108 protein-coding genes (1 of these 108 running past the window's edge) are annotated in these 115,343 nt (G+C 59.7%); 33 read left to right on the plus strand and 75 right to left on the minus strand.

The window, feature by feature from the left end; translation table 11 throughout:
- Positions 1–70 precede the first annotated feature (70 nt).
- From ACI77H_RS12630 to ACI77H_RS12700, 15 genes are all read right to left on the minus strand, one after another.
- Positions 71–655, minus strand: coding sequence for a phage tail assembly protein (locus ACI77H_RS12630; protein ID WP_407012202.1), 585 nt, complete (start codon positions 653–655; stop codon positions 71–73).
- Between the two features lie 161 nt (positions 656–816).
- Complete coding sequence (locus ACI77H_RS12635) at positions 817–1,323, minus strand: phage major tail tube protein (RefSeq protein WP_407012203.1); 507 nt, start codon at positions 1,321–1,323, stop codon at positions 817–819.
- Positions 1,323–2,489 carry a phage tail protein gene (locus tag ACI77H_RS12640; RefSeq protein ID WP_407012204.1) on the minus strand — a complete coding sequence of 389 codons (1,167 nt, stop codon included), beginning with the start codon at positions 2,487–2,489 and terminating at the stop codon, positions 1,323–1,325. Before ACI77H_RS12640 ends, ACI77H_RS12635 begins: the two co-directional genes overlap by 1 nt.
- A gap of 2 nt (positions 2,490–2,491) precedes the next feature.
- On the minus strand, positions 2,492–2,701 hold the full coding sequence (locus ACI77H_RS12645) for a hypothetical protein (RefSeq protein WP_407012205.1): 210 nt from the start codon (positions 2,699–2,701) through the stop codon (positions 2,492–2,494).
- A 100-nt stretch (positions 2,702–2,801) separates the two neighbouring features.
- Positions 2,802–3,182 carry a phage tail assembly chaperone gene (locus tag ACI77H_RS12650; RefSeq protein ID WP_407012206.1) on the minus strand — a complete coding sequence of 127 codons (381 nt, stop codon included), beginning with the start codon at positions 3,180–3,182 and terminating at the stop codon, positions 2,802–2,804.
- Positions 3,179–5,461, minus strand: a complete 2,283-nt coding sequence (locus ACI77H_RS12655) for a phage tail protein (RefSeq protein WP_407012207.1) — start codon at positions 5,459–5,461, stop codon at positions 3,179–3,181. Before ACI77H_RS12655 ends, ACI77H_RS12650 begins: the two co-directional genes overlap by 4 nt.
- Positions 5,462–6,097: a phage tail protein I gene (locus ACI77H_RS12660; protein ID WP_407012208.1), complete on the minus strand. Its 636-nt coding sequence runs from the start codon at positions 6,095–6,097 to the stop codon at positions 5,462–5,464.
- Positions 6,094–7,089, minus strand: coding sequence for a baseplate J/gp47 family protein (locus ACI77H_RS12665; protein ID WP_407012209.1), 996 nt, complete (start codon positions 7,087–7,089; stop codon positions 6,094–6,096). The genes ACI77H_RS12660 and ACI77H_RS12665 overlap by 4 nt, the downstream gene beginning before the upstream one ends.
- Complete coding sequence (locus tag ACI77H_RS12670; protein WP_407012210.1) at positions 7,086–7,418, minus strand: phage baseplate protein; 333 nt, start codon at positions 7,416–7,418, stop codon at positions 7,086–7,088. The genes ACI77H_RS12665 and ACI77H_RS12670 overlap by 4 nt, the downstream gene beginning before the upstream one ends.
- Before the next feature lie 10 nt (positions 7,419–7,428).
- Entirely contained in the window at positions 7,429–8,040 is a 612-nt protein-coding gene (locus ACI77H_RS12675) for a phage baseplate assembly protein V (protein WP_407012211.1), read from the minus strand.
- 3 nt (positions 8,041–8,043) lie between these two features.
- Positions 8,044–8,568: a hypothetical protein gene (locus tag ACI77H_RS12680; RefSeq protein WP_407012212.1), complete on the minus strand. Its 525-nt coding sequence runs from the start codon at positions 8,566–8,568 to the stop codon at positions 8,044–8,046.
- Between the two features lie 89 nt (positions 8,569–8,657).
- Complete coding sequence (locus ACI77H_RS12685; protein WP_407012213.1) at positions 8,658–9,005, minus strand: phage holin family protein; 348 nt, start codon at positions 9,003–9,005, stop codon at positions 8,658–8,660.
- 217 nt (positions 9,006–9,222) lie between these two features.
- Positions 9,223–9,486 carry a hypothetical protein gene (locus ACI77H_RS12690; RefSeq protein ID WP_407012214.1) on the minus strand — a complete coding sequence of 88 codons (264 nt, stop codon included), beginning with the start codon at positions 9,484–9,486 and terminating at the stop codon, positions 9,223–9,225.
- A 31-nt stretch (positions 9,487–9,517) separates the two neighbouring features.
- Complete coding sequence (locus tag ACI77H_RS12695; protein WP_407012346.1) at positions 9,518–9,700, minus strand: Com family DNA-binding transcriptional regulator; 183 nt, start codon at positions 9,698–9,700, stop codon at positions 9,518–9,520.
- Positions 9,701–10,194: 494 nt separating this feature from the next.
- Positions 10,195–10,929: a helix-turn-helix transcriptional regulator gene (locus tag ACI77H_RS12700; RefSeq protein ID WP_407012215.1), complete on the minus strand. Its 735-nt coding sequence runs from the start codon at positions 10,927–10,929 to the stop codon at positions 10,195–10,197.
- Positions 10,930–11,129: 200 nt separating this feature from the next.
- Here ACI77H_RS12700 and mutS point away from each other — a divergent pair, with 200 nt between their 5' ends.
- Together mutS and fdxA are read left to right on the plus strand one after the other, a co-directional pair.
- On the plus strand, positions 11,130–13,709 hold the full coding sequence (gene mutS, locus ACI77H_RS12705) for a DNA mismatch repair protein MutS (protein WP_407012216.1): 2,580 nt from the start codon (positions 11,130–11,132) through the stop codon (positions 13,707–13,709).
- A 142-nt stretch (positions 13,710–13,851) separates the two neighbouring features.
- Entirely contained in the window at positions 13,852–14,175 is a 324-nt protein-coding gene (gene fdxA, locus ACI77H_RS12710; protein WP_054047139.1) for a ferredoxin FdxA, read from the plus strand.
- Positions 14,176–14,649: 474 nt separating this feature from the next.
- Here fdxA and rpoS read toward each other — a convergent pair whose 3' ends face one another.
- From rpoS to ACI77H_RS12750, 8 genes are all read right to left on the minus strand, one after another.
- Entirely contained in the window at positions 14,650–15,657 is a 1,008-nt protein-coding gene (gene rpoS, locus ACI77H_RS12715) for an RNA polymerase sigma factor RpoS (protein WP_008154012.1), read from the minus strand.
- 105 nt (positions 15,658–15,762) lie between these two features.
- Positions 15,763–16,620: a peptidoglycan DD-metalloendopeptidase family protein gene (locus ACI77H_RS12720; protein WP_407012217.1), complete on the minus strand. Its 858-nt coding sequence runs from the start codon at positions 16,618–16,620 to the stop codon at positions 15,763–15,765.
- Positions 16,621–16,822: 202 nt separating this feature from the next.
- Positions 16,823–17,458 (minus strand): protein-L-isoaspartate(D-aspartate) O-methyltransferase, encoded by a 636-nt coding sequence (locus tag ACI77H_RS12725; protein ID WP_174602683.1) that lies wholly within the window; start codon positions 17,456–17,458, stop codon positions 16,823–16,825.
- Positions 17,459–17,496: 38 nt separating this feature from the next.
- On the minus strand, positions 17,497–18,246 hold the full coding sequence (gene surE, locus ACI77H_RS12730; protein ID WP_407012218.1) for a 5'/3'-nucleotidase SurE: 750 nt from the start codon (positions 18,244–18,246) through the stop codon (positions 17,497–17,499).
- On the minus strand, positions 18,234–19,292 hold the full coding sequence (gene truD / locus ACI77H_RS12735) for a tRNA pseudouridine(13) synthase TruD (protein WP_407012219.1): 1,059 nt from the start codon (positions 19,290–19,292) through the stop codon (positions 18,234–18,236). The genes surE and truD overlap by 13 nt, the downstream gene beginning before the upstream one ends.
- On the minus strand, positions 19,289–19,762 hold the full coding sequence (gene ispF / locus ACI77H_RS12740; RefSeq protein WP_407012220.1) for a 2-C-methyl-D-erythritol 2,4-cyclodiphosphate synthase: 474 nt from the start codon (positions 19,760–19,762) through the stop codon (positions 19,289–19,291). The genes truD and ispF overlap by 4 nt, the downstream gene beginning before the upstream one ends.
- Before the next feature lie 53 nt (positions 19,763–19,815).
- Positions 19,816–20,661, minus strand: coding sequence for an S-formylglutathione hydrolase (gene fghA, locus ACI77H_RS12745; protein WP_407012221.1), 846 nt, complete (start codon positions 20,659–20,661; stop codon positions 19,816–19,818).
- A gap of 8 nt (positions 20,662–20,669) precedes the next feature.
- The gene (locus ACI77H_RS12750) at positions 20,670–21,782 is read right to left on the minus strand and encodes an S-(hydroxymethyl)glutathione dehydrogenase/class III alcohol dehydrogenase (RefSeq protein ID WP_150630797.1); all 1,113 of its coding nucleotides are present in this window, start codon (positions 21,780–21,782) and stop codon (positions 20,670–20,672) included.
- 107 nt (positions 21,783–21,889) lie between these two features.
- Between ACI77H_RS12750 and ACI77H_RS12755 the strand changes: the two genes are divergently transcribed.
- Complete coding sequence (locus ACI77H_RS12755; protein ID WP_407012222.1) at positions 21,890–22,786, plus strand: LysR substrate-binding domain-containing protein; 897 nt, start codon at positions 21,890–21,892, stop codon at positions 22,784–22,786.
- A gap of 154 nt (positions 22,787–22,940) precedes the next feature.
- Here the strand turns inward: ACI77H_RS12755 and ispD are convergent, their stop codons facing one another.
- The 23 genes from ispD to rpsB form a co-directional block, all read right to left on the minus strand.
- Complete coding sequence (gene ispD, locus ACI77H_RS12760; RefSeq protein WP_407012223.1) at positions 22,941–23,648, minus strand: 2-C-methyl-D-erythritol 4-phosphate cytidylyltransferase; 708 nt, start codon at positions 23,646–23,648, stop codon at positions 22,941–22,943.
- Entirely contained in the window at positions 23,645–23,923 is a 279-nt protein-coding gene (gene ftsB / locus ACI77H_RS12765; RefSeq protein ID WP_008028992.1) for a cell division protein FtsB, read from the minus strand. The genes ispD and ftsB overlap by 4 nt, the downstream gene beginning before the upstream one ends.
- Before the next feature lie 170 nt (positions 23,924–24,093).
- Positions 24,094–25,383, minus strand: coding sequence for a phosphopyruvate hydratase (gene eno, locus ACI77H_RS12770; RefSeq protein WP_059407824.1), 1,290 nt, complete (start codon positions 25,381–25,383; stop codon positions 24,094–24,096).
- A gap of 157 nt (positions 25,384–25,540) precedes the next feature.
- Positions 25,541–26,386, minus strand: coding sequence for a 3-deoxy-8-phosphooctulonate synthase (gene kdsA / locus ACI77H_RS12775; RefSeq protein WP_084322286.1), 846 nt, complete (start codon positions 26,384–26,386; stop codon positions 25,541–25,543).
- A 5-nt stretch (positions 26,387–26,391) separates the two neighbouring features.
- Positions 26,392–28,023: a CTP synthase gene (locus ACI77H_RS12780; protein WP_157714753.1), complete on the minus strand. Its 1,632-nt coding sequence runs from the start codon at positions 28,021–28,023 to the stop codon at positions 26,392–26,394.
- Positions 28,024–28,297: 274 nt separating this feature from the next.
- Complete coding sequence (tilS, locus tag ACI77H_RS12785) at positions 28,298–29,626, minus strand: tRNA lysidine(34) synthetase TilS (protein WP_407012224.1); 1,329 nt, start codon at positions 29,624–29,626, stop codon at positions 28,298–28,300.
- Positions 29,627–29,760: 134 nt separating this feature from the next.
- Positions 29,761–30,708 carry an acetyl-CoA carboxylase carboxyltransferase subunit alpha gene (locus tag ACI77H_RS12790; protein ID WP_150630804.1) on the minus strand — a complete coding sequence of 316 codons (948 nt, stop codon included), beginning with the start codon at positions 30,706–30,708 and terminating at the stop codon, positions 29,761–29,763.
- A gap of 140 nt (positions 30,709–30,848) precedes the next feature.
- Positions 30,849–34,370: a DNA polymerase III subunit alpha gene (gene dnaE, locus ACI77H_RS12795; protein ID WP_407012225.1), complete on the minus strand. Its 3,522-nt coding sequence runs from the start codon at positions 34,368–34,370 to the stop codon at positions 30,849–30,851.
- Positions 34,371–34,446: 76 nt separating this feature from the next.
- Positions 34,447–35,085 carry a ribonuclease HII gene (rnhB, locus tag ACI77H_RS12800; protein ID WP_407012226.1) on the minus strand — a complete coding sequence of 213 codons (639 nt, stop codon included), beginning with the start codon at positions 35,083–35,085 and terminating at the stop codon, positions 34,447–34,449.
- Positions 35,082–36,212: a lipid-A-disaccharide synthase gene (gene lpxB / locus ACI77H_RS12805; protein ID WP_407012227.1), complete on the minus strand. Its 1,131-nt coding sequence runs from the start codon at positions 36,210–36,212 to the stop codon at positions 35,082–35,084. Before lpxB ends, rnhB begins: the two co-directional genes overlap by 4 nt.
- Positions 36,213–36,214: 2 nt before the next feature.
- On the minus strand, positions 36,215–36,991 hold the full coding sequence (gene lpxA / locus ACI77H_RS12810; protein ID WP_407012228.1) for an acyl-ACP--UDP-N-acetylglucosamine O-acyltransferase: 777 nt from the start codon (positions 36,989–36,991) through the stop codon (positions 36,215–36,217).
- The gene (gene fabZ / locus ACI77H_RS12815) at positions 36,988–37,428 is read right to left on the minus strand and encodes a 3-hydroxyacyl-ACP dehydratase FabZ (protein ID WP_008028982.1); all 441 of its coding nucleotides are present in this window, start codon (positions 37,426–37,428) and stop codon (positions 36,988–36,990) included. Before fabZ ends, lpxA begins: the two co-directional genes overlap by 4 nt.
- 108 nt (positions 37,429–37,536) lie before the next feature.
- On the minus strand, positions 37,537–38,592 hold the full coding sequence (gene lpxD / locus ACI77H_RS12820; RefSeq protein WP_407012229.1) for a UDP-3-O-(3-hydroxymyristoyl)glucosamine N-acyltransferase: 1,056 nt from the start codon (positions 38,590–38,592) through the stop codon (positions 37,537–37,539).
- 3 nt (positions 38,593–38,595) lie between these two features.
- Positions 38,596–39,099, minus strand: coding sequence for an OmpH family outer membrane protein (locus ACI77H_RS12825; protein WP_008028980.1), 504 nt, complete (start codon positions 39,097–39,099; stop codon positions 38,596–38,598).
- A gap of 45 nt (positions 39,100–39,144) precedes the next feature.
- On the minus strand, positions 39,145–41,523 hold the full coding sequence (bamA, locus tag ACI77H_RS12830; protein ID WP_407012230.1) for an outer membrane protein assembly factor BamA: 2,379 nt from the start codon (positions 41,521–41,523) through the stop codon (positions 39,145–39,147).
- Between the two features lie 74 nt (positions 41,524–41,597).
- Entirely contained in the window at positions 41,598–42,950 is a 1,353-nt protein-coding gene (gene rseP / locus ACI77H_RS12835) for a sigma E protease regulator RseP (protein WP_407012231.1), read from the minus strand.
- A 53-nt stretch (positions 42,951–43,003) separates the two neighbouring features.
- Entirely contained in the window at positions 43,004–44,194 is a 1,191-nt protein-coding gene (ispC, locus tag ACI77H_RS12840) for a 1-deoxy-D-xylulose-5-phosphate reductoisomerase (protein ID WP_407012232.1), read from the minus strand.
- Positions 44,191–44,997: a phosphatidate cytidylyltransferase gene (locus ACI77H_RS12845; protein WP_407012233.1), complete on the minus strand. Its 807-nt coding sequence runs from the start codon at positions 44,995–44,997 to the stop codon at positions 44,191–44,193. The genes ispC and ACI77H_RS12845 overlap by 4 nt, the downstream gene beginning before the upstream one ends.
- On the minus strand, positions 44,997–45,752 hold the full coding sequence (gene uppS / locus ACI77H_RS12850) for a polyprenyl diphosphate synthase (RefSeq protein WP_150630814.1): 756 nt from the start codon (positions 45,750–45,752) through the stop codon (positions 44,997–44,999). The genes ACI77H_RS12845 and uppS overlap by 1 nt, the downstream gene beginning before the upstream one ends.
- Before the next feature lie 13 nt (positions 45,753–45,765).
- A complete protein-coding gene (frr, locus tag ACI77H_RS12855) occupies positions 45,766–46,323 on the minus strand; it encodes a ribosome recycling factor (RefSeq protein WP_007907979.1) in 558 nt (185 codons plus the stop codon).
- Positions 46,320–47,063 (minus strand): UMP kinase, encoded by a 744-nt coding sequence (pyrH, locus tag ACI77H_RS12860; RefSeq protein WP_003172271.1) that lies wholly within the window; start codon positions 47,061–47,063, stop codon positions 46,320–46,322. Before pyrH ends, frr begins: the two co-directional genes overlap by 4 nt.
- Positions 47,064–47,273: 210 nt before the next feature.
- Positions 47,274–48,137, minus strand: coding sequence for a translation elongation factor Ts (gene tsf, locus ACI77H_RS12865; RefSeq protein WP_407012234.1), 864 nt, complete (start codon positions 48,135–48,137; stop codon positions 47,274–47,276).
- 193 nt (positions 48,138–48,330) lie between these two features.
- Positions 48,331–49,068, minus strand: coding sequence for a 30S ribosomal protein S2 (gene rpsB, locus ACI77H_RS12870; protein WP_003219330.1), 738 nt, complete (start codon positions 49,066–49,068; stop codon positions 48,331–48,333).
- Positions 49,069–49,441: 373 nt separating this feature from the next.
- On the opposite strand from rpsB, the gene map reads away from it, so the two are divergent.
- From map to dapC, 3 genes are all read left to right on the plus strand, one after another.
- Positions 49,442–50,224, plus strand: a complete 783-nt coding sequence (gene map, locus ACI77H_RS12875) for a type I methionyl aminopeptidase (RefSeq protein WP_150630816.1) — start codon at positions 49,442–49,444, stop codon at positions 50,222–50,224.
- A gap of 45 nt (positions 50,225–50,269) precedes the next feature.
- The gene (locus tag ACI77H_RS12880; protein WP_407012235.1) at positions 50,270–52,972 is read left to right on the plus strand and encodes a [protein-PII] uridylyltransferase; all 2,703 of its coding nucleotides are present in this window, start codon (positions 50,270–50,272) and stop codon (positions 52,970–52,972) included.
- Between the two features lie 175 nt (positions 52,973–53,147).
- The gene (dapC, locus tag ACI77H_RS12885; RefSeq protein ID WP_407012236.1) at positions 53,148–54,347 is read left to right on the plus strand and encodes a succinyldiaminopimelate transaminase; all 1,200 of its coding nucleotides are present in this window, start codon (positions 53,148–53,150) and stop codon (positions 54,345–54,347) included.
- An 85-nt stretch (positions 54,348–54,432) separates the two neighbouring features.
- On the opposite strand, the gene ACI77H_RS12890 is transcribed toward dapC, so the two are convergent.
- The gene (locus tag ACI77H_RS12890; protein ID WP_407012237.1) at positions 54,433–56,064 is read right to left on the minus strand and encodes a Na+/H+ antiporter; all 1,632 of its coding nucleotides are present in this window, start codon (positions 56,062–56,064) and stop codon (positions 54,433–54,435) included.
- Positions 56,065–56,266: 202 nt separating this feature from the next.
- On the opposite strand from ACI77H_RS12890, the gene ACI77H_RS12895 reads away from it, so the two are divergent.
- The 4 genes from ACI77H_RS12895 (at position 56,267) to ACI77H_RS12910 (ending at position 59,444) form a co-directional block, all read left to right on the plus strand.
- Entirely contained in the window at positions 56,267–56,629 is a 363-nt protein-coding gene (locus tag ACI77H_RS12895; RefSeq protein ID WP_407012238.1) for an ArsC family reductase, read from the plus strand.
- A 33-nt stretch (positions 56,630–56,662) separates the two neighbouring features.
- Entirely contained in the window at positions 56,663–57,697 is a 1,035-nt protein-coding gene (dapD, locus tag ACI77H_RS12900; RefSeq protein WP_407012239.1) for a 2,3,4,5-tetrahydropyridine-2,6-dicarboxylate N-succinyltransferase, read from the plus strand.
- A gap of 140 nt (positions 57,698–57,837) precedes the next feature.
- Positions 57,838–59,043 carry an aminotransferase class V-fold PLP-dependent enzyme gene (locus tag ACI77H_RS12905; protein WP_407012240.1) on the plus strand — a complete coding sequence of 402 codons (1,206 nt, stop codon included), beginning with the start codon at positions 57,838–57,840 and terminating at the stop codon, positions 59,041–59,043.
- Entirely contained in the window at positions 59,040–59,444 is a 405-nt protein-coding gene (locus tag ACI77H_RS12910) for a SufE family protein (RefSeq protein WP_407012241.1), read from the plus strand. The genes ACI77H_RS12905 and ACI77H_RS12910 overlap by 4 nt, the downstream gene beginning before the upstream one ends.
- Positions 59,445–59,561: 117 nt before the next feature.
- On the opposite strand, the gene tcdA is transcribed toward ACI77H_RS12910, so the two are convergent.
- The gene (gene tcdA, locus ACI77H_RS12915) at positions 59,562–60,374 is read right to left on the minus strand and encodes a tRNA cyclic N6-threonylcarbamoyladenosine(37) synthase TcdA (protein WP_407012242.1); all 813 of its coding nucleotides are present in this window, start codon (positions 60,372–60,374) and stop codon (positions 59,562–59,564) included.
- Positions 60,375–60,593: 219 nt separating this feature from the next.
- On the opposite strand from tcdA, the gene ACI77H_RS12920 reads away from it, so the two are divergent.
- The 4 genes from ACI77H_RS12920 to ACI77H_RS12935 all read left to right on the plus strand — a co-directional run bounded on the left by ACI77H_RS12920 (position 60,594) and on the right by ACI77H_RS12935 (position 65,843).
- Entirely contained in the window at positions 60,594–63,185 is a 2,592-nt protein-coding gene (locus ACI77H_RS12920; protein WP_407012243.1) for a glycosyltransferase, read from the plus strand.
- Between the two features lie 241 nt (positions 63,186–63,426).
- Positions 63,427–64,578 carry a succinyl-diaminopimelate desuccinylase gene (gene dapE, locus ACI77H_RS12925; RefSeq protein WP_407012244.1) on the plus strand — a complete coding sequence of 384 codons (1,152 nt, stop codon included), beginning with the start codon at positions 63,427–63,429 and terminating at the stop codon, positions 64,576–64,578.
- Positions 64,578–65,390, plus strand: coding sequence for a putative RNA methyltransferase (locus ACI77H_RS12930; RefSeq protein WP_407012245.1), 813 nt, complete (start codon positions 64,578–64,580; stop codon positions 65,388–65,390). Before dapE ends, ACI77H_RS12930 begins: the two co-directional genes overlap by 1 nt.
- 75 nt (positions 65,391–65,465) lie before the next feature.
- Positions 65,466–65,843 carry a hypothetical protein gene (locus ACI77H_RS12935; protein WP_045060117.1) on the plus strand — a complete coding sequence of 126 codons (378 nt, stop codon included), beginning with the start codon at positions 65,466–65,468 and terminating at the stop codon, positions 65,841–65,843.
- A gap of 75 nt (positions 65,844–65,918) precedes the next feature.
- On the opposite strand, the gene ACI77H_RS12940 is transcribed toward ACI77H_RS12935, so the two are convergent.
- On the minus strand, positions 65,919–66,128 hold the full coding sequence (locus ACI77H_RS12940) for a cold-shock protein (protein ID WP_010462862.1): 210 nt from the start codon (positions 66,126–66,128) through the stop codon (positions 65,919–65,921).
- Between the two features lie 234 nt (positions 66,129–66,362).
- Here ACI77H_RS12940 and plsB point away from each other — a divergent pair, with 234 nt between their 5' ends.
- From plsB to ACI77H_RS12965, 5 genes are all read left to right on the plus strand, one after another.
- Positions 66,363–68,846 carry a glycerol-3-phosphate 1-O-acyltransferase PlsB gene (plsB, locus tag ACI77H_RS12945; RefSeq protein WP_407012246.1) on the plus strand — a complete coding sequence of 828 codons (2,484 nt, stop codon included), beginning with the start codon at positions 66,363–66,365 and terminating at the stop codon, positions 68,844–68,846.
- Between the two features lie 106 nt (positions 68,847–68,952).
- Positions 68,953–69,558, plus strand: a complete 606-nt coding sequence (locus ACI77H_RS12950) for a hypothetical protein (RefSeq protein WP_407012247.1) — start codon at positions 68,953–68,955, stop codon at positions 69,556–69,558.
- 149 nt (positions 69,559–69,707) lie between these two features.
- Positions 69,708–70,073, plus strand: coding sequence for a YbaY family lipoprotein (locus ACI77H_RS12955; protein ID WP_407012248.1), 366 nt, complete (start codon positions 69,708–69,710; stop codon positions 70,071–70,073).
- A gap of 74 nt (positions 70,074–70,147) precedes the next feature.
- Positions 70,148–70,546, plus strand: coding sequence for a YbaY family lipoprotein (locus ACI77H_RS12960; RefSeq protein WP_407012249.1), 399 nt, complete (start codon positions 70,148–70,150; stop codon positions 70,544–70,546).
- A gap of 27 nt (positions 70,547–70,573) precedes the next feature.
- Positions 70,574–71,263 carry a DUF4197 domain-containing protein gene (locus ACI77H_RS12965; protein WP_017336683.1) on the plus strand — a complete coding sequence of 230 codons (690 nt, stop codon included), beginning with the start codon at positions 70,574–70,576 and terminating at the stop codon, positions 71,261–71,263.
- Between the two features lie 101 nt (positions 71,264–71,364).
- Here the strand turns inward: ACI77H_RS12965 and ACI77H_RS12970 are convergent, their stop codons facing one another.
- Entirely contained in the window at positions 71,365–74,430 is a 3,066-nt protein-coding gene (locus tag ACI77H_RS12970) for an efflux RND transporter permease subunit (RefSeq protein ID WP_407012250.1), read from the minus strand.
- A 6-nt stretch (positions 74,431–74,436) separates the two neighbouring features.
- Positions 74,437–75,537, minus strand: a complete 1,101-nt coding sequence (locus ACI77H_RS12975; RefSeq protein ID WP_407012251.1) for an efflux RND transporter periplasmic adaptor subunit — start codon at positions 75,535–75,537, stop codon at positions 74,437–74,439.
- Positions 75,538–75,630: 93 nt separating this feature from the next.
- On the opposite strand from ACI77H_RS12975, the gene ACI77H_RS12980 reads away from it, so the two are divergent.
- On the plus strand, positions 75,631–76,275 hold the full coding sequence (locus ACI77H_RS12980; RefSeq protein ID WP_407012252.1) for a TetR/AcrR family transcriptional regulator: 645 nt from the start codon (positions 75,631–75,633) through the stop codon (positions 76,273–76,275).
- Positions 76,276–76,336: 61 nt separating this feature from the next.
- Here the strand turns inward: ACI77H_RS12980 and ACI77H_RS12985 are convergent, their stop codons facing one another.
- Positions 76,337–77,119: a class I SAM-dependent methyltransferase gene (locus ACI77H_RS12985; protein ID WP_150630834.1), complete on the minus strand. Its 783-nt coding sequence runs from the start codon at positions 77,117–77,119 to the stop codon at positions 76,337–76,339.
- A gap of 93 nt (positions 77,120–77,212) precedes the next feature.
- Here ACI77H_RS12985 and ACI77H_RS12990 point away from each other — a divergent pair, with 93 nt between their 5' ends.
- Complete coding sequence (locus tag ACI77H_RS12990; protein ID WP_407012253.1) at positions 77,213–77,833, plus strand: energy transducer TonB; 621 nt, start codon at positions 77,213–77,215, stop codon at positions 77,831–77,833.
- A 3-nt stretch (positions 77,834–77,836) separates the two neighbouring features.
- Here ACI77H_RS12990 and ACI77H_RS12995 read toward each other — a convergent pair whose 3' ends face one another.
- From ACI77H_RS12995 to ppc, 7 genes are all read right to left on the minus strand, one after another.
- Complete coding sequence (locus tag ACI77H_RS12995) at positions 77,837–78,532, minus strand: extensin family protein (protein ID WP_407012254.1); 696 nt, start codon at positions 78,530–78,532, stop codon at positions 77,837–77,839.
- Between the two features lie 2 nt (positions 78,533–78,534).
- Positions 78,535–79,356, minus strand: coding sequence for an oxaloacetate decarboxylase (locus ACI77H_RS13000; protein WP_407012255.1), 822 nt, complete (start codon positions 79,354–79,356; stop codon positions 78,535–78,537).
- Between the two features lie 33 nt (positions 79,357–79,389).
- On the minus strand, positions 79,390–80,250 hold the full coding sequence (locus tag ACI77H_RS13005; protein ID WP_407012256.1) for a DUF72 domain-containing protein: 861 nt from the start codon (positions 80,248–80,250) through the stop codon (positions 79,390–79,392).
- Positions 80,250–80,555 carry a hypothetical protein gene (locus ACI77H_RS13010; protein WP_150630839.1) on the minus strand — a complete coding sequence of 102 codons (306 nt, stop codon included), beginning with the start codon at positions 80,553–80,555 and terminating at the stop codon, positions 80,250–80,252. Before ACI77H_RS13010 ends, ACI77H_RS13005 begins: the two co-directional genes overlap by 1 nt.
- Positions 80,556–80,755: 200 nt before the next feature.
- The gene (gene tsaB, locus ACI77H_RS13015; RefSeq protein ID WP_407012257.1) at positions 80,756–81,430 is read right to left on the minus strand and encodes a tRNA (adenosine(37)-N6)-threonylcarbamoyltransferase complex dimerization subunit type 1 TsaB; all 675 of its coding nucleotides are present in this window, start codon (positions 81,428–81,430) and stop codon (positions 80,756–80,758) included.
- A 93-nt stretch (positions 81,431–81,523) separates the two neighbouring features.
- Positions 81,524–82,174, minus strand: coding sequence for an adenylate kinase (adk, locus tag ACI77H_RS13020; RefSeq protein ID WP_407012258.1), 651 nt, complete (start codon positions 82,172–82,174; stop codon positions 81,524–81,526).
- 288 nt (positions 82,175–82,462) lie between these two features.
- Positions 82,463–85,093 carry a phosphoenolpyruvate carboxylase gene (ppc, locus tag ACI77H_RS13025; RefSeq protein WP_407012259.1) on the minus strand — a complete coding sequence of 877 codons (2,631 nt, stop codon included), beginning with the start codon at positions 85,091–85,093 and terminating at the stop codon, positions 82,463–82,465.
- A 201-nt stretch (positions 85,094–85,294) separates the two neighbouring features.
- Between ppc and ACI77H_RS13030 the strand changes: the two genes are divergently transcribed.
- The 3 genes from ACI77H_RS13030 to ACI77H_RS13040 all read left to right on the plus strand — a co-directional run bounded on the left by ACI77H_RS13030 (position 85,295) and on the right by ACI77H_RS13040 (position 87,264).
- The gene (locus ACI77H_RS13030) at positions 85,295–85,639 is read left to right on the plus strand and encodes a pilin assembly protein (RefSeq protein WP_150630843.1); all 345 of its coding nucleotides are present in this window, start codon (positions 85,295–85,297) and stop codon (positions 85,637–85,639) included.
- A 374-nt stretch (positions 85,640–86,013) separates the two neighbouring features.
- Positions 86,014–86,427 (plus strand): DUF4398 domain-containing protein, encoded by a 414-nt coding sequence (locus ACI77H_RS13035; protein ID WP_407012260.1) that lies wholly within the window; start codon positions 86,014–86,016, stop codon positions 86,425–86,427.
- A gap of 48 nt (positions 86,428–86,475) precedes the next feature.
- Complete coding sequence (locus ACI77H_RS13040; protein ID WP_407012261.1) at positions 86,476–87,264, plus strand: OmpA family protein; 789 nt, start codon at positions 86,476–86,478, stop codon at positions 87,262–87,264.
- A gap of 114 nt (positions 87,265–87,378) precedes the next feature.
- On the opposite strand, the gene ACI77H_RS13045 is transcribed toward ACI77H_RS13040, so the two are convergent.
- From ACI77H_RS13045 to ACI77H_RS13115, 15 genes are all read right to left on the minus strand, one after another.
- Entirely contained in the window at positions 87,379–87,708 is a 330-nt protein-coding gene (locus ACI77H_RS13045) for a hypothetical protein (protein WP_407012262.1), read from the minus strand.
- Positions 87,705–88,619 carry an alpha/beta hydrolase gene (locus tag ACI77H_RS13050; protein ID WP_407012263.1) on the minus strand — a complete coding sequence of 305 codons (915 nt, stop codon included), beginning with the start codon at positions 88,617–88,619 and terminating at the stop codon, positions 87,705–87,707. Before ACI77H_RS13050 ends, ACI77H_RS13045 begins: the two co-directional genes overlap by 4 nt.
- Before the next feature lie 147 nt (positions 88,620–88,766).
- Positions 88,767–90,017, minus strand: a complete 1,251-nt coding sequence (locus ACI77H_RS13055; RefSeq protein WP_392893846.1) for a flavohemoglobin expression-modulating QEGLA motif protein — start codon at positions 90,015–90,017, stop codon at positions 88,767–88,769.
- 63 nt (positions 90,018–90,080) lie between these two features.
- Entirely contained in the window at positions 90,081–90,635 is a 555-nt protein-coding gene (locus ACI77H_RS13060; protein WP_407012264.1) for a hypothetical protein, read from the minus strand.
- 163 nt (positions 90,636–90,798) lie between these two features.
- Positions 90,799–91,515 (minus strand): TetR/AcrR family transcriptional regulator, encoded by a 717-nt coding sequence (locus tag ACI77H_RS13065; protein ID WP_407012265.1) that lies wholly within the window; start codon positions 91,513–91,515, stop codon positions 90,799–90,801.
- A 102-nt stretch (positions 91,516–91,617) separates the two neighbouring features.
- Entirely contained in the window at positions 91,618–93,120 is a 1,503-nt protein-coding gene (gene lysS / locus ACI77H_RS13070; RefSeq protein WP_407012266.1) for a lysine--tRNA ligase, read from the minus strand.
- 83 nt (positions 93,121–93,203) lie between these two features.
- Positions 93,204–94,299, minus strand: a protein-coding gene (gene prfB / locus ACI77H_RS13075) for a peptide chain release factor 2 (RefSeq protein ID WP_150630852.1) whose coding sequence is annotated in 2 segments (ribosomal slippage) — positions 93,204–94,226 and positions 94,228–94,299 — 1,095 coding nt in all. Because the reading frame shifts where the segments join, the coding sequence is not laid out codon by codon here.
- Between the two features lie 175 nt (positions 94,300–94,474).
- A complete protein-coding gene (locus tag ACI77H_RS13080) occupies positions 94,475–95,476 on the minus strand; it encodes a diguanylate cyclase domain-containing protein (RefSeq protein WP_407012267.1) in 1,002 nt (333 codons plus the stop codon).
- A gap of 48 nt (positions 95,477–95,524) precedes the next feature.
- A complete protein-coding gene (locus ACI77H_RS13085) occupies positions 95,525–96,535 on the minus strand; it encodes a chemotaxis response regulator protein-glutamate methylesterase (protein WP_407012268.1) in 1,011 nt (336 codons plus the stop codon).
- Positions 96,532–98,841, minus strand: coding sequence for a hybrid sensor histidine kinase/response regulator (locus ACI77H_RS13090; protein ID WP_407012269.1), 2,310 nt, complete (start codon positions 98,839–98,841; stop codon positions 96,532–96,534). Before ACI77H_RS13090 ends, ACI77H_RS13085 begins: the two co-directional genes overlap by 4 nt.
- The gene (locus ACI77H_RS13095) at positions 98,838–99,521 is read right to left on the minus strand and encodes a chemotaxis protein CheW (protein ID WP_407012270.1); all 684 of its coding nucleotides are present in this window, start codon (positions 99,519–99,521) and stop codon (positions 98,838–98,840) included. The genes ACI77H_RS13090 and ACI77H_RS13095 overlap by 4 nt, the downstream gene beginning before the upstream one ends.
- Positions 99,518–100,786: a CheR family methyltransferase gene (locus ACI77H_RS13100; RefSeq protein WP_407012271.1), complete on the minus strand. Its 1,269-nt coding sequence runs from the start codon at positions 100,784–100,786 to the stop codon at positions 99,518–99,520. Before ACI77H_RS13100 ends, ACI77H_RS13095 begins: the two co-directional genes overlap by 4 nt.
- Complete coding sequence (locus ACI77H_RS13105; protein ID WP_407012272.1) at positions 100,783–101,319, minus strand: chemotaxis protein CheW; 537 nt, start codon at positions 101,317–101,319, stop codon at positions 100,783–100,785. The genes ACI77H_RS13100 and ACI77H_RS13105 overlap by 4 nt, the downstream gene beginning before the upstream one ends.
- Positions 101,319–102,941: a methyl-accepting chemotaxis protein gene (locus tag ACI77H_RS13110; RefSeq protein WP_407012273.1), complete on the minus strand. Its 1,623-nt coding sequence runs from the start codon at positions 102,939–102,941 to the stop codon at positions 101,319–101,321. Before ACI77H_RS13110 ends, ACI77H_RS13105 begins: the two co-directional genes overlap by 1 nt.
- Before the next feature lie 247 nt (positions 102,942–103,188).
- Positions 103,189–103,911 (minus strand): tellurite resistance TerB family protein, encoded by a 723-nt coding sequence (locus tag ACI77H_RS13115; protein WP_407012274.1) that lies wholly within the window; start codon positions 103,909–103,911, stop codon positions 103,189–103,191.
- A gap of 186 nt (positions 103,912–104,097) precedes the next feature.
- Here ACI77H_RS13115 and ACI77H_RS13120 point away from each other — a divergent pair, with 186 nt between their 5' ends.
- From ACI77H_RS13120 to ACI77H_RS13160, 9 genes are all read left to right on the plus strand, one after another.
- A complete protein-coding gene (locus tag ACI77H_RS13120) occupies positions 104,098–105,012 on the plus strand; it encodes a LysR family transcriptional regulator (protein WP_008072897.1) in 915 nt (304 codons plus the stop codon).
- Positions 105,013–105,113: 101 nt separating this feature from the next.
- On the plus strand, positions 105,114–106,601 hold the full coding sequence (locus ACI77H_RS13125) for a gamma-aminobutyraldehyde dehydrogenase (protein ID WP_407012275.1): 1,488 nt from the start codon (positions 105,114–105,116) through the stop codon (positions 106,599–106,601).
- Between the two features lie 82 nt (positions 106,602–106,683).
- Entirely contained in the window at positions 106,684–107,835 is a 1,152-nt protein-coding gene (ydcS, locus tag ACI77H_RS13130; RefSeq protein ID WP_407012276.1) for a putative ABC transporter substrate-binding protein YdcS, read from the plus strand.
- Positions 107,836–107,940: 105 nt separating this feature from the next.
- Positions 107,941–108,978, plus strand: a complete 1,038-nt coding sequence (locus ACI77H_RS13135) for an ABC transporter ATP-binding protein (RefSeq protein WP_407012277.1) — start codon at positions 107,941–107,943, stop codon at positions 108,976–108,978.
- Position 108,979: 1 nt separating this feature from the next.
- On the plus strand, positions 108,980–109,927 hold the full coding sequence (locus tag ACI77H_RS13140) for an ABC transporter permease (RefSeq protein WP_407012278.1): 948 nt from the start codon (positions 108,980–108,982) through the stop codon (positions 109,925–109,927).
- Positions 109,917–110,726, plus strand: a complete 810-nt coding sequence (locus ACI77H_RS13145; RefSeq protein ID WP_407012279.1) for an ABC transporter permease — start codon at positions 109,917–109,919, stop codon at positions 110,724–110,726. Before ACI77H_RS13140 ends, ACI77H_RS13145 begins: the two co-directional genes overlap by 11 nt.
- A 164-nt stretch (positions 110,727–110,890) precedes the next feature.
- Complete coding sequence (locus tag ACI77H_RS13150) at positions 110,891–112,315, plus strand: gamma-aminobutyraldehyde dehydrogenase (RefSeq protein WP_407012280.1); 1,425 nt, start codon at positions 110,891–110,893, stop codon at positions 112,313–112,315.
- A gap of 250 nt (positions 112,316–112,565) precedes the next feature.
- Entirely contained in the window at positions 112,566–114,050 is a 1,485-nt protein-coding gene (locus ACI77H_RS13155; protein WP_407012281.1) for an APC family permease, read from the plus strand.
- Positions 114,051–114,479: 429 nt separating this feature from the next.
- Positions 114,480–114,986, plus strand: coding sequence for a Bro-N domain-containing protein (locus tag ACI77H_RS13160; protein ID WP_407012282.1), 507 nt, complete (start codon positions 114,480–114,482; stop codon positions 114,984–114,986).
- 195 nt (positions 114,987–115,181) lie between these two features.
- On the opposite strand, the gene ACI77H_RS13165 is transcribed toward ACI77H_RS13160, so the two are convergent.
- Positions 115,182–115,343: the 3' portion of a hypothetical protein gene (locus ACI77H_RS13165; protein ID WP_017340256.1), read on the minus strand. The gene runs 24 nt beyond the window's last position; the window shows 162 of its 186 coding nt (coding positions 25–186); its start codon lies off the right edge, out of view; the stop codon is at positions 115,182–115,184.

Raw genomic sequence — 115,343 nt, forward strand, 5'->3', positions numbered from 1 at the left:
GCCTTGCCGACGTCCCATTCCAGAATGTCCGCTTCACTTACCGGGTAAATGAGCGGCACCACATCGAGGATTACTTCGATGTCGCGCTCCGAAAGAAGGCCGCCGGTTGGTTTAAAAAATCGTCGATGCGTACCTGAAGCTGTGTCCAGTCGGGCACGGTCAACAGGGCCAGATCGGGCAGCATCAGGCCGGTGCAATGGGCGGTGATGAATTCGGCGCGTTCCTTGGCGGTCTTGAGTTTTTTCATCGCTTTGGTCGCGCGCAGTACCGGCATCTCCAGGGTCAGCATGGTCAGGGTGCGACCCGCCACGGCGAGCGGTTGCAGCAAGCTCACGTCGTCGGGATCGGCCGACGGTTGTTCAGCCTCGTCCGCTTGCTCAAGAAAATGCGACGTCGGCAAGGTCGACATGTCGTGCACGTACTGCGCGATGCTCACGTAGTCCGGGCGTTTGAGTTGATCGAGTTCCTTGACCGACAGTCCGGTGGCCAACAGCGCCAGTTCGAAGAACTGATCGTCCTCATCATCGCCGGCACGGGCCAGGGCCTCTTTCTGTGCGGCGTAGTACAACGGTTGGAGTTGAATCTGCTCGATCTCCGACTGATCGTCGGCGGTGATCGGCGACAACAAGGCGTGAACGGGAGGTGTCCAGGACATGAAATGAATCCTTGATGAATCATGGGAAGGCGTTGCGCATTGGTCCTTGTGGGAGCGGGCTTGCTCGCGAAGGCGGAGTGTCAGTCGACATTTACTTGGACTATCAATCCGCATTCGCGAGCAAGCCCGCTCCCACATTAGCTCGGTGCTCGACTAGCGAATTAAGGGATCAACACCGCACGGCGGGCGTCGCCGAGAATGTCGACGCCGTTGAGCACAAACTTCTGGGTGCGCACGTCGATGTCGATTACCGGGACGCCGTTTTCCAGGCGGTTGTAGGTGCGGCAGGACAGTTCAAGCGTGGTGAGGGGCTTTTCGCCCATCTTAAGCTTGGCCTCGGTCAGGGATTTGAGCTTGCCGCCGACGGTGTGGTAGGTGAACCAGGTGTTGCCGTCCTGATCCTGACCGGCTTCACGCACGTTCAGCAGAATGTCATCGCCCAGGTTCACGCCGAGGGCGAGCATCACTTCGGCACCGACGCCTTGCAGAATCAGGGTAGCGCCGAGCACTTTGCCGCTCTTGATCATTTCCTCGGCGATGAAGCGCCCGCCCGACATCGCCTCCATATCGAACTCGATCTTCGGCGGGGTGAACTCATCCACGGTCGCCGACAACGGCAAGCCTTGCAGGGTGGCCGCGATGGCCTGTCTTACGCGGTTGGTAAACATTAGAGAACGTCCTCCAGGAACTGCTCGATGATTTCATCGCGGGCATTGAGTTGATAAACCATGTGTTCGTTCGGCGCGTAGCGGCCGTAGTCGATGACCACGTACCAGGTGCCGTTCTTGTACTTCTCGACGCTGTTCAATTCCGGGTGCAGGTACACGCTGCCGCCCGGAATGGTTTCGTCGGCGACCAGAGTTTGCAGCCAGTCGTTGATGCGCTTGACCTCCTGGTCCATGAACGACTTGGTGAGGTTCTTGGCCATGGCTTTCTGGCCGGCCTTGACCAGCTTGCGGCTGATCGCGTCTTCGAGGCCGACGTAGCTGATGAACTTGCCGGTGATCGAGCGGTTACCCAGCAGCGAGAAGCCGCCAAGGATGGTGCGGGCGTAGTAGCTGATGCCGTAGCGGTTGAGCAGATCGCCCTCGGTGGAGGTGTCGAGGATGTTGTATTCCACGACCCGCGACACGTCCTCGGCAAAGGTCACCTGATTGCCCGGGCTCTCCCATTGTTTGACCTTGGCCAGGGCCGCGATGGCCAGGCTCGACGGCGACAGGAACACATTTTTCTTCGCTGCCTTGGAGTACACCGACGGCATGTTGTGCACCAGCAGGCAGCGGTCGAAACCCAGTTCCGCGCCGCCCAGTTCCTGGCTGTATGTCACCTGATCGGCGACCGCGGCATCCTTGCCGTCGAGTACCACACGGGCCTTGATGCGCTTGCCGAACGAGGCGAACTCACCGGCCACGGCTTTGGTGCTGGTGAAGCCTGGCGCGCCGATGATGGTCAGGTCCTCCGGGACGCTGCCCAACGCCGCGAGGCCGAGCTTGCGCCCGGTCAGCGGATCGATGCCGCCGATGACATTGTTCAGCGTGTCGGCCGGGGTTGCGCCCTCTTCGACGATGACCACGTAGACCGGCACCTTGACCACTTTCAGGATCTGGAAGACCGCGTGATACAGCGTTCCCGCCTCGGTACCAGTCGGATCGAGCCGCGCCTGGGTGGTGAAGCTGTTGATGCGAAACGGCGCATTGCGTGGAATCAACGGATCAGCCTTCGGCGCGGTGCCGATCAGACCGATGACGTTGTCACCCAGGCCACCCATGGCCTCAGGGGATTCGGTGGCATTGACGGTGATGCCGTTGTGCTCGAAGTTCAAAACCTCAGCCATGGTTATTCAGCCTTCTTGGCAGCGGCCTTTTTGGCCGGGGTGGAGGGGGCGGCCGACTCGGCAACCGCAGTATTTTTCAGCTCCAGACGACCAGCGCTGCGCAACGCGTTGGCCTCCACATCGAGCAGTTGCAGTTCCTGGCCGATGCTCGACCAGTGACCACCCCCGGTAGGGAATGGGAGGAGCACGGTGTACGTTTGGCGTTCTGCCATTTCTGTTTCTCCTTGAACGAAAAAGCCCCTTGAGAAGGGGCTGTCGGGTGTTGTGTGGATTGTGTTGCGGGAAAGAAAACGCCCCGGCGGTGCGGGGCGTTTATCGGGTTTGTTCGGCGATCCAGGACGGGGCGACCGGACGATGCTGGTTATCAGGGAAGTCCGGTGATTGAGGCCAGTCGCGCAGTGCCTGCATGTACACCAACAGTTCGCTGAACTGCTCAGTGGAAAGCGTTGCAGGGCCTGCGATTTCAAGCTGATCACGATGACGCTCGCGCAGCCACATCACCGAAATCAGCTTGGCGTCGCGCCACTTACGTTCATCGTCCGCTTTCGTGGTCGTAGGCGCTGTTGCGCTGTGGATGTACGCCTGAACCTCCGCCTCGGACAAAGGCACCAACCCGGCAGAGATAAAGTGCGCGGGAGCGTCATCTTCGTAAGCATTGACCTCATCGGTCTGTGGATTGTGGAAGTACTTCATGTGCGCAGCTCCGACCAGACGGCATTGACAGGGCTTGAGAGAGTTACGGAATAGGTTGCTCCGGCCGGGACAACAAAGGCCGTGTGAAAGCCCGTAGTCGCGAGGGTTACACCACCGCAGGTGGCTGTGATTGAGCCGGTCTGGATCGACACTTGAACCTGAATCGGTCGGCCGGTGGTGTTGGTGTAGACGGTGCCACTCACGCGACTGGCGGTGACGTTCTGCCAGGTCTGGCCATCACCCACGCCGCGCGGCCTGGCTTCCAGAGCCCCGACTTGTGCCGCCAGGCCCGCCACGTCAATGGTTCCCTGATTGACCGGGGCGTTCCAGGCCTTGATGCACCACATCACGGCCAAGTTGCGTGGGCGGGTTTCGTCCGTGCCGGTATTGCCGGTTCGATAATCACTGGTCGTTCCAGTGACCCACGCTGCAACCGCACCGCCACCAGTAGGATTAACGCTGGCGTAATTACCACCCGACCACATGGCGTGATCGTGCTTTTGGATAGATTGGGCTTGAACGCTGCCAATTGCGCGGCCGACATCGATACCACGCCCATGATCCCAACCACGCAAGAACTCGCCGCGAGTCTCAGGCAGTCGAGTAGATCCGACGGGATCCCCTGCCACGTTATATTTTTTGTCCAGATACGCAGCCAGCTCGGGATAAATGGAATCCACAAAAAGGCTGTTATCCGCCTCAAGGTAGCCGGGAGGAACTGTGCCTGATGGGAACGGTACAATTGCGCCCACTGGAACGGCTGCTTTCAGCTTTTGCACTTCCTTGACCAGTTCACCGACATCAACCTGCCCCTGATTAATAGGGGCATTCCAGGCCTTGATGCACCACATCACCACCAAGTTGCGCGGCCTTGACGAGCCCGCAAAAACACCGGTAACTGCGGCGGTGCTAACACCCGACCCAGTCACAACAACTTGCGGTGGGTAAACTGAGCCGCCTATCGGATCAAAACCATAAGCCGAAATCAAAGACGGTGCAGTCCCCCCAAGACCGGCCAACACTAGGCCGTCAGAGGAGCCCGTTGTGTCAGCAACCCCCATCGTCCCTTTTTGCCAGCTACCAATAGCTCGGCCAGGATCAACGCCGCGCCCATGGTCCCAACCACGCAAGAACTCGCCTCGCGATTCAGGAAGACGGAAATTGCCCGCGCCCTCGTTGCCCAGGTTGAACGCCGTGCCAAGAAACACCGCCAAGTCCGGATAGGTCGCAACACTCTGCACGCTTCCGTCAATCTCAAGAAATCCGGGCGGGACCTTGTTCACCGGGAAGCCGACCATGGTGCCCACCGGCAGCGCCGAAGCCTGTGCGATCATCGCCTCGATTTCAGGCTTGGTGTATGTGTCCTTGATGCCAAAACCGGCTAGCGTTTCCGGATTAGTGCCAGCAATGGCCCGACCGTATTTATCAACAGTCAGACTCTTGTACGTCCCCGCCTGAATCCCCGTTCTACCGGCGAGCATTTCAAAACTCAGCGCAGTAGTACCCAACGTAATCGGACCATTCGTGACCAGGTGCCAAAGCGAATCACCATTCGCCGTGCCCTCCTCAACCATCACGTTCAGGCCCGGTGTCACCTTGGCGCTGGTGTTCGAGTCAACCGAACGCACCCAGTCACCATTGGCAGCAACGTAAATGCCGTTATCCTTCGCCGCCGTTTGGCCCGCCACCAGCACCCGCTGACCCGCCACCACCGCGACGCCATCAATCTGCTGCGCACCGTTTAATGCGATGTTCCCGGCAGCCGCCACGCGCACCGACTGCTTGCCATCCAGCTTGGCCAGCTCATCGGCGAGATAACCCATTACCCACGCCCGCGTTGCCTTGACCACGGTGTCGTCGATCAGCAGCGTGACGTTCGACGCATTGCTGGTCTCGAAAATCGAGCGAATGTAAAACTCCTTCCCCGAGCCCGACGTCGCCAGTACCGGCTTGAACGACTCCGGGTATTTGACGATGGCGTACAAAATCCCGGTGTCAGTCCAGAGCCCGGCCTCGCGTACATACCAACCGCCCTCTTCTGGCGGGATGGTCACTTCGGCGAGCAGCCAGCTCGGATTCTTCTCGTCCTGGAATAGCGCATTGAGTGGCCCGCGCCATACTTCGCGCTTGAGCGCAGTCGCGGTCGCCGCCGGGTTGTAAACCGCGCCGCCGCCGTCACCGACCGAAATCTGCGACAACTTGATCGGTACGCCCGCTGCTTTGCAGGCAGTTTCGTAGGCAATCCCTGCATTTGTGAGCAGGGTGTAATAGTCAGCCATTCAGGCCCCCTGAGGATAAATAGTGGATGTTTCAACGGCGTAGAGCCCGGCAGCCATAAAGGCCTGACCCGAGGCTTCGAGCCCTTCAATGACAATCGGATACACCGTGGTCAGCTCGCCGCACAGCGTCGCCGCGCCAATGACGTGGCTGCCGAACGCGCTCAACCCGACGGACACCGACAACAGATCGCGTTCGCTTTTGGCCTCCGCCAGACGCCGGTCGAGACGTGCGTCGATTGCTTCGCTGTAGGGTTGCTCGGTGAACGCCCTGACGGAAAAGCTGTAAGGCGCGCCCGGCGGTGTCTGCTCGTACCAGGCCCGCACTTCAGGCATCAACCGCAATCCCTTCGCGGCGTTTTCCAGGGCCTGGCGTGTCCCGGCCTGCCGTGCGGTGGGCCAGGCCAGTTCAACGGTTAAACGTTTTTCCGCCTCGGCGGCCTCGGCGCTCCATTCGCTGACCCCGCGATCCGCCGCGAGATAAGGCAGAAATGCCAAAGGTGTCGAGGTCGGGTTCATCAGCTCGGGGAACGGCGGCGCGATGCGCTCAAGCAATGCACCGAAGCCGATATCGAGGGCCTTTTCCAACGGTGAGCTGTTGGCTGGCAACAGGCTCGGGCGCGGTGTCTGGTCACTCATAGCGTGAGCACCTCGACCTCGACACCGGTGCAGTAAGGCGCTTCAAACGCCGTCGTCACAATCGGCTCGACCGGTTCGAGAATCTCGAGTTGCACCGCGCCGGCGTTATGCAGCGTGTAGTCGATCCAGCTCGGGTCGACCCGCCCTTCCAGGCGATGGCAGCTCTGGGCATACGCGTGCAGTTGTTGCTGCGCGGCAACCCGGGTCAGCCCTGAATCAGGACCGGCGTTGATTCGGGCGACGACGCGGATTTTGTAGTTTTTGATATGAGCGCCCTGCACCGTGACCCGATCCGTTTCCGGCCGCACGTCAGGCCGGGCGAAGTGCCGGCGCACACCGTCGAGCAGTTCTTCGGACGCGACGCCATCGCCCTCTCGTGCCAGCACCGTGACCATCACCTCACCGGGTGCGGTGCGACGCCCGTTGCCGTCCTTGACCTGCGCCGCGTAACCGTCCGGATCGAAGGTGTACGTGACCGTCACCTCGCCCGGTGCGTGGGTGTCCACCTTCACCACAGGACGCTCGCCGAGGGTGAACACCTCGCGGCGATACTGCATGCGTGAACCGGCGGCCGGGGCGTGCGGCGCCAGGTAGTAACGCAACCGGGCGTCGTCGTCGCTCTCGAACACCGGCGCAATCGGCGGGAATGCCGCCGGGTCGCCGGGGTCCAGCAATTGCCGCTCAAGGCCCATGTCCGCAAGACGGGCATCAAGGTTGCTGCCGGTCGCCCACCAGGCCAGCATCTGCTTGATGCGGGCGTTGTACTTGCGTTCGTGGATTTGCAGGCGCACACAAAAGGCCTCAAGCGCCAAGGTCAGCAGCTCGCTTTCGTTTTCCAGGCTGACCTTGAGCTTCGCCGCCGTCCCGGGAGACCGGGCGCCGACGTACTCGACGACAAACGTCTTGAACTCGGCGAGCAAATCCTCGAACGCTTCGACGGTGACGATCGACGGTTCGGCCAACTGGTTCTGGCCCGGTATCAACATGCTCATGTCACCACCTCGAAGGTCTGTTTGCGGTTTTGCCAGGTGCCGGCGAATCGCAACACCAGCCCGGCGCCTTGCCGGCCGGCGACAATGACCTGCGGCTGGAAATCACTGATGCCGTTCTGTTCGTTGTAAAACGCCTGCGCCGCATGGCTCTGGGCAAGCATCAGCAGATCGTCGCCGAGGTTGCGACCCAGCAGATCCGGGATCAGCGAGCCATACAAAGGACGCTTCTGTCGGGTGCCCAACGGCGTCGTCAGCGCTCGGGTTGCGCGCTGCACAAACTGCGGCCAGTCGTCGACCGCCGCCCCGGTGTTTCTATCGATTCCGATCATGGGAAACTCTTTATGCGGTACTGATGACGCGTCCCTGGTGATCCACCACCGGGCCGCTCAGGTGCACACCGGAAGCGTCGAGTCGCAAGCCGACCGCGCCCAGTTGCAGTTCGATGACCTCAGGCGTGATCGCAAGTCTCGCCGGCCCGAGATTCAACTCGAGCGCTTCGCGAGAGCCATTGAACGCCGCCGGGCCGTTCTTCCAGTGCAAGGCATGACGGGCGTCGTCGTAGCCGCTTTCCGTACCGTCCAGATAGAGGCGACGCGTCAGCGAAGCCTGTGTCGAGGCGGGGGGAAACCGATTGCCGTTAAGCCCGAACAACGCCACGGATTGCACGCCGCCCTCGCCGCCGCCATGGTTCAGCAGCAAGCATTGCTCGCCGACCGAGGGGATCCGCGACTCGCTTTGCGCCCCGGCGCTGGGGTTGAAAAAACGGATGGCCGGGGTCAGCAATTCACCGTGACTGACCCGGCAGGTGTTGCTGGCCGCGTCGACTTCCTGGCACACGCCGATCCGACACAGACTGTCGGATCGGCGGTGCAGGTCTTCCAGTTCGGCCTCCATCTCCGCCAGACGCTCAATGATCGGACCGAGCTGCTGCCGTAAAAGCGCATCGAACATGGCTCAGCCCTCATTTGCGGTGTATTGGTCCGGGTCGTCGATGTTCGAGACTTCCCAGGTTTTGGCGAATTTAGGGGTGCCCAGCGGGTCATCCAGCAGCAATGCGCCGAGGTAGATCGTCTGGGTGAAGGAAAGGGTCCAGGCGAGGTACTCCTGCGAACCGCTGATAAACGTCGAGGGCAAGGCATCGAGGTTCTTGGGCAGGTCGCATTGGTGACCCGGCAGACCCCAGCGGTTATCCGTGACCAACCCCTTGAGTACGCTCGCCAGATCGCCAGCGGCCAATCCAGGGTTAGCCAATGTCGGCGGCACAATGATTTGCAGCGAGATCGTCAGAACATGGGCGATGCGTCCGTCATGGGCGCGGTCGCCCGGTGCATTGCGTTCGAGGGCGATCAGGACCCACGCCTGATCGAACATGCCGTCGAAGTCCTGACGACCTCCGACCTTCAAACCCGGGCCAACCACACGCAGCGCGTCGGCAATGGCAAAAAACAGACGCGACGGCTTATCGATGTCGGGGGACATAAGGGGCTTCCAGTTCAAATTTCGATGCGTCCGACTGCGTGGGTTCGCGCAGCGGACCGGGGCTTGCCAGACCGGCAAGGGGTTTGGATTTATTGATCCGGGCGGGAATCGCGTGGCGTCACGTCACAGATGCCGATCCGCTTGGCCGCCCAGCGCTCATAAAGGCCGATGGCGACATCGGCACCGGCCATCGCCGTGAGGCAACCGAACGCGCCAGCCGCCCAGATCGACAGGCCGGCGGCGTACAGCAGCATGATGGCCGAGACCCCGCAGATCATGCAGGCCCCGGACCGCAAGGCCAGACGCCGCAGCAATGACCAGCCGCGAGCGCCCTCCTTGTCGGCGCGCCACATTTCGCCGGTCACCCCACCCACCAGGGCGAGCACGATGACCAGCCAGATCGGCATGTCCAGCAACGCTTGTTGCTCGTTTGTCATGTCACGCCTCCTGGGGGTGAATTGCGTAACGAAAAGGTCCCGCGAATACGAGGCCATCAATAGGGGCGCGAGTCTTTCCACGCGACCTGTCGAAGACCATCGTTCTGATTTTGCTTCGGATAGCAGGTCTGCCCATCGACAAGCCTGCCCTTCAACCACGTTACCGGGCGCAGGACTCAGGCAATGCCGGTGAGTTACCCCCATCACATACCCGCTATCAAACGTTTTCGTTACGGCGCATAGCCTGCAGCAACGCATAACCCTTCCACGTCAGTTGATAAAGTGGCGTGCCCTTCGGGCCGATGCCTTCGTTGGAGAAATAACCTCCGTCCATCAACAATTTGAATTGAAACATCTCCTCTGCCTGCGCTGGACGATTGAAGGTTTTCTTGACCAAATCCTCCATCTCCAAACCTGCAACGGGTGCGATTGCTTCGCACGCGGTCATGAACGATTGGGCTACACCTGTAAAACGTTGCATATGTTTCTCCTGAACGATTAACCCAACAGCTCTATGCCCATTGGGAAGTTGCGGCATGTGCCGCTTCTTTGTCGCTCAAGGGCGATCGCTCAAGGCTCGCGGCCTTCACATGATTCAATGTTCCGCATCGGGAGCATTTGATCTGGAGCTCGGTGTACTCACCCACTCGGGCGAGAAGTTTTTTGCACTGTCCACATCTGCAATCTTTCAACATCACGCTGCCTCCTGGCTTCTGCCGAATCCTTTCTGTGGATGAGGTGGATAGACCTCGTACGAGGTAGGCATTCCAAAAAGCCCGGCGCTAACCGGGCTTTTCAGTAATGCGATCCTTCGCGTTGACCTTTCGGCGCTACTGGCGCGGTACGGGTCCATTCAGATTGTTTTTCCGACCGCGGTCCCTGCCCGCCGGATAACTGCTTCTGGTGCTTTACGCTGCACACCCGGGTCAGTTGCCAACCCTCTGAACCGTTGAGGCCGGTTCATCGCTGCCTTTGTGGTGGAACTAAAGAGCTTCGTTTCGAGCTGCTTTGTTGAGCGGCTTGAGACAAAGAATATGCATGGATGCATATACAGTCAATGCATAAATGCATTTATTTATGCACTGGAAATGCACTGACGCATTGAAGCCCCACAGACAAAGGCGTTGGCGGTTTTCAGCAGGCGAAAAAAAACCCGCGCAATGGCGGGTTTTATCTGACAGCGGTGAGGTTAACGGGCGTACATGCCCCACCAGAAGACGTGACCGAGGATGACGATTTGTTCTTCCTGGATTTCCTGGAAGGTGTAGTCCTCGTCCGGATGCTCATCGCGATTGAAACTGCGCAGGCGTATCCCCGTTGGCAAACGATAAAGCTGTTTAACCCGCAGCTGGCCGTTGTGGTTGATCGCATAAAGGTCGCCATCGACGATGTCGCCGATCCCGCATTTACCGGCATTGACCCCCACGGTGGCGCCGTCGCGCAGTACTGGCAACATGCTGTTGCCGCGCACCGTCACGCATTTGGCCTGATCGAACTGCACGCCGTTATGGCGCAAGCTGCGCTTGCCGAATCGCAGGCTAGAGCGCTCGCTTTCTTCGATGACGAATCTTCCTGATCCAGCAGCCAATTCAACCTCGCGAAGAAAGGGCACCGACACCTCGTCGTCATCGACGGGCGTATCGTCGTCCCACAGGCTTATGTCCTTGAGTTCCGAATGCAGTTCATCGCGACCGGAATTGACGGCAGCCGCGACATCCGCGCGGCCACGCAACTGATCGGTGCTCACGGCGAAGTACTCGGCGATCTTCGAAACGTGCTTATCCGAAGGATCGACGATCTTCCCGCTGAGAATTCGCGAGAGAGTGGATTGAGGCACGCCGGTGCGCCGGTGAAGCTCCGTGGGGGAGATCCCGTGCTGATCGAGCAGCGCTCTTAAGACGGTAGAAACATTGCGTTTTTGCATAACGCGCATAGTGCTCGAACTTTTTTCGGAAGACAAATGCTGATTTGCATAGTTCGCGCATAAACAGCAGAAATGTATCCCGCGGCTTTCATGCCTGCGTCGGGTGGACCGCCCATGTTAACCTTGCGCCCATCGCGGAAAAGCCGGGCCGATGCCCCTCCTTTGCCCTACACCTTTCAACGAATTTGCCTGATTATCCGATGAATAAAGCACTCACCGATCTGTCTTCCCACACGCCAATGATGCAGCAGTACTGGCGCCTGAAGAACCAGCACCCCGACCAGCTGATGTTCTACCGCATGGGCGACTTCTACGAGATCTTCTATGAAGACGCGAAGAAGGCCGCCAAGTTGCTGGACATCACCCTCACCGCCCGTGGGCAGTCGGCCGGTCAGGCAATTCCGATGTGTGGGATTCCTTACCACGCCGCGGAAGGTTACCTGGCGAAACTGGTGAAGCTCGGCGAATCGGTGGTGATCTGTGAGCAGGTCGGCGATCCGGCGACCAGCAAAGGCCCGGTGGATCGGCAAGTGGTACGGATCATCACGCCGGGCACGGTCAGTGATGAAGCGCTGCTGGATGAGCGTCGGGATAACCTGATCGCGGCTGTATTGGGTGACGAGCGTCTGTTCGGGCTGGCAGTGCTCGACATCACCAGCGGCAACTTTTCCGTACTGGAAATAAAAGGTTGGGAGAATCTGCTGGCGGAACTGGAGCGGGTCAATCCGGTGGAGCTGATGATCCCGGATGACTGGCCGAAAGACTTGCCGGCGGAGAAACGCCGTGGGGTTCGTCGCCGTGCGCCGTGGGATTTCGAGCGTGACTCCGCGTTGAAAAGTCTCTGCCAGCAATTCTCGACCCAGGACCTGAAAGGTTTTGGTTGCGAGAACCTGACCCTGGCCATCGGCGCTGCCGGTTGCCTGCTCAGTTACGCCAAGGAAACCCAGCGCACCGCCCTGCCCCACTTGCGCAGCCTGCGCCACGAACGCCTGGATGACACCGTGGTGCTGGACGGCGCGAGCCGTCGCAACCTGGAACTGGACACCAACCTGGCTGGCGGTCGCGACAACACGCTGCAATCGGTGGTGGATCGTTGCCAGACCGCGATGGGCAGTCGCTTGCTGACCCGCTGGCTGAACCGTCCGCTGCGGGATCTCACCGTTCTGCTGGCACGCCAGACCTCAATCACTTGCCTGCTCGAAGGCTACCGTTTCGAAAAGCTGCAACCGCAGCTCAAGGAAATCGGCGACATCGAGCGGATTCTCGCGCGGATCGGTTTGCGAAATGCGCGTCCTCGCGACCTCGCTCGTCTGCGCGATGCCTTGGGTGCACTGCCAGAGCTGCAAATGGCGATGACCGAGCTGGAAGCGCCGCACATCATTCAACTGGCCAAGACCACCAGCACCTACCCGGAACTGGCGGCGCTGCTGGAAAAAGCCATCATCGACAACCCGCCAGCGGTGATCCGTGATGGCGGCGTGTTGAAAACCGGTTACGACAGCGAACTCGATGACCTGCAATCGCTCAGTGAAAACGCCGGGCAGTTCCTGATTGATCTGGAAGCACGCGAGAAGGCTCGTACCGGCCTGTCGCACCTGAAAGTCGGCTACAACCGCATTCACGGTTACTTTATCGAGCTGCCGAGCAAGCAGGCCGAGTCGGCGCCGGCCGACTACATCCGTCGCCAGACGCTGAAAGGCGCCGAGCGCTTCATCACGCCCGAACTGAAGGCGTTCGAAGACAAGGCGCTGTCCGCCAAGAGCCGCGCCCTCGCCCGCGAGAAGATGCTCTACGAAGCGCTGCTCGAAGACCTGATCAGCCAATTGCCGCCGCTGCAAGACACCGCCGCCGCCCTGGCCGAGCTGGACGTACTGAGCAACCTCGCCGAACGTGCGCTGAACCTCGACCTGAACTGCCCGCGCTTCGTCGACGAGCCGTGCATGCGCATCAGCCAGGGTCGTCATCCGGTGGTCGAGCAAGTGCTGACCACGCCGTTCGTGGCCAACGACCTGAGCCTCGATGACAACACGCGCATGCTGGTGATCACCGGTCCGAACATGGGCGGTAAATCCACCTACATGCGCCAGACCGCTTTGATTGTGTTGCTGGCACATATCGGCAGCTTCGTGCCGGCGGCCAGTTGCGAGTTGTCGCTGGTGGACAGGATCTTCACCCGGATCGGCTCCAGCGATGACCTGGCCGGTGGACGCTCGACCTTCATGGTCGAAATGAGCGAAACCGCCAACATTCTGCACAACGCCACCGAGCGCAGCCTGGTGCTGATGGACGAAGTCGGTCGCGGCACCAGCACCTTCGACGGCCTGTCCCTGGCATGGGCCGCCGCCGAGCGCCTGGCGCAGCTGCGGGCTTACACGCTGTTCGCCACGCACTATTTCGAACTGACGGTGCTGCCGGAAGCGCAACCGCTGGTAGCCAACGTGCACCTCAATGCCACCGAGCACAACGAGCGCATCGTGTTCCTGCACCACGTGCTGCCCGGGCCTGCCAGCCAGAGCTATGGCCTGGCCGTTGCGCAACTGGCCGGCGTGCCGAGCGAAGTGATCGTGCGCGCTCGCGAGCACCTGGGGCGACTGGAAGCCACCGCGCTGCCGCACGAACAGCCCAAGACTGCCAAAGGCAAACCGGCCGCGCCGCAACAGAGCGACATGTTCGCCAGCCTGCCGCATCCGGTGCTCGATGAACTGGCCAAACTGGATCTGGACGACCTGACGCCGCGTCGCGCACTAGAAATGCTCTATACACTAAAGACACGGATCTAACGCACTTGCCTGCAAGCTGTTAGAATCTCGCGCGGTTTGGGATGCTGCAGGCTAATAGCCTGGCCTGCAGACTATCGCTCCCGAACCTGGCGACCCCAACGTGAAGGGGCTCCGCTGCCGCCGCCTGAGGAGAGAACTAGAAATGACCTTCGTCGTCACCGACAACTGCATCAAGTGCAAGTACACCGACTGCGTAGAAGTCTGTCCGGTGGACTGCTTTTACGAAGGCCCGAACTTCCTGGTGATTCACCCGGATGAGTGCATCGACTGCGCACTGTGCGAACCAGAATGCCCTGCCGTGGCCATCTTCTCCGAAGATGAAGTCCCGGAAGAGATGCAGGAATTCATTCAGCTGAACGTGGAGTTGGCCGAAATCTGGCCGAACATCACCGAGAAGAAAGAATCGATGCCCGATGCCGAAGAGTGGGATGGTGTCAAAGGCAAGATCAAAGACCTCGAACGCTGATTTACCCGCGTTCTCGAAAAGGCCCCTTGCGGGCCTTTTTGCTTTTCTGTGGGCAAAAAAAGGGGCGGTTTGACCCGCCCACATTTTTTCCCTATTCCCTGTGTTCCTTTTCATCGTCCTGATGAATCGCATCCTGCAATGTCCTTTCCCCTCATCCTTGAAGGGCGTGTCTGTCCGTCGACACAACCTGAATACTAGAGAGTTCCCGAACAAGAGCAATCGCTTCCCAAGGCAAAATCCTGCGGTCATAAGCGCCTGATTTTTATAAATATCTATAAAAATCAGACGATTAAAACCAACCTCGGTTAACAATCGGCATCTACCAGGGTGTAAAAATAACGAACACTTACGCAAGAGTAAGCCAAGACTTACACCGCAAGACTACAAACCTGTGGTCATTCCAAAGAGCGTCAGCCAGACAACAAAAAGCCCCGAACCAGTCGGGGCTTTTTGCTTGCTGCTCAAGCGATTGGCTTATTGAAACAGCGACTCACTCGACAGGCCATTCTTCTCCAGAATCTCCCGAAGACGCTTCAGGCCTTCAACCTGAATCTGTCTGACGCGTTCCCGGGTCAGGCCAATTTCCAGGCCTACATCTTCCAGCGTGCTGCTCTCGTGCCCGCGCAAGCCGAAGCGTCGAATGACCACTTCGCGCTGCTTGTCGGTCAATTCCGAAAGCCATTGATCAATGCTCTGGGACAGGTCGTCATCCTGCAGCAGTTCGCATGGATCGGTCGGACGGTCGTCGGTAAGGGTGTCCAGCAGGGTTTTATCCGAATCCGGACCCAGCGAGACGTCGACCGAAGAAACCCGCTCATTCAGGCCCAGCATGCGCTTGACCTCTCCCACCGGTTTTTCCAGCAGGTTGGCGATTTCTTCGGGTGAGGGTTCATGATCGAGTTTTTGCGTCAGCTCCCGTGCAGCCCGCAGGTACACGTTAAGCTCTTTGACCACATGGATCGGCAACCGGATGGTCCGGGTCTGATTCATGATTGCGCGCTCGATGGTCTGACGAATCCACCAGGTTGCATAGGTCGAGAAGCGGAAGCCACGTTCGGGGTCGAACTTTTCTACCGCCCGGATCAGCCCGAGGTTGCCCTCTTCGATCAGGTCAAGCAGCGACAAGCCACGATTGACGTAGCGCCGGGCGATTTTCACCACCAGCCGCAGGTTGCTTTCAATCATGCGTTTGCGCCCAGCCGGATCGCCACTTTGCGACAAGCGTGCAAAGTGAACTTCTTCTTCGGGGGACAGCAGAGGGGAAAAGCCGATTTCATTGAGGTACAGCTGCGTGGCATCGAGCGCACGCGTGTAGTCAATGTACTTGTGTTGCTTTAACGAAGCGGAGTGTTTGGATTTGGCACGAACGGAAGGTGGAGCAGCCCCTTCATCATTCGACATCGAATCCGTACCGATGCCGGTCTCCATCAGGAGAACCTCATCGTCGATGTCAAACTCCGGCACTTCTTTACTGAGAGCCATTGTTATAGTCCTTTGGTGAGTTCGACCTCAAGCTCGAGCGGCGCCTTTATCCTTGGCAACGCTGGAGCCTGTTCCCTCTACGTGACGGAACAGGCTGACAACAAATCAACGACGTGGCAGGAATTGCAGCGGATCTACAGGCTTACCTTGTCGGCGAATCTCAAAATGCAGTTTCACCCGGTCTGTACCCGTTGACCCCATTTCGGCAATTGTCTGTCCGACCTTGACCTGCTGCCCCTCCCGAACCAACAGCCTGCGGTTGTGACCGTAGGCACTGACGTAGGTATCGCTGTGTTTGATGATGACTAATTCGCCGTAGCCCCTTAAGCCACTCCCGGCGTATACCACCGTCCCATCAGACGCAGCTAAAACAGGCTGTCCCAAATCCCCGGCGATATCAATTCCTTTATTCAAACTACCGTTTGAAGAGAATTTTCCAATGAGAATGCCATTAGAAGGCCACCCCCAGCCGGTCGGGGCCGGGCCTGCGGGAGGCATCGGAGCGGGTGCTGGCTTGTTGGCGACGGACGGTGCAACCACTGTTGTCGTCGTCGTTGAGCCATTTGGCTGGCGCCGGATTACCGTGGTTTTACTCGACGATGAAGGCGCCGAATCGGCCGGGCTCACCACCGCCGTCGGCGTTGAACCGGTGCGACCGTCAAAGCGAATCGTCTGACCCGGATGTATCGTGTAAGGCGTAGGAATGTTGTTGCGTGCCGCGAGGGCTTTGTAGTCCCAGCCGTAGCGAAAGGCGATGGAGAACAGGGTGTCTTTAGGTCGAACCACGTACTGGCCCGTGGTCACTGCCGGACGCTGAGCGACGGCATTGTTGCGATCGACGACGCGTACGTCGCTCGATTTGTTGCTGGAACATCCGACCAGCAAGGTACTCAAGACAAGGCCAGTCACCAGGCGCTGAAAGCTCGTTATACCCATTCGCTGCGCAATGACTGTGAGACTCACCCGCCGCTCCCTTTGTGGTGGCTGAAATGTTGAATTGCCGTGCTCCCGGCATGAAGTGTCGCAAGTATAACGGGCGGTGCAGGCTTTACCTTTAATGAAGCGAAGCACACGTTTGCTACCTGACGATGAATCCCGTTTAACCGATCGACGCCGCTGTAAGACAGGGGCAATCGAAGAGAATTCACCGCGCCCAGACAAATGCTCAGGCCAGGGGGCCGTTAAGCAATGGAACAAAACGCACCGCCCCCAGAACACGCCTTGAAAAGCCGTGTTCTTCGCGGATGATCAACATCAACTGTTGCACCTCACCTGAGCCGACCGGTATGACCAGTCGCCCTCCGGGTGCCAACTGATCCAGCAAGGCCTGAGGCACATCGGTCGCCACTGCCGTCACGATAATGCCGTTGTACGGTGCCAGCGCAGGCCAGCCTTCCCAGCCATCGCCCCAGCGGAAGACCACATTGCGCAAATTCAGATCAACCAGACGTTCCTTGGCCCGGTCCTGCAAAACCTTGATGCGCTCGACCGAAAACACTCGCTCGACCAGTTGCGACAGGATTGCGGTCTGATAACCCGACCCCGTGCCGATTTCCATCACCTTGTCCAGAGGACCCGCTTCCAGCAACAGCTCGCTCATGCGCGCCACCATATAAGGCTGGGAGATCGTCTGGTTATTGCCGATCGGCAACGCCGTATCTTCATAGGCGCGGTGCGCCAGCGCTTCGTCGACGAACAGGTGTCGTGGCGTACGGCGGATCACTTCCAGCACCTTGGCGTTGGAAATGCCCTCCTCGTACAACCGCTGAATCAGACGTTCACGGGTGCGTTGCGAGGTCATCCCGATACCGCGATGCATCGGGTCTTGTTCACGAGCCATCAGCGAAGTCCCTCCAGCCAGCCATCAAGGCTTCGGAAGGCATCATTGAAGGTGCGATCCAGTTGCAGGGGAGTGATGGATACATAGCCTTGCATCACCGCATGGAAGTCGGTGCCCGGGCCGCCATCTTCGGCGTCCCCGGCGGCGGCGATCCAGTAACCGGACTTGCCGCGCGGGTCGACCACTTTTGTCGGTGCCGCCGCGCGGGCGCGATGGCCGAGGCGCGTCAGCTGGATTCCGCGGATGTGGTCCAGTGGCAAATTGGGAATGTTCACGTTCAATACCGTGCGCGGTGGCAGCTCAAGGTCAGCGTGGGCTTCCACCAGTTTGCGCGCAAAGTAAGCGGCTGTGGGAAGGTTCTCGACCTGCCGTGAGACCAACGAAAAAGCAAACGAAGGCCGCTCCAGGAAACGCCCTTCGAGGGCCGCTGCCACGGTGCCGGAATACAGCACATCGTCCCCCAGGTTGGCGCCCAGGTTAATGCCGGAAACCACCATGTCCGGTTCGCGCTCCAGCAAGCCGTTGAGGCCCAGGTGCACGCAATCGGTCGGGGTGCCATTGAGGCTGATAAAGCCGTTGGCCAAAGTTTGCGGGTGCAACGGACGGTCGAGCGTCAGCGAACTGCTGGCGCCGCTTTTGTCCTGGTCCGGGGCGATAACCACGCATTCGGTGTAATCCGCCAGCGCAGCATAAAGCGCGGCGAGACCGGGTGCGGTTACCCCATCGTCGTTAGAAATCAGAATACGCATGGGCTGTCCGTCTGCCCCACCGGCACCAGATCAACGAGCTCGCGCACCAATACAGTGGCAAAGCATCCGGCCGGCAGGACGAATTCCAGTTGCAGAATGTCAGGCTCGGGATAATGCCACGTCAACCCACCAATGGGCAGCCGCAGGATGCGACGTTCGTGGCTCATTCCGGCGTTAATCAACCAATCGCGAAGGTCTGCTTCGCGGGCGGCGATTGCCTGCTCCAGTTCATGGACAACGCCCGTTGCCGGCGAGTCACCTTCGCCCCACTGCGGACCGGTCGGGTGCAGGTCGAGAATTGCCAGACGCGGGTCGCTGCACTCGGCAACACCTGCCGGAAAGAAACTGCGGCTGTCGGTGAAGGCCAGAAGATCGCCAACCTGAGCTTGCTGCCAGGTGCCATCAGCGACACGCGCCGCCAGCACTTGGTTGAACAGAAAACTGCGGGCGGTGGAAAGCAGGCGCGAACGCACATTGCGTTGCTCCGGCAAGGCCATGCGCGCGGCCCAGCCGCGGGCGTCGACCACGTTGCCACCGTCAAAGCCGAAACGCTGGGCGCCGAAATAATTCGGGATACCTTGCTTGGCGATCAGTTGCAGACGCGCTTCGATCGCGGCCTTGTCGCCGGCGAACTGAGTCAGGCGCAAGGTGAAACCATTGGCCGAGTGGGCGCCGCGTTGCAGCTTGCGTTTGTGCCGACCGGTCTTGAGGATTTTCAGCGTGTCGTTTTCCGCCGCCGACAGATCAGGATCGGCCTTGCCCGGCAGTTGCACGCTGAACCACTGACGCGTCAGCGCCTGGCGATCCTTGAGGCCGGCGTAACTGACGGTGCGCAATGGCACGCCCGCGGCCTTGGCAATTCGCCGTGCCGCTTCTTCGGTATTCAGACCGCGCTTTTCCACCCAGATCCACAGGTGCTCACCATCGCCACTGAGTGGGATATTGAGGACTTCATCGACCTGAAAATCTTCCGCCGTAGCTTTCAGCACAGCGGTGCCAAGGGCTTCACCATAGGCCCGCGGGCCGAGCAATTGCAGTTCGTTCATGCGCGCAGCAACAAGGCAACGGAATGCACGGCGATACCTTCTTCGCGACCGACAAAGCCGAGTTTTTCGGTGGTGGTAGCTTTCACGTTCACTTGATCCAACTCAACTTGAAGATCCGCGGCAATCAGCGCGCGCATCGATTCGATATGCGGGGCCATTTTCGGCGCCTGGGCGACGATGGTGTTATCGACGTTGCCGACTTTCCAGCCCTTGGCGTGGACCAGTGCGACGACGTGACGCAACAGCGCACGGCTGTCGGCGCCTTTGAATGTCGGGTCGGTGTCCGGGAAATGCTTGCCGATATCACCCAGCGCGGCGGCACCGAGCAAGGCATCGCTCAAGGCGTGCAGCAGGACGTCACCGTCGGAATGAGCGAGCAGCCCGAAGCCGTGTGCAATGCGCACGCCGCCCAGAGTAATGAAATCGCCTTCAGCGAAACGGTGCACATCATAGCCGTGGCCAATACGCATAAAAAAACGCCCCGATTTTTGTCAGGGCGTGATTCTACCTGCTTTGTCGAGTATTAGGCGCTTAGAGCGCGACCGTGATGCTGCAAGTGTTCATCAATGAAGCTGGCGATGAAGAAATAGCTGTGGTCGTAGCCCGGCTGCAGGCGCAACGTCAGCGGATGACCCGCCAGTTTGGCCGCCTGTTGCAGGGCTTCAGGCTTGAGTTGGGCGGCGAGAAAATCATCTCGATCACCCTGGTCGACCAACAGCGGCAGCTTCTCGTCAGCTTCGGCAATCAGCGCACAGGCATCCCACTCGCGCCACTTCGAACGGTCTTCGCCGAGGTAACGGGAAAAGGCTTTCTGACCCCACGGGCAATCCATCGGATTGTTGATCGGCGAGAACGCCGACACCGATTGATATCGCCCCGGATTGCGCAACGCACACACCAAGGCGCCATGGCCGCCCATGGAGTGGCCGCTGATGCCGCGTTTGTCGGACGCCGGGAAATGAGCTTCGACCAATGCCGGCAATTCCTGCACGACATAGTCATGCATCCGATAGTGCCGCGACCACGGTTCCTGCGTGGCATTCAGATAAAACCCGGCCCCGAGACCGAAGTCCCAAGCGCCATCCGGATCGCCCGGCACGTCAGGACCGCGCGGGCTGGTGTCCGGTGCAACGATGATCAGCCCCAGCTCGGCGGCCATGCGCATGGCACCGGCCTTTTGCATGAAATTCTCGTCGGTGCAGGTCAGGCCGGACAACCAATACAGCACCGGCAGTTTGCCGCCCTGCTCCGCTTGCGGCGGCAAGTACACGGCAAACACCATGTCGCAGCCCAGTACATCGGAGCGGTGCCGGTAGCGTTTGTGCCAGCCACCGAAGCTTTTCTGACAGGAGATATTTTCCAGGCTCATGGCGGACCTCAGAAATGGATGACGGAACGGATGCTTTTTCCTTCATGCATCAGGTCGAAAGCCTTGTTGATATCTTCCAGGCCCATGGTGTGGGTGATGAACGTGTCCAACGGGATTTCGCCGGTTTCAGCCATTTCGACATAGCTTGGCAATTCGGTGCGACCACGCACACCACCGAACGCCGAACCGCGCCAGACACGACCGGTCACCAACTGGAACGGACGGGTGGAAATTTCCTGGCCTGCACCGGCCACGCCGATAATCACCGACTCGCCCCAGCCCTTGTGGCAGCACTCGAGTGCGGCGCGCATCAATTGGACGTTGCCGATGCACTCGAAGGAAAAGTCGACGCCGCCATCGGTCATGTCGACGATGACTTCCTGGATTGGACGGTCGAAATCTTTCGGGTTCACGCAGTCTGTTGCCCCCAGCTGTTTGGCGATCTCGAATTTGGCCGGGTTGATGTCGATGGCAATGATCCGTGCAGCCTTGGCTTTGACCGCACCGATGACCGCTGACAGACCGATACCGCCAAGGCCGAAAATCGCCACGGTGTCACCCGGTTTTACCTTGGCCGTATTGAGCACCGCACCGATACCGGTGGTGACGCCGCAGCCCAGCAGGCAGACTTTTTCCAGTGGCGCTTCTTTCGGAATTTTGGCCACGGAAATTTCCGGCAACACGGTGTACTCGGAGAACGTCGAGGTGCCCATGTAATGGAAAATCGGCTGGCCCTTGTAGGAAAAACGCGTAGTGCCATCCGGCATCAGGCCTTTGCCCTGGGTCGCACGAATCGCCTGACACAGGTTGGTCTTGCCCGACAGGCAGAATTTGCACTGCCGGCATTCCGGGGTGTACAGCGGGATGACGTGATCGCCGACCGCCACGGAGGTCACGCCCTCGCCGATCGCTTCAACCACCGCGCCACCTTCGTGACCGAGGATCGACGGGAAGATGCCTTCCGGATCAGCGCCCGACAGGGTGTACGCATCGGTATGGCAGACACCGGAGGCAACCACACGCAGCAAAACTTCACCGGCCTTCGGCATTGCGACATCAACTTCAACGATCTCGAGGGGTTTCTTGGCCTCGAAGGCAACGGCGGCGCGCGACTTGATCATGTGGATTCTCCAGTGAATAAAAACGAGACAGGAAGTGTAATACAGCGCCTAACGATGAATAATCAGGACAAAAGCAAAACATTATTGCCATACAGGGATAATCCTTGATGTCCGAAAACCGCTGGGAAGGAATCGACGAGTTCGTCGCCGTGGCCGAGTGCAGCCAATTTACGGCGGCGGCGGAACGTCTCGGGGTTTCTTCCTCCCACATCAGTCGCCAAATAGTACGCCTGGAAGAGCGCCTTCAGACGCGGCTGCTTTATCGCAGCACCCGTCGAGTTACGCTGACTGAAGCCGGGCAAACATTTTTGCAGCATTGCCAGCGGTTGCAGGACGGTCGTGAAGAAGCGCTCAGAGCCGTCGGCGACCTGACCAGCGAGCCCAAAGGCATGTTGCGCATGACCTGCGCGGTGGCCTACGGCGAACGTTTTATCGTGCCGCTGGTAACCCGATTCATGGGGCTTTATCCGCAACTTCGAATTGATATCGAACTGAGCAACCGCCAACTCGACCTGGTGCATGAAGGCCTGGACCTGGCGATCCGCCTCGGCCGTCTTCAGGACTCGCGACTGGTGGCAACGCGACTGGCACCGCGACGCATGTATTTGTGCGCGTCGCCTTCCTACCTGGAACGATATGGTCGCCCACACAGTTTGTCGGAACTGAGCCGGCACAACTGCCTCATCGGCAGTTCGGACTTGTGGCAACTGGAACAGAACGGGCGGGAATTTTCCCAGCGGGTACAGGGAAACTGGCGCTGCAACAGTGGGCAAGCTGTGCTGGATGCGGCGTTACAGGGTGTGGGTTTGTGCCAGTTGCCGGACTATTACGTGCTTGAACATCTGAAAGTCGGTTCTTTGATTTCATTGCTCGAGGCGCATCAGCCACCCAACACAGCGGTGTGGGCGCTTTATCCACAGCAACGACACTTGTCGCCCAAGGTGCGCAAGTTGGTGGATTATCTGAAGGAAGGTTTGGCCGAGCGGCCGGAGTATCGAGGCTGATGCTTCAGTGCCAGATTTGTTGTTTGATCTACCGCTTTCGCGAGCAAGCCCGCTCCCACATTGAATCTCTGGTGTACACAAATGACATGTTCACTGGAGATTCAATGTGGGAGCGGGCTTGCTCGTGAAAGCAATCTGACAGACACCACAGCAGTCAGCGACGGTTGGACCAGCGCTGACGCAACCATTCAAGGTCTTCGGGGCGAGTGACTTTCAGGTTGTCCGCGCGCCCCTCGATCAGCCGTGGCGCCAGCCCTGCCCACTCCATAGCCGAAGCCTCATCGGTGATGACCGCATCAGCCACCAGACTGTCGGCCAAGGCCCGATGCAACGCGCCAAGTCGAAACATCTGCGGCGTATACGCTTGCCAGATCACACTGCGATCCACGGTTTCAACCACACGACCGGAATTGTCGACCCGCTTCAGGGTATCGCGAGCCGGAACCGCCAGCAGTCCGCCGACCGGGTCGTCAGCCAGTTCAACCAGCAACTTGTCCAGATCATCACGGCTCAGATTGGGTCGCGCAGCATCGTGCACCAACACCCAATCCTCATCGCCAGCGCCCAGCGCATGCAAATGCAGCAAAGCATTGAGCACCGACCCGGAACGCTCGGCGCCACCGTCAACGCGTTGAATACGCGAATCGCCAGCGCACGCCAGATTCGGCCAGTAAGGATCATCAACAGCAAGACTGACCAGCAAGCCCTTCAGGCCAGGATGATCAAGAAAACAGCCAAGGCTGTGTTCGAGAATAGTGCGCCCGCCCAGTTGCAAGTATTGCTTGGGACGGTCCGCGGCCATACGGGCACCGACGCCCGCGGCAGGAATCACGGCCCAGAAGGCCGGTGACGAGGAATTCATTGAGCCAACTGGTAAAGGGTTTCACCGTCCTTGACCATGCCCAGTTCATGGCGAGCCCGCTCTTCAACGGTCTCCATGCCCTTTTTCAACTCACTGACTTCAGCGTCCATCACTCGATTGCGCTCAAGCAGCCCCTCGTTCTCAGCGTGTTGATCCGCGATCTGCTGAGTCAGCTCGGCCACCTGCGCCAGACTGCCATTACCCACCCAAAGGCGGTATTGCAGGCCAGCCAGCAACAAGAGCAAGACGAGGAACAACCAATTGGGACTGCGCATCGAATATCAGGTATCCAGTGAAAAAAGACAGCCATGCCAAAACGTGAAGCTTTTGATAGCACGAAGCCTGGAAAATCCAGGCTTGTGCTCTTAAGGCATCAGATTAGTGGCAAATCCATCGCTGTAGCGATTTTTCCGACACAATCCGGTGTCTTTTTACCAAGTAGTGATTAGCCGCGGAATTCGCTGCGACCGTTGTACTTGGCTTTGCCGTTCAACTGCTCTTCGATACGCAGCAGTTGGTTGTACTTGGAAACGCGATCGGAACGGCACAAGGAGCCGGTCTTGATCTGGCCAGCCGAGGTGCCCACAGCCAGGTCGGCAATGGTCGAATCTTCGGTTTCGCCGGAGCGGTGCGAGATCACGGCGGTGTAACCAGCGGCCTTGGCCATCTGGATGGCTTCCAGGGTTTCGGTCAGGGTGCCGATCTGGTTGAACTTGATCAGGATCGAGTTGGCAATCTTTTTATCGATGCCTTCTTTCAGGATCTTGGTGTTGGTCACGAACAGGTCGTCGCCTACCAACTGGACCTTCTCGCCGATCTTGTCGGTGAGGATTTTCCAGCCAGCCCAGTCGGACTCGTCCAGGCCGTCTTCGATCGAGATGATCGGATAGCGCTCGGTCAGGCCTTTCAGGTAATCGGCGAAACCTTCAGCGGTGAACACCTGGCCTTCGCCGGACAGGTTGTACTTGCCGTCTTCGTAGAATTCGCTCGCTGCGCAGTCCAGTGCCAGGGTCACGTCGGTGCCCAGCGTGTAACCGGCGTTGGCTACGGCCTCGGAGATCACTTTCAAAGCGTCTTCGTTGGACGCCAGGTTCGGCGCGAAACCACCTTCGTCACCGACTGCAGTGCTCAGGCCGCGGGCCTTCAGGACAGCTTTGAGGTGATGGAAAATCTCGGTGCCCATGCGCAGACCTTCCGAGAAAGACTTGGCGCCAACCGGCTGAACCATGAATTCCTGGATGTCGACGTTGTTATCAGCGTGCTCGCCACCGTTGATGATGTTCATCATCGGAACCGGCATCGAGTAGACACCCGGAGTGCCGTTCAGGTTGGCGATGTGTGCGTACAGCGGCAGGTCCTGGTCCTGTGCTGCTGCCTTGGCCGCGGCCAGGGAAACGGCGAGGATCGCGTTGGCGCCCAGGGAACCTTTGTTTTCAGTGCCGTCGAGCTTGATCATCGCGTGATCCAGCGCTTTCTGGTCGCTTGGGTCTGTACCTTTCAACAGGTCGCGGATCGGACCGTTGATGTTGGCGACGGCTTTCAGAACGCCCTTGCCCAGGTAACGGCTCTTGTCGCCATCACGCAGCTCGAGCGCTTCACGCGAGCCAGTGGAAGCACCGGACGGCGCGCAAGCGCTGCCGATGATGCCGTTATCGAGAAGCACGTCCGCTTCCACGGTGGGGTTGCCACGGGAGTCGAGAACTTCACGACCTTTGATGTCGACGATTTTTGCCATTGTTGTAAACACTCCAAAGTTGACGAAAACGACGCAGCTGAAGGAAATCTTTTTATCGCCGGCAAGTGATGTGCAACGGGCAGACTTGCGGACGATAAGGCTCAGACCCGAGGGCCTGAGCAACAAATCGTGCGGTACTTTACCGGAGAAATGAGGATTACGCGGTTTCTACCGTCGGAAAACTCTTCACCAGTTCGTCCAACGCTTTGAGCTGGGCCAGGAATGGCTCCAGTTTGTCCAGACGCAAGGCGCAAGGGCCGTCGCATTTGGCGTTGTCCGGATCCGGATGGGCTTCGAGGAACAAACCGGCCAGCGACTGGCTCATGCCAGCCTTGGCGAGATCGAGGACCTGAGCGCGACGACCACCGGCGGAATCGGAGCGACCACCGGGCATTTGCAGCGCGTGGGTCACGTCGAAGAACACCGGGTATTCGAACTGCTTCATGATGCCGAAGCCGAGCATGTCGACGACCAGGTTGTTGTAGCCGAAGCTCGAACCGCGTTCGCAGAGGATCAACTGATCGTTACCCGCTTCCACGCATTTGTTCAGGATATGTTTCATTTCCTGAGGTGCGAGGAATTGGGCTTTCTTGATGTTGATCACCGCTCCGGTCTTGGCCATCGCGACCACGAGGTCGGTCTGGCGCGACAGGAACGCCGGCAGCTGGATGATGTCGCAGACTTCAGCGACGACCGCGGCCTGCTCAGGCTCGTGGACGTCGGTGATGATCGGCACGCCGAAGGCTTGTTTGATGTCCTGGAAAATCCGCATGCCCTCTTCCAGGCCGGGGCCACGGTACGAGGTCACGGAGGATCGGTTGGCCTTGTCGAAGCTGGCCTTGAACACGTAAGGGATACCCAGTTTCTCGGTAACTTTTACGTACTCTTCGCAGACCTGCATCGCCATGTCGCGGCTTTCCAGCACGTTCATGCCACCGAACAGCACCATTGGCTTGTCGTTGGCAATCTCGATATCGCCAACGCGGATGATCTTCTGCGCCATCAGGTTCACGCCTTCTTCTGGTGTTGAGCCAAAGCTGCTTTGACGAAACCGCTGAACAACGGGTGACCGTCACGTGGTGTCGAGGTGAACTCAGGGTGGAACTGGCAAGCGACGAACCATGGATGATCCGGAGCTTCGACCACTTCAACCAGTGCGCCATCACCGGAACGACCGGAGATTTTCAGGCCGGCTTCCATGATTTTCGGCAGCAGGTTGTTGTTCACTTCGTAGCGGTGACGGTGACGCTCGACGATCACGTCCTTGCCGTAGCAGTCGTGGACCAGCGAGCCTGGCTCAAGCAGGCAATCCTGAGCGCCGAGGCGCATGGTGCCGCCCAGATCGGATGTTTCGGTACGGGTTTCGACGGCGCCGGTGGCATCTTCCCACTCGGTGATCAGACCCACGACCGGGTGACCGCTTGCACGATCGAACTCAGTGGAGTTGGCGTCTTTCCAGCCCATGACGTTACGAGCGAACTCGATGACCGCCACTTGCATGCCCAGGCAGATGCCGAGGTACGGAACCTTGTTTTCGCGAGCGTACTGAACGGCGGTGATCTTGCCTTCCACGCCACGCAGACCGAAGCCGCCTGGAACGAGGATCGCGTCGACGCCTTCCAGCAGCGCGGTGCCCTGGTTTTCGATGTCTTCGGAGTCGATGTAGCGCAGGTTGACCTTGGTGCGGTTGCTGATGCCGGCGTGACTCATCGCTTCGATCAGCGACTTGTAGGCGTCCAGCAGCTCCATGTACTTGCCGACCATGGCGATGGTGACTTCGTGCTCAGGGTTGAGCTTGGCGTCGACCACGGCTTCCCACTCGGACAGATCGGCGCCGCCACATTGCAGGCCGAAACGCTCGACCACAAAATCATCCAGGCCTTGCGAATGCAGGATGCCCGGGATCTTGTAGATGGTGTCGGCGTCTTCCAGCGCGATCACCGCACGTTCTTCAACGTTGGTGAACTGCGCGATCTTGCGACGCGAGGAGATGTCGATCGGGTGATCGGAGCGGCACACCAGCACGTCAGGTTGCAGGCCGATGGAACGCAGTTCCTTGACCGAGTGCTGGGTTGGCTTGGTTTTGGTTTCGCCGGCAGTGGCGATGTACGGCACCAGTGTCAGGTGCATCAGCATCGCGCGCTTGGCGCCGACTTCGAAACGCAATTGACGGATGGCTTCGAGGAACGGTTGCGACTCGATGTCACCCACGGTGCCACCGATTTCGACCATGGCCACGTCGGCATCGCCGGCGCCCTTGATGATCCGGCGCTTGATTTCGTCGGTGATGTGCGGGATCACCTGGATGGTCGCGCCCAGGTAATCACCACGGCGCTCTTTGCGCAGGACGTGTTCGTAGACACGGCCAGTGGTGAAGTTGTTGTTCTGGGTCATGGTCGTGCGGATGAACCGCTCGTAGTGGCCCAGGTCCAGGTCGGTCTCGGCGCCGTCGTGAGTGACGAACACTTCACCGTGCTGGAACGGGCTCATGGTGCCCGGATCGACGTTGATGTACGGATCCAGCTTCAGCATGGTGACCTTAAGTCCCCGCGCCTCCAGGATGGCCGCCAATGAAGCCGATGCAATGCCTTTCCCCAATGAAGAAACAACACCGCCCGTGACGAATATGTAGCGCGTCATGAAAAACCCTAGAAGTCTGCGTTAAAGCGGTCCGAGCCGCCGGGGAAAGCGAAGGAAGGCCGAAGCCCCCGATCACCTGCATTAATCACAGTGCACCTTTCAAAAAAACCGCCGCGTTGGGACAGACCGGTAGATGAAACACCGGTAGGTTGCTCGCTACACATTTTTTGGAATCGCCCAGCAAAGACTGCTTGGTAATCGGCAACTCCTGCGATTCAGGCGAATCCACAGAAGTTGTATCAAGAAGGGAGCGTAGTCTACCGGAAAGCCCCTTTCAGCTCAAACCTTGATCTTCGTTCGGTGGCTGCCAATGCAAATTCCAGCCGCTCTGCTCACTGCCATTCAAGCCCCGTAAGCTCGCCACCGCCAGCAATTGCTCGCCCCTGTACAGCAGCGGCAATCTGCCACGGACGAAGCCCGGCACACTGCGTTCGTTGAGCAAACGCTTCAGATCACGGTGGCCACGACCCGGAAGATTCATCACCTCGCCTCCCTTACGATAGCGGATATGCAGCGGGCCATCGGGGGTTTGACCGGTGAGTGTGAGCAGGCCGTTGTCCGGCAACGTCAACGATAGCGAGGGATCAGACCATTCAGCCACGGGCGGCGGCGTTCGCAGCCAACCGCCCGACAGCCACCAGATCCGCCCGCCCGCGCGATGCAATTCGCCATCGGCCAAGCGCCAGACCGGACGAGCATCCGCGGCGGCATCACGCAAATCCTCCCAACCCGACCAATGGTCGCTGTCCGGCAAACGAGTCAATGCAGAGAGCCAATGACTCAGCGCATTTCTCTGACGAGCAGCGGACAGGTTGGCAAGCGTCGAAAGCTCAAGGGACGGTACCCCCAGCCAAGCGAATTCACTGATGGAACTGGCGTGGGCCAGATCGATTTGCGCCAGATCATCGAGCAGTTCCTGCGCTTCGCCAAGATGCGCGGCGCTGCGGGCCATTGTCGCCATCGCTTGAGGCCAGCGCTCGGTCAGCACGGGGAACACCTGATGCCGCAGGTAATTGCGCGAGAACTGTCGATCCTGGTTTGAGGGGTCCTCGATCCAGCTCAATGAGTGCTGGTTCGCGTACCCCTCCAACTCTGCTCGCGAAATATCGAGCAAGGGTCGCAACAGATGCCCATTGCCCAACACACGTTGACGCGGCATCCCCGACAACCCTCTCACCCCTGCCCCACGCAGCAATCGGAACAACAGGGTTTCCGCCTGATCGTCGCGATGCTGGCCGGTCAGCAGCAGTTCATTGGCCCGGGTGGCCTCGGTGAACGCTTCATAACGCGCATCCCGGGCCGCACGCTCAAGGCTGGCACCGGGCTGAACCTGCACGCGAACCACTTGAAGCGGCACACCCAGGGCGTCACAGACCGACTGGCAATGCTCCGGCCACGCGTCCGCCGCAGCCTGAAGGCCGTGATGAATGTGAATGGCTTTGAGCTCGGGGAGGGGCTTGGTTTTTGCGAGATGGGCAAGAAGGTGAAGAAGGACCGTGGAATCAAGACCACCGGAGAAGGCGATGCGCCAGGTTGTGGCATTGAGCCAAGGAGCCAGGTTCAGAAGAAGCCTGGTGGGCAGATCAACGCTGGATGAACTCATAATGTTCACTTGGCCACAAATCAAATGTGGGAGCGAGCTTGCTCGCGATAGCGGTGTAACAGCCAACCTGTTTGTTGAATGTTCAGCCGCCATCGCGAGCAAGCTCGCTCCCACATGGGTACAGCGAGGTCAGATCAGAGACCGTAGCTCATCAGTCGATCGTAACGGCGCTTGAGCAGCGCTTCGTTATCGAACTTCTTCAGCATCGCCAGTTGCGAGGTCAGCTCGGCACGGATCGAAGCTGCGGCTGCCGCCGGATCACGATGAGCGCCGCCCAAAGGCTCGCCGATCACTTTGTCGACGATGCCCAGGCCTTTCAGGCGCTCGGCGGTGATGCCCATGGCTTCAGCGGCATCCGGTGCTTTCTCGGCGGTTTTCCACAGAATCGACGCGCAACCTTCCGGCGAAATCACCGCGTAGGTCGAGTACTGCAGCATGTTCAGCTGATCGCACACGCCGATTGCCAGTGCACCACCGGAACCACCTTCACCGATTACGGTGGCGATGATCGGGGTTTTCAGGCGAGCCATGACACGCAGGTTCCAGGCAATCGCTTCGCTTTGGTTGCGCTCTTCAGCGTCGATGCCTGGGTAAGCACCTGGCGTATCAATGAAGGTCAGGATCGGCATTTTGAACCGTTCGGCCATTTCCATCAGGCGGCACGCCTTGCGGTAGCCTTCCGGGCGCGGCATGCCAAAGTTGCGGCGAACCTTCTCGCGCACTTCGCGGCCTTTCTGGTGACCGATGATCATCACCGGCTGGTCATCCAGACGGGCTACGCCGCCAACGATGGCAGCGTCGTCGGAGAAGTGACGGTCGCCGTGCAATTCGTCGAACTCGGTGAAGATGTGTTCGATGTAGTCCAGGGTATAGGGACGTTTCGGGTGACGCGCCAGACGCGCGATCTGCCAGCTGGTCAGCTTGCCGAAGATGTCTTCGGTCAGCGTGCTGCTTTTGTCCTGCAGGCGGGAGATCTCATCGCCGATATTCAGCGAATTGTCGTTACCGACCAAGCGCAACTCTTCGATCTTGGCTTGCAGGTCGGCGATCGGCTGTTCGAAATCTAGAAAATTCGGGTTCATAGGCGTCCGTCTTGGGTCGACATCCAAGAGAGCTTGGGCCGGCCGGTTGTCTATTCGCGCCCTACCTTAAGGGACAGGCGCGTTCAGGTCGAGATTAAAAATTCAGGTCGAGATCAGGGCGTATGGAAGGCACCTGACCGTCAACGGTATTGGAGGAAGACGTTGTCTCGCCCGAACTGGTCACGCAGGGCTTGAATCAACGCATCCGCCGGGTCGATTCGCCAGGTCTCGCCGAACTGCAGCAAGGCCTTCGCATCGGGGCTCGTGTACTCCATGGTGATCGGGCACGCACCGCGGTGACGCTTGAACAGCTCACCCAGCCAGCGTAGCTGATCGCCCTTCAAATCTTTGGTCTGCAGCTTCAAACGCAGGCTTTCGGCCAGGTTGGTGCGCGCATCTTCCATGCTCATCACCCGCTTGACCCGCAGGCGCAAACCGCCGGAGAAATCGTCGTTGCTGACTTCACCTTCGACAACAACCATTGCGTCGGTCTGCAACAGCGACTGCGCCGAATGGAACGCGTCGGCGAACAACGAAGCTTCGATCCGCCCGGAGCGATCGTCAAGGGTGATGAACCCCATTTTGTCGCCCTTTTTGTTCTTCATCACACGCAGGGCGATGATCATGCCCGCGACGGTCTGCGTATCCCGAGCCGGCTTCAGGTCGATGATGCGCTGACGGGCAAACCGGCGGATTTCACCTTCGTATTCGTCTATCGGGTGACCGGTCAGGTACAGGCCCAGGGTGTCTTTCTCACCTTTCAGGCGTTCCTTGAGGGTCAGCTCTTTCGCCTTGCGGTGATTGGCGTAGACGTCTGCATCCTCCTCGACAAACAGCCCGCCAAACAGGTCGGCGTGGCCACTGTCGTGGGTGCGAGCGGTTTGTTCGGCGGCCTTGATCGCCCCTTCCATCGCATTCAGTAACACCGCGCGGTTCTGGTCGATGCTCGCTTGGTAGGCTTTCGGTTCGTCATGGAAATAGGGCCCCAGACGATCCAGCGCACCACTGCGGATCAAACCGTCCAGGGTGCGCTTGTTGATGCGTTTGAGGTCGACACGGGCGCAGAAATCGAAAAGGTCCTTGAACGGCCCGTCCTGACGCGCCTCGGTGATCGCCTCGACCGGTCCTTCGCCCACACCCTTGATCGCGCCGAGGCCGTAAATGATGCGGCCTTCGTCATTCACCGTGAACTTGAACTCCGAAGTATTCACATCCGGCGCGTCGAGACGCAGCTTCATGGTGCGAATTTCTTCGATCAAGGTCACGACCTTGTCGGTGTTGTGCATATCCGCCGACAGTACCGCAGCCATGAACGGCGCCGGGTAGTGCGTTTTCAGCCACGCGGTCTGGTAAGACACCAGCCCGTAAGCGGCGGAGTGGGATTTGTTGAAGCCATAACCGGCGAATTTTTCCACCAGGTCAAAAATGTTACCGGCCAGATCGGCTTCGATATTGTTGGTCTTGCAACCTTCAATGAAACCGCCACGCTGCTTGGCCATTTCTTCGGGCTTTTTCTTACCCATGGCCCGCCGCAGCATGTCCGCACCGCCGAGGGTGTAACCGGCCATGACCTGAGCAATCTGCATCACCTGTTCCTGATACAGGATGATGCCGTACGTCGGCGCCAGAACCGGTTTCAAGCCCTCGTACTGGTAGTCCGAGTGCGGGTACGCAAGTTCGGCGCGACCGTGCTTGCGGTTGATGAAGTCGTCAACCATGCCGGATTGCAAGGGGCCCGGACGGAACAGGGCCACCAGTGCGATCAAGTCTTCCAGGCAGTCGGGCTTGAGCTTTTTGATCAGCTCTTTCATGCCGCGCGACTCGAGCTGGAACACCGCGGTGGTTTCAGCTTTTTGCAGCAGTTGGTAAGTCGGCTTGTCGTCAAGCGGGATGAACGCGATGTCCAGCGGCGGCTCGTCGACCTTGGCGCGATCGCGGTTGATGGTTTTCAGCGCCCAGTCGATGACCGTCAGGGTCCGCAGGCCGAGGAAGTCGAACTTCACCAGACCGGCGGCTTCAACGTCGTCCTTGTCGAACTGGGTTACCAGGCCGTCACCGGCCTCGTCGCAATAGATCGGCGAGAAGTCGGTCAGTTTGGTCGGCGCGATCACCACACCACCGGCGTGCTTGCCGACGTTACGCACAACGCCTTCGAGCTTGCGCGCCATTTCCCAGATTTCCGCGGCTTCTTCATCGACCTTGATGAAGTCACGGAGAATTTCTTCCTGCTCGTAGGCTTTTTCCAGGGTCATGCCGACTTCGAACGGAATCATCTTCGACAGACGATCCGCCAGACCGTAGGACTTGCCCTGCACCCGCGCCACGTCACGGACCACAGCCTTGGCGGCCATGGAACCGAATGTGATGATCTGGCTTACCGCGTTGCGGCCGTATTTCTCGGCCACATAGTCGATCACCCGGTCACGACCGTCCATGCAGAAGTCGACGTCGAAGTCGGGCATCGATACCCGTTCAGGGTTGAGGAAACGTTCGAACAGCAGGTCGTATTCCAGCGGGTCGAGGTCGGTGATCTTCTGCACATAGGCCACCAGCGAGCCGGCACCCGAACCCCGGCCAGGACCTACCGGCACGCCGTTGCTCTTGGCCCACTGGATAAAGTCCATCACGATCAGGAAGTAACCGGGGAAGCCCATCTGGATGATGATATCCAGCTCGAAATTCAACCGGTCGACGTAGACCTGGCGCTTGGTCTCATAGTCTTCGGTGGTGTCTCTGGGGAGCAGAACGCTGAGGCGCTCTTCCAGACCATCGAAGGACACCTTGCGGAAATACTCGTCGATGGTCATGCCATCGGGAATCGGGAAGTTGGGCAGAAAGTGCGTACCCAGCTTCACTTCGATGTTGCAGCGCTTGGCGATCTCGACGGTGTTTTCCAGCGCTTCGGGAATGTCGCTGAACAGCTCGGCCATTTCCTCGGCGCTTTTGAGGTATTGCTGATCGCTGTAATTCTTCGACCGCCGCGGATCATCGAGGGCGCGGCCCTCACCGATGCAGACGCGGGTTTCGTGAGCGGCGAAGTCTTCCTGTTTGATGAAACGCACATCGTTGGTCGCGACCAGTGGCGCACCGATTTTCTCGGCCAGGGCCACGGCGCCGTGCAATTGCTCTTCGTCATTGGGGCGATTGGTGCGCTGGATTTCCAGGTAAAAGCGATCCGGGAACACCGCCATCCATTCGCGCGCCAGTTTTTCCGCTTCCGCCGGATTGCCGCTGAGCATGGCCAGGCCGATTTCACCTTCTTTCGCCGCCGACAGCATGATCAAGCCTTCGCTGGCCTCGGCCACCCATTCGCGCTCGATGATCACCGAACCATTGCGCTGGCCATCGATGAAACCACGGGAAATCAGTTCGGTCAGGTTGCGATAGCCGACAGCGTTCATCGCGAGCAGGCTGATCCGGCTCAGGGCGTTGTCCGGATCCTTGTTCGACAGCCACAGGTCGGCGCCACAAATCGGCTTGATGCCTGCGCCCATCGAGGCTTTATAGAATTTGACCAGGGAACACATGTTGTTCTGGTCAGTGACCGCTACGGCAGGCATGTTCATGCCGACCAGGGTCTTGACCAGCGGTTTGATCCGCACCAGACCGTCGACCAGGGAGTATTCAGTGTGCAGGCGTAGGTGAACGAATGAAGCCGGCATAGTGATCCTGCGTTATGTCATGAAAACAACAAGGCCCGGATTGTACCGGGCCTTGGCGAAAACATCAGCCTTGCGACTAACTCTCTATGAGGCTTTCGCGCGCTTCATACGCCAGCCGTACAGGCGCAAACGAGCGGCGATGAATCGGCGTCGGGCCCAAGCGTGCCAGCGCTTCCAGATGAACGGGCGTCGGGTACCCTTTGTGGCCACCGATCCCGTAACCCGGGTAAATCAGTTCGAATGCCGCCATTTCACGGTCGCGGCTGACCTTGGCCAGAATCGAGGCGGCGGCGATGGCCGGAACCTTGCTGTCGCCCTTGACCACAGCTTCAGCGCGCATGGACAACTTCGGGCAACGGTTGCCGTCGATCATCGCCAGTTTCGGCTGAATGTGCAGGCCTTCGATCGCACGCTGCATGGCCAGCATGGTGGCATGGAGGATGTTCAGCTCGTCGATTTCCTCGACTTCCGCGCGGGCGATGCACCAGCTCAGGGCCTTTTCGCAGATTTCGTCGTAGAGCTTTTCACGGCGGGCTTCGGTGAGCTTCTTCGAGTCGTTGAGGCCGAGGATCGGACGGTTCGGATCGAGGATCACAGCGGCGGTCACCACGGCGCCACAGAGCGGGCCGCGACCGACTTCGTCAACACCGGCAACCAGCTCTTCGACTTCGGCGACCAGGGTGAAATCGAGGCCCATCTGTTGTGCTTTGGTCATTGTGTATTGCCGATCAGATTCAGGACCGCGTCCGCTGCCTGATTGGAGGCATCCAGGCGCAAGGTTCGGTGGATTTCGTCGAAGCCGCGCGTCTGCTCTTCGCCACCTTCTATCAGGGGCGACAACGTCTGGGCCAGGGCTTCGACCGTTGCATCGTCCTGCAACAATTCAGGCACCAACAGGCGCTGGGCCAGCAGGTTCGGCAACGAGACGTAAGGACTTTTCACCATGCGCTTGAGAATCCAGAACGTCAGCGGTGCCAGGCGATAAGCCACCACCATCGGCCGCTTGTACAACAGCGCTTCAAGGGTCGCCGTTCCGGAGGCAATCAACACTGCGTCGCAGGCCGCCAGCGCCAGATGGGACTTGCCGTCGAGCAGGGTCAGCGGCAGATCGCGACCGGCCAGCAACTCTTCAAGCTGCACACGGCGCTGAGGACTGGCGCAAGGCATGACGAACCGCACGCCAGGACGCAGGGCGCGCAGACGCTGGGCGGTATCGAGGAACAACGCACCGAGACGCCCCACTTCGCCACCTCGACTGCCGGGCATCAGCGCGACCAGCGGTCCTTCCGGCAAACCGAGTTCCGCCCGTGCCGCGCTGCGATCCGCTTCAAGGGGGATCGCATCGGCCAGCGAGTGCCCGACAAACCGCACCGGCACGCCCTTCTCTTCATAGAATTTCGCTTCGAACGGGAACAGCGTCAGCATCAGGTCGCAACCTTCGCGAATCTTCAGCACCCGCTTCTGCCGCCACGCCCACACCGACGGGCTGACGTAATGCACGGTCTTGATCCCGGCCTGACGCAGCTTGAGTTCGATATTGAGGTTGAAGTCCGGCGCATCGATACCGATGAACACGTCCGGTTTCTCGGCGATCAGGTCCGCAATCAGCTGCTTGCGGCGCTTGAGCAACTCGCGCAGCCGACCCAGCACTTCCACCAGGCCCATGACCGAGAGACGCTCCATCGGAAAATACGAGGTCAGGCCTTCGGCCTGCATCAGCGGTCCACCGACACCAATGAACTCGACTGCCGGATGCTGTGCCTTGAGCGCGCGCATGAGACCGGCGCCCAGAATGTCACCGGAAGCTTCACCCGCCACCAGCGCAATACGCAGATTAGCCATGATTAACGCGTGATACCGCGTGTCGAGCACTGGATGGAGTCACGGAACACCGCGACTTCCGGAAACTGTGCCGAGGGTTCGGCCAGTTCAGCGAGTGCTTGCTCAACCGTCAGGCCCTGGCGATAAACCACCTTGTAGGCACGACGTAGCGCGTGGATCGCGTCTTCGCTGAAACCACGACGGCGCATGCCTTCGAAGTTCATGCTGCGAGCTTCGGCCGGGTTGCCGAACACCGTGACGTACGCTGGAACGTCCTTGCCAATGGCAGTGCCCATACCGGAAAAGCTGTGGGCGCCGATGTGGCAATACTGGTGAACCAGGGTAAAACCGGACAGGATCGCCCAGTCTTCAACGTGCACATGACCTGCCAACGCGGTGTTGTTAACCAGGATGCAGTGGTTGCCGATGACGCTGTCGTGGCCGATGTGAGCGTAGGCCATGATCAGGTTGTGATCGCCCAGGGTTGTTTCCGAACGGTCCTGAATGGTCCCGCGATGAATCGTCACGCCTTCACGGATGACGTTATGATCGCCGATGACCAGGCGTGTTTCTTCGCCCTTGTATTTCAGATCGGGCGTGTCTTCGCCTACCGAAGAAAACTGGTAGATGCGGTTGTGCTTACCGATTCGGGTCGGGCCCTTGAGAATCACATGCGGCCCGATCACTGTCCCCTCGCCGATTTCCACACCAGCGCCGATGATCGACCAAGGGCCGACCTCGACGTCGTCGGCCAGGACGGCCGTCGGATCGATGATTGCGCGAGGGTCAATCAAACTCATACTTTTTGTTCCGCACAGATGATCTCGGCCGAGCAGACCGGCTTGCCATCCACAGAGGCCTGGCATTCGAACTTCCAGATCTTGCGCTTGCAGCTGATGAACGTGGCTTCAAGGATCAACTGGTCACCAGGCTTGACCGGCTGACGGAAACGCAGTTTGTCGGAGCCAACGAAGTAGTACAGGGTGCCATCAGCCGGCTTCACGTCCAGCATCTTGAAACCAAGGATCCCGGCAGCCTGGGCCATCGCCTCGATGATCAACACGCCCGGCATGATTGGATGCGCAGGGAAGTGACCATTGAAGAACGGTTCGTTGATGCTGACATTCTTGTAGGCGCGAATGCGCTTGCCTTCCACATCCAGATCCACGACCCGGTCCACCAGCAGGAACGGGTAACGGTGAGGCAGGTATTCGCGAATCTCGTTGATGTCCATCATTTCGGGAGGAAGCCTATGTAAAGATTGGGAACGCGCGACTGACGCGCGCTCCTCTAGCAAATCAAGGAGGCAGTCTAGCGGCTGTGCACACTTGATATGGAAATGGTATCAGCCATCTGATGAAGCATTACCGTCAGGGGTCACTTCCCCTGTCCGCTTTTCCAGCTGTCGTAGCCGCCGCGCGATGTCATCGAGCTGACGGATACGTGCCGCGCTTTTGCGCCATTCGGCAGCCGGTTGCATGGCCGTACCGGAAGAATAGGAGCCCGGCTCGGTAATCGAGTGGGTCACCATGGTCATCCCGGTAATGAAAACCTTGTCGCAAATTTCGATATGCCCCACCAGCCCTACGCCACCGGCGAGCATGCAATGCTTGCCGATTTTGGTGCTGCCGGAAATGCCCACGCAAGCGGCCATGGCGGTGTGATCACCGACCTGGACGTTGTGGGCAATCTGAATCTGATTGTCGAGCTTGACGCCATTGCCAAGAACGGTATCGGCCAGTGCGCCGCGATCGATGGCAGTATTCACGCCAATCTCCACATCGTCACCGACCAGAACGCCACCGATCTGGGCAATTTTCTGCCAGATGCCTTTCTCGTTGGCAAAGCCGAAGCCTTCACCACCCAGTACCGCACCGGATTGAATCACCACCCGCTTGCCGATGCGCACATCGTGATACAGGGTGACGCGCGGTGCGAGCCAGCCACCTTCACCGATAACGCTACGAGCTCCGATGAAGCAATGTGCGCCGATGGTCGTACCTGCATCAACTCGCGCCCCGCTCTCAATGACCACAAAGGCACCGATGCTCGCCGCTGGATCAACCACCGCGTCCGCCGCAATCACTGCGGTCGGATGAATGCCGGCAGCCGCCTTGGGCTTGGGATCGAACAGGTGAGAAACACGCGCGTAGGCGGCGTAAGGATCAGGTACTACCAATACATTCCCGGCAAAACCTTCAGCATCAGCGGCTTTCAGCAACAAAGCTGCAGCCCGGCTTTCAGCCAGGAATTTGCGGTATTGAGGATTTGCCAGAAAGCTCAACTGAGCTGGGCCAGCCTCTTGCAAAGTGGCTAGCCCAGTAATTTCCTTCTCCGGATCGCCACGTAGAGTGGCGCCGAGGAACTCGGCCAACTGGCCGAGTTTTATGGTCGCTGTCATGGATTACTTCAGCTGATTCATGCGCTCGATAACCTGGCGAGTGATGTCGTACTGAGGTTTGACATCAATCACTGCGCCACGCTCGAAGACCAGGTCAAAAGCACCTTTCTTGATGACTTCTTCCACAGCGCTGTCCAGTTTCGGCTTGAGCTGCTTCAGCATTTCACGGTCGGCAACGGCTTTGGCTTCGTTCAATTCCTTGGATTGGAACTGGAAGTCACGAGCCTTTTGCTTGAACTCGAGCTCCAAGCGCTCACGCTCGCCTTGCTGCATCTTGTCGCCGCCAGCCATCAGGCGGTCCTGGATACCCTTGGCACTGCTTTCCAGCGTCTTGAGCTTGGTCAGCTGCGGGCCAAACTTCTTCTCGGCATCCACGGCGTACTTCTTGGCCGCATCGGATTCCAGCAGAGCCATTTGATAGTTCAGAACGGCGATTTTCATGTCGGCAAAAGCCGGACCTGCTACCAGTACGGTCGCCAGGAGAACCAATTGAGTCAACTTACGCACGATGCACTCCTACAAAATCCATTGTCGTTATCTTGGGTCAGACGCTTAGAACGTCTGGCCGAGGGAGAATTGGAACACTTGAGTTTCAGCGTTGTTATCCGGTTTCTTGACTGGCATGGCCAACGCGAAACTCAGAGGCCCCAGCGCGGTGACCCATGTCACACCCACACCGACAGAACTGGCCATGTTGCTCAGGCTGATGTCGTTGCACTTGGTGTTGGACGACGAACCGTTCGCGTTGGTGGTGTCTTTGCATGTCGAGTCGAAAACGTTACCCACGTCCCAGAATACCGAGGTACGCAGGGAACGCTGATCCTTGACGAACGGCAGAGGGAACAGAACCTCTACCCCGCCCTGGATCAGGACATTACCACCGAACGGCAGCGGATCCTGGTCCGGATCAAACGCCGTGCCTGGGTTGGTGCCGCGGCTCGGCGTACTGCGAGGACCCAGGGTGCTGTCCTTGAAGCCACGAACCGAGTTGAAACCACCAGCATAGTAGTTTTCATAGAATGGCAGGCCATCGGTCGAGCCGTAGCCGTCGCCATAACCCAGTTCGGTATGCAGGCGCATGGTGTAGTTTTCGGACAATGGCTGGAACAACTGGCCACGGTAGTCGAGCTTGAAGAACGACAGGTCGCTGCCCGGCGTCGTGGTTTCCAGCACCAAGCTTTGCGAATGACCACGGGTCGCCAGCACGCCCTTGTTCAGGGTCGACTCGGACCAACCGGCCGAAGCCTTGAAGTTCAGGTAGTTATCGCCTTCCTTGTTAACGAAGTTGAAGATCTCGTCAACGGTGTACACACCGGTCTTGATCTTGTCTTGTTGCGCAGTCAGGCCAAAGGTCAGACGCGACGTTTCGCTGATCGGGTAACCGACACTTGCGCCAGCACCCAGGCTATCTACGGCATAGCTTGCTACGTCGACATCGAGGTCTTTGTAGTCAGTGGTGCGATAGAACGCGTTGTAACCCAGGCTCACACCGTCAGCAGTCCAGTACGGGTCGACATAACCGAAGTTATAGCGGCTCTGGTATTGACTGCGGGTCAAGCCAATGCTGACCTTGTTACCGGTACCGAGGAAGTTGTTCTGGGTGATCGAACCACCGAGGATCAGGCCGGCACTCTGTGCAAAGCCGACGCTGGCCGTAATCGAACCGGACGCTTGTTCTTCAACGCTGTAATTCACGTCAACCTGGTCATCGACACCCGGTACAGCCGGGGTTTCGACGTTGACTTCCTTGAAGAAGCCCAGACGTTCGAGACGGGTCTTGGATTGGTCGATCAGGTAAGTCGAAGCCCACCCGCCTTCCATCTGACGCATTTCACGGCGCAGCACTTCGTCTTCGGACTTGGTGTTGCCCCGGAAGTTGATGCGGTTCACGTAAGCACGTTTGCCCGGATCGACCGCGAAAGTGATATCGACAGTGTGGTCTTCATCGTGCGGCTGAGGCACGCCGTTGACGTTGGCGAAGGTATAACCCTCGTTACCCAGACGACGGGTGATCAGTTCGGACGTGGTGGTCATCAGCTTGCGCGAGAACACCTGGCCTTTCTGCACGAGCAACAGGGACTTGACCTGGTCTTCAGGAACTTTCAGGTCGCCGCTCAGTTTGACGTCACGAACGGTGTACTTCTCGCCTTCGTTGACGTTGACGGTGATGTAGACGTGTTTCTTGTCTGGGGTAATCGATACCTGGGTCGAAGCGATATCCATATTGATATAGCCGCGGTCCAGGTAGTAGGAACGCAGACGCTCCAGGTCACCGGAAAGCTTTTCACGAGCGTACTTGTCGTCATTCTTGAAGAACGACAGCCAGTTGGTGGTCTTGAGTTCAAACAGATCGATCAGGTCTTCATCGGGGAAAACCGTGTTACCCACCACGTTGATGTGCTGGATAGCTGCAACGGTGCCTTCGTTGATATTGACCTTCAGGCCGACACGGTTACGCGGCTGCGGCACCACTTCGGTGTCGACGGTAGCCGAGTAGCGACCCTGAGCGACGTACTGGCGCTGCAGCTCGTTGCGAACACCTTCGAGGGTGGCGCGCTGGAAGATCTCGCCTTCCGCCAGACCGGACTGTTTGAGGCCCTTCATCAGGTCTTCAGTGGAGATCGCCTTGTTACCCTCGATCTCGATACTGGCGACGGACGGACGCTCGACTACCGTGATGACCAGGACGTTGCCATCACGGCCCAGCTGGATATCTTGAAAGAACCCGGTTTTGAACAGCGCACGAGTGGATTCCACCAGGCGACGATCATCCGCCTGTTCACCGACGTTCAACGGCAAGGCACCAAAGACGCTACCCGCGGAGACCCGCTGGAGGCCATTGACGCGAATATCAGAGATAGTGAAGGACTCGGCGTGAACTTCGGCGATCATCAATACGGTGAGAACCGCAGTTAGCAGCAGACGTTTCATGAAGTCCTTTCTTATTCCAACTGGCAATAAACAAACTGCCGCAAAATGCGGCAGATTCGCAATTCAGCGAAGTGTTACAGACGACCCAAATCATTGACCAGAGCGAGCAACATCACCCCGACCACCAAACTGATGCCGATCTGTATCCCCCAACCCTGCACCCGATCCGACAAGGGGCGACCACGCACCCACTCGATCAGATAAAACAACAAATGCCCCCCATCCAGTACAGGAATGGGCAACAAATTCAGAACTCCCAGGCTAATACTCAGATAAGCAAGGAAATTCAGGAAATCAGCGACGCCCGACTGGGCAGAAGCGCCCGCCACTTTAGCAATGGTTATCGGTCCACTCAAGTTTTTTACCGAGAGCTCGCCGAACAACATTTTCTTGAGCGAATCCAGGGTCAGTACGCTCATGGTCCAGGTGCGTCGAGCCCCCTCGCCAATCGCGGCCAAAGGACCGTAACTGACCTCGCGAATCATCTCTGGTGGCCACTCGATTGCTTTCACCCCGGCGCCGAGATAACCACTGGGCGACTTTTTTTCGCCGCGAGCAGCCAGCGTCACAGGGACGTCGATTTGAGCACTATCGCGTTCGACGCGCAGCAGGATTTTGGTATCCGGATGCATACGGACTATATCGACCACCTGCTGCCAGTCGTCCAGAGGCTTGCCATCCAGGGCCAACAACCGATCGCCGGTTTTCAGGCCGGCCGTTTGCGCAGGACCTTTCGGATCGAGTTCAGCCAAAACAGGGGGCAGCGCAGGACGCCAAGGACGGATACCCAGCGAGCGAATCGGATCCGGCTCATCTGCGCCCTTCAGCCATTTATCCAGCATCAGCTCACGCGGCGAATCCGCCGTGGAACCCTGCTCACGGACCACCACTTGAAGGGAGCCGCTCTCGCCGAGACGTCGAACCAGTTGCAGATTAACTGCGCCCCAACCCGAAGTCGGCTCACCATCAATGGCAACAATCTCCTGACCCGGACTCAAACCGGCCTTGGCGGCAATACTGCCGGATTCAACGGCACCGATGACCGGGCGCACCTGCTCGCTGCCGAACATGGCGAGTACCCAGAAAAAAATCATCGCCAGCAAGAAGTTGGCAATCGGCCCCGCCGACACGATAGCAATGCGCTGACGGACGGATTTGCGATTGAAGGATTGATCGAGCTGATCGGCCGGCACTTCGCCTTCGCGCTCGTCGAGCATTTTCACGTAGCCACCCAGCGGGATGGCGGCAACCACGAACTCAGTGCCTTGCTTGTCGTGCCAGCGCAGCAACGGCATACCAAAGCCCACGGAGAAACGCAGCACTTTGACCCCACAGCGACGCGCGACCCAAAAATGGCCGAACTCGTGGAAGGTGACCAGCACGCCCAGGGCGACCAGGGTGCCGACAATCATATAGAGCGCGCTCATCTACTTTCTCCGCAATCTTATCCAGTGCTGCATGGGCCTACGTATTGCAGCACTTACCGCCCGTGACGACTCAACCACTGCCCGGCCAGTACTCGCGCTTTCGCGTCAGCCGTGAACACCGCCTCAAGATCATCCACCACAACCACAGGCTCGAGACTCAAGACTTCTTCGATGATACTCGCGATTTCCAGATAGCGAACCCGCCCGTCGAGAAACGCCGCAACCGCCACTTCATTCGCCGCATTGAGCATGGCTGGCGCGCTATTGCCGGCCTCTGCGGCCTGACGCGCCAGGCGCAGACAGGGGAAGCGCTGTTCATCGGGGGCCTGAAAATCCAGACGTGCAATGGCAAACAGATCCAGCGGCGCGACACCGGAATCGATACGCTCCGGCCAGGCCAGCGCATTGGCGATCGGTGTACGCATGTCGGGATTGCCCAGTTGAGCCAGGACCGAACCATCGATGTAATCGACCAGCGAATGAATCACGCTCTGTGGGTGAATCACCACTTCTACCTGCGAAGGCTTGGCGTCAAACAGCCAGCAGGCTTCGATCAGCTCAAGCCCTTTATTCATCATGCTGGCCGAATCCACCGAAATCTTGCGCCCCATGGACCAGTTCGGGTGGGCACACGCTTGATCCGGGGTTACATGCACCAATTCAGCCATAGGCGTCTGCCGGAAAGGACCGCCAGATGCCGTCAGCAAAATCCGACGAACACCGACCGCACCCAGTCCACGGGCGAAATCCTGTGGCATGCACTGGAAAATCGCGTTGTGCTCGCTATCAATCGGCAGCAGCACCGAACCGCTTTTACGCACAGCCTGCATGAACAACGCACCGGACATCACCAGTGCTTCTTTGTTGGCCAGCAGTATTTTCTTGCCGGCTTCGACCGCCGCCAGGGTCGGGCGCAGGCCCGCCGCACCGACGATGGCCGCCATGACGGCATCGACTTCAGGATCGGCGGCGACCTGACACAGCCCTTCCTCCCCCACCAGAACGCGGGTCGACAGTCCTGCCGCACGCAAATCGTCCTGCAAGCCTCGGGCAGCGCCCTGCTCTGGCACAACGGCAAACCGTGGCATATGGCGCACGCACAACGCGAATAACTCACTCAGACGAGTGAAACCGCTCAAGGCGAATACCTGATAACGCTCGGGATGACGGGCAATGACGTCGAGCGTGCTCAAACCGATCGAGCCGGTAGCCCCCAGAACGGTAATCTGTTGTGGGCGGTTCACGGTGCTGCCATCCACAGCAATACCGCGAACACAGGGATCGCTGCCGTCAGACTGTCGATGCGATCAAGCACACCACCATGACCTGGCAGCAGATTGCTACTGTCCTTGATCCCGGACTGGCGCTTGAACATGCTTTCGGTGAGGTCGCCCACCACCGAAATGAACACGATCACTGCGGCGCCGACCAGGCCCATCAGCATCTGGGCGAAGCTCCAGTCACGCACGAGACCGACGATGGCGGTAATTACCAGGCTCAGTGCGAGGCCGCCATACACGCCTTCCCAGCTTTTGCCCGGACTGACCTGCGGTGCCAGCTTGCGCTTGCCAAAGGCCCGGCCGGAAAAGTAAGCACCGATGTCGGCGCCCCAGACCAGCACCATGACCGCCATGATCAGCCAGTTACCCAAGGCTTCCTGCTTGATCTGGACCAGACCCTGCCAGGCCGGCAAAAGGATCAGCAGACCGATCACCAGCTTGCAGGCGGCACTGGACCAATGCGCACTGGAACGAGGATACGTCAGCACCAGATACGTCGCCACGCCCCACCACAACACCGAAGCGCCCAGTACCCAAGGCGCCAGCCCCGGCAGGATGTGCATGACAAACAGCATCAACGCGACCACTGCCGCATAAGCAACACGGATCGGCTGCTCAGTGAAGCCCGCCAGACGCGACCACTCCCAGGCACCAAGGGTCACGACCAGTCCGATGAACAGCGCGAAGCCCGAGCCTTCGAGCAGGAAAAACCCGCACAAGGCAATCGGCAGCAGGATCAGCGCGGTGATGATTCGTTGTTTGAGCATTAAACCCGGGCTCCAGCCTCGACCTGCTCGCTCGTTTTACCGAAGCGGCGCTGGCGAGAAGCGAAATCGGCCAGCGCGGTGCGCATGGCGTCGTGTTTGAAGTCCGGCCAGAACAGGTCGGAGAAGTACAACTCGGCGTAAGCCAGTTGCCACAGCAGGAAGTTGCTGATGCGGTGTTCGCCACCGGTACGGATGCACAAGTCCGGCAACGGCAGATCGCCAGTGGCCAGACAGGTTTGCAACAGTTCCGGGGTGATGTCTTCCGGACGCAGATGCCCGGCCTGAACTTCTCGCGCCAGACGCTGTGCGGCTTGCGCGATGTCCCACTGACCGCCGTAATTGGCAGCTATCTGCAAGACGAAGCGATTGGCGCCCGCGGTCATCGCTTCCGCCTCACGCATCGCAGCTTGAAGCTCTGGATGGAAACGCGAACGATCACCAATGATGCGAAGACTGATGTTGTTGTCGTTGAGGCGCTTGGCCTCACGACGCAATGCCTTGAAGAACAGGTCCATCAAGGCGCTGACTTCATCGGCCGGACGCTGCCAGTTCTCACTGGAGAAGGCGAACAGGGTCAACACTTCGACCTTGGCCTCGGCACACACCTCGATCACCGCACGAACCGCATCCACGCCCGCTTTATGCCCGGCGACACCTGGCATAAAGCGTTTTTTCGCCCAGCGATTATTACCATCCATGATGATCGCGACATGGCGCGGCACCGCGGAGGGCACAGTCTGCTTGGTCTTTTCCATGAAAACGCGACCCTTATACGGCCATCAGGTCTTTTTCTTTTTGCGCCAGATTTGCGTCGATTTCAGCCACGTACTTCTTGGTCAAATCGTCGATCTCGCCAGTAGCACGACGCTCTTCGTCTTCGCTGATTTCTTTTTCCTTGACCAGGTCCTTGAGCTGGCTGTTCGCATCACGACGGATGTTGCGCACCGCAACACGGGCGTCTTCAGCAACATCGCGAGCCTGCTTGGTGAAGCCCTTGCGGGTTTCTTCGGTCAGGGCCGGCATGGAGATCAGCAGCAACTCACCCAGGTTGGTCGGGTTGAGGTTCAGACCCGCGCTACCGATGGCTTTGTCGACCGCACCGAGCATGTTGCGCTCAAAGGCAACGACTTGCAGGGTACGGGCGTCTTTAACGGTGATGTTCGCTACCTGCTTGATCGGAGTGTCGGAACCGTAATACGGCACCATCACGCCTTCCAGAATGCTTGGGTGCGCCTGGCCGGTACGAATACGGCCGAAGTTGTGCGCCAGCGACTCCACGGATTTTTTCATGCGCTCTTGAGCGTCTTTCTTGATTTCGTTGATCATTGTTGGCCTTCCTCGATCAGGGTCCCTTCAGCGCCGCCATGCACGATGTTCAGCAGGGCGCCGGGCTTGTTCATGTTAAATACGCGCAACGGCATCTTGTGGTCGCGGCACAGGCAAATGGCAGTCAGGTCCATCACACCCAGCTTGCGATCCAGTACTTCATCGTAGGTCAGATGATCGAACTTCTCGGCATGCGGGTCTTTGAATGGGTCAGCGGTGTAGACGCCATCGACCTTGGTCGCCTTGAGCACGACATCGGCATCGATTTCGATTGCTCGCAGGCAGGCTGCCGAATCCGTGGTGAAGAACGGATTGCCGGTACCGGCCGCGAAGATCACGACTTCCTTGGCATTCAGGTGGCGCATGGCTTTGCGGCGATCGTAGTGATCGGTCACGCCCACCATGGAAATCGCCGACATCACGATGGCCGAGATATTGGCACGTTCCAGCGCGTCGCGCATGGCCAAGGCATTCATCACGGTGGCCAGCATGCCCATGTGGTCGCCGGTGACCCGATCCATGCCGGCCGCGCTCAGCGCTGCACCGCGGAACAGGTTGCCGCCGCCGATCACCAGACCGACCTGAACGCCGATGCCGACCAGTTGGCCGACTTCCAGCGCCATGCGGTCCAGAACTTTCGGATCAATCCCGAACTCTTCCGAGCCCATCAGGGCCTCGCCGCTAAGCTTGAGTAGAATGCGTTTATAGCGAGCCTGATAACCACTGCCCTGCTGAGCCATTGCGAATCTCTCCTGCGGCGTATTTTAAAAATTCTTTGCGAGCTGTTTACAGCTGGCGTTCACTCTAGCTTGGCACTGCTTCAGCGCCATCGGAACATGGCTTTGTAAGCCAGTTCCAAAAGGAAACCAATTAAAAATTGGTGCCCCATCTGAAAAGAGGCTGCGCGCGTAAGCGGGCAGCCTCTTCAGGGCGACAGTTAAAAAACCATCTTATTGCTTGGCGGCAGCCAGCTGGGCAGCAACTTCTTCAGCGAAGTTGTCGACCGGCTTCTCGATGCCTTCGCCTACTTTGAAGTAAGTGAAAGAAACGATTTCAGCACCGGCTTTCTTGGCCAGTTCGCCAACCTTGATCTCAGGGTTCTTGACGAACGCCTGCTCAACCAGGGAAGCCTCAGCCAGGAACTTGCTGATACGGCCTTTGACCATGTTTTCAACGATGTTTTCTGGCTTGCCAGCGATCTTGTCAGCGTTGAGGGTAAGGAACACGCCCTTCTCACGCTCAACCGCTTCAGCGGAAACTTCCGATGGCAGCAGGAATTCAGGGTTGGTCGCCGCTACGTGCATAGCGATGTCCTTGGCCAGCTCAACAGTGCCGCCTTTCAGGACAACTGCAACACCGATCTTGTTGCCGTGCAGGTAACCACCAACAACGTCACCTTCAACGCGTGCCAGGCGACGGATGTTGACGTTTTCGCCAACCTTGCCGACCAGTACCAGGCGAGCAGCTTCTTGCGCTTCGATCAGCGGAGCAACATCAGTCAGCTTGTCAGCGAATGCTTTTTCAACGCTGGAAGCAACGAATGCCTTGAAGTCATCCTGCAAAGCCAGGAAGTCGGTCTGCGAGTTCACTTCCAGCAGAACGGCGGTTTTACCGTCTTCTTTCAGAGCGATCGAGCCTTCAGCGGCAACGTTGCCAGCTTTCTTGGCAGCCTTGATGGCGCCCGAAGCACGCATGTCATCAATGGCTTTTTCGATGTCGCCGCCAGCCTTGGTCAAGGCCTTTTTGCAGTCCATCATGCCTTCGCCAGTACGCTCGCGCAGTTCTTTGACCAACGCTGCAGTAATCTCTGCCATTTCAAAAATCCTCTTGGATAGGTTATCAACCATTCCACCCGATCGAACGGGCGTTCAATTCTTCCCGAACCACCCTTGTTAGCAGCTGCAAGTTACAAACGCTGTAATTGCGCCACCAGACAAATGGTTTTCGAGGTGGCAAAAAGGGGGCCAAGCCCCCTTTTTGCTTACTGAGTCAACGCCAAGGCGTCAATTACTCAGCCGCTGCTACCGGAGCTTCTTCAACGAACTGCTCGGTGCCGCCAGCAACGTGGTTGCGACCGCGGATTACTGCGTCAGCCATCGAACCCATGTACAACTGGATAGCGCGGATTGCGTCATCGTTGCCTGGGATGATGTAGTCAACGCCTTCCGGGCTGCTGTTGGTATCGACTACGCCGATAACCGGGATGCCCAGTTTGTTGGCTTCGGTGATCGCGATACGCTCGTGATCAACGTCGATAACGAACAGAGCGTCTGGCAGACCGCCCATGTCCTTGATACCACCCAGGGAACGATCGAGCTTCTCAAGATCGCGAGTGCGCATCAGCGCTTCTTTCTTGGTCAGCTTGGCGAAAGTACCGTCTTCGGCTTGTACTTCAAGGTCACGCAGACGCTTGATGGAAGCACGGATGGTTTTGAAGTTGGTCAGCATGCCGCCCAACCAGCGGTGATCGACGTACGGCGAACCGCAACGTGCTGCTTCTTCAGCAACGATCTTGCCAGCGGAACGCTTGGTGCCGACGAACAGAATCTTGTTTTTGCCCTGGGCCAGACGCTCTACGAAAGTCAGAGCTTCGTTGAACATTGGCAGGGTTTTTTCAAGGTTGATGATGTGGATCTTGTTACGCGCGCCGAAAATGTATTTACCCATTTTCGGGTTCCAGTAACGGGTCTGGTGACCGAAGTGCACACCGGCCTTCAGCATATCGCGCATGTTGACTTGGGACATGATAGTTCCTTAATAAGTCGGGTTTGGCCTCCACGTATCCCAATGACCAACCAGCAGCATCAGCTGAAGGCACCCAGGTCATCGTGTCGACACGTGTGTGGATTTAAGCCTTTCGGGGTATCCCCGGAAAGCGGCGCATTTTATATCACAAGGCTGCAAAAAACGGAACCAGGATTCTCAATTCCTGATGCGCGCCTTTATCCGCGCCCTTGGAATCGCTCAAGAATGCGCCTATCTATAGATAGAAGCGATGTACAGAGGCTCAGATTTGCGCTGTTCGTCTGTTAGAATCGCGTTTTTCAGGGCGGCGAAGATTGATCGCACACTGCCCATTCCGTTTTGACAAGCGCCATCGAGCGTAGAGAGAGCCTGTATGACCGTCACCCTCAAAACCCCGGAGGACATCGCAAAAATGCGTGTCGCCGGCAAACTGGCCGCCGATGTGCTGGAAATGATTGCTGAACATGTCAAGCCAGGCATCACCACCGAAGAGCTGGACCGCATCTGCCACGACTACATCGTCAACGTGCAGCAGGCCATCCCCGCCCCGCTCAACTACAAAGGCTACCCGAAGTCGATCTGCACCTCGATCAACCACGTGGTCTGCCACGGCATCCCGAACGAGAAGCCGCTGAAGGATGGCGACACGCTGAACATCGACGTCACCGTGATCAAGGACGGTTACCACGGCGACACCAGCCGCATGTTCCACGTCGGCACCGTGCCGGTCTGGGCCGAGCGCCTGTCGCAAGTGACCCAGGAATGCATGTACAAGGCCATCGAAATCGTCAAACCCGGCTGCCGCCTGGGCGACATCGGTGAAGTGATCCAGAAGCACGCCGAAAAGAACGGTTTCTCGGTGGTTCGCGAGTTCTGCGGCCACGGCATTGGCAAGGTGTTTCACGAAGAGCCGCAGATCCTGCACTACGGCCGCGCCGGCACTGGCATGGAGCTGAAAGCGGGCATGACCTTCACCATCGAGCCGATGATCAACCAGGGCAAGGCCGACACCAAGGTGCTGGGCGATGGCTGGACCGCGATCACCAAGGACCGCAAGCTCTCGGCCCAGTGGGAACACACCCTGGTGGTGACCGACACCGGTTACGAGATCTTCACCCTGCGCAGCGACGACACCATCCCGCGCGTTTCGGCCTGATCCGCTCCGCACAGCTCTCAGCCTTACAGAAAGGAAAGCCAATCGATGCCGCAGGTGGATCCCGAACTCTTCGACCGTGGCCAGTTCCAGGCTGAACTGGCCCTGAAGGCCAGCCCGATCGCGGCCTTCAAGAAGGCGATCCGCCAGGCGCGCGAGGTGCTCGACGGGCGCTTTCGCAGCGGCCGGGAGATCCGCCGGCTGATCGAGGATCGTGCCTGGTTCGTCGATAACATCCTGCAAAAGGCCTGGGAGCAGTTCAACTGGAGCGAAGACGCCGACATCGCGCTGGTCGCGGTCGGCGGCTACGGTCGTGGTGAGTTGCACCCTTATTCCGATATCGATTTGCTGATTCTGCTGGACAGCGCTGACCACGAAGTTTTCCGCGATTCCATTGAGCGTTTTCTGACGTTGTTGTGGGACATCGGCCTGGAAGTCGGTCAGAGCGTTCGCTCGGTCGACGAATGCGCCGTTGAAGCGCGCGCCGACCTGACGGTTGTCACCAACCTGATGGAAAGCCGCACCATCTGCGGCCCCGAGCGTTTGCGCCAGCGCATGCTTGACGTCACCAGCACCGCGCACATGTGGCCAAGCAAGGACTTCTTCCTGGCCAAGCGCGCCGAGCAGAAGGCCCGTCACCACAAGTACAACGACACCGAATACAACCTGGAACCCAACGTCAAAGGCTCGCCCGGCGGACTGCGGGATATTCAGACGATTCTGTGGGTCGCCCGTCGCGAATACGGCACCCTGAACCTGCGGGCACTGGCCGGCGAAGGTTTCCTGGTCGAGAGCGAAAACGCCCTGCTGGCTTCATCCCAGGAATTCCTGTGGAAAGTCCGCTATGCGTTGCACATGCTCGCCGGTCGCTCGGAAGACCGCTTGCTGTTCGATCACCAGCGTTCGATCGCCGGGCTGTTGGGTTTCGAAGGCGATGACGCCAAGCAAGCCATCGAAAATTTCATGCAGCAGTATTACCGGGTGGTCATGAGCATCGCCCAGCTCAGCGACCTGATCATCCAGCACTTCGAGGAACTCATCCTCGCACCGGTAGACGAAGTGCCGCCGCAGCCGATCAACTCGCGATTCCAGCTGCACGACGGGTACATCGAGGCGCGCAACGACAACGTATTCCGCCGCACACCGTTCGCCATGCTCGAAATCTTCGTGCTGATGGCCCAGCAGCCGGAAATCAAAGGCGTGCGCGCCGACACCATTCGTCTGCTGCGGGAAAACCGGCATCTGATCGATGACGACTTCCGCAACGACATTCGCAACACCAGCCTGTTCATCGAACTGTTCAAGTGCAAAATCGGCATTCACCGCAACCTGCGGCGGATGAACCGTTACGGCATTCTCGGGCGCTATTTGCCGGAGTTCGGCTTCATTGTCGGGCAGATGCAGCACGACCTGTTTCACATCTATACGGTCGACGCGCACACCCTGAATCTGATCAAGCACTTGCGTAAGTTGCAGTACACGCAGGTGTCGGAAAAATTCCCGCTCGCCAGCAAACTCATGGGCAAGCTGCCCAAGCCCGAGCTGATCTACCTCGCCGGCCTGTACCACGACATCGGCAAGGGCCGGCATGGCGATCACTCGGAGATCGGTGCGGTGGATGCCGAGGCCTTTTGCCAGCGCCATCAATTGCCGGTCTGGGATAGCCGCCTGATCGTCTGGCTGGTGCAGAACCACCTGGTGATGTCGACCACGGCGCAGCGCAAGGACTTGTCCGACCCGCAGCTGATCCACGATTTTGCGCAGATCGTTGATGACGAAACACGCCTTGATTATCTGTACGTGCTGACCGTCGCCGACATCAACGCGACCAACCCGACGCTGTGGAATTCCTGGCGCGCCAGCCTGTTGCGCCAGCTCTACACCGAGACCAAGCGCGCCTTGCGCCGTGGCCTGGAAAACCCGGTGGATCGCGAAATGCAGATCCGCCAGACCCAGAGCGCCGCCCTCGATATTCTGGTGCGCGGCGGCAACGACCCGGACGACGTCGAACAATTGTGGTCGCAATTGGGTGATGATTATTTCCTGCGTCACACCGCCGGCGATGTGGCCTGGCACACCGACGCGATCCTGCAGCAGCCAGCTGATGGCGGCCCGCTGGTGTTGATCAAGGAAACCACCCAGCGCGAGTTCGAGGGCGGTACGCAGATCTTCATCTACGCACCGGACCAGCACGATTTCTTCGCCGTGACCGTGGCAGCGATGGATCAGCTCAACTTGAACATTCACGACGCCCGGGTCATCACCTCAAGTAGCCAGTTCACCCTCGACACCTACATCGTGCTCGACACCGACGGCGACTCGATCGGCGATAACCCGGCACGGGTCAAACAGATTCGCGAAGGCCTGACCGAAGCCCTGCGCAACCCCGACGACTACCCGACGATCATCCAGCGTCGGGTGCCGCGCCAGCTCAAGCATTTTGCGTTTGCGCCGCAGGTGACCATCCACAACGACGCCCAGCGCCCCGTGACGGTGCTGGAGCTCAGCGCCCCGGATCGCCCGGGCTTGCTGGCGCGGATCGGCACGATATTCCTGGAGTTCGACCTGTCATTGCAGAACGCCAAGATCGCCACGCTTGGCGAGCGCGTGGAGGACGTGTTCTTCATTACCGACGCCAACAATCAACCGTTGTCCGACCCGCTGTTGTGCAGCCGTTTGCAGGATGCAATTGTCGAGCAACTCAGCGTCAGCCAGGAACCCGATATCAAACTGTCGCGAATCAGTATCTGAATTAACAATTTTTTCCCTGTGGGCCAGGATTGCCTCCTGTAGGAGCTGGCTTGCCAGCGATGGTCGTAAACGATGACGCGTACTTACCGGGTAAACGCGGCGCTTTTGAGTCCATCGCTGGCAAGCCAGAACCTACAAAGAGCAGACCGGCTCCCACACCGAACGAGATCGACCGATGAACAACGCCTTGTCCCAGTTGCAGCCTTACCCGTTCGAGAAGCTCCGCACCCTGCTCGGCAGCGTCACGCCAAATCCGGACAAGCGCGCCATTGCGCTGTCCATCGGCGAGCCGAAGCACCGCTCGCCAAGTTTTGTCGCCGAAGCCCTGGCAAACAATCTGGATCAGATGGCCGTTTATCCGACCACCCTCGGCATTGCGGCCCTGCGTGAAGCCATCGCCGCGTGGTGCGAGCGCCGTTTCAACGTGCCGAACGGATGGCTAGACCCGGCGCGCAACGTGCTGCCGGTCAACGGCACCCGCGAGGCCCTGTTCGCGTTCACCCAGACCGTGGTCAACCGTGGCGACGACGCCCTGGTGGTCAGCCCGAACCCGTTCTACCAGATCTATGAAGGTGCCGCGTTCCTTGCCGGCGCCAAGCCGCATTACCTGCCGTGCCTGGACGAAAACCGCTTCAATCCGGATTTCGATGCCGTTTCTCCAGACATCTGGAAACGCTGCCAGATCCTCTTCCTGTGCTCGCCGGGCAACCCGACCGGCGCGCTGATCCCGGTCGAGACACTGAAAAAGCTGATCGCACTGGCCGACGAATACGACTTCGTGATCGCCGCGGACGAGTGCTACAGCGAACTCTACTTCGACGAACAAACCCCACCGCCCGGTCTGCTCAGCGCCTGCGTGGAACTGGGTCGCAAAGACTTCAAGCGTTGCGTCGTGTTCCACAGCCTGTCCAAGCGCTCCAACCTGCCGGGCCTGCGTTCGGGATTTGTGGCCGGTGACGCCGACATTCTCAAGGGCTTCCTGCTCTACCGCACTTACCACGGCTGCGCGATGCCGGTTCAGACCCAACTGGCCAGCGTTGCCGCGTGGAATGACGAAGTACACGTGCGCGCCAACCGTGATCTGTACCGCGAAAAATATGATGCGGTGCTGGAAATCCTTGGCCCGGTGCTGGACGTGCAGCGCCCGGACGGTGGTTTTTACCTGTGGCCGAATGTTGAAGGTGATGACGAGGCGTTCTGCCGCGATCTGTTCGTCGAAGAACATGTGACCGTGGTGCCGGGCTCTTATCTGTCCCGTGACGTTGACGGTGCGAATCCGGGTGCCGGACGGGTGCGCCTGGCGCTGGTTGCGCCACTGGCGGAGTGCGTGGAAGCTGCTGAACGCATCCGCGCCTTCATCCAGCGCCGCAAATAAACACAAACCTGTAGGAGCCGGCTTGCCGGCGATGGCGATCTTGAGACGCCATCCCCGGCAAGCCGTGCGCCTGCACGAGCGTCAACTATTTCACCTGACCTAGATTGGCTTCGCTCAAGTCCAACTCCCCTAACACCTCGCGCAACACGTCATCGCCAATCTGGTGGTGACGGCTGAGCTTGTACAACTCCAGGCGCTGTGCCCGCAGTGCCTTCAAGCGCAAGCGCCGTTCCAGCAGATCCATCTGAAACGCCAGCGCCTGGGCTTCCGCCGAATCGTTGAACACCTCCAGTTGATGCCGGTACTCGGACATGATCCGCGCCTTCAGTTCAATGGCCAGTGCAGCCTGGGCCGCGTCCTGCGGGTTGACCTCGTCGACTTCGAGCGCGTGAATCGCCGCTTCGGCGGTTTTGCGCCAGGCGTCGCGTACCTCGTTGCGGCGCTTGTCGTCAGGGCTTTTTTCAATACCGCGCAACAACAGTGGCAAGGCGATACAGGCGGCAATCAGCGACAGCAAAATGACCCCGGCCGCGATGAAAATCAGCAGATCGCGCTCAGGAAATGCCTCATTCCCCATCAGTAACGGGACTGACAGCACGCCCGCCAGCGTCACCGCACCGCGCACACCGCCGACGGTCAGCAACCAGCAGGAGCGCGCCGTCGGCACTTGCGTCATTTCACCCTTGCCGCGCCAACGGCGCAGCAGCCCCGACAACCGCCAGATGCTCTGCACCCAGACAAACCGCAATACCACCAGCACCAGAAAAATCGCCACCACGTCGAGGCAGCGATAGAGCAGCGTCGGCCACAACGAGGTTTCGTGGCTGACTACGGCTTTGATGATGTCCGGCAACTGCAACCCCAGCAGCAGGAAGATCAATCCGTTGAACGCGAACTCCAGCAGTGACCAGACGCTGCGATTGAGCAGTCGGGTGCTGGTCTGGCGCGGCAGCAAATCGAGCCAGCTCTGCATCATCCCCGCCGCGACCGCCGACAAAATGCCCGAGGCGCCCAGCCGTTCGGCCAGCACGTACGCCGCAAACGGCAGCAACAACATGAAGACAACGTGCGTCGCCGGATCATCCCAGCCTCGAGCAATCATCCATGAGCGCAAACGCCCCACCAGCCAACTCAACGCGACACCGACCGCCAGGCCACCGACCGCTACCAACACAAACGTCAGGCTGGCGTTGGCCAGCGAGAATACCCCGGTCACCGCCGCGACCAGGGCGAACTTGAAGGTCACCAGGCCCGACGCGTCATTCATCAGCGCCTCGCCCTGCAGCATGTGCATCAGCGGCGTCGGCAGGCGGTTTTGAGAAATCGCCGAGACAGCCACGGCATCCGTCGGCGACAACACTGCCGCCAGGGCAAAAGCCACCGGTAGCGGGATGCTCGGCAACAACCAATGGATGAAGTAACCCGCACCGACAACGGTAAACAGCACCAAACCGACCGCCAGGGTCAGGATCGGCCCGCGCAGTCGCCAAAATTCGCGCTTGGGCATGCGCCAGCCGTCGGAGAACAGCAGCGGCGGGAGGAACAAAAACAGAAACAATTCCGGGTCCAGTGCGACGTGCAACCCGAGCGTCGGCCAGGCCAGCAACGCACCGGCACCGATTTGCACCAACGGCAATGGCAACGGAATCACGCGTCCGAGCAAGCGCGAAACACTGACCAGCATCAATAGGATCAGGACGGTGTAGGCGGTTTGCATAAAGCGTGGTTCCCGAGCAATCGGCAGCATTGAAGTGCCATATTAGCCGCTTAAACTGCTCCCTGACTTTTACACCAATGTCGCATCGCCTGGACACCGCCCTCCTACAGAGTGACGAAACAACCAAGGCCGACGCGAAACCGTCTGGTCATGGCATAATCCGTCACCTTTTTTTTCCAGCACCTGCAAAGGGGGCAATTCCTTGACCGATTCAAGCAAAACGTTGCACCTTTTCGGCATCAAAGCCTGCGACACCATGAAAAAGGCGCGCACCTGGCTCGATGAACACGCTGTCAGCTATGACTTCCATGATTACAAAACGGCCGGAATCGACCGTGAACACCTGACCCAATGGTGCGACGAGCACGGCTGGCAAGTGGTGTTGAACCGTGCAGGCACGACCTTTCGCAAGCTCGACGACGAACGCAAAGCCGATCTCGACCAGCGCAAAGCCATCGAACTGATGCTCGCACAACCCTCGATGATCAAGCGCCCGGTGCTCGATCTCGGTGACCGAACCCTGATTGGCTTCAAGCCAGACATCTACGCGGCAGCGCTCAAGTAAGCCAGCCCGTTCAATTTTGTTAGAGGTATTTACATGTCCACTTCCGTATTCAGCCTGGCCTTTGGTGTCGGCACTCAAAACCGTCAGGGCGCATGGCTCGAAGTGTTTTACGCACAGCCGCTGCTCAACCCGTCGGCTGACCTGATCGCGGCCATCGCGCCGGTTCTGGGTTACACCGAAGGCAATCAGGCCATCGCGTTCAGCACGGCTCAGGCGTCGCAACTGGCTGAAGCACTGAAAGGTGTCGATGCTGCCCAGGCCGCCCTGCTGACCCGGCTGGCCGAGAGCCACAAGCCGCTGGTCGCCACGATTCTGGCCGAAGATGCGCCGCTGACTTCCACGCCTGAGGCCTACCTCAAGCTGCACCTGCTGTCCCATCGCCTGGTCAAGCCGCACGGCCTGAACCTGGCGGGCGTGTTCCCGCTGCTGCCGAACGTCGCGTGGACCAGCCAGGGCGCGATCGACCTGGCCGAACTGGCCGAACATCAACTGGAAGCCCGCCTGCGCGGCGAGCTGCTGGAAGTGTTCTCGGTAGACAAATTCCCGAAAATGACTGACTACGTAGTGCCGGCCGGCGTGCGTATCGCTGACGCGGCCCGTATCCGTCTGGGCGCTTACGTCGGCGAAGGCACCACCGTGATGCACGAAGGATTCGTCAACTTCAACGCCGGCACCGAAGGCCCGGGCATGATCGAAGGCCGCGTTTCCGCTGGCGTGTTCGTCGGCAAGGGTTCGGACCTGGGCGGCGGTTGCTCGACCATGGGCACCCTGTCGGGCGGCGGCAACATCGTGATCAAGGTCGGCGAAGGCTGCCTGATCGGCGCCAACGCCGGTATCGGTATCCCGTTGGGCGACCGCAACACCGTGGAGTCGGGCCTGTACGTGACCGCTGGCACCAAAGTGGCGCTGCTGGACGAGCACAACAAACTGGTCAAAGTCGTGAAGGCCCGTGAACTGGCCGGTCAACCTGACCTGCTGTTCCGTCGCAATTCGGAAACCGGTGCCGTGGAATGCAAAACCCACAAATCGGCGATCGAACTGAACGAAGCGCTGCACGCTCACAACTGATTGCTGCAGCAGCCTAACCGATCAACTGTGGGAGCGGCCTTGCTCGCGAAGCTTTTGGCGACCTCAAGGACGCCTTCGCGAGCAAGCCCGCTCCCACAGGGTCAGGCGTACACCCGCCCATGTTTAGCAGGGCCAATTGCATGATGATTCCTTCTCCCTGGCGCGCCGATTTCCCGGCCATCGCCGCTCTGCAACGGCAAGACCAGACCTATCTGGACAACGCCGCCACCACGCAAAAACCTCAAGCCCTGCTGGATGCCCTGGCGCATTACTACGCCAATGGCGCCGCCAACGTGCATCGGGCACAACACCTGCCCGGCGCGCATGCCACCCAGGCGTTCGAGGACAGCCGCAGCAAAGTCGCCCACTGGCTGAATGCCGGCGATTGCGGGCAGATCATCTTCACCCACGGCGCAACTTCTGCGCTGAACCTCCTCGCCTATGGCCTGGAACACCTGTTCAATCCGGGCGACGAGGTTGTCATCAGCGCCCTGGAGCATCACGCCAACCTGCTGCCGTGGCAGCAACTGGCTCACCGTCGCGAGTTGAAACTGGTGATCCTGCCGCTGGACGTCGACGGTTTGATCGACCTGGAGGCCGCCGCGTCGCTGATCGGCCCGCGAACCCGCTTGCTGGCGGTCAGTCAGTTGTCCAACGTCCTCGGCGCCTGGCAGCCGTTGCCCGCACTGCTGGCGCTGGCCAAGGCACACGACGCATTGACCGTGGTCGATGGCGCCCAAGGCGTGGTCCATGGCCGGCACGACGTGCAGGCGCTGGGTTGCGACTTCTACGTGTTTTCCAGCCACAAACTCTATGGCCCCGATGGCCTCGGCGTGTTGTTCGGCCGGAATGAGGCACTCAAGCGACTGCGCCATTGGCAGTTCGGCGGTGAAATGGTGCTGGACGCGGATTACCAGCACGCGCGGTTTCGCCCCGCGCCACTGGGGTTTGAGGCCGGGACACCGCCGATCTCCAGCGTGATTGGTCTCGGGGCGACGCTGGATTACCTCGCGGGCCTCGATCAGGATGCGGTTTCGGCCCATGAAGCCGCGCTGCATGACTATTTGTTGAAAGGCCTGGAGGCGCGCAACGGCATTCGGCTATTGGGCAAACCGCAATTGGCGTTGGCCAGTTTTATCGTCGAGGGTGTGCATAACTCTGATCTGGCGCACTTGCTGACAGAACAGGGAATCGCGGTGCGCGCCGGGCATCATTGCGCCATGCCGCTGCTCAAAAGCTTCGAATTGGCCGGGGCGATTCGGGTGTCGCTGGCGTTGTACAACGACTCCGAGGATCTGGAGCGATTCTTTGAAGCGCTGGATCAGGCGTTGGAGTTGTTGCGATGAGCCTCCCTGCCGATGCCGTCATGGCGCTTGAAACTTTTCAGGCTGCCGCTGGCTGGGAGCAACGCGCGCGACTGTTGATGCAATGGGGCGACCGTCTGCCGGCGTTGAGCGATGTGGATAAAGTCGACGCCAACCGCGTGCATGGCTGTGAAAGTCAGGTGTGGTTGGTGGGCTCGTTGCAGGAGGGTCACTGGCAGTTTGCGGCGAGCAGCGATGCGCGGTTGATTCGTGGGTTGGTGGCGTTGCTGCTGGCGCGGGTCAACGGGTTGTCGGCCGCTGAGTTGCGGCAGGTGGATTTGCCGGAGTGGTTCAGTCAGCTTGGCCTGTCGCGACAGCTCTCTCCCTCGCGCAGCAATGGCCTCAACGCCGTATTACAGCGAATGAATGAGTTGGCTGGTTAATCGCTTTCGCGAGCAAGCCCGCTCCCACATTGGAGGGTGGTTTATCCGGATTTTGTATCCGACACAGATCTAATGTGGGAGCGGTCTTGCTCGCGAAAGGGCCATCAGCCACATCGATCAGACCTCAGGTTTAGCCCGATCTGCCGGCCGCCGCACACCCGCCACAATCTTATCCACAGCCTTGGTCGCCGCGACCATGCCGAACGTCGCCGTCACCATCATCACCGCGCCAAACCCGCCGGCGCAGTCGAGCTTCACACCATCGCCGACAAAACTCTTCTGCAAGCAAATGCTGCCATCCGGTTTCGGGTAGCGCAGTTGTTCCGTGGAAAACACGCACGGCACGCTGTAATGACGGGTCACGGTGCGCGAGAAGTTGTAATCGCGGCGCAAGGTCGAGCGCACTTTCGAAGCCAACGGATCGTTGAACGTGCGGTTCAGGTCGCAGACCTGGATCAGCGTCGGGTCGATCTGCCCGCCCGCACCGCCGGTGGTGATGATCTGGATCTTGCGGCGCTTGCACCAGGCAATCAGCGCCGCTTTCGCGTTGACGCTGTCGATGCAGTCGATCACGCAGTCGATGTTCGGCGTGATGTATTCAGCCATGGTGTCGCGGGTGACGAAATCCGCCACCGCGTGCACCGTGCAATCCGGGTTGATCCCGCGCAGGCGTTCGGCCATCACCTCGACCTTGGGTTTGCCGACGGTGCTATCCAGCGCGTGCAGCTGACGGTTGGCGTTACTGACGCAGACGTCGTCGAGGTCGAACAGCGAAATCTCGCCGACGCCACACCGCGCAATGGCTTCCGCCGCCCAGGAGCCGACACCGCCGACGCCGACAATCGCCACGTGGGCCGCGCGCAAGCGCTCAAGCCCTTCGATGCCATACAAACGGGCGATGCCTGCAAACCGCGGATCTTCTGTGCTCATGACCAATACCCCAAAAACCGGCGCGCATTATAGGGCTACAAAGCGGCAAGTTTTAAGTTTCCAGCTACAAGTGTAAGAACTTATGTGAAACCGGATTGCCCAACGTCAGGCTTTTCCCTGTCCGCTGTACGCTCAGTGAAAGCACGGTGTAGGATGCGCGCCCCTTGGCTCCATGCCGACCGTTCCTTCGTTCCACAGCCTTTGGAACCCGAAATAGCTATGTCATCGCGTAAATTTGGACTCAACCTGGTTGTGGTGCTCGCCATCGCAGCCTTGTTTACCGGCTTCTGGGCGCTGATCAATCGCCCGGTCACTGCCCCCAACTGGCCAGAACAGATCTCCGGCTTCTCGTACTCGCCGTTCCAGCAAGGCCAGTATCCGCAGAAAGAGCAGTACCCGACCGACGATCAAATGCGTCGCGATCTGGAGATCATGAGCAAGCTGACGGACAACATCCGTACGTACTCGGTCGATGGCACCCTGGGCGACATTCCCAAGCTGGCTGAAGAGTTTGGCCTGCGGGTCACCCTCGGGATCTGGATCAGCCCGGACCTGGAACGCAACGAGCGGGAAATCACCCGGGCCATCGAAATCGCCAACTCCTCACGCAGCGTGGTTCGCGTGGTTGTAGGCAACGAGGCGATTTTCCGTAAGGAAATTACCGCTGCCGAACTGAGCGTGATCCTTGATCGCGTCCGCGCCGCCGTGAAGGTGCCGGTCACCACGTCCGAGCAGTGGCACGTCTGGGAAGAGCATCCGGAACTGGCCAAGCACGTCGACCTGATTGCCGCGCACGTCTTGCCTTACTGGGAATACGTCCCGGTGGACAAGGCCGGCCAATTCGTCCTCGACCGCGCCCGCGATCTGAAAAAGATGTTCCCGAAAAAACCGCTGTTGCTCTCGGAGGTTGGCTGGCCGAGCAACGGCCGCATGCGTGGCGGCACCGATGCGAGCCCGGCGGATCAGGCGATCTACCTGCGCACGCTGGTGAACAAGCTCAACCGCCAGGGCTTCAACTACTTCGTGATCGAAGCGTTTGACCAGCCGTGGAAGGCCAGTGACGAAGGTTCGGTGGGTGCGTACTGGGGCGTTTTCAACGCCGCGCGGCAGCAGAAATTCAACTTCGAGGGCCCGGTGGTCGCGATTCCGCAATGGCGCGTGCTGGCCATCGGCTCGGCGGTGCTGGCCTTGTTGTCCCTGACCTTGCTGATGATCGACGGCTCGGCCCTGCGTCAACGTGGCCGCACCTTCCTGACCTTTATCGCGTTCCTGTGCGGTTCGGTTTTGGTATGGATCGGCTACGACTACAGCCAGCAATACAGCACCTGGTTCAGCCTGACCGTAGGATTTCTCCTCGCACTCGGCGCACTCGGGGTCTTTATCGTACTGCTGACCGAGGCGCATGAACTGGCCGAAGCGGTCTGGACCCACAAACGCCGCCGCGAATTCCTGCCGGTGGTGGGCGATTCGGACTACAGACCGAAAGTCTCGATTCACGTGCCTTGCTACAACGAGCCGCCGGACATGGTCAAACAGACCCTCAATGCCCTGGCCAACCTCGACTATCCGGACTTCGAAGTCCTGATCATCGACAACAACACCAAGGACCCGGCGGTCTGGGAACCGGTGCGCGATTACTGCGCAACCCTCGGCCCGCGCTTCAAGTTCTTCCACGTCGCACCGCTGGCCGGTTTCAAGGGCGGTGCGCTGAACTACCTGATTCCGCACACTGCCAAGGATGCGGAAGTGATTGCGGTGATCGACTCGGATTACTGCGTCGACCCGAATTGGCTCAAGCACATGGTGCCGCACTTCGCCGACCCGAAAATCGCCGTGGTGCAGTCGCCGCAGGATTATCGCGACCAGAACGAAAGCACCTTCAAGAAGCTCTGCTATGCGGAATACAAAGGCTTCTTCCACATCGGCATGGTCACCCGTAACGACCGCGACGCGATCATCCAGCATGGCACCATGACCATGACCCGGCGCTCGGTGCTCGAGGAACTCGGTTGGGCTGACTGGTGCATCTGTGAAGACGCCGAGTTGGGTCTGCGCGTATTCGAGAAAGGCTTGTCGGCGGCGTATTACCACACCAGCTACGGCAAGGGCCTGATGCCGGATACCTTTATCGACTTCAAGAAACAGCGTTTCCGCTGGGCCTACGGTGCGATTCAGATCATCAAGCGGCACACCGCCAGTTTGCTGCGCGGCAAGGGCACCGAACTGACCCGTGGCCAGCGTTACCACTTCCTCGCGGGCTGGTTGCCGTGGGTCGCGGATGGCATGAACATCTTCTTCACCGTCGGCGCATTGTTGTGGTCGGCGGCGATGATCATCGTGCCGCAGCGGGTCGATCCACCGTTGCTGATTTTCGCGATCCCGCCGTTGGCGCTGTTCGTGTTCAAGGTCGGCAAGATCATCTTCCTTTACCGTCGCGCCGTTGGCGTGAACCTCAAGGATGCGTTCTGCGCCGCACTGGCCGGGCTGGCGTTGTCGCACACCATCGCCAAAGCGGTGTTGTACGGCTTCTTCACCAGCAGCATTCCGTTCTTCCGTACGCCGAAAAACGCCGATAACCATGGCTTCTGGGTGGCGATTTCGGAGGCGCGCGAAGAGGTGTTCATCATGCTGCTGTTGTGGGGCGCGGCGCTGGGGATCTTCCTGGTGAACGGACTGCCGAGCAACGACATGCGCTTCTGGGTGATCATGTTGCTGGTGCAGTCGTTGCCGTACCTGGCGGCGCTGATCATGGCGTTCCTGTCTTCGCTGCCGAAACCGGCAGTCGAAGCCGAAACGGCACCGGCAGTCTAAATCTTTGCAGATGCACTAAACGGCGGCCAATGGCCGCCGTTTTGCTTTAAGATAACCGCCATTTTGCAGGGCTTGGCGTGATCGGTCTTACTGACCGGACTCAAAACCTGTGGGAGCGGGCTTGCTCGCGAATGCGGTGTAACAATCAACGTTTATGTTGTTTGACACACCGCATTTCGAAGCGTCGAACCGCCGCTCCCACATTAGCCCGGTGCCAATTTCAAGTTTTCCGGAGTTTTCCATGACGGCCCACGCCGACCTTTCGCCGACCCTTCAACTCGCCATCGACCTGATCCGCCGTCCGTCCGTGACGCCGCTGGACGCCGATTGCCAGAAGCAGATGATGCAGCGCCTGGGCGATGCCGGTTTCACCCTGGAACCGATGCGTATCGAAGATGTGGATAACTTCTGGGCCACCCACGGCAAACACGACGGCCCGGTGCTGTGCTTCGCCGGTCACACCGACGTAGTCCCGACCGGCCCGGTAACGGCCTGGCAGATCGACCCGTTCAACGCACTGATCGACGAACACGGCATGCTCTGCGGCCGTGGCGCGGCGGACATGAAAGGCAGCCTGGCATCGATGACCGTGGCCGCCGAGCGTTTCGTCGCCGACTACCCGGATCACAAGGGCAAGGTCGCGTTCCTGATCACCAGCGACGAAGAAGGCCCGGCGCACCACGGCACCAAAGCCGTGATCGAGCGCCTGGTCGCCCGTAAAGAACGTCTGGACTGGTGCATCGTCGGCGAACCGTCGAGCACCACGCTGGTGGGTGACGTGGTCAAGAACGGCCGTCGCGGTTCCCTTGGCGCCAAGCTGACCGTGCACGGGGTGCAGGGTCACGTGGCCTATCCGCACCTGGCCAAGAACCCGATCCACCTCGCCGCCCCGGCGCTGGCCGAACTGGCCGCCGAGCACTGGGACCACGGCAACGATTTCTTCCCGCCGACCAGTTTCCAGATCTCCAACGTGAATTCCGGTACCGGCGCGACCAACGTGATCCCGGGTGACCTGGTGGCGGTGTTCAACTTCCGCTTCTCCACCGAATCCACCGTCGAAGGCCTGCAGAAACGCGTCGCCGACATCCTCGACAAGCATGGCCTGGACTGGCACATCGACTGGGCGCTGTCCGGCCTGCCGTTCCTCACCGAACCGGGCGCGTTGCTGGATGCTGTCGCATCGAGCATCAAGGACATCACCGGTCGCGAGACCAAAGCTTCGACCAGCGGTGGCACCTCCGACGGCCGCTTCATCGCGACCATGGGCACCCAAGTGGTTGAACTGGGCCCGGTCAACGCAACAATCCATCAGGTCAACGAGCGCGTACTGGCCGCCGACCTCGACGTGCTGACCGAAATCTACTACCAGACCCTGATCAAGTTGCTCGCCTGATGCTCGCCTGCCCGATCTGCAGCGAACCGCTAAGCGCGGTGGACAACGGCGTGGCCTGCCCCGCCGGGCATCGTTTCGACCGCGCGCGCCAGGGTTACCTGAACCTGTTGCCAGTGCAGCACAAAAACAGCCGCGACCCTGGGGATAACCTGGCGATGGTCGAAGCCCGTCGCGATTTCCTGAACGCCGGCCACTATGCGCCGGTGGCCAAGCGTCTGGCGGAGCTGGCAGCGCAATACGCGCCGCAGCGCTGGCTGGACATCGGTTGTGGCGAGGGTTACTACACCGCGCAAATTGCCGCGGCCTTGCCGAATGCCGACGGTTACGCCCTGGATATTTCCCGGGAAGCGGTCAAACGCGCCTGCAAGCGCGACCCGCAGCTGACCTGGTTGATCGCCAGCATGGCGCGGGTGCCGTTGGCCTCGGGCAGTTGTCAGTTTCTTGCCAGCGTCTTCAGCCCACTGGACTGGGAAGAAGCCAAGCGCCTGCTGAGCCCCGGCGGCGGCTTGATGAAAGTCGGGCCGACCAGCGGCCATCTGATGGAATTGCGCGAACGGCTGTACGATGAAGTGCGTGAGTACACCGACGACAAGCATCTGGCCTTGGTGCCGGAAGGCATGGCGCTGCAACACAGTGAAACCCTGGAGTTCAAACTGACGCTTTCAAAGGGTCAGGATCGCGCCAACCTGTTGGCCATGACGCCCCACGGCTGGCGCGCCAGTGCTGAGCGCCGGGCAGCAGTCATCGAGCAGTCCGAGCCGTTCGAGGTCACTGTTTCGATGCGCTACGATTACTTTGTTCTTCAATCTTAATTTTTGGTCTTGAGCAACAGCTTGAGGCCGGCTAAATCCGCGAATGGATTTTTCAGACCCGCAGTGAGGACATCCATGCGCCAACCCGATATCGAGATTTACCTGAAAGACGCCGACGTCGACTACAAGGCCGTTGCCACTTGGCTCGGCGAAGCGTTGGGCCCGTGCACCGACTGGGTTCAGAAAGGTCAGACCTACAAGTGCAAGGCCGGCAACGTGCCGGTGACCTGGTTACCGAAAGCCGTAGGCAAATGGAACAGCCTGTACCTGGAAAGTGACCAGACCCCGTGGGAAGACGACATCGCCTGCGCCCGCGCCGCGTTTGCCGCGTTGAACGTAGAAGTACGTTGTGCGCCGGGCACCTGGGTCGAAGAAGAAGGTGAAGAGACAGCCGATCGCTGGATGCGCATCAGCGCCGATGGCGAAGAAGAGATCACCTGGAAAACCGCTTAAAAGCAGTACACAAATCAAATGTGGGAGCGGGCTTGCTCGCGCCCACATTGGTTTTGGGTGATATGAAGAGTGGGTTTACAGCCCCACCACATCCTCAGCCTGCAACCCCTTCTCGCCAGTCACCACCGCATATTCAACCTGCTGACCTTCAGCCAGCGAACGGTGCCCTTCGCCGCGAATCGCGCGGTAGTGCACGAACACGTCCACCCCGTCCTCGCGTTGAATAAAGCCGTAGCCCTTGGCGTCGTTGAACCACTTCACATTGCCGGTTTCACGCGTTGCCATTTGTTCATACTCCTTTTTTATTATTGATCGGGCTTTTCGCAGGAAAGCCTCGGGAACATTGCTTGCACTGATCGGTGCCACTGTCTGGCCAGTGCGGGCTCGCCGAGTATATGACAGGCGTGAAAACTCTCAACTCACTTTACTTAGGCGCTTTTTTGCCGATTTTCAGCGAATACGGCACACTATCGACCGCCCGAGCAAACGCTCGGTTTTTTCCACTCACGCAGAAGCCGTATGACCCGTTCCCCGTTCCGCCGTCTTGTGTTTGGCACCCTGCGCCGACTGCTCTATCTCTGGGTTCGCTCGGAGACGATCAATCAGTCGTCGTTCACCCTCAACCTCGACCGCAGCCGTCCGGTGTTCTACGTCCTGCAAAACCCTTCGCTGACCGACCTCGCCGTGGTCGACACCGAATGCAGCAAGGCCGGCCTGCCGCGCCCGGTGCTGCCGGTGTCTGTCGGCAATCTGCTGGAGCCCGCCGCATTCTTTTACCTGACACCTGAGCCCGACTGGCTCGGCCGCCAGGACAAACGCGGCGCGCCGCCGACCCTGACCCGACTGGTCAGCGCCCTGAGCCAGAACGCTGCCGAAGACGCGCAGATCATTCCGGTCAGCGTGTTCTGGGGTCAGTCGCCGGACAGCGAATCGAGCCCGTGGAAACTGCTCTTCGCCGACAGCTGGGCGGTGACCGGGCGCCTGCGCCGTCTGCTGAGCATCATCGTGCTGGGGCGCAAGACCCGCGTGCAGTTCTCCGCGCCGATTCACCTGCGCGAGCTGATCGAGCACAACAAAGGCCACGAGCGCACCGTGCGTATGGCCCAGCGCATCCTGCGGGTGCACTTTCGCAACCTCAAAGCCGCGGTGATCGGCCCGGACATTTCCCACCGCCGCAACCTGGTCAAAGGCCTGCTCAACCAGCCGCTGGTCAAGCAGGCGATTCTCGATGAAGCCGAACGGGAAAACACCTCCCCGGAGAAAGCCAAGGCCCAGGCCCTGCGCTACGGCAACGAAATCGCCTCGGACTACACCTACACCGCGATTCGCTTTCTGGAAGTGGTGCTGAGCTGGTTCTGGAACAAGATTTACGACGGGATCAAGGTCAACCACATCGAAGGCGTGCAGAAAGTCGCCCAAGGTCACGAAGTGATCTACGTGCCGTGCCATCGCAGCCACATCGATTATTTGCTGCTTTCGTATCTGCTGTTCCGTAATGGCCTGACCCCGCCGCACATCGCCGCCGGGATCAACCTCAACATGCCGGTGATCGGCAGCCTGCTGCGCCGTGGCGGCGCGTTCTTCATGCGCCGTACGTTCAAGGGCAACCCGCTCTACACCTCGGTGTTCAACGAATACCTGCACACCCTGTTCACCAAAGGTTTCCCGGTCGAATACTTCGTCGAAGGTGGCCGCTCGCGCACCGGGCGCATGCTGCAACCGAAAACCGGGATGCTCGCGATCACCTTGCGCAGCTTCCTGCGGTCGTCGCGCATGCCGATTGTGTTCGTGCCGGTCTATATCGGCTACGAGCGCGTGCTGGAAGGCCGGACTTACCTCGGCGAACTGCGTGGTGCGAGCAAAAAGAAAGAATCGATTTTCGACATCTTCAAAGTCATCGGCGCCCTCAAGCAGCGCTTTGGCCAAGTGGCGGTGAACTTCGGCGAGCCGATCAAACTCGCAGAGTTCCTCGACGGCGAGCAGCCAGACTGGCGTCAACAGCAACTCGGTCCGCAGTTCAAACCGGCCTGGCTCAACGAAACCACCAACCGCCTCGGCGAGAAAGTCGCGCAGCATCTGAACGAAGCGGCGGCGATCAACCCGGTCAATCTGGTGGCACTGGCGTTACTGTCCACCAGCCGCCTGGCGCTGGACGATCGGGCCATGGCGCGGGTGCTCGATCTGTATCTGGCGTTGTTGCGCAAGGTTCCATATTCGCCGCACACCACGCTGCCGGACGGTGACGGGCGCGCACTGATCGAGCACGTGAAGGACATGGATCTGCTGTCCGAGCAGAGCGATGCGCTGGGCAAAATTTTGTACCTGGACGAGCAAAACGCCGTCCTGATGACTTACTACCGCAACAACGTCCTGCACATTTTCGCGTTGCCGTCGTTGCTCGCGAGTTTCTTCCAGAGCGCGTCGCGCATGAGTCGCGAGCAGATCCTGCGCTACACCCGCGCGCTGTATCCGTACCTGCAATCGGAGCTGTTCATACGCTGGTCGCTGGACGAACTGGATGCGGTAATCGATCAATGGCTCGAAGCGTTCGTCGAGCAAGGCCTGCTGCGTTTCGAGAACGACGTTTACCTGCGCCCGGCGCCGAGCTCGCGGCATTTCGTGTTGCTGACGTTGCTGTCGAAGAGCATCGCCCAGACCTTGCAGCGCTTCTACATGACGGTTTCCCTGCTGCTCAACAGCGGCCAGAACAGCATCAGCGCCGAAGAACTGGAAGACCTCTGCACGGTCATGGCCCAGCGCCTGTCGATCCTGCATGGCTTGAACGCGCCGGAGTTTTTCGACAAGAGCCTGTTCCGCCACTTCATCCAGACGATGCTCGACCTCGACGTGCTCAAGCGTGATGAGGCCGGCAAGCTGAGCTATCACGAACTGCTCGGCGAACTGGCCGAAGGTGCGGCGAAACGGGTGTTGCCGGCGGAGATCCGCTTGTCGATCCGTCAAGTGGCGTTGCATCGCAGCGAAGATGCCGCGGACCAGGCTTAGTTGGAAACGGCTGTAACTTTCTGACAATGACTATAAGAACAAGGATGTTCTTATAACCTGCCAATTATGAATTAATAGAGGCCCATTTAATCCCGATACGGACATCATGACGAGCCAATTAGATAACACCACCCCTTATATCACCCTGACTTTTAGTTTACCTGAAGACTTTTCACCCCCAAGCGGCGGTGAAGGCGAAACCTATATAAACGTTAAAACCTCCAACACTTCTGCCCCCGTCAAAGTGGCGCAACTCCGTGAACCAATACTGCGCAACGGGCGCTGGAATTTTTCGTTTGCGCACAACTATTCCGATGTCAGCGCCAAATACCTTGTGACGATCAACATGACCCATAACGGAGTTCCTTTGCTGATTGATCTGAACTACTTTGTGATAGTCCATCGTGCGCCGCACCGACAGACCCTGCATCTGAGCCCCATTGGCCGTCTCTACATCCAGGCGCAAACACCCCGAGTGGTCGAACCCGAACATGCCGTCACCGTTGCCGCCCACGAGCATGACGACACACACGCACTGGTCACCCAAATCCATGTCAGCGAAAAAATGGCGGAGGCGTTTTATCTGGAATACGATCCTGCCACTGTTATTCCCGGCAAGCGCTATACGCTGACCGCCACTGAAAACGAATACCAGAATTCAATAGCGGTACATCCGGCATCCGTTGTATTAAAGCCCTTTAGCAAGGTCTGAAAGACGCCCAACACGTTTATCTTCGTCGTTCGTTAACTCGCTGCTTATTCGTTCAGTAATTCAGGACATACCCTACATAGAGTTCGCTGCTCTCGGCGATATGCTGACGACTCGTCATTTCCGACGATGAATTTAATAAGGAAATCAAAGTGAACAACGACTACGAAAAGAGCATCAGCGGCACCGTGCACTTTCTACTAAGAATTGAGTTACCCACCCACTCGACACTTTACGTCAATCTGTTGGATGTCACTTGCGCAGATGCCCCCGCCAAAGAACTCGCCCGGCAAGTCATCCCTCACGCAAAAACAACGGGTTTGGACTTTACCTTGCGGTACAAGATGGCCGATGTCCTGCCTGACCACCGCTATGCAATCCGTGCACGGATCGAAACCAGCGAACAAGTGATCTTCGCGACCACCAAAGATCACACAGTGCAGTTGGGTGTCGACCACCTCCGCCCTGAAGACGTTATTGTCCGCAACGTTCGTACCAAACCAGACAGTAACTTCTAAGCCCTGCGCTGAAAAAATCCGCTAAATTGTCGTTGGCGCCGGTCTTCTCGAGCGCCAAGGACAGGATTTAATTCATGAACAAACGCTCACTTCTGGGACTGGTTGCTTTGCTCAGTGCCTGCCAAACCCTGCAACCGACCGCCAAAACCAGCCTTGATGGCGAAGTCTTCTACCTGCAACGTATCGCCCTGCCGCCAACCGCCACCCTGAGCGTCATCTTGCAAGACGTGTCTCTGGCCGACGCTCCCGCCCTGGTGCTCAATGAACAGAAAGGCCCCGTTAAAGGTCAGGTGCCATTACCCTTTCATCTGAGCTACGATCCAGCGCAGGTCAAACCGGGCCATCGGTATTCAGTCAGCGCGCGTATCGAGTTGGATGGCAAGCTGATGTTCATCACCACCGAACATCACGCCGTGCAACTGGATGGCAGCGATCCGCAGCCACTGAAAATCCGCGTTGACGCAGTCCGTTAATTTTATTTTTTGAACAAGGAAGCTGCCATGTTCCGCCCTACCCTTCGCTTCGCCGGCCTCTGCGCAGGCTTGATGATTTCCGCCAGCGCCATGGCGCTATCGCTCAGTGACCTGTCGCAAAAAGACGCCACCGGCGGCCTCAAGGATGCTCTGACCCAAGGTGCGCAACTGGCTGTGAAACAACTCGGTACACCGGGCGGGTTCAGCAACAACCCGGACGTGAAAATCGAACTGCCGGGCAAGCTGGGCAAGGTCGCCAGCAAAATGAAGCAGTTCGGCATGGGTGACCAGGTTGATCAACTGGAAACCAGCATGAACAAAGCAGCGGAAACCGCCGTGACCCAGGCGCAGCCAATCCTGGTGGATGCGGTGAAAAAAATGAGCGTGGAGGATGCCAAGGGAATTCTCAGCGGCGGCAACGATTCGGCCACCCAGTACCTGAACAAAACCAGCCGCGAACAGATCCGCGCCAAGTTCCTGCCAATCGTCAAGCAGGCCACCGACCAAGTCGGCCTGGCCAAGCAGTACAACTCATTCGCCGGCCAAGCCGCGACCATGGGCGTGATCGATACAAAAAATGCCAACATCGAAAGCTACGTGACCGAGCAGGCGCTGAACGGCTTGTTCGAGATGATCGGCAAACAGGAAGAAACCATTCGCCAGAATCCTGCTGCGGCAGCGACCAGTCTGGCGAAGAAAGTGTTCGGCACACTCTAATAAGCCTCTACACCGATCTTGTGGGAGCGAGCAGGCTCGCTCCCACAGGTCAGCGTAAATCCGCGAGAACAGGTCGGCTGTCAGGCCGCCAAGACAACCAGTCAAACCGGTTCTTTCTTGATGCGGAACCACGCCGCATACAGCGCCGGCAAAAACAGCAACGTCAACGCCGTCGCCACAATCAACCCGCCCATGATCGCCACTGCCATCGGCCCGAAGAACACGCTGCGTGACAGCGGGATCATCGCCAGCACCGCAGCGAGCGCCGTCAGCACGATCGGCCGGAAACGCCGCACCGTGGCCTCGATGATCGCCTCCCAGGGTTTGAGCCCGGCGGCGATGTCCTGCTCGATCTGGTCCACCAGAATCACCGAGTTGCGCATGATCATCCCGGACAACGCGATGGTCCCGAGCATGGCCACAAAACCAAACGGCTGGCGGAACACCATCAGGAACAGGGTTACGCCGATCGAACCCAAGGGTGCCGTGAGAAACACCATCACAGTGCGTGAGAAGCTTCGCAGTTGCAGCATCAACAACGTCAGCACCACCACGATGAACAGCGGCACACCAGCCTTCACCGAGTTCTGACCACGGGCCGAATCCTCAACCGTGCCGCCGACTTCCAACAAGTAGCCGTCAGGCAGTTCGGCGCGGATCGGATCGAGCGTGGGCATGATCTGCTGCACCAGCGTCGCCGGTTGTTCCTTGCCATAGATGTCGGCGCGGACCGTCACGTTCGGCAAGCGGTTGCGGTGCCAGATGATGCCTTCTTCAAAGCCGTATTCCAGCGTCGCGATTTGCGACAGCGCCACGCTGCGACCGTTGTCGGTCGGCACCGCCAGGCTTGGCAGCAACGACAGTTCGGTGCGTTCATGCAACGTGCCGCGCAGAAGGATTTCGATCAACTCGTTGTCTTCGCGGTATTGGCTGACGCTGGAACCGGTCAGTGAACTTTGCAGAAACTTCGACAGGTTCGCCGTGCTTACGCCCAGCGCACGTGCGCGGTCCTGATCGATGTTCAGATAAACCACTTTGCTCGGCTCTTCCCAGTCGAGGTGGACGTTGGCCACATGGGGATTCTCGCGAACCTTGGCCGCCACTTTGCGGGCCAGGGCGCGGACGTCCTCGATGTGTTCACCGGTAACGCGGAACTGCACCGGATAGCCGACCGGCGGGCCGTTTTCCAGACGAGTCACCCGCGAGCGCAGGGCCGGGAATTGTTCGTTGAGGGTTTCGATCAGCCAGGTGCGCAGGGTTTCGCGGTCCTCGATGGTCTTGGCCAGGACGACAAACTGGGCGAAGCTCGCCGCAGGAAGTTGCTGATCCAGCGGTAGGTAAAAGCGCGGCGAACCGGTGCCAACGTAGGCCACGTAATTATCGATGCCGGCGTGATCCTTCAATAAACCTTCAAGGCGTTTAACCTCGTCAGCGGTGTTGCTCAGCGAAGCGCCCTCAGCCAGTTTCAGATCGACCATCAACTCCAGCCGGCCCGAGGCAGGGAAGAATTGTTGGGGCACAAAACGGAACAACACGATGGAGGCGATAAACAACACCACGGTCAGCGTGATCACCGTCTTGCGCCAACGCACGCACCACTCCACCAGGCGTCGGACACGTTCATAAAAAGGCGTGGCGTAAGGATCAGGCTGACCAATGCCGTGTTTCGCTGCATGAATCTTCGCCAGATCCGGCAGGAGTTTTTCCCCCAGATACGGCACGAAAACCACGGCGGCAATCCACGACGCCAGCAGCGCGATGGTCACGACCTGGAAGATCGAGCGCGTGTACTCACCCGTGCCCGATTGCGCAGTGGCAATCGGCAGGAAACCGGCCGCGGTGATCAGCGTGCCGGTAAGCATCGGGAACGCGGTGCTGGTCCAGGCGTAACTCGCGGCTTTGATCCGGTCGAAGCCCTGCTCCATTTTGATCGCCATCATTTCCACGGCGATGATCGCGTCGTCCACCAGCAAGCCCAACGCCAGCACCAAGGCACCGAGGGAAATCTTGTGCAGGCCGATGCCGAAGTAATACATGCAGGCGAAGGTCATCGCCAACACCAGCGGAATCGCCAGCGCCACCACCATGCCGGTGCGCACGCCGAGGGAGAAGAAGCTCACCAACAGGACGATGGCCAAGGCTTCCACCAGCACTTGTACAAACTCACCGACACCGGTTTTCACCGCAGCGGGCTGATCGGAAACCTTGCGCAGTTGCATGCCGGCCGGAAGGTTTTTCTGGATTCTGGCGAACTCGATTTCCAGCGCCTTGCCCAGCACCAGAATATCGCCGCCGCCCTTCATCGCCACGGCAAGACCGATGGCGTCTTCAGCCATGAAGCGCATGCGTGGCGCCGGTGGATCGTTAAAACCACGGTGCACGTCCGCGACATCGGAGATACGGAACGTGCGATCACCGACGCGAATCGGGAAGTTCTTGATCTCTTCGACCGTCTGAAAATTCCCAGAAACCCGTAGCTGCAATCGCTCACTGGTGGTTTCAAAGAAACCGGCCGTGGACATCGCGTTCTGCTCTTCCAGCGCCTGCTGCACCGCTGCCAATGGCAAGCCGAGAGTGGCGAGTTTGACGTTGGAGAGTTCGATCCAGATCTTCTCGTCCTGCAGCCCGAGTAGATCGACCTTGCCCACATCCTTGACCCGTTGCAGCTGAATCTGGATGCGGTCGGCGTAGTCCTTGAGCACCGCGTAATCAAAACCGTCGCCGGTCAGCGCATAGATATTGCCGAACGTGGTGCCGAATTCATCGTTGAAAAAAGGCCCCTGAATGCCCGGCGGCAAGGTATGACGGATGTCGCTGATCTTCTTGCGCACCTGATACCAGAGGTCCGGGATCTCCACCGAGTGCATGGAGTCACGCGCAACGAACGTCACCTGGGATTCACCCGGTCGGGAGAACGAAACGATGCGCTCGTACTCGCCGGTTTCCATCAGCTTCTTTTCAATGCGCTCGCTGACCTGGCGCGACACTTCCTCGGCGGTGGCGCCCGGCCAGTTCGTGCGGATTACCATGGCCTTGAAGGTGAATGGCGGGTCTTCGCTTTGTCCAAGCTTGGTGTAGGAAAGTGCCCCCACGACCGCCAGCAACAGCATCAGGAACAGTACGATCTGGCGGTTACGCAACGCCCATTCGGAAAGATTGAAACCCATCGGGGATTACTCCTTGTCCGCCAGATTGACCACGCGGTTGGAGCGATCCACCGGGCGCACTTGCTGCCCGTCATGCAGCACATGCACACCGGCGGCCACCACCCAGTCACTGGCGTTCAGACCTTCGAGCACCGGCACGGTTTTCTCGCCGAATGCACCGACCCGGACCGGGGCTTTTTTCAGGGTGTTATTGGCGCCAAGCACCCAAACGTAAGTGGCGCCGTTTTCGGCGGTGACTGCCGAGAGCGGTACCGACAACGCCACGACATCGGCAGTCTGGATAAATACCCGGGCGCTCTGGCCGAGCTCGGCCGGAACCTTGCCCGCGGTGAACGCAATGCGGGCGGCGAAGGTACGGGACTTTGGATCAGCGGCGGGCGACAACTCACGGATGCGTCCGGCGAACCGTTGGTCGGGCTGGGTCCAGAGTTCCACCGACACCGGCTGCCCGACCTTGAAACGACCGAAGCTCTGCTCCGGCAAACTGATCAACACTTCACGTTCGCCATCGGTGGCGAGGGTAAGCACCGTTTGCCCGGCGGCGACGACTTGCCCGACTTCCACTGCACGTTTGGCCACGACGCCGTCCTGAGGCGCGCGTAGCACCGCGTAACTCGCCTGATTGGTCGAGACATTGAACTCGGCCTTGATCTGCTTCAGACGTGCTTCACCGGATCGGTAGAGATTTTCGGAATTGTCGTACTGCGAGCGGCTGACCATCTGACGATCCATCAGCGTTTTGTAACGATCGCGCTCGGCACGCACCAGGTTCAGATTGGCTTCGGCGGCCGCGACTTGGGCACGGGTGGCTTCCAGTTGCAGGCGAACGTCCTGGGGATCGAGTTCCGCCAGCGGTTGATCGGCCTTGACCCGCTGTCCCTCTTCGACCAGTCGTCGGCTGACTTTGCCACCGATGCGAAAGGCCAGATCCGGCTCGTAGCGAGCACGAACTTCACCGGGATAGCTTTCCATCGCCTGCGCCGAAGGCTCTGGCTGCACGACCATGGCCGGTCGAACAGTGACTTGCGGCGCCTCTTCGTGACCACACGCAGACAATAAAAAAGTCAGACTGATTGGCAATGCGAGGGGCAAGGCATAGCGGAACATGGCGAAGGACCTTTCGCTAATGGTGCTTGGAATAATTATACTGGCCGGTATGTTATTAATAGCAAACTCACCAGTCCAGTATTAAAAGCGAATATGGCGAACAATCTTTCAGCACCCAATGGTCCGGGCCGCCCCAAGGATCTGGCCAAGCGCCAGGCCATCCTCGATGCGGCGAAAGTCCTGTTTCTGAGCAACGGTTATGCGAGCACCAGCATGGACGCCGTCGCGGCCGAGGCTGGCGTATCCAAGCTGACCGTCTACAGCCATTTCAACGACAAGGAGACACTCTTCTCCGCCGCCGTGGTCGCCAAGTGCGAAGAACAACTGCCTACGCTGTTTTTCGAATTGCCCGACGGCATTTCCGTGGAAACGGTGCTGTTGAACATCGCACGCGGCTTTCACCACCTGATCAACAGCGATGAATCGGTAAACCTGCACCGATTGATGATGACGCTCGGCTGCCAGGACCCGAAACTCTCGCAGATCTTCTTCGAGGCCGGGCCGGAGCGCATGCTGCTTGGCATGGAGCGCTTGCTGGGCAAAGTCCATCAGAGCGGTGTGTTGAGCATCGACAAGCCACGTAACGCGGCCGAGCATTTCTTTTGCCTGCTCAAGGGTGCGGGGAATTTTCGCCTGTTGTATGGCTGTGGCGCGCCGTTGACCGGGGATGCGGCGGAGGAACATGTGCGGGAAGTGGTGGGGTTGTTTATGCGGGCTTATCGGCCAGAGACAGCCTGACAGTTATCAATTGCTGTTCTGCCCCCTTCGCGAGCCTGCTCGCGAAGGAAGCGCCACGGTCTTAAGGCTTCAACGCTTTCTTCGGATAAATGTCATACCGACTGGATTTGCCGTCCAGCGCATGACTTGGCTTCGGCCCGGCAATGCACGGCGCCTTGCGCGGGCGCTTTACCACCACCCGATGGCTGGCCAGCGCCAACGCCGCTTCGAGCAACGCCGGCGCATCCGGGTCATCCCCCACCAACGGCCGAAACAGACGCATTTCCTTCTTCACCAGCGCCGTTTTCTCACGATGCGGAAACATTGGATCGAGGTAGATCACCTGCGGCGGCTCGCCTTCCCAGTTGCGCATCACCTCGATCGAATTGCCCTTGAGCAATCGCATGCGCGCGACAATCGACGCCACATCGAAATCTTCCGCGCCACGCGCCAGTCCATCCTCAAGCAAGGCACCAATCAGCGGCTGACGTTCGATCAAGCTCATCTCGCAGCCCAGGCTCGCCAGAACGAACGCATCCTTGCCCAGCCCCGCCGTGGCATCCAGCACCCGCGGGCGCACGCCCTGGGCAATGCCCACCGCCTTGGCGATCATCTGACCTGTGCCACCACCGAACAAGCGCCGATGGGCGGCGCCGCCCTCGACGAAGTCCACCCGCACCGGTCCCGGTGCGTCCGGGCCGAGCTGTTGCAGTTGCAAACCCTGTTCACCCACCTGCAAGGCAAATTCGCCGTCATCGACCTGCAAAGGCAGGCCCAGGCGCTCGGCCCATTGCTCGGCCTGTGGCTGAAACGCCGCGCCCAGGGCCTCGACACGGATGCGGCAAGCCGCCGGTTGCTCAATCATGGGAAAACACGCTCAAAAAATTAATGATCGGCAAAAACGGCCGATAACAAAACTAACGAGCATTTTGCCAGAGCTGAGCGTCGACCGAGAGAAATGTCAGACATTCAACGCACATCGATAGGTTACATCTCGCCCCACGGCGATTTTGGCCTGCGAAACTCCCAAGCACTGAGCGGCGTCAGTCACCTGTGGCAGGATTTTTTTGCCCAGGCCCTGGCCGATCAGTCGGGCGATGTCGTGCCGGCGTCTCTCAACTTCCCACCGGTCGATCTCGAGAGCCCGGAAGAACCCACGGTTGGCAGCGAACTGCTGGCGCACATCGTTTCCCAGCGCGAATGCGATGTGAAGGAAACCCAGGTCAAACCACCAGAGCCGCTGTTCCTGCCGATTGCCGAGTTCGAAATGGACCTGGCCGACAAACCGTTCCCGCCGTTCCCGGCAGAAGAAATCGTCGCGCAACAGAAACAGCAGGATTTCGAAAGCGGCTGGGTTCGCCCGATCGTACTTGCCGCCGGTCAGCTCGTACCGGAAGCCGGCCCGGCACCACAACCGCGTCCACTGCACCTGCCGATTGCCGAATTTGAAATGGATCTGCTGGACAAGCCATTCCCGCCGTTCCCGCCCGAAGAGCTGGCGGAGCAACAGAAAAACTTCGATTTCGATATCGGCTGGGCTCGCCCTATCGTGCTGCAGAACCTGCGCATCGCCGCCTGACCCTCAGCGACACACCCACCACGGCCCGACATCCAGATGAAAATGATTGCGGTGGGCGGCGTTGTAGTCCGGGCTCAATACCACACTGAACATCGCGCAGGCGCTATCGCGGACCTGATGTAAAAACCGTGCATCCTGATTATTCTTCGGCCAATCCTTAAGCACGCTGATGGCGCGCCCGTCCGCCAGACGAAAACCGGCAATATCCAGCGCATCGGCGCTGGCATGCTGGCTCAACCTGCCGTTCTCGCGGCCGTAGACATTGCGGCAGGCAAAGCTGCCGAGATGATCGACACGGGTAACCGCTTGCCCGTAGATCGCCTGCGCAGCGGGTTGCAACGCATGGTGTTCAAACAGGGCAAACGACACCGCCAGACGGCAACTGGCGAGAAAACTGCTGTTCAGCACAACATCGCCGCCCTGCACGCGCAAGGTGTCGTTCAACGGACACTTTGCGTCAGGGCTGTCGGCCTGATGAGCCACGCGCAATCCGGAACTGCTCAGGGCTTGTTCGCACAATTGCGGGTTGTCGCGCAGCAGCATCAGTTTGTAGCGGGTCAGCAGGTTCGGTTCGGCCTTCACGTCCAACGGCGCCCACGGATTCCACTGCGGCGGCAGTACGATCCAGCCGCGCCAGATGCTCACCCCTGCCGCACCCACCATCAGCGCCAACACCAGCAGCACCCGCAAAAACCGCATCGTCAGCCTTTGAACAATTGATTGGCCTGCGCGTACGGCATCGAGCGCGCGGTAAAGCTGAACGTACCCGAAGTCTTGATCTCATGCGCCGCCCGATAAAATTCGCCCAGCGCCGCCAGCGCGAGCGCCGAACCGACACTGATGCGCTTGACGCCCATTTCGCTCAACTCTTCGACCGTCAGCTTCAACCCGCCGGACATCAACACATTGACCGGTTTCGGCGCCACGGCGCGCACCACGGCCAACACGTCTTCGGCACTGCGCAAACCCGGCGCATACAGCACGTCGGCACCGGCCTCGGCGAACGCTTGCAAGCGGCGGATCGTATCGTCCAGATCAGGATTGCCGTGCAGGAAGTTCTCGGCGCGGGCCGTCAGCGTGAAGGGGAATGGCAAGCTGCGTGCGGCGGCGACGGCGGCTTCGATTCGCGCCACTGCATGCTCGAAGCAGTAGATCGGAGCATCAGCGCGGCCGGTTGCATCTTCGATCGAACCGCCGACGGCGCCTGCGGCGGCGGCTTGCAGAATGCTTTGGGCGCATTCGGCAGGGTCGTCGGCAAAACCGTTTTCCAGATCGACCGCAACCGGCAGGTCCGTCGCGGCGACGATCGCCCGAAGGTTCGCCAAGGTATCGTCCAGTGTCAGCCCGCCATCGGGTCGGCCCCGGGAAAACGCATAACCGGCACTGGTGGTCGCCAGTGCCTCGAAGCCCAGGCTGGCGAGCATTTTCGCCGAGCCGGCGTCCCACGGGTTGGGAATGACAAAAGCGCCGGCGCGTTCATGCAGTGCTTTGAACGCCTGGGCTCGAAGGGTTTGCGCATCCATTGGCAGGCTCCTGAAAAAGGCAGGGAATCCGCCTCAGAGCAGGCCAAGTTGCTCCGCGGCGGGCTCTCTGTATAGCTCAGGCAGCGGCGGCAAGCCAGGCAAACGCAGCATCAGTTTTGCGTGGAAACGTTGCGCCAGTTTCGCCGCCAGCAGGTTGTCGGCGGTGTGCAGGAAGATATACGGCGTGCGCCCCTCTTCGATCCACAGGGCGATTTTCTCGACCCACGGCACGAGGAACGGATCGTTGGCTTCCAGTTGCGGATGGCCGATGAAGCGCACTTGCGGGAATTGAGTGAACGCTGCGGGACGGGGCGGAACCCTGGGTTTCTTCGATTGAGCGTGGAGTACCGAAGGATCGGTCGAGGTGCAGCTGAACAGTGCGCGTGGATCAAGGCAGATACGCTCGACACCACGGTCCAGCAACAGGCGATTGAGCGAGCGCTCGGCATCGCCCTTGGCGAAGAACGCGTCATGCCGCACTTCGATGGCCAGAGGCCGGTCCACCGCGTCGATAAAACCCGCCAGCTCGTGCAATCGTTGCGGGGTGAAGCTTTTCGACAACTGCAACCACAACGGCGACACCCGCTCACCTAGCGGGCTGAGCAATTGCAGAAAGGTTTCGGTGGCGGTCAATTGTTCGCGCAGGTCACCACCGTGGCTGATGTCACCGGGGAATTTGGCGGTGAAGCGAAAGTGTTCGGGCATGGTCTCGGCCCAACGCTGCACGGTGCTGGCAGCCGGGCTCGCGTAGAAGGTCGTATTGCCTTCAACGGCGTTGAATACTTGAGAATAGAGATTGAGAAATTCGGAGGATTTCGCGTCTTGCGGATAGAGGTAATCGCGCCAGGCGTTTTCACTCCAGGACGGGCAGCCGAGGTAGTAAGGCTGCAACATCAGATGTACAGGTCGAGGCCCAGCACGTCCGAATCCCAATCGACAAAACCGGCGGTGCTGAGGTAGCTGGCCAGGGCCATCGCGACGCTTTTGCTCATGGCGCGGTGGTAAATCATGTCTTGCTGACGCGCGGGGAGATTGCTCAGGCGCTGCGCGGAGGCTTTGGCAGCCCGGGCTGCCAGTTGCTCTTCGGAAGGGAATTCCAGCTCACCTTCGATATCGACGGATTCGTCCTCAACCACATGCCCTTTGCGAGGCTTGCGCTTGATGGGGTAGGACTGAGAGGAAAGGCCGTCTATGCGCATAATGTCATGCTCGGTATCAGTGATGGCAGTTTAGTGGCGCATAGCCCACTTCGCAAACCGCTTGGTGATAACTAGAACACAGAATTGCGAAAAGGTTTAAAGGCGGGGGCATAAAACGACGATTGGCGTTGGCTGGGGGACCGCCGTCGCAGGCAAGCCAGCTGGCTTGCCTGCGATTGGGCCAACCCCGGAGCTGCGAATCAACGCGCTTTCGGCGTCGCCACTTTATCCCGCAGATAAACCGGCTGCGCCTCATCCGCCACAATCGCTTCGCCCCGCTCCCAGGCAAATCGCGCCAGGCTCAGCAGGTCTTCGGCGTGAGGCAGCATGCCTGCGTCCTGACCGCTCAGGTTGACGGCGATACGTTCGGCATAGCCCCAACCGGTGCCGGCGCCAAACCAGTCACCGCTGGCATCCGCCGGCAACGCCGCCACTTCCGGCGGCAATACAGCTTCGTTGCCGACCAGGCGCATCTCACCCGCCGTTTCGCGGTAGCAGCCCCAATAAACCTCATCCATTCGCGCATCGATGGCGGACGCGACCTGGCTTACACCGTGCTCGCGATACGCCCGTTGTGCCAGCACCGCCAGGTTCGACACCGGCAGTACCGGGCGATCCAGAGCAAACGCCAGGCCCTGCACCACACCGATGGCGATCCGCACGCCAGTGAATGCGCCCGGCCCACGGCCAAAAGCAATGGCATCGACCGCTTGCAAGGTGGTCCCGGCATCAGCGAGCAATTGCTGGATCATCGGCAATAGCTTCTGCGCATGCAGGCGCGGGATCACCTCGTAATGGCTCGTCACTTTGCCGTCATGCAGCAAGGCAACGGAGCAAGCTTCAGTCGCGGTGTCCAGGGCCAGCAAGGTGCTCATCGATGTTTCCGTAAGAGAGGTCAGAAAAAGTGCGCCAGTATAAACAACTACGGCCCGCAAGCGGGCCGTAGAAGATGAAGCGGTTCAGACTTTTCAGCTCAACGCTTCAAGCACCTTGCCGGTGATCACTTCAACCGAACCGACGCCAGCGATGTGGCTGTACTTCGGTTTGCCGTCAGTGGCAGCCGACAGCTTCTGGTAGAACTCGACCAGCGGCTTGGTCTGCGAGTGGTAGACCGACAGGCGATGACGCACGGTTTCTTCAGTGTCGTCCTTGCGCTGCACCAGCTCTTCACCGGTGATGTCGTCTTTACCGGCGATTTTCGGAGGGTTGTAGACGGTGTGGTACACGCGGCCGCTGGCCTCGTGAACGCGACGACCGGCGATACGCTGAACGATTTCTTCGTCATCGACGGCGATTTCGACCACGTGGTCCAGTTCGACGCCAGCCTTCACCAGGGCTTCAGCCTGAGGAATGGTGCGCGGGAAACCGTCGAACAGGAAACCGTTGGCGCAATCCGCCTGGCTGATGCGTTCCTTGACCAGATTGATGATCAGGTCATCGGAAACCAGGCCACCGCTGTCCATGACGCTCTTGGCGATCAGGCCCAGCTCGGTGCCGGCCTTGACCGCAGCACGCAGCATGTCGCCGGTGGAGATTTGCGGGATGCCGAACTTTTCGGTGATGAACTTAGCCTGAGTACCTTTACCGGCCCCGGGAGCTCCCAGCAGAATGACGCGCATCGATGTGCTCCTCAATTTTTTATATAGATAACAACGGATTCGCCTCGTGGGGCCAATCTCAAAAACAGGGTCGTGACCGCCCAAACGGCCAAAGGTTGATCAAGATACACAGCAGATCCTACGCACACAAGCCGCCGAAAGTCGGAGAAACCCGCGCCTTGCGTGACCTTGCGACGGGGTACCCCAAGTCGCAACCCCATCATTAACTGTCGCCTGACAGCACTTTCCAACCCCGAGCGGACGGACACTCGACGCCCGCATCGAGCGCCCGAACCCTCGACGAAAACCTTAGCCGGTATTTCGCAAACCGGCGGCAATACCCGCCACAGACACCAGCAGCGCCTGCTCCACCGGGCTGCCCTGTGCCACCTCCTGCTGTCGCGAACGTGCCAGTAACTCGGCCTGCAATAGATGAAGCGGGTCGAGGTAGGTGTTGCGCAAGCGGATGAATTCGAGGGTGTCTGGGCTATGTGCCAGTAGCTGCGACTGACCAGTCAGACCAAGCACCACCGCACACGCCTGCGACAATAGGTCGCGTAAATGCGCCCCCAAAGGCAGCAGATCCGGCTCGACCAGGCGCTCATCATAGGAGCGGGCGATATCGGCGTCGGCCTTGGCCAGGACCATTTCCAGCATATCGATGCGCGTGCGGAAGAACGGCCACTGTTCGCGCATCTGCCCCAACAGCTCGCCTTCGCCACGCTCCAGCGCTTTGCTCAACGCGGCTTCCCAGCCGAGCCAGGCCGGCAGCATCAAGCGTGTCTGGGTCCAACCGAAGATCCACGGAATCGCCCGCAGGCTTTCGATTCCCCCGGCGCGGCGCTTGGCCGGGCGACTGCCCAGCGGCAGGCGCCCCAACTCCTGCTCGGGGGTGGACTGGCGGAAATACTCGACGAATTGCGGATTTTCCCGCACCACGGCGCGGTAAGCGCTGACACCGTCTGCCGCCAATTCGTCCATCAAATGGCGCCAGGCGGGTTCCGGCGGTGGCGGTGGCAGCAAAGTCGCTTCCAGCACCGCCGCCAGGTACAGATTGAGGTTCTGTTCGGCAATGTCCGGCAGGCCGAATTTGAAACGAATCATTTCCCCTTGCTCGGTGGTGCGGAAACGCCCCGCCACCGAACCCGGTGGCTGCGACAGGATCGCCGCGTGCGCCGGGCCGCCGCCACGGCCCACGGTGCCACCGCGACCGTGGAACAGCAGCAGTTCCACTTGCTGCTCACGACAGATGTCGACCAGCCGTTCCTGCGCCCGATACTGCGCCCAGGCCGCCGCCGTGGTCCCGGCGTCCTTGGCCGAGTCGGAATAGCCGATCATCACTTCCTGCGGGCCTTGCAGGCGCGCGCGATAACCCGGCAGCAGCAACAGCTTTTCAATCACCGGGCCGGCGTTATCGAGGTCAGCGAGGGTTTCGAACAGCGGCACCACACGCATCGGCCGCAACACACCAGACTCTTTGAGCAGCAGTTGCACGGCCAGCACGTCGGAGGCGGCGCCGGCCATGGAGATCACGTACGAACCGAGCGAAGCACCCGGCGCCGCAGCGATTTCCCGGCACGTGGCGAGCACTTCAGCGGTGTCGGCGGAGGGCTTGAAGTACGCCGGCAGCAACGGACGACGGTTGTTCTGCTCGCGCATCAGGAAGACGATGCGCTCCTCTTCGCTCCAGTCTTCGTAGCGACCGAGGCCGAGGTAATCGGTAATTTCAGTCATCGCCGCCGTGTGACGGGACGAATCCTGACGCACATCGAGACGCACCAGGAACAAACCGAACGTCACCGCACGACGCAGGCAATCAAGCAACGGTCCATCGGCGATCACGCCCATGCCGCACTCGTGCAGCGACTGGTAGCAAAGCTCCAGCGGATCAAGCAAATCGCGGTTGTTTTGCAGCACATCGGCGGGGGCCGGCGTGGCGGTCGTCAAAGACGTGTGGGCCCAGTTTCGAGTGGCGCGCAGGCGTTCGCGCAGTTGTTTAAGGACGGCGCGATACGGTTCGGCGCTGTCGCCAGCCTTGGCTTTCAGGGCGTCACTGGCCTGTTGCATCGACAATTCGGCCGCGAGGTGATCGACATCGCGCACATACAAATCGGCAGCCATCCAGCGCGCCAGCAGCAACACCTCACGGGTCACGGCAGCGGTCACGTTCGGATTGCCATCGCGGTCGCCGCCCATCCATGACGCAAAGCGAATCGGCGCAGCCTCCAACGGCAAATGCAGGTCGGTGGCATCGTGCAGGGCTTTATCGGCCTTGCGCAAATAGTTCGGGATTGCTTGCCACAGCGAATGCTCGATCACCGCGAAACCCCATTTGGCCTCGTCCACAGGCGTCGGGCGGGTGCGGCGGATTTCTTCGGTGTGCCAGGCTTCGGCGATCAGGCGCTGCAACTTCGATTGAATCTGCTCGCGCTCGGCGCTGGTCAGGTCGCGGTGATCCTGAGCGGCGAGTTGCGCGGCGATGGCGTCGTATTTCTGGATCAGCGTGCGGCGCGCGACTTCGGTCGGGTGCGCGGTCAGGACCAGTTCGATTTCCAGCCGTCCCAATTGCCGGGCCAGGGATTCAGCGCCATGGCCTTCGGCAAGCAGGCGTGCGAGCAATTCGGGCAGCACACGCGCTTCGAACGGCGCGGGTTGCGATTCTTCGCGGCGATGGATCAGTTGATATTGCTCGGCGATGTTGGCCAGGTTGAGAAACTGGTTGAACGCCCGCGCGACCGGCAGCAACTGGTCTTCGCTCAACTGATTGAGGCTGGCGCTCAGTTCGGCGTCCATCGAACCGCGACGGTCGGCCTTGGCGCCCTTGCGGATCTGCTCGATCTTGTCGAGAAAATCGTCCCCGTACTGCTCACGAATGGTGTTGCCCAGCAGCTCACCCAACAGGTGAACGTCCTCGCGCAAGCGTGCATCAATATCGGTCATCAGCCGTTCTCCAGCGAAAAATCCGGTGTGCTTCGTGGTTCAAGAGTGCCGCCCTAAAGCGCTTCTTACAAGCAGACGACGAAGGGACTTTAAACCTCGGGCCCGCGAGCTAGTCTGAAGAGTAAGCCGTACAACGGCTTTCGCCGGCCATGACCGGACACTTACCCTGCCTGCCACGAGCAGGCGCGCCATGAGGTTTTTATGAAAATCCGCGAGCTTGCCCATCATTGGGAAGAAAACGCCAAGGGTCGCCTGACCGACACCGGCTACGCGATTCATCTGGACGTGGAGGCCGCCGCGCGACTGGCGGCGATCATCGAGATGTACCCTAAACGGCATCCCGAAGAACTGCTCGGCGAGTTGATCGGCGCTGCGCTCGAAGAGCTGGAAAAGAGTTTTCCGTACGTCAAAGGTTCGACCGTCGTGGCCACTGACGAAGAAGGCGATCCGCTGTACGAAGACATCGGCCCGACCCCGCGTTTTCTTGCGTTGTCCCGTCGTCATTTGCATGATTTGTCTTCCGGCGACGACAAGCAGAAGCACTGATTCAACCCATCCAGACCTGTGGGAGCGAGCTTGCTCGCGATAGCGGTCTGAGATTCAACATTTCTATTGCCTGACACTCCGCCATCGCGAGCAAGCTCGCTCCCACAGGGGTTGCAGTCGCCTTCAATATTGCCTATTCGCGGGCCTCGAAAAGCCCGGGAATACCGCTGCACATCGCCAAAGTTCCCGTTTTAGAGCCTTGTCCATTTGGTCAAAGTTTTTTCGGGCGATAGGCCATCTTCTCTGAACTTTTAAAAAATGCCTCGGGTCGTAACCAGTAACCACGCCTGGGACGGCCGTTTCAAACGTTTCGAAAATTGAGGTTTGCGGCTCCTTGCCCAGGATGGATGTTCAGTTTTTCAGGAGTTATTCCAATGGAGTTGAAGACCATGAAGATCAGCACTGCCAAATCCTCGTCTACCCCCCTGCGCAGCCTGAAACTGGCCGCACTGGCCATCGGCAGCAGCTTCGTTCTGGCCGGTTGCGCCGGTAACCCGCCGACCGAGCAATACGCGGTGACCCAATCGGCCGTGAACAGCGCCGTCAGCGCCGGCGGCACCGAATTCTCGGCGGTAGAGATGAAGTCCGCCCAGGACAAGCTCAAACAAGCCGAAATCGCCATGCACGACAAAAAATACGACGAAGCCCGAGTGCTCGCCGAACAGGCCGAGTGGGACGCCCGCGTAGCCGAACGCAAAGCCCAGGCGATCAAAGCCGAACAGGCGGTGAAGGACTCCCAGAAAGGGGTTCAGGAACTGCGTCAGGAAAGCCAGCGCACCGTGCAATAAGCGCCGCCACGACGTACTTCTTACTCGACTTAAAAGGACGATACCCACATGCGCAAACAATTGATGATCCCTGCCCTGCTGGCCGCAAGCGTTGCACTGGCTGCCTGCTCCACGCCACCTAACGCCAACCTTGAACAGGCCCGCACCAACTACAGCGGCCTGCAAGCCAACCCGCAGGCGAGCAAAGTCGCGGCGCTGGAAACCAAGGACGCCAGCGATTACCTGGACAAGGCTGACAAGGCTTATCTGGACAAGCGAAACACCCATGAAGTCGACCAACTGGCCTACCTGACCAATCAGCGGGTTGAAGTGGCGAAGCAGACCATCGCCCTGCGCGCCGCCGAAGCCAATCTGAAAAACGCTGCTGCGCAACGTGCCCAGGCGCGTCTCGATGCTCGCGATCAGCAGATCAAGCAATTGCAGGACAGTCTGAACGCCAAGCAGACCGATCGCGGGACGCTGGTAACGTTTGGTGACGTGTTGTTCGCCACTGACCGTGCCGACCTGAAATCCAGCGGCCTGGTGAACATCAACAAACTGGCGCAATTCCTTCAGGAAAACCCGGACCGCAAGGTGATCGTCGAAGGCTACACCGACAGCACCGGCACGGCGTCGCACAATCAGTCGCTGTCCGAGCGTCGCGCCGGCTCCGTGCGCACGGCACTGGTGAAAATGGGCGTTGATCCTGCGCGCATCGTGGCCCAGGGTTATGGCAAGGAATACCCGGTTGCTGAAAACGGCGACGCTTCGGGTCGGGCGATGAACCGTCGGGTGGAGGTGACCATTTCCAATGACAACCAGCCGGTGATCCCGCGTTCGGCGGTTAGCTCGAACTAAGCTTCACGCCGTAACGCAAAAGCCCCGCCTGATCTGATCAGGCGAGGCTTTTTGTTTTCGCGGTTTGGCGCAACACCGCGTTATCGCTCATCGCCGGTAAGCCGGCTCCTACAGTTACTGTTCCAGTTTCTGCGGGGTTTCCTGGCCGATACAGCGCACGGCTTTTTTCTTGTTGTTGACCAATACGCCGCTCAGGCCTTTTTGTTCGGTGTCGAACATCACCAGCACACCATCGATGCACTGGGCCACTTGTGGGGCCGGCTCCAGGGAGACTTTGTAGTCTTCGCCCGGCACGGTCTTGAGCATGGTGAACTCACTGAGCAGCAGCGCATCTTCGGGTTTGGCGAAGTGCAGGTAACCGTACCACCACAGGGCCCCGACGGTGCCGAGGATGCTGCAGATACCGGTGATGATCAGCGGGATGGCATTACGTTCTTCACTCATTGCGGACTCTCTGGTGGTTCATCTTCTGAATTCGGGGGTGCCGGGTAGTTGGGAATTTCACCCAGGCGGCGCAGGCCGTTGAAATGCTGCGGGTCATCGAGATAACGCAGCATGACCTTGCGCCAGACCGGGTCGGCGAACGTCTGCACATGACCGCCACGGGTCAATTGCAGCACCCGCGGCGGCGGCGCAGCTTGATACAGACGGATGCCGTTGGAAAGAGGCACGATCGGATCGTCGATGCTGTGATAGATCAGTTTCGGCACACCGTTGAGCTGCGCCATCGAGTGGATCGCGCTGTCACCGTCCGGCACCAGCCACGACAGCGGCACCTGGAACGCCCAGGTCAACCACGAGTTGCTGAGGGCGAATTGGCCGATGCTGCGATAACTGGCAGGCACACCGTCGAGGACGAAGGCCTTGAGTTGTTTCTGGCGTTCGGGGTGTTGCACCAGGTAATGCACAGCCATTGAGCCACCGAGGCTTTGCCCGAGCAGGATCAGCGGTTTGCCTTTGACCTCCGGCGCCTGGTCGAGCCACTTGAACGCGGCGTCGATGTCCTGATAGATCGCCGGCAAACTCGGTTCGCCCTCGGACAGACCGTAACCGCGATAATCGATCAGCAGTACTTGATAACCTTCCTCCGGCAACCACCAACTGCCGCCCAGATGCATCGGCAGATTGCCGCCGTTGCCGTGCAGGTGCAGCACCGTGCCTTTGACGTCGACGCCTTTTTTCGCCGGCAGCCACCAGCCGTGCAGCTTGAGGCCGTCGGCAGTGGTGAGGGTGACGTCACGGAATTCGAGCTTGGCTTTTTCCGGGGTGAACAATTGGCCGGGCTCGGGGTAGAACAGCAAAGAGCTGCAACCGCCGAGGGTCAGGAGAAGGCAGAGGATGCCGAGGATTCTCATCCGTTGAAACCTCGCAGAATAAGGGTGAAACACAGACCCAATGTGGGAGCGGGCTTGCTCGCGAATGCGCTTTTAAAATTCAACAGCTCTGTTGCCTGATACACCGCATTCGCGAGCAAGCCCGCTCCCACAGGGGATATTCATTGATCACAAGATGTTGGAGTAATCCGCTTCGATCCGGTCCAGGCTCAGGTGGTTCAGGAAGTTGGAGAAGCACATCCACGCCGACAGCGCGTTCATGTCGCGGAACTGCTCCGGCAAATACTTGGGCGGCACCACCAACCCTTCATCGACCAACTGACGCAAGGTTCGCATGTCTTCCAGCGTGGTCTTGCCGCAAAACAGCAGCGGAACTTGCTCAAGCTTGCCTTTACGCACGGCCAACTGAATGTAGTTGTAAACCATGATAAAGCCCTTGAGGTAGGACAAGTCTTTGGTAAACGGCAGACCGTTCGGCACCGAACCGCGGAAAACCCGACTGGCGTTGCCGTAGCTTTCCGCCATTTCAAAGCCCTGCTCGCGGAAGAATTCGAAGATCTGCAGGAAGTCCGCGCCCTCCTCCACCATGTGAATGGCGCGGGTGCGGTTGGTCAGTTTGCGCAGGCGGCTCGGGTAAGAGGCGAAGGTGATGATTTCCATCAGGATCGCCAGCCCTTCCTGAGTCACCGTCGATGACGGTGGGCCTTTGGACAGAAAGGTGCAGATCGGCTGGTTCAGACCGTTGAGCGTGGTGCCGACATGCACCAGCCCTTCGTGGACTTCGAGGGCACGCACGTCGCGCTCGTTAAACATCGCGTCAGTGCGGATCTTGATGTAGTCGGCGCCCGCAGCCGCATCGGCGACGATGCCGTCGGACTCGAACACCCGAATGGTTTCCTCGGCCTCGCCAAACACTTTGCTCAGCCGGGTCTGCAACAAATTCACGGCGTCCTTGGCGGTGAGGATTTTCGGTTCATCCTTCAGGTCACCACGGCCATCGATGTTATTCAGATAATCGGAGAGCATCAGGCCCAGGTCGGACAGGGTCGGGTCACCGGCGTGAAACGCGTCGGACGCCGCGCCGTACAGCTCCTGGGAAATCAGGCCGAAATCCTCGGTGCCACGCGCTTCAAGCATGCGCACCACCATCCGGTATTCCTTGCACATGCGGCGCATGATCTGGCCGACCGGGTTGAACTGACCGAGCTGGCGGGTGATGTCACGCTCGATGTTCTGGAACTCCAGTTTCACTTTGCTGGAGTCGAAGGACAGCGGCCGGTTCAGGTAGTAATCGCGGTCCACCGCCGGCATTTCCTTGCCCTTGGCCTTGAGGAACCCCTTGCGGATGTTCTCGTCCCACTTCACCGCATCCAGGACGCGAATCGGCGTCTGCGCCAGCACAATGCGATCGGACAACATGCGTATCGTCTGCTGGTAATCGTCCACCCGAAACTCCTGTAGAAAAACCGTTATGTGCTGGGTTTATTTGGCTTTGGCCAGGCGCTGATAACGCACGGCCTCGACGAACACATCGGAATTGGCCGGATCGTCGAGGTACGCGAAGACTTGTTCCATGCGCGTGCTGATCAGCACGCCATCGCCGTCGTCGGTCTGGAAGCCTTCGCCACTGAGGAGATTCTGCCCCAGGGCCTGATTGATCTGCTCGAGGTCGAGGTTGTAGAGCACCAGTTCATGCTTGTCGGTGAGTTCGAACCCGGCAATGGTGAAATGCCCGCCGAATTGCGCCGGCACCTTCGCCGACAGGTACCAGCGGTTGCCATGGCGCGAGACGGCGAAGGGATAGGCTTCGCGTTCCTTGGGCTTGGCCTTGAAGTAGCTGACCGCCTGATAGCGATTGTCGCCGATGCGCGTCAGCTCCAGATTCATCGGCTCGCCCCAGGCGTTGGTGCTGGTCCATTTGCCGAGTAATCCTTTGGGCGCGGGGTCGCTCGTGGGCAGTGGCTCCTTAAAGGTCACCAGACAGCCGCTGAGCAGCAGGAACGACAAGGCGATCACAACGACGCGCCAGGCTTTCATTCAACACTCCCTATGAACAAACTCCGACCTCAACTTACCACCGAACCTGTGGGGGCGGGCTTGCTCGCGAATGCGGTTTAACATTCAACATTTCCGTTGTCTGATACACCGCTTTCGCGAGCAAGCCCGCTCCCCCAGGGGGTTGAGCGTCCAGCCCTGAGGATCACACCGACGCCAGTACCAAATGCATATACCGCGTCAGGATACCGAGCATTTCAGCTTCGGCGTCAGGCCCGGCATCGTTGAGCAGGCCCTGATATTCCATCCGTCCGATAATCGCCGTCAACACTTTGGCATCTTGTTGTGGTTCACGGGAACCCAAAACCTGGAAAAGCTGACACGTGCCTTGCAGGAGAATTTGCTGATGCGAGCGCACCAACTCCGCCAGGCGTGGGTTGAGCAACGCCTCCTGACGGAACGCTTGCTCGGCCATCAAATGTTCGCGGCGGTTGATCAGTTGCCGATGAACATAGTCCGCCATCAACCGCGCGATGTCGTCCGCCAATTGCGAGCGCGACTCGGGGCTGCCGTCGCCGCTGACGACCATCTCGCGCAGCAGCCCTTCGTTGTTCACCCACAACTTGGCCATGAACGCCGCGCTGCGTTCCACGTATTGGGCGAAGGTATCGGTGAGCAAGTCATCGATGTCCTTGAAGTAGTAAGTGGTGGCCGACAGCGGCACAGCGGCCTCCGCGGCAACCGCACGGTGACGCACGGCCCGCACGCCATCACGCACGACAATGCGCATGGCGGCATCGAGAATGTCCTGTCGACGCTGCTCACTGCCCTGACGGCTGGCCTTGCGGCCCTGGTACTGAACACTTTCAGCGACCGCAGTGGCGATACCCGCTGCACCTTCTTGAGCCATTGCACGGTTCACGACAGGGATTCCTCTTTCACTTCAAAAGTAACCAATTGATACGTTTGTACCAGACAGGCAATAAAAAGCCGCCTGTTATAGGCGGCTTTTTGTTTGAAACACTTACGCTTGCGGCCGCATGTGCGGGAACAGGATCACGTCGCGGATCGACGGGGAGTTGGTCAGCAGCATCACCAGACGGTCGATGCCGATGCCTTCACCAGCCGTTGGCGGCATGCCGTACTCCAGCGCACGCACGAAGTCGGCGTCGTAGTGCATGGCTTCGTCGTCGCCGGCGTCCTTGTCGGCCACCTGCGCCATGAAGCGCTCGGCCTGGTCTTCCGCGTCGTTCAACTCGGAGTAGGCGTTGGCGATTTCACGGCCACCGATGAACAGTTCGAAACGGTCGGTGACGTTCGGGTTGTCGTCGTTACGACGGGCCAGCGGCGACACTTCGAACGGGTACTGGGTGATGAAGTGCGGCTGTTCCAGCTTGTGCTCGACCAGCTCTTCGAAAATCATCACCTGCAATTTACCCAGGCCTTCGAAGCCCAGCACCTTGGCGCCGGCTTTCTTGGCGATGGCGCGGGCCTTGTCGATGTCGGTCAGGTCGTCAGCAGTCAGCTCAGGGTTGTACTTGAGGATCGAGTCGAACACCGACAGACGCACGAACGGTTCGCCGAAGTGGAACACTTTTTCGCCATACGGCACGTCGGTGCTGCCCAGAACCAACTGCGCCAGTTCACGAAACAGTTCTTCGGTCAGGTCCATGTTGTCTTCGTAGTCGGCGTAGGCCTGGTAGAACTCCAACATGGTGAATTCAGGGTTGTGACGCGTCGAAACGCCTTCGTTACGGAAGTTGCGGTTGATCTCGAACACTTTCTCGAAACCGCCGACCACCAGGCGCTTGAGGTACAGCTCAGGCGCGATACGCAGGAACATTTCCATGTCCAGCGCGTTGTGGTGAGTCTCGAACGGCTTGGCCGCCGCGCCACCGGGAATGGTTTGCAGCATCGGTGTTTCGACTTCGAGGAAGTCGCGCTTCATCAGGAAGCTGCGGATGTGCGCAATCACTTGCGAACGCACGCGGAAAGTCTGGCGCACGTCTTCGTTGACGATCAGGTCAACGTAACGCTGGCGATAGCGCTGTTCGGTGTCGGACAGGCCGTGGTGCTTGTCCGGCAACGGACGCAGGGATTTGGTCAGCAGGCGTACGCTGGTCATTTCTACGTACAGGTCGCCCTTGCCGGAACGGGCCAGGGTGCCTTCGGCGGCGATGATGTCGCCCAGGTCCCAGGTTTTCACCGCGGCCAGGGTTTCTTCGGACAGGGTTTTACGGTTGACGTAAACCTGGATGCGACCGGACATGTCCTGGATCACCATGAACGAGCCACGGTTAAGCATGATGCGACCGGCAACCTTGACCGGGATTGCAGCCTCTGCGAGCTCTTCCTTGGTCTTGTCCGCGTACTGTTTCTGCAAGTCTTCGCAGTAGTTGTCGCGGCGGAAGTCGTTCGGGAAGGCATTGCCCTTGGCGCGCTCGGCGGCAAGCTTTTCCTTGCGCAGGGCGATCAGGGAGTTTTCTTCCTGTTGCAGGGCTTGCGGGTCGAGTTCTAGGTCGCTCATGTCTTTAAGTATTCCATCAGGTTCATTGTCCCCGGCCTGTGGCCGGGGATCGCCGGCAAGCCGGCTCCTACAGGGGGGCGGTGTTACAGGCCTTGTTTCAGGCTCGCTACCAGGTATTCGTCGATGTCGCCGTCGAGCACCTTGTCGCAGTCGCTGCGTTCGATGTTGGTGCGCAAATCCTTGATTCGCGACGCATCGAGTACGTAGGAGCGAATCTGGTGACCCCAGCCGATGTCCGACTTGGTGTCTTCCAGGGCTTGCGAGGCGGCGTTGCGTTTCTGCACTTCCTGCTCGTACAAGCGCGCCCGCAACATTTTCATCGCGGTGTCTTTGTTGGCGTGCTGGGAGCGTTCGTTCTGGCAGCTGACCACGGTGTTGGACGGTACGTGGGTGATACGTACGGCCGAGTCGGTGGTGTTTACGTGCTGACCACCGGCACCGGAGGAACGGTAGGTGTCGATGCGCAGGTCCGACGGATTGATGTCGATTTCGATGTTGTCATCGATTTCCGGCGACACGAACACGGCCGAGAACGAGGTGTGACGACGGTTGCCGGAGTCGAACGGGCTTTTGCGCACCAGACGGTGCACGCCGATTTCGGTACGCAGCCAGCCAAAGGCGTATTCGCCCTTGATGTGCACGGTGGCGCCTTTGATCCCGGCGACTTCACCGGCCGACAGTTCCATGATGGTCGCGTCGAAACCGCGTTTGTCAGCCCAGCGCAGGTACATGCGCAGCAGGATGTTGGCCCAGTCCTGAGCCTCGGTGCCGCCGGAGCCGGCCTGGATGTCCAGGTAGGCATTGTTGGCGTCCATTTCACCGCTGAACATGCGACGGAATTCGAGTTTTTCCAGCGACTCACGCAGGCGCTCGACTTCGGCGGCGACGTCATCGACGGCGGCCTGGTCTTCTTCTTCGGCGGACATCAGCAGCAGGTCTTTGGCGTCGGCCAGGCCGGAATGCATTTCGTCGAGGGTTTCGACGATCTGCGCCAGCAGGGACCGCTCGCGGCCCAGTTCCTGAGCGTACGACGGGTTGTTCCAGACAGACGGATCTTCAAGCTCGCGATTGACTTCAGTCAGACGCTCATGCTTTTGATCGTAGTCAAAGATACCCCCGAATAGTTTCGGAGCGCTCGGACAGGTCCTTGATACTGTTAAGGATCGGGTTGATTTCCATGGCGGGCAGCACTCGTTGGCGAACTTTTGAAAGCCGGCGAGTATAACGGTAAACGTCCGTAAACGGCAGCCCGCTTGGCCGAAAAGGCCCGGTGCGTTTTCGAAACTGCGCCGTGGTAGCGCATTCGCAAACGCACAGCGATCAACTGCAGGAGCCCGCTTGCGGGCGATGGCGCCTACTCGATCCCCACCTGATTGCGCCCATTGTTCTTCGCCAGGTACAGCCCCTTGTCCGCCGCCAAGATCAGTTGCCGGCAATCAGCGCCCGGTTGCGGGATCATGGTCGACAGGCCGATGCTGATGGTCAGGCTCGAGCCTTCGGCCGGTGAAATGTGCGGAATTTTCAGCCCTTCCACGGTCTGGCGCAGCTTCTCCGCCACCAGTCGCGCGCCGCCCGGTGATGTATTCGGCAAGACCAGGGCAAACTCTTCGCCGCCATAACGGGCCGGCAAATCCGAAGGTCGGGCGCTGGCGTCACGGATGGCCGTGGCGACTTTGCGCAGGGCTTCGTCGCCTTCGAGGTGGCCAAAGTTGTCGTTATAGGACTTGAAGTAGTCCACATCGATCATCAGCAATGACAACTGGCTCTGGTCACGCAGGGAACGTCGCCATTCCAGCTCCAGGTACTCGTCGAAGTGACGACGGTTCGACAACCCGGTCAGGCCGTCCGAGTTCATCAGGCGCTGCAAGACGAGGTTGGTGTCGAGCAACTGCTGCTGGCTGACCCGCAACGCGCGGTACGCCGCATCCCGTTGCAGCAAGGTCATGTAGGAACGCGAGTGATAGCGGATGCGCGCCACCAGTTCAATGTTGTCCGGCAATTTGACCAGGTAATCATTGGCCCCGGCCGCGAACGCCGCGCTTTTGATCAGCGGGTCTTCCTTGGTCGACAGCACAATGATCGGAATATCCTTGGTGGCCGGGTGATTGCGGTATTCACGCACCAGGCTCAGGCCATCAAGACCGGGCATGACCAGATCCTGCAGGATCACCGTCGGTTTGATCCGGATCGCCTGCGCAATCGCCTGATGCGGGTCGGCGCAGAAGTGGAAATCGATGTTTTCTTCATTCGACAACCCGCGGCGCACCGCTTCTCCGATCATCGCCTGATCGTCCACCAACAACACCATCGCTGCGTTTTCGTCGGTTTTGAAGCCGTCGAGCTGTAAGTCAGTCATGTGCGGTCACCTGAGTACTGCCTGGACCAGGATTGCTGCTATGCGTAGTCATTTGGCGAAAATCTCCAGCAGTCGTGGCGCTATTCTGTCCAGCGGGCGAATCTCCACAGCCGCGTCGATGGCCGCTGCCGCCTTCGGCATGCCATACACCGCGCTGCTTTGTTGGTCCTGAGCGATGGTCAGGTAGCCCTGTTGGCGCATGAGTTTAAGCCCCTGCGCGCCATCGCGCCCCATGCCGGTCAACAAAACCCCGACGGCATCACCATTCCAGTAACTGGCCACGCTCTCGAAAAACACATCGATCGAGGGCCGATAGATCTCGTTGACCGGCTCGGCGGTGTACGCCAGCGTACCGTTTTTCAACAAGCGAATATGGTGGTTGGTGCCGGCCAGCAGCACGGTGCCGGCCTGTGGCGGCTCGCCTTCCTGGGCCAGGCGCACGTTCAGGCCGCTGGCGCTGCTGAGCCATTCGGCCATGCCGGCGGCGAACACCTGGTCGACGTGCTGCACCAGCACGATAGCCACCGGGAAATCCCGGGGCAGTCCCTTGAGCAGGACTTCCAGCGCCGCCGGCCCGCCGGCGGACGAACCGATGGCGATCAGTTTTTGCCGGGAACCGGCGTTGCGCAACGGGCCCGGCGCGGGGCGCACGCGATTGCCCTTGTCGCCGATCAGCCAACCGATGTTGAGGATTTTGCGCAGTAACGGCGCCGCCGCTTCCTGGGCATTGCCCGCACCGATTGCCGGCGTATCGACCACATCCAAAGCACCGTGGCCCATGGCCTCGAACACCCGGTGCACATTCTGCTGGCGGTCGACGGTGACGATAACGATGGCACACGGCGTCTCGGCCATGATTCGTCGCGTCGCCTCGACACCATCCATCACCGGCATGATCAGGTCCATCAGGATCAGGTCCGGGGTGTTTTCCACGCAACGTTGCACCGCCTCGGCGCCGTTACTGGCGACCCAGATCACCTCGTGCGCAGGCTCAAACGCCAAGGCGCGGCGCAGAGCCTCCACGGCCATGGGCATATCGTTGACGATTGCGATTTTCATGCCCGCGCTCCTCCTATGAGCTCAACCACTGCATCAAGCAGGGCGTCGTCATGAAAACTGGCTTTGGCTAGATAATAGTCGGCTCCGGCGTCCAGTCCACGACGACGGTCTTCTTCACGATCCTTGTAGGACACCACCATCACCGGCAGCGATTGCAATCGATTGTCCCGGCGCAATAAAGACACCAGTTCGATGCCGTCCATGCGCGGCATATCGATGTCGGTGATCAGCAGATCGAAATCCTCCGAGCGCAGGGCATTCCAGCCATCCATGCCGTCCACCGCCACGGCCACGTCGTAGCCACGATTGAGTAGCAACTTGCGCTGCAACTCGCGAACGGTCAGCGAATCGTCGACCACCAGAATTCGCTTGCGCGCCGCTTCGGGCGCCTGATTACTGTGACGGGCAATCCGCTCCAGACGCCCGGTATTGAGCAGTTTGTCCACCGACCGCAACATGTCTTCAACGTCGACGATCAGCACCACCGAACCGTCGTCGAGCAGCGCACCGGCGGAAATGTCCTGCACTTTGCCCAAACGCTCGTCCAGCGGCAAGACCACCAGCGTGCGCTCGCCGATGAACCGTTCGACGGCCACGCCGTAGATCGCATCGCGCTCGCGGATGACCACGACCTTGAGCGTTTGCTGACTGTTCGCGCTCGCCGGACGCTGAAGCAACTGGCTGGCCGCGACCAACCCGACATGCCGGCCTTCGTACCAGAAATGCTGACGGCCTTCGACCTGCACGATGTCCGCCGGCTGCAGGTCGCACATGCGCTCGATGTGGGCCAGCGGAAACGCATACGCCTCTTCGCCGACCTCCACCACCAGGCTGCGCACCACCGACAGCGTCAGCGGCACTTCGAGATGGAAGCGGCTGCCCTCGCCCGCCGTCTGTTCCAGCACCACTGCGCCGCGCAACTGGCGGACCATGTGCTGAACCGCGTCGAGGCCGACGCCGCGTCCGGAGACCTCAGTGACCTTGTCGCGCAGGCTGAAACCCGGCAGGAACAGGAACGTCAGCAGCTCCTCTTCACTCAACTGCGCGGCGGTGTCGGCCGGGGACAATTGACGTTCGATGATGCTGCGGCGGACCTTTTCCAGGTCGACGCCGTTGCCGTCATCGCTCAATTCCAGCACCAACAGACCGGCCTGATGCGAGGCGCGCAGGCGAATCAAACCTTCTGCCGGTTTACCGGCCAGCAGCCGTTGCTCCGGGGATTCGATGCCGTGGTCGACAGCGTTACGCAACAGGTGCGTCAGCGGCGCTTCGAGTTTTTCCAGGACGTCGCGATCGACCTGGGTTTTCTCGCCCTCGATCTCCAGCCGTACCTGCTTGCCCAAATCACGGCCGAGGTCGCGGACCATGCGCGCTTGCCCGCTCAGCACATCGGCAAACGGCCGCATGCGACAGGCCAGCGCGGTGTCGTACAAGACTTGCGCGCGTTGACTGGCCTGCCAGGCGAACTCGTCCAGCTCGGCGTTCTTTTCCACCAGCAACTGCTGGGACTCCGCCAGCAACCGCCGCGCATCGTCGAGGGCTTCCCGGGCTTCCAGGCTCAAGGTCTGGTCTTTGAGATGGACATTGAGGTTTTCCAGCGCGCGCAGGCCGTTGTTCTGCATGCGTTTGAGGCGTTGCATGGTGGCCAGGTGCGGTTTGAGGCGCAGGGTTTCCACCAGGGATTTGCTCGACAAGTCGAGCAGGCTGTTCAAGCGTTCAGCCGTGACCCGCAGGACCCGCTCACCGTTTTCGGTGGTGCGCCTGTTTTTACGCGGGGATGTAATCGGGGCGGCCGGCGCTTCGGGAACGGCGGCGATCGGCTCGACTTGCGCAACGGGCAGTTCAACGAAAGGGATGTCTGGCTCGGCTTCGGCCATGAACGGCGCAATCGGTGTGCTGATCGGCGCGGCGAGTGCCAGCGGATCCAGCAAACGCGCCATCAGCGCCACATAGGCATCGATCTCCACGGGCGTCGGTGCGTTGTTTGGCGTCGCGATACGCATCAGCAAATCGGTGCCCTGCAGCAACGCGTCAATGTGCTCGGGCCGCAGATACAACCGCCCTTCTTGCGCGCTGACCAGACAGTCCTCCATCACATGCGCGACGCTGACGCCGGCATCGACCCCGACGATCCGCGCCGCGCCTTTGAGCGAGTGTGCGGCGCGCATGCACGATTCGAGGTGATCGGCCTGAGTCGGGTCGCGCTCCAGCGCCAACAGACCGGCGCTGAGCACTTGGGTCTGGGCCTCGGCTTCGAGGCTGAACAGTTCGAGCAAAGAGGCATCACGCATTTGCTCGGGGGTCATGTGAGGCTCCGGGTCACGGCGGACAGCAGCTGTTCTTCATCCAGCCAACGCAGGCTGCGACCTTTGAATTGCAACACGCCACGGGTGTATTTGGCGCTGGCCTGCGTACCGGAACGCGATGCTGCCTCGAGGATGCGCTCGTCGATGGCATGGATCCCGTCGACCTCGTCCACCGGCACCACCACCGGTCCGCCGTGGGCGGCGATGATCAGCATGCGCGGCATCACGCGCGCGCCAGTCGCCACGCTGCTCGCGCCGTCGAGCCCGAGCAACTCCACCAGCGACAGGCACGCCACCAGAGCGCCGCGCACATTCGCCACGCCGAGCAGGGCCCGGGAGCGCTGGTGCGGCAGGGAATGAATCGCTTGCAGCGGCGCCACTTCCACCAGGCTGCGAGTGGCCAGGCCCAACCATTCTTCGCCGAGGCGGAACATCAACAGCGAGCGGGTTTTTACCTCGCTTTCGACCGCGACGAAGACTTGCCCGCGGTCTTCCTGCTGCAACGCATAGCGGTCGAGCAAACGCGTAGCCGCCGCCGAGTACACCGCGCAATTGCGGCAGTGAATGTGTTCGATCAGCAGCGGGCAGGACTTGTCGCCGTGGATACCGATGCGGTTCCAGCAATCGTCGATGGCCTGCGCATCTTCATGGGTGAGGCTAAAGCTGTCGGCGGCATTCATCGTTTGCGCTCACTGTCTGCGCGCTCGCTGCGGGCGGCGCGGTCCTGCAATCGTTTGGCGCCCGCCGTGTCGCCCTGGGATTGCAGCAAGGCTGCCAGGTGCATCAACGCGTCGGGATGTTGCGGTTCGAGGTACAACGCCTTGCGATAAAAACCCTGCGCTTCAAAAGCGCTGCCGGCGACATCGCTGAGCAATCCCAGCCAGTAAAACACCTGGGCCACCGGTTCATGGCTGCGCAAGTAGCTGTCACACGCGGCGCGGGCGTCAGCGCTTTTGCCTTCGTTGGCCAGTGCGGCGATGTTGGCCAGCAACGTGGCGGCGTCTGGGTTTACGGCTTTAGTCGCCACCGGCAGCGGCGTCACCGTTGCGAAGGGCCGCTGGCGCAAGGGCGGCGGCGTGACGCTGCGCACCGGTTGGCGCACTGGCAATGGTGTTGGCACGAAGGCTGGAAAAGGCTCGGGCTCGGGCGCGCTCTGGCGACTGAACGCAAATGACTGCGCGATACCGATCGAACGCATGCCCAAGCGCCCCAGCAAACTGCCCTCGGCGGGGCCGATAAACAGCACACCGTCGGTATGGGTCAAGCGCTTGAGCACTTCGAACACTTGTTGTTGCGTCGGCTGATCGAAATAGATCAGCAGGTTGCGGCAGAACACGAAGTCATACGGCGGTTCGTTGGCCAGCAACGCCGGATCCAGCAGATTGCCGACCTGCAAACGCACCTGTTCGAGCACGCGTTCGCTGAGGCGATAGCCTTCGTCCTCGACGGTGAAATGCCGCTCGCGAAACGCGACGTCATGACCGCGAAACGAATTCTTGCCGTACAGCGCGCGTTTGGCTTTTTCCACCGACAGCGGGCTGACGTCCATGCCTTCGACTTTGAACTGATGCGGTTTGAACCCGGCATCGAGCAAGGCCATGGCAATGGAATACGGTTCTTCGCCGGTGGAACACGGCAGGCTGAGAATCCGCAATGCGCGCATGTGATTGATATCGGTCAGGCGCTTGGCGGCCAGTTTAGCCAGGGTGGCAAAGGATTCCGGGTAACGGAAAAACCAGGTTTCGGGAACGATCACCGCTTCGATCAGCGCTTGTTGCTCGTCCCGCGAGCCCTGCAAGGTGTGCCAATACTCATCGGCCGTCAGCGCGTTGGACGCTGTGCTGCGCTGGCGCACCGCACGTTCGATGATCGCCGGGCCCACCGAGGTGACGTCGAGGCCGATGCGTTCCTTGAGGAAATCGAAAAACCGCTGATCGCTGTTCATGGCCGCGCCTCAAATTCCGCCATGTCCAGCGGTGGTGACGGAAACAGCAGCGCCCGAACCTGCTCGTCCAGCAGATCGGCGACCCTCACCCATTGCAGCAAACCTTGCGCGTCTTCACGCACCGGCCCGAGGTACGGCGCCTGGCGATTGTCGAGGCCATAAGGCTGAAAATCCGCCGGGTTGCAGCGCAGCGTGTCGGTGGCCTGCTCCAGGATCAGCCCAAGCAATTTCGTCTCAGCGTTCTCATCTGCACGGTAATTGACCAATACCAGACGCGTGCTGGTGCGCGCCTGGGCCGGTTTACCGAAGGTCAGCGCACTGAGGTCGATCACCGGCACCACGGCGCCACGGTAGGCGAACACCCCGACGACCCAGTCCGGCGCGCGGGCTATCGGCTTCAACGGCAGACGCGGCAGCACCTCCGCCACCTCGATCGCTTGCAAGGCATAGCGCTCGCTGCCGATGCGAAACACCAGAAACAATGCGTGCAACGCCGGCTTCACGGCGGTGCGTTTGGCCGTGAGTTCGCTCATCAGACTTTGAATCGCGAAACGCCGCTGCGCAGCCCGACCGCCACCTGGCTCAGCTCGTCGATGGCGAAACTGGCCTGACGCAGGGATTCGACGGTCTGGCTGCTGGCATCGCCCAACTGCACCAGTGCATGGTTGATCTGCTCGGCGCCGGTGGCCTGGGCCTGCATGCCTTCGTTGACCATCAACACCCGCGGCGCGAGCGCCTGAACCTGATGGATGATCTGCGACAGCTGCTCGCCGACCTGCTGCACCTCGGACATGCCGCGGCGCACTTCTTCGGAGAATTTGTCCATGCCCATGACCCCGGCCGACACCGCCGACTGGATTTCGCGCACCATCTGCTCGATGTCGTAAGTGGCCACGGCAGTCTGGTCCGCCAGACGCCGTACTTCGGTGGCGACCACGGCAAAGCCGCGGCCGTATTCACCGGCCTTCTCGGCTTCAATGGCAGCGTTCAGGGACAACAGGTTGGTCTGGTCGGCGACCTTGACGATGGTCACCACCACTTGATTGATGTTGCCGGCCTTCTCGTTGAGGATCGCCAGTTTGGCGTTGACCAGATCGGCCGCGCCCATCACCGAATGCATGGTGTCTTCCATGCGCGCCAGGCCTTGTTGCCCGGAGCCGGCCAACACCGAGGCCTGATCGGCGGCGGTGGAGACTTCGGTCATGGTCCGTACCAGATCGCGCGAAGTGGCGGCGATTTCACGGGAAGTGGCGCCGATTTCGGTGGTGGTGGCGGCCGTTTCAGTGGCAGTGGCTTGTTGTTGCTTGGAGGTGGCGGCGATTTCGGTCACGGACGTGGTGACCTGCACCGACGAGCGCTGCGCCTGAGACACCAACGATGTCAGCTCGGTCATCATGTCGTTGAAGCCGGTTTCCACGGCACCGAATTCGTCCTTGCGGGCGAGGCTCAAGCGACGGCTGAGGTCGCCGGTGCGCATGATCTCGAGAATTTCGACGATCCGGTTCATCGGCGCCATGATCGCGCGCATCAGCAGCAGGCCGCAGAGACCGGCGGCCAGTACCGCGATCAGCAGGGAAATACCCATGATGATTTTGGCGGTCACTACGGCGTCGTCGATGTTCGCCATGTCCTGGTCGGCCACCGCTTTGTTTTCACGCAGGATGTCATTGAGCTTTATGCGCCCTGCGGTCCAGGTCGGGGTCAGTTGTTCGTTGAACAACTTGATAGCCTCGGCCTCTTGATTGCGCTTATGCAAGTCGAGCACCGTGGCCAGGATTTTGCCGTAGTCCGCATGGAGTTTTTCGAAGGCTGCGAATTCGACCCTGTCTTCCTCCGTGGTGACGGTGGAGCGATAGTTACTCATCGCATCTTGCAAACGCGCCTCAAAGCTTTTGAAGTCGGCGGCGTCTTCGGCACTGATGCCCTGACCTTCTTTCAAGCCGAGCATTTCCTGGATCTGGAGATAACTGTCGACCCAGGCACCGCGAATCGTCGAACTGTAATAGACCCCTGGAAGCGCGTCGTCACGCACGCTGGCTTCGCTGGTTTCGATCTTCAGCAGCCGCGAATACGAGACGACGACCATCAGCAACATGATGGCGATAATTACCGCAAAGCTCGCCAAAATGCGTTGGCGCAACGTCCAGTTCTTCACAGTCAGTCCTCGGGGCCGTTTCAAATGCTGCGGAGTATAGCCGAGGGCGGTGTTTCATTTATAAGACGGATGTGCGGCGGTTCTCAGCTCAATGAAATGAGAAGGGTGGCGTGGCGAAAAATGCTATCGCCGGCAAGCCGGCTCCTACAGGTTGTACACAAATGCAGCGCTCCCCGAAACTCCCTTGCAGGAGCTGGCTTGCCAGCGATGGCGACCTCCAGAGCGATACAGGATTTAAACCCGGACGCTACACAGAAGCCTGGCGCACCTGTTTTTCCAGCTCGGCCTTCAAGCCCGGTTCCAGCTTCAGCTGGCGGGCCAGCTCATCGAGGTAGGACTTTTCCATGAAGTTCTCTTCGTCAACCAGCATTACGCTGGCGATGTACATCTCGGCCGCCATTTCCGGGGTGCTGGCAGCGCGGGCGACATCAGTCGGATCGAGGGGTTTGTTGAGTTCGGCATGCAGCCAGTGTTGCAGCTCCCGGTCGTTGTCGAGCTTGGTGAACTCGCCTTCGATCAACGCGCGTTCGCGCTCGTCAACGTGACCATCCGCCTTGGCCGCCGCCACCAGCGCCTTGAGAATCGCCTGGCTGTGTTGCTCGACCTGCGCCGCTGGCACGCGATCAACGGTTTGCGGTTCTTGTTGCGGCGCCGTGCCCTGCTGCGCCTGCCAGTTGCCGTAGGCCTTGTAGGCAATCACGCCAAGCGCCGCGAGGCCGCCGTAAATGACGACTTTGCCGCCGACCTTGCGAACCTTCTTGTTACCGATCAACAGGCCCATGGCGCCCGCCGCCAGTGCGCCGCCACCCGCGCCGGACAGCAGGCTGCCGAGCCCGCCCGAGCCACCGCTGCTGCCGAGCAATCCGCCCAATCCTCCACTGGATGCCTTGTTCTGCGCGCCACCGGCCTTGTTCTGCAACAGGTCCTGGCCGGATTTGAGTAGTTGATCGAGCAATCCACGCGTATTCATTTTGCCGCCTCCACGAAAGGGCTTAACCGGACACTTAAGGCCACCAGCCTAGATCGAAAGTGCCCAGCCCCTCCCGGCGAGAGTGCTTCCAGATGTTGCTCATCTCTTGCGACGCGGAAAAGCCTATCGATTAAAAAGATATACACTCGAGTGAATCTATAAAAACCGCCCACCGGGTACTTCTTCATGATGACGTTGCGTCAAATTCGCCATTTTATCGCGGTGGCCGAGACAGGCTCGATCTCTGCCGCCGCGCAAACCGCGTTTATTTCCCAATCCACACTGACCCTGGCCATCCAGCAACTGGAGCAGGAAATCGGCGTCGGGCTGTTCAACCGCCACGCCAAGGGCATGACGCTGACTCACCAGGGGCATCAATTCCTGCGCCAGGCGCACTTGATTCTGGCAACGGTGGATAACGCCAAGCGCAGCCTGCAACAAAGCACCGACCAGGTCGCGGGGCAATTAATCATCGGTGTTACCAGTCTTGTCGCCGGTTACTACCTCGCGGATTTGCTCACCCGTTTTCAACGCGCCTACCCCAACGTCGAGATCCGCGTGATGGAGGACGAGCGCCCGTACATCGAACATTTGCTGGTCAGCGGCGAGATCGATGTCGGCGTGCTGATCCTCTCCAACCTCGAAGATCGCCACGCCTTGCAAACGGAAGTGCTGACCCATTCGCCCCATCGTTTATGGCTGCCGGCCCAGCATCCGCTGCTGGAACACGACAGCATCAACCTCGCCGACGTCGCCCGTGAACCGCTGATCCAACTGAACGTCGATGAAATGGACCGCAACGCCCAGCGCATGTGGTCGGCGGCGTCGCTTCAACCGCGCATCACCCTTCGCACCGCCTCGACCGAAGCGGTGCGAAGCCTGGTGGCCGCCGGATTGGGCGTGTCGATCCAGCCGGACATGACCTATCGCCCATGGTCATTGGAGGGCGACATCATCGAAGCGCGGCCAATCGCAGACCTGAGCCAGACCCTCGACGTCGGCCTGGCCTGGCGTCGCGGCACGGCGCGGCCGGCGCTGGTCGACCCGTTTCTGACCGTCGCCCGCGAGCAACCCCACGGCGGGCGCAAGCCATCTATTTAATCGAACGCCACCTTCAGTATTTAGTATTTGTCGACCTCGGGTCCGGGCACTAGTCTTGATTCATCTATATAAGACGGCCGGCCCCAGTCACAGGGAGCAGCATGGCCACACAAGAAAAGAGAACCCGAAAAATGGCTGGCGCGCAGACCCCGTTGTTCACCGCACTGTTGATCGATGGCGAACTGGTCGCGGGTCAGGGTTTTGTCGAACCGATCCTCAACCCGGCCACCGGTGAGGTGCTGACGCACATCGCCGAAGCCAGCACCGAGCAAGTCGAAGCCGCGATCCTTGCCGCCCACCGTGCGTTCGCCAGTTGGTCGCGGACCACGCCGCAACAACGCTCGAACCTACTGCTGGACATCGCCAACGCCATCGAAAAACAGGCCGACCTGCTCGCTCGCCTCGAATCCCTGAACTGCGGCAAGCCGTTGCATCTGGCGCGACAGGACGACTTGAGCGCGACGGTCGACGTGTTCCGCTTTTTCGCCGGCGCGGTGCGCTGCCAGACCGGCCAGCTCAGCGGCGAATACCTGCCGGGTTACACCAGCATGGTGCGGCGCGATCCGATTGGGGTTGTCGCGTCCATCGCGCCGTGGAACTACCCGATCATGATGGCCGCGTGGAAAATCGCCCCGGCCCTCGCGGCGGGCAACACACTGGTGTTCAAACCGTCCGAGCACACGCCGCTGTCGATTCTGGCCCTGGCGCCCGCGCTGGCCGAGATTCTGCCGCGCGGCGTGATCAACATCATTTGCGGCGGCGGTGAAGGCGTGGGCAGCCACTTGGTCAGTCACCCGAAAATCCGCATGGTGTCGCTGACCGGCGATATCGTCACCGGGCAAAAAATCCTGCAAGCCGCGGCGAAAACCCTGAAACGCACACACCTCGAACTCGGCGGCAAAGCGCCCGTGATCGTCTGCAACGATGCCGACATTCAGGCCGTGGTCGAAGGCGTGCGTACGTACGGTTATTACAATGCTGGCCAGGACTGCACCGCCGCCTGCCGGATTTATGCACAGGCCGGCATTCATGACCGACTGGTGGCCGAACTCGGCGCAGCGGTCAGCAGCCTGCGCTTCGCCGGCAAGCGCGATGCCGACAACGAAATCGGCCCGCTGATCAGCACCCGTCAGCGCGACCGCGTGGCCAGTTTCGTCGAACGCGCCCTCGGCCAGCCGCACATCGAGCGCGTGACCGGCGCGGCCGTGCATTCCGGCGCGGGCTTCTATTACCAGCCGACGTTGCTGGCCGGCTGTAAGCAGAGCGATGAAATCGTGCAGCGCGAAGTGTTCGGCCCGGTGGTCACCGTGACCCGTTTCGATCAACTCGAACAAGCAGTGGACTGGGCCAATGATTCGGAATATGGCCTCGCCTCCTCGATCTGGACCCAGAACCTCGACAAAGCCATGCAAGTGGCCGCGCGCTTGCAGTACGGCTGCACCTGGATCAACAGCCATTTCATGCTGGTCAGCGAAATGCCCCACGGCGGCCTGAAACGTTCGGGCTACGGCAAAGACCTCTCCAGCGATTCGCTTCAGGACTACAGCGTGGTGCGGCACATCATGGCGCGCCACGGGCAGCATCTCTGACTACGCTAACAACAAGCCGCTAACGGCATGCTTCACCACGTTCACAACTGCCCCGACCATAATTAAAGAAGAGGGAATTCCCATGTTCGTGCACAAGACCGCACTGCTCAGTGCAATCACCACGGCGCTGTTGGCGAGCGCCAGCATCCAGGCCGCCGAACCGCTGAAAGCCGTCGGTGCCGGCGAAGGTCAGCTGGATATCGTCGCCTGGCCGGGCTACATCGAACGTGGCGAAAGCGACAAGGCCTACGACTGGGTGACCGGTTTCGAGAAGGAAACCGGCTGCAAGGTGAACGTCAAAACGGCCGCCACTTCCGATGAAATGGTCAGCCTGATGTCCAAGGGCGGTTACGACCTGGTGACCGCGTCGGGCGATGCGTCCCTGCGATTGATCGTCGGCAAACGCGTGCAGCCGATCAACACCGCGTTGATTCCAAACTGGAAAAACATCGACCCACGCCTGAAAGATGGCCCGTGGTACGTCGTCAATAAACAAACCTACGGCACTCCGTATCAGTGGGGCCCGAACGTGTTGATGTACAACACCAACGTGTTCAAGACTGCCCCGGACAGCTGGAGTGTGGTGTTCGAAGAACAGAACCTGCCGGACGGCAAGTCCAACAAGGGCCGCGTTCAAGCCTACGACGGCCCGATCTACATTGCCGATGCGGCGCTCTATCTCAAATCGACCAAACCGGAACTGGGCATCAAGAACCCGTACGAGCTCAATGAAGAGCAGTACAAAGCCGCTCTGGACCTGCTGCGCAAGCAGCAACCGTTGATCCACCGCTACTGGCATGACGCGACTGTGCAAATGAGCGACGTCAAGAACGAAGGCGTCGTGGCGTCCAGCACCTGGGGCTACATGGTCAACGGGCTGGTGGCGGACAAGCAGCCGGTGGCCTCGGTCATTCCGAAAGAAGGTTCAACCGGTTGGGCCGACACCACCATGTTGCACAGCGAGGCCAAGCACCCGAACTGCGCCTACAAGTGGATGGACTGGTCGCTGCAACCGAAAGTCCAGGGTGACGTAGCGGCGTGGTTCGGCTCATTGCCTGCTGTGCCGGCGGCGTGCAAAGACAACGAATTGCTCGGCGCCGAAGGCTGCAAAACCAACGGTTTCGACCAGTTCGAAAAGATCGCCTTCTGGAAAACCCCGCAGGCTGAAGGCGGCAAGTTCGTGCCGTACAGCCGCTGGACCCAGGACTACATCGCGATCATGGGCGGCCGTTAAGCCCTCTTCGCGAGCCGGCTCGCTCCCACAAGTGAACGCATTCCAATGTGGGAGCGAGCCTGCTCGCGATGCTTTTAAAGATTCAGATTCCCGGAGTTCCGCACCATGACGCTTGCAGTCCAGTTCACCAACGTTTCCCGTCTATTCGGCGAAGTGAAAGCCGTAGACCGGGTTTCCATCGACATCCAGGACGGCGAGTTCTTTTCCATGCTGGGCCCTTCCGGCTCAGGCAAAACCACGTGTTTGCGCCTGATCGCCGGTTTTGAACAACCAAGTGCAGGTTCGATCCGGATTCACGGCCACGAAGCCGCCGGGCTGCCGCCGTATGAGCGTGACGTCAACACGGTGTTTCAGGACTACGCGCTGTTCCCGCACATGAACGTACTCGACAACGTCGCCTACGGTTTGAAAGTCAAAGGCGTCGGCAAAACCGAACGCCGCAAACGCGCCGAAGAAGCCCTCGACATGGTCGCCCTCGGCGGCTATGGCGCACGCAAACCGGTGCAACTGTCTGGCGGTCAGCGCCAGCGTGTGGCCCTGGCCCGCGCATTGGTCAATCGCCCTCGGGTGCTGCTGCTCGACGAGCCCCTCGGCGCCCTTGATCTGAAGCTGCGCGAGCAAATGCAAAGTGAACTGAAAAAACTGCAACGCCAGCTCGGCATCACCTTCATCTTCGTCACCCACGATCAGACCGAAGCGCTATCGATGTCCGACCGCGTGGCCGTGTTCAACAAGGGCCGCATCGAGCAGGTCGATACGCCGCGCAACCTCTACATGAAACCGGCGACCACCTTCGTTGCGGAATTCGTCGGCACCTCCAACGTGATTCGCGGCGATCTGGCGCAGCAGCTCAGCGGCAACCCGCAGCCGTTTTCGATTCGCCCGGAACACGTGCGTTTCGCTGAAGGCCCGCTGGCCAGTCACGAAATCGAAGTCAGTGGTTTGCTCCACGACATTCAGTACCAGGGCAGCGCCACCCGCTATGAACTGAAACTGGAAAACGGTCAAACCCTGAGCATCAGCCAGGCCAACAATCAATGGCTGGACGTCAGCGCGCAGCATCAGACCGGGCAACGCATCAGCGCACGCTGGGCGCGGGAAGCGATGATCCCGCTGCACGACACCGTTGCCGGTGGGGTGTGAGATGACCAGCGTCGCTCTCCCTCAAACCCCGGCCGGCGGCTCGCCGTTGCGCAGGTTTTCCAACCTGCTGTATCGCCGGCCGAACTTTTACCTGTCGCTGCTGCTGGTGCCGCCGCTGTTGTGGTTCGGCGCGATCTACCTCGGCTCGCTGCTGGCGCTGCTGTGGCAAGGCTTCTACACCTTCGACGACTTCACCATGGCGGTCACGCCGGACCTGACCCTGGCCAACTTCGCCGCGCTGTTCCAGCCGTCGAACTTCGACATCATCCTGCGTACCCTGAGCATGGCGGTCGTGGTGTCGATTGCCAGCGCCATCGTCGCGTTCCCGATTGCCTACTACATGGCGCGCTACACCACGGGCAAAACCAAGGCGTTTTTCTACATCGCGGTGATGATGCCGATGTGGGCCAGCTACATCGTCAAGGCCTACGCCTGGACCTTGCTGCTGGCCAAGGGCGGCGTGGCGCAATGGTTCGTTCAGCACCTTGGACTGGAGCCGGTGTTGCAGTTTGTGCTGGGGATTCCGGGCGTGGGTGGCAGTACCTTGTCGACCTCGCACCTGGGGCGGTTCATGGTGTTCGTCTACATCTGGCTGCCGTTCATGATCCTGCCGATCCAGGCCTCGCTGGAACGCCTGCCACCCTCGTTGCTGCAAGCCTCCGCCGACCTGGGCGCCAAGCCACGCCAGACCTTCATGCAGGTGGTTTTGCCGCTGTCGATTCCAGGCATCGCGGCGGGTTCGATCTTCACCTTTTCGCTGACCCTGGGCGACTTCATCGTGCCGCAACTGGTGGGTCCGCCGGGGTACTTCGTCGGCAGCATGGTGTACGCCCAGCAAGGCGCGATCGGCAACATGCCGATGGCCGCGGCCTTCACGCTGGTGCCAATTGTGTTGATCGCCATTTACCTGACCATCGTCAAACGACTGGGGGCCTTCGATGCACTCTGAGAAAGCATCAATCGGCTTGAAAATCGCCGCGTGGGGCGGGTTGGTGTTCCTGCACTTCCCGATCCTGATCATCTTCCTCTACGCCTTCAACACCGAAGATACGGCGTTCAGTTTTCCACCCAAGGGTTTCACCCTGAAGTGGATCGGCGTGGCGTTCTCGCGGCCGGACGTACTGGAAGCAATCAAGCTGTCGCTACAGATCGCCTCCGTCGCGACGTTGATTGCGATGGTGCTCGGCACGCTGGCATCGGCAGCGTTATACCGCCGGGATTTCTTCGGCAAGCAGGGCATCTCGCTGATGCTGATTTTGCCGATTGCCTTGCCGGGGATCATCACCGGGATCGCGCTGCTGGCGACCTTCAAGACGCTGGGCATCGAGCCGGGGATGTTCACCATCATCGTCGGCCACGCGACCTTCTGCGTGGTGATCGTCTACAACAACGTCATCGCCCGTTTGCGCCGCACGTCGCACAGTTTGATCGAAGCCTCGATGGACCTCGGTGCCGATGGCTGGCAGACCTTTCGCTACATCGTCCTGCCAAACCTTGGCTCGGCGCTGCTCGCCGGCGGCATGCTCGCGTTTGCGCTGTCGTTCGACGAAATCATCGTCACCACCTTCACCGCCGGCCATGAACGCACCCTGCCGCTGTGGCTGCTGAACCAGCTCAGCCGCCCACGGGATGTACCGGTGACCAACGTCGTCGCGATGCTGGTGATGATGGTGACCATGCTGCCGATTCTCGGCGCCTATTACCTGACCCGTGGCGGTGAGAGCGTGGCGGGGAGTGGCGGGAAATAACTGAATAACTGGAGGAACCGGATACCTGTGGGAGCGGGCTTGCTCGCGATGACTGACTGACATTCAACAGAGATGTCGGCTGACAGACCGCTATCGCGGGCAAGCCCGCTCCCACAGGGATTCGGTTCCGGTAGAAAAATAATAGATTCGAAGAGGACAACGCCATGCAAACCAAACTCTTGATCAACGGCCAATTGCTCGACGGCGAAGGCCCCGCCCAACCGGTATTCAACCCGGCCCTCGGTCGCGTGCTGGTGGAAATCAACGAAGCCAGCGAAGCCCAGGTCGACGCCGCCGTGCGGGCCGCCGACGCGGCGTTCGACAGCTGGTCGCAAACCCCGCCGAAAGAGCGCTCGCTGCTGCTGCTCAAACTCGCCGACGCCATCGAAGCCCACGGCGAAGAGCTGGCCAAACTCGAATCCGACAACTGCGGCAAACCCTACAGCGCCGCGCTGAACGACGAGATCCCGGCGATTGCCGACGTGTTCCGTTTCTTCGCCGGCGCCAGCCGTTGCATGAGCGGTTCGGCGGGCGGTGAATACCTGGCCGGGCACACCTCGATGATCCGCCGCGATCCAGTGGGCGTGATCGCCTCCATCGCGCCGTGGAACTACCCGCTGATGATGGTCGCCTGGAAAATCGCCCCGGCCCTCGCCGCCGGTAATACCGTGGTGCTCAAGCCGTCGGAACAAACCCCGCTGACCGCGTTGCGCCTGGCGCAACTGGCGTCGGAAATATTCCCGGCCGGTGTGCTCAACCTGGTGTTCGGCCGTGGTCCTACCGTCGGCAGCCCGCTGGTCACCCATCCGAAAGTGCGCATGGTGTCACTGACCGGTTCCATTGCCACCGGCGCGAACATCATTTCCAGCACCGCCGACAGCGTCAAACGCATGCACATGGAACTGGGCGGCAAGGCCCCGGTGATCATCTTCGACGACGCCGACATCGACGCCGCCGTGGAAGGCATTCGCACCTTCGGTTTCTACAACGCCGGCCAGGACTGCACCGCCGCCTGCCGCATCTACGCGCAGGAAGGCATCTACGACGCATTCGTCGAGAAGCTCGGCGCGGCGGTCAGCAGCATCAAGTACGGCTTGCAGGATGACCCGTCGACCGAACTCGGCCCGCTGATCACCGCGCAACACCGCGACCGGGTGGCCGGGTTTGTCGAGCGCGCCGTGGCGCAATCGCACATCCGTTTGATCACTGGCGGCAAGGCGGTTGAAGGCAATGGCTTCTTCTTCGAGCCAACGGTGCTGGCCGACGCGCTGCAGGACGACGAGATCGTCCGCCGCGAGGTGTTCGGGCCGGTGGTGTCGGTGACCAAATTCACCGATGAAGCGCAGGTGCTGGGCTGGGCCAACGATTCGGACTACGGCCTGGCGTCGTCGGTGTGGACCGCCGACGTCGGTCGCGCGCATCGCTTGTCGGCGCGGTTGCAGTACGGCTGCACTTGGGTGAACACGCATTTCATGCTCGTCAGTGAAATGCCCCACGGCGGTCAGAAATTGTCCGGCTACGGGAAGGACATGTCGATGTATGGGCTGGAGGATTACACCGTTGTGCGGCATGTGATGTTCAAGCACTAAAAGCATCGCCGGCAAGCCGGCTCCTACAGGGTTTTGTGTCGTTCACATTATTGGCACACGGCACAAACCTGCAGGAGCCAGCTTGCTGGCGATGCTGTCACCTCGGTTTCAAGGCAGAAACCGGCAACACGTACCACCAGGTTTCAACGCAGACAAACAAAACAATAACCACCGATCCGGGCAGCGCCGCCAAGGCCCCGCCACGGTTTCGGACATCCGAAATCTGCCGATTTTCCGGAGCTAACACACCATGAGCGCAATCCCCGAACTCTCCGCAGCCGCTGCCGACAGCGATGCCGAGCAACTCCGCAAGCTGGGTTACACCTCCAACTTCAACCGCAGCATGAGCCTGTGGGAAAACTTCGCCCTGGGCTTCACTTACCTCTCCCCGGTCGTAGGGGTTTATACCCTGTTCGGCCTGTGCCTCGCTGCCGGTGGTCCACCGATGTTCTGGGCCTATTTGCTGGTCGGTTGCGGCCAGTTGCTGGTGTGCCTGATCTTCGGCGAAGTGGTCTCGCAGTTCCCGATTTCCGGTGGCGTCTACCCGTGGGCGCGCCGCCTGGTGGGCAAGCGCTGGGCGTGGATGGTCGGCTGGATCTACTCCATCGCCCTGTGCGTCACCATCGCCGCCGTTGCCGTCGGTGCCGGGCCTTATCTGGCCGCAATGATGGGTTTTGAACCGAGCAGTAACACCAACATCGTCATCGCCCTGGTGCTGACGCTGTTCGCGACACTGGTCAACCTCAGTGGCACCAAAGTGCTGGCGCGAATCGCCATGTTCGGCTTTCTCTGCGAACTGGTCGGCGCGGTGATCGTCGGCGTGTACCTGCTGATTTTCGAACGCCATCAGCCGATCAGCGTGTTGTTCAACACCTTCGACATTAGCGTTGATGGTTCCTACCTGCCGGCCTTCCTCACCGCCTCCTTGGCAGGCATGTTCCTGTACTACGGTTTCGAAGCCTGCGGCGACGTGGCTGAAGAAACCCCGAACCCGAGCAAGCAAATCCCGGTGGCCATGCGCATGACCATCTACATCGGCGGCATCGCGGCCATGTTCGCTTGCCTGGCACTGATCCTTGCCGTACCGGACATGCAAGCTGTGATCAACGGCACCGACAAAGACCCGGTCACCACCATCCTCAACAACGCCTTCGGCCCGGTCGGCTCAAAAGTAGTGATGGGCGTGGTGATGATTTCCTTCATCTCCTGCGTCATCAGCCTGCAAGCGGCGGCGAGTCGTCTGCTGTATTCCTACGCACGGGACGAAATGGTCATCGGCAGCTCACTGCTGAAGAAGATTTCCCCTACGACTCAGGTTCCGGTTGCCGCGCTGTTCGTCTCCGGTGTCCTGCCGGCGCTGATCATTATTCTGGGCTTCTTCCTGCAAGACGCAGTGGCCACCATCGTCAGCTTCGCCGCCATCGGCATCTACCTCGCGTTCCAGATGATCGTGCTCGCGGCGTTGTATGCACGCCTGAAAGGCTGGAAACCGAGCGGCAAATTCACCCTCGGTGCATGGGGTTGGCCGGTGAACATCGGCGCGCTGGTTTATGGTGTCGGCGCCATCATCAACATGGCCTGGCCGCGTACACCGGATGCGGCGTGGTACATCAACTATGCGATGGTGTTGAGTACTGCGATCGTGATTGGGCTGGGGTTGCTTTACATGTGGATGGCCAAGCCGTATGACCATGGCACGGCGCCTGCGGGGGATGCTTGGAAGGTTGGTCACTAAGAACGATTGCCCCGGGATCATCTGAGTTCCCGGGGCAATCTTGGCGCCTCAGACTCCAGTTTTACGCTTCGTGCAAAAACAGGAAAATCCTACAGACCAAGCCTTCTCGCAAAGGCTCCAATTCCTACGACACGCGTCGCCAGAGTAGACTTGCCGCTGCGAGCGCCTGACCGATAGGCTTTGTCCCATCGCTGCAAAATCAGCGATCCGGAGTCGAAGCCGGGAAATGTCAGAACGGTGCTTACGTGCCCCCATAGAACTGTGGCTGCTTTTCTACCTCTAGTTCTGCTTTATGGCGGGCCGTGTGGCGCGGGCCTTTCAGCTTCCGTTTTGACCTGGAAGTGTCCCGACTTCGAACGCCACTCGGTTCGCCACCTAACCTGTCGAAGGGTTGGTGGTGACTTTCCAATTCAAAACGGAATTTAAGTCATGTCAGAGCACACAAAAACCGCAGCCGCCTCCTACTTCACCCCAACCATCTTCCCCCGCCACAACCGTTTCCTCCACGCTGTCATCCAAGCCAACCAAGCCTGGTTCTGCGTCCACGATCTGGGACGTTTGATGGGCCGCCCGCTGGACCAGCGACTCACCCAAAAACTCGACCCCGATCAGCGCCGATATGTCTGGCTGCTGAAGAACGGCAAAACCGTCGAATCACTCATGGTCAGCGAATCTGGAATGTACGCATTGCTGGTCCACCATTTCGTCCCGGAAAACCGCAACCTGCGCCAATGGCTGAGTAACGAAGTCATACCTGCGCTGCGAGAGTCGAATGCGGTGTCGGTGGATAACATGCCTAGCTTGAGTTCGTTGCAATGGGGCGGGCTCTCCGTGCCGCTGCTGCACTGGAAACAGTCAGCCTGGATCAAGTGGCGGGACATGCCGGATCTGGTGCAGGCGCAGCGACCGTTCCCGATCATGGGCACCTGTAGTTAGACACTAGAGGTCAATGTAGGAGCGAGCTTGCTCGCGATGGTCGTCAACGATAACGCGTGATTCCAGATTTAACGCGGCGCGTTGAAGTCCATCGCGAGCAAGCTCGCTCCTACAGTGAGTGTGCATCTCAAGTGTTGCTTTCATTCAACAAGATCCGGCCGTGACACTGATGTCACGGCCACATCTATCAGCTCCCTAAAACCGCGAAACACTCCGCATCGCATCCACCAGATACCGCATCGCGATCCGGTCACTCTCCGACAACTCGCGATACCGCTCCACCAGTTTCAATTCCTCGGAATTAAGCCGACGCCTTCGCCGCCCGATGCCCAGGCAAGGGAAGATCCCCAACATTTC

This window comes from Pseudomonas sp. O230 (assembly GCF_045447035.1).
Lineage (GTDB): Bacteria > Pseudomonadota > Gammaproteobacteria > Pseudomonadales > Pseudomonadaceae > Aquipseudomonas.

Excerpts from the sequence above, each read along its gene's own strand:
- ACI77H_RS13045 (WP_407012262.1), bottom strand. The coding sequence starts at position 87,708 with ATGAGTGAAGAACGTAATGCCATCCCGCTGATCATCACCGGTATCTGC.
- surE (WP_407012218.1), bottom strand. The coding sequence starts at position 18,246 with ATGCGTATTCTGATTTCTAACGACGATGGGGTAACCGCACCCGGTCTC.
- tsaB (WP_407012257.1), bottom strand. The coding sequence starts at position 81,430 with ATGAGCACCTTGCTGGCCCTGGACACCGCGACTGAAGCTTGCTCCGTT.
- eno (WP_059407824.1), bottom strand. The coding sequence starts at position 25,383 with ATGGCAAAAATCGTCGACATCAAAGGTCGTGAAGTTCTCGACTCCCGT.
- ACI77H_RS12990 (WP_407012253.1), top strand. The coding sequence starts at position 77,213 with ATGTCAGACATTCAACGCACATCGATAGGTTACATCTCGCCCCACGGC.
- ACI77H_RS12755 (WP_407012222.1), top strand. The coding sequence starts at position 21,890 with ATGTCCGAAAACCGCTGGGAAGGAATCGACGAGTTCGTCGCCGTGGCC.
- plsB (WP_407012246.1), top strand. The coding sequence starts at position 66,363 with ATGACCCGTTCCCCGTTCCGCCGTCTTGTGTTTGGCACCCTGCGCCGA.
- uppS (WP_150630814.1), bottom strand. The coding sequence starts at position 45,752 with ATGGAAAAGACCAAGCAGACTGTGCCCTCCGCGGTGCCGCGCCATGTC.
- ACI77H_RS13095 (WP_407012270.1), bottom strand. The coding sequence starts at position 99,521 with ATGAATGCCGCCGACAGCTTTAGCCTCACCCATGAAGATGCGCAGGCC.
- ACI77H_RS13135 (WP_407012277.1), top strand. The coding sequence starts at position 107,941 with ATGACGCTTGCAGTCCAGTTCACCAACGTTTCCCGTCTATTCGGCGAA.
- ACI77H_RS12935 (WP_045060117.1), top strand. The coding sequence starts at position 65,466 with ATGCGCCAACCCGATATCGAGATTTACCTGAAAGACGCCGACGTCGAC.
- bamA (WP_407012230.1), bottom strand. The coding sequence starts at position 41,523 with ATGAAACGTCTGCTGCTAACTGCGGTTCTCACCGTATTGATGATCGCC.
- ACI77H_RS12965 (WP_017336683.1), top strand. The coding sequence starts at position 70,574 with ATGTTCCGCCCTACCCTTCGCTTCGCCGGCCTCTGCGCAGGCTTGATG.
- ACI77H_RS13035 (WP_407012260.1), top strand. The coding sequence starts at position 86,014 with ATGGAGTTGAAGACCATGAAGATCAGCACTGCCAAATCCTCGTCTACC.
- dapC (WP_407012236.1), top strand. The coding sequence starts at position 53,148 with ATGAACAACGCCTTGTCCCAGTTGCAGCCTTACCCGTTCGAGAAGCTC.
- frr (WP_007907979.1), bottom strand. The coding sequence starts at position 46,323 with ATGATCAACGAAATCAAGAAAGACGCTCAAGAGCGCATGAAAAAATCC.
- tcdA (WP_407012242.1), bottom strand. The coding sequence starts at position 60,374 with ATGAGCACAGAAGATCCGCGGTTTGCAGGCATCGCCCGTTTGTATGGC.
- truD (WP_407012219.1), bottom strand. The coding sequence starts at position 19,292 with ATGAACGAACTGCAATTGCTCGGCCCGCGGGCCTATGGTGAAGCCCTT.
- ACI77H_RS13120 (WP_008072897.1), top strand. The coding sequence starts at position 104,098 with ATGATGACGTTGCGTCAAATTCGCCATTTTATCGCGGTGGCCGAGACA.
- ACI77H_RS12970 (WP_407012250.1), bottom strand. The coding sequence starts at position 74,430 with ATGGGTTTCAATCTTTCCGAATGGGCGTTGCGTAACCGCCAGATCGTA.
- ACI77H_RS12985 (WP_150630834.1), bottom strand. The coding sequence starts at position 77,119 with ATGATTGAGCAACCGGCGGCTTGCCGCATCCGTGTCGAGGCCCTGGGC.
- ispD (WP_407012223.1), bottom strand. The coding sequence starts at position 23,648 with ATGAATTCCTCGTCACCGGCCTTCTGGGCCGTGATTCCTGCCGCGGGC.
- dnaE (WP_407012225.1), bottom strand. The coding sequence starts at position 34,370 with ATGCCGGCTTCATTCGTTCACCTACGCCTGCACACTGAATACTCCCTG.
- lpxB (WP_407012227.1), bottom strand. The coding sequence starts at position 36,212 with ATGGCTAATCTGCGTATTGCGCTGGTGGCGGGTGAAGCTTCCGGTGAC.
- ACI77H_RS13085 (WP_407012268.1), bottom strand. The coding sequence starts at position 96,535 with ATGAAAATCGCAATCGTCAACGATATGCCCATGGCCGTGGAGGCTCTG.
- ACI77H_RS13150 (WP_407012280.1), top strand. The coding sequence starts at position 110,891 with ATGCAAACCAAACTCTTGATCAACGGCCAATTGCTCGACGGCGAAGGC.
- ACI77H_RS12725 (WP_174602683.1), bottom strand. The coding sequence starts at position 17,458 with ATGACCTCGCAACGCACCCGTGAACGTCTGATTCAGCGGTTGTACGAG.
- ACI77H_RS13030 (WP_150630843.1), top strand. The coding sequence starts at position 85,295 with ATGAAAATCCGCGAGCTTGCCCATCATTGGGAAGAAAACGCCAAGGGT.
- ACI77H_RS13040 (WP_407012261.1), top strand. The coding sequence starts at position 86,476 with ATGCGCAAACAATTGATGATCCCTGCCCTGCTGGCCGCAAGCGTTGCA.
- ACI77H_RS12750 (WP_150630797.1), bottom strand. The coding sequence starts at position 21,782 with ATGATCAAGTCGCGCGCCGCCGTTGCCTTCGAGGCCAAGAAACCCCTC.
- ACI77H_RS13080 (WP_407012267.1), bottom strand. The coding sequence starts at position 95,476 with ATGACTGACTTACAGCTCGACGGCTTCAAAACCGACGAAAACGCAGCG.
- dapD (WP_407012239.1), top strand. The coding sequence starts at position 56,663 with ATGTCCACTTCCGTATTCAGCCTGGCCTTTGGTGTCGGCACTCAAAAC.
- mutS (WP_407012216.1), top strand. The coding sequence starts at position 11,130 with ATGAATAAAGCACTCACCGATCTGTCTTCCCACACGCCAATGATGCAG.
- rpoS (WP_008154012.1), bottom strand. The coding sequence starts at position 15,657 with ATGGCTCTCAGTAAAGAAGTGCCGGAGTTTGACATCGACGATGAGGTT.
- ACI77H_RS13160 (WP_407012282.1), top strand. The coding sequence starts at position 114,480 with ATGTCAGAGCACACAAAAACCGCAGCCGCCTCCTACTTCACCCCAACC.
- rpsB (WP_003219330.1), bottom strand. The coding sequence starts at position 49,068 with ATGTCCCAAGTCAACATGCGCGATATGCTGAAGGCCGGTGTGCACTTC.
- ACI77H_RS12980 (WP_407012252.1), top strand. The coding sequence starts at position 75,631 with ATGGCGAACAATCTTTCAGCACCCAATGGTCCGGGCCGCCCCAAGGAT.
- ACI77H_RS13140 (WP_407012278.1), top strand. The coding sequence starts at position 108,980 with ATGACCAGCGTCGCTCTCCCTCAAACCCCGGCCGGCGGCTCGCCGTTG.
- ACI77H_RS13155 (WP_407012281.1), top strand. The coding sequence starts at position 112,566 with ATGAGCGCAATCCCCGAACTCTCCGCAGCCGCTGCCGACAGCGATGCC.
- ACI77H_RS12700 (WP_407012215.1), bottom strand. The coding sequence starts at position 10,929 with ATGCAAAAACGCAATGTTTCTACCGTCTTAAGAGCGCTGCTCGATCAG.
- ACI77H_RS13145 (WP_407012279.1), top strand. The coding sequence starts at position 109,917 with ATGCACTCTGAGAAAGCATCAATCGGCTTGAAAATCGCCGCGTGGGGC.
- kdsA (WP_084322286.1), bottom strand. The coding sequence starts at position 26,386 with ATGGCGCAGAAGATCATCCGCGTTGGCGATATCGAGATTGCCAACGAC.
- fabZ (WP_008028982.1), bottom strand. The coding sequence starts at position 37,428 with ATGATGGACATCAACGAGATTCGCGAATACCTGCCTCACCGTTACCCG.
- ACI77H_RS12680 (WP_407012212.1), bottom strand. The coding sequence starts at position 8,568 with ATGTCCCCCGACATCGATAAGCCGTCGCGTCTGTTTTTTGCCATTGCC.
- fghA (WP_407012221.1), bottom strand. The coding sequence starts at position 20,661 with ATGAGCCTGGAAAATATCTCCTGTCAGAAAAGCTTCGGTGGCTGGCAC.
- ACI77H_RS12660 (WP_407012208.1), bottom strand. The coding sequence starts at position 6,097 with ATGAGTGACCAGACACCGCGCCCGAGCCTGTTGCCAGCCAACAGCTCA.
- ACI77H_RS12675 (WP_407012211.1), bottom strand. The coding sequence starts at position 8,040 with ATGTTCGATGCGCTTTTACGGCAGCAGCTCGGTCCGATCATTGAGCGT.
- ACI77H_RS12635 (WP_407012203.1), bottom strand. The coding sequence starts at position 1,323 with ATGTTTACCAACCGCGTAAGACAGGCCATCGCGGCCACCCTGCAAGGC.
- ACI77H_RS12930 (WP_407012245.1), top strand. The coding sequence starts at position 64,578 with ATGCTCGCCTGCCCGATCTGCAGCGAACCGCTAAGCGCGGTGGACAAC.
- ACI77H_RS13115 (WP_407012274.1), bottom strand. The coding sequence starts at position 103,911 with ATGAATACGCGTGGATTGCTCGATCAACTACTCAAATCCGGCCAGGAC.
- lpxD (WP_407012229.1), bottom strand. The coding sequence starts at position 38,592 with ATGACAGCGACCATAAAACTCGGCCAGTTGGCCGAGTTCCTCGGCGCC.
- ACI77H_RS13060 (WP_407012264.1), bottom strand. The coding sequence starts at position 90,635 with ATGAAAGCCTGGCGCGTCGTTGTGATCGCCTTGTCGTTCCTGCTGCTC.
- ACI77H_RS12995 (WP_407012254.1), bottom strand. The coding sequence starts at position 78,532 with ATGCGGTTTTTGCGGGTGCTGCTGGTGTTGGCGCTGATGGTGGGTGCG.
- adk (WP_407012258.1), bottom strand. The coding sequence starts at position 82,174 with ATGCGCGTCATTCTGCTGGGAGCTCCCGGGGCCGGTAAAGGTACTCAG.
- ftsB (WP_008028992.1), bottom strand. The coding sequence starts at position 23,923 with ATGCGCAGTCCCAATTGGTTGTTCCTCGTCTTGCTCTTGTTGCTGGCT.
- ACI77H_RS13000 (WP_407012255.1), bottom strand. The coding sequence starts at position 79,356 with ATGGATGCGCAAACCCTTCGAGCCCAGGCGTTCAAAGCACTGCATGAA.
- ACI77H_RS13050 (WP_407012263.1), bottom strand. The coding sequence starts at position 88,619 with ATGAGAATCCTCGGCATCCTCTGCCTTCTCCTGACCCTCGGCGGTTGC.
- ACI77H_RS12695 (WP_407012346.1), bottom strand. The coding sequence starts at position 9,700 with ATGTTGAAAGATTGCAGATGTGGACAGTGCAAAAAACTTCTCGCCCGA.
- ACI77H_RS13125 (WP_407012275.1), top strand. The coding sequence starts at position 105,114 with ATGGCCACACAAGAAAAGAGAACCCGAAAAATGGCTGGCGCGCAGACC.
- ACI77H_RS12670 (WP_407012210.1), bottom strand. The coding sequence starts at position 7,418 with ATGATCGGAATCGATAGAAACACCGGGGCGGCGGTCGACGACTGGCCG.
- ACI77H_RS12880 (WP_407012235.1), top strand. The coding sequence starts at position 50,270 with ATGCCGCAGGTGGATCCCGAACTCTTCGACCGTGGCCAGTTCCAGGCT.
- ACI77H_RS12975 (WP_407012251.1), bottom strand. The coding sequence starts at position 75,537 with ATGTTCCGCTATGCCTTGCCCCTCGCATTGCCAATCAGTCTGACTTTT.
- fdxA (WP_054047139.1), top strand. The coding sequence starts at position 13,852 with ATGACCTTCGTCGTCACCGACAACTGCATCAAGTGCAAGTACACCGAC.
- ACI77H_RS12645 (WP_407012205.1), bottom strand. The coding sequence starts at position 2,701 with ATGGCAGAACGCCAAACGTACACCGTGCTCCTCCCATTCCCTACCGGG.
- ACI77H_RS13005 (WP_407012256.1), bottom strand. The coding sequence starts at position 80,250 with ATGTTGCAGCCTTACTACCTCGGCTGCCCGTCCTGGAGTGAAAACGCC.
- ACI77H_RS12905 (WP_407012240.1), top strand. The coding sequence starts at position 57,838 with ATGATGATTCCTTCTCCCTGGCGCGCCGATTTCCCGGCCATCGCCGCT.
- ACI77H_RS13010 (WP_150630839.1), bottom strand. The coding sequence starts at position 80,555 with ATGCGCATAGACGGCCTTTCCTCTCAGTCCTACCCCATCAAGCGCAAG.
- ACI77H_RS12665 (WP_407012209.1), bottom strand. The coding sequence starts at position 7,089 with ATGAGCATGTTGATACCGGGCCAGAACCAGTTGGCCGAACCGTCGATC.
- ACI77H_RS12640 (WP_407012204.1), bottom strand. The coding sequence starts at position 2,489 with ATGGCTGAGGTTTTGAACTTCGAGCACAACGGCATCACCGTCAATGCC.
- ACI77H_RS12780 (WP_157714753.1), bottom strand. The coding sequence starts at position 28,023 with ATGACGCGCTACATATTCGTCACGGGCGGTGTTGTTTCTTCATTGGGG.
- ACI77H_RS13090 (WP_407012269.1), bottom strand. The coding sequence starts at position 98,841 with ATGACCCCCGAGCAAATGCGTGATGCCTCTTTGCTCGAACTGTTCAGC.
- ACI77H_RS12890 (WP_407012237.1), bottom strand. The coding sequence starts at position 56,064 with ATGCAAACCGCCTACACCGTCCTGATCCTATTGATGCTGGTCAGTGTT.
- ACI77H_RS12845 (WP_407012233.1), bottom strand. The coding sequence starts at position 44,997 with ATGCTCAAACAACGAATCATCACCGCGCTGATCCTGCTGCCGATTGCC.
- ACI77H_RS12960 (WP_407012249.1), top strand. The coding sequence starts at position 70,148 with ATGAACAAACGCTCACTTCTGGGACTGGTTGCTTTGCTCAGTGCCTGC.
- ACI77H_RS12920 (WP_407012243.1), top strand. The coding sequence starts at position 60,594 with ATGTCATCGCGTAAATTTGGACTCAACCTGGTTGTGGTGCTCGCCATC.
- lpxA (WP_407012228.1), bottom strand. The coding sequence starts at position 36,991 with ATGAGTTTGATTGACCCTCGCGCAATCATCGATCCGACGGCCGTCCTG.
- ACI77H_RS12790 (WP_150630804.1), bottom strand. The coding sequence starts at position 30,708 with ATGAACCCGAATTTTCTAGATTTCGAACAGCCGATCGCCGACCTGCAA.
- ACI77H_RS12685 (WP_407012213.1), bottom strand. The coding sequence starts at position 9,005 with ATGACAAACGAGCAACAAGCGTTGCTGGACATGCCGATCTGGCTGGTC.
- pyrH (WP_003172271.1), bottom strand. The coding sequence starts at position 47,063 with ATGGCTCAGCAGGGCAGTGGTTATCAGGCTCGCTATAAACGCATTCTA.
- lysS (WP_407012266.1), bottom strand. The coding sequence starts at position 93,120 with ATGAGCGACCTAGAACTCGACCCGCAAGCCCTGCAACAGGAAGAAAAC.
- ACI77H_RS12650 (WP_407012206.1), bottom strand. The coding sequence starts at position 3,182 with ATGAAGTACTTCCACAATCCACAGACCGATGAGGTCAATGCTTACGAA.
- ydcS (WP_407012276.1), top strand. The coding sequence starts at position 106,684 with ATGTTCGTGCACAAGACCGCACTGCTCAGTGCAATCACCACGGCGCTG.
- ACI77H_RS12655 (WP_407012207.1), bottom strand. The coding sequence starts at position 5,461 with ATGGCTGACTATTACACCCTGCTCACAAATGCAGGGATTGCCTACGAA.
- ACI77H_RS12690 (WP_407012214.1), bottom strand. The coding sequence starts at position 9,486 with ATGCAACGTTTTACAGGTGTAGCCCAATCGTTCATGACCGCGTGCGAA.
- ppc (WP_407012259.1), bottom strand. The coding sequence starts at position 85,093 with ATGACCGATATTGATGCACGCTTGCGCGAGGACGTTCACCTGTTGGGT.
- ACI77H_RS12940 (WP_010462862.1), bottom strand. The coding sequence starts at position 66,128 with ATGGCAACGCGTGAAACCGGCAATGTGAAGTGGTTCAACGACGCCAAG.
- ACI77H_RS12950 (WP_407012247.1), top strand. The coding sequence starts at position 68,953 with ATGACGAGCCAATTAGATAACACCACCCCTTATATCACCCTGACTTTT.
- ispF (WP_407012220.1), bottom strand. The coding sequence starts at position 19,762 with ATGCGTATTGGCCACGGCTATGATGTGCACCGTTTCGCTGAAGGCGAT.
- tsf (WP_407012234.1), bottom strand. The coding sequence starts at position 48,137 with ATGGCAGAGATTACTGCAGCGTTGGTCAAAGAACTGCGCGAGCGTACT.
- map (WP_150630816.1), top strand. The coding sequence starts at position 49,442 with ATGACCGTCACCCTCAAAACCCCGGAGGACATCGCAAAAATGCGTGTC.
- ACI77H_RS13055 (WP_392893846.1), bottom strand. The coding sequence starts at position 90,017 with ATGTTGTCCGATCGCATTGTGCTGGCGCAGACGCCGATTCGCGTCCTG.
- ACI77H_RS13100 (WP_407012271.1), bottom strand. The coding sequence starts at position 100,786 with ATGAACAGCGATCAGCGGTTTTTCGATTTCCTCAAGGAACGCATCGGC.
- ACI77H_RS12630 (WP_407012202.1), bottom strand. The coding sequence starts at position 655 with ATGTCCTGGACACCTCCCGTTCACGCCTTGTTGTCGCCGATCACCGCC.
- rnhB (WP_407012226.1), bottom strand. The coding sequence starts at position 35,085 with ATGACCAAAGCACAACAGATGGGCCTCGATTTCACCCTGGTCGCCGAA.
- ACI77H_RS13105 (WP_407012272.1), bottom strand. The coding sequence starts at position 101,319 with ATGAGCGAACTCACGGCCAAACGCACCGCCGTGAAGCCGGCGTTGCAC.
- ACI77H_RS12910 (WP_407012241.1), top strand. The coding sequence starts at position 59,040 with ATGAGCCTCCCTGCCGATGCCGTCATGGCGCTTGAAACTTTTCAGGCT.
- dapE (WP_407012244.1), top strand. The coding sequence starts at position 63,427 with ATGACGGCCCACGCCGACCTTTCGCCGACCCTTCAACTCGCCATCGAC.
- rseP (WP_407012231.1), bottom strand. The coding sequence starts at position 42,950 with ATGAGCGCGCTCTATATGATTGTCGGCACCCTGGTCGCCCTGGGCGTG.
- tilS (WP_407012224.1), bottom strand. The coding sequence starts at position 29,626 with ATGAGTTCATCCAGCGTTGATCTGCCCACCAGGCTTCTTCTGAACCTG.